The sequence below is a fragment of the Anaerovibrio slackiae genome (genome assembly GCF_009695585.1).
GTDB lineage: Bacteria > Bacillota > Negativicutes > Selenomonadales > Selenomonadaceae > Anaerovibrio > Anaerovibrio slackiae.
On sequence record NZ_VUNR01000013.1, the window covers coordinates 1 to 80,815 of the forward strand.

Annotated in this window: 85 protein-coding genes; 77 read left to right on the plus strand and 8 right to left on the minus strand. The window is 48.8% G+C overall.

What is annotated here, in order from left to right; all coding sequences use genetic code 11:
• The first annotated feature begins 171 nt into the window (after positions 1–171).
• From FYJ84_RS07625 to FYJ84_RS07705, 17 genes are all read left to right on the plus strand, one after another.
• On the plus strand, positions 172–714 hold the full coding sequence (locus tag FYJ84_RS07625) for a hypothetical protein (RefSeq protein WP_154407005.1): 543 nt from the start codon (positions 172–174) through the stop codon (positions 712–714).
• A gap of 243 nt (positions 715–957) precedes the next feature.
• Positions 958–2,268, plus strand: coding sequence for a circularly permuted type 2 ATP-grasp protein (locus FYJ84_RS07630; RefSeq protein ID WP_205764147.1), 1,311 nt, complete (start codon positions 958–960; stop codon positions 2,266–2,268).
• Positions 2,250–2,939: an alpha-E domain-containing protein gene (locus tag FYJ84_RS07635; RefSeq protein WP_154407006.1), complete on the plus strand. Its 690-nt coding sequence runs from the start codon at positions 2,250–2,252 to the stop codon at positions 2,937–2,939. Before FYJ84_RS07630 ends, FYJ84_RS07635 begins: the two co-directional genes overlap by 19 nt.
• Before the next feature lie 41 nt (positions 2,940–2,980).
• On the plus strand, positions 2,981–3,772 hold the full coding sequence (locus tag FYJ84_RS07640; RefSeq protein WP_154407007.1) for a transglutaminase domain-containing protein: 792 nt from the start codon (positions 2,981–2,983) through the stop codon (positions 3,770–3,772).
• A 118-nt stretch (positions 3,773–3,890) separates the two neighbouring features.
• Complete coding sequence (locus FYJ84_RS07645) at positions 3,891–4,814, plus strand: M14 family metallopeptidase (RefSeq protein ID WP_154407008.1); 924 nt, start codon at positions 3,891–3,893, stop codon at positions 4,812–4,814.
• A gap of 3 nt (positions 4,815–4,817) precedes the next feature.
• A complete protein-coding gene (locus tag FYJ84_RS07650) occupies positions 4,818–5,774 on the plus strand; it encodes a M14 family metallopeptidase (protein WP_154407009.1) in 957 nt (318 codons plus the stop codon).
• 148 nt (positions 5,775–5,922) lie between these two features.
• Positions 5,923–8,025 carry a transglycosylase domain-containing protein gene (locus FYJ84_RS07655; RefSeq protein ID WP_154407010.1) on the plus strand — a complete coding sequence of 701 codons (2,103 nt, stop codon included), beginning with the start codon at positions 5,923–5,925 and terminating at the stop codon, positions 8,023–8,025.
• A 103-nt stretch (positions 8,026–8,128) separates the two neighbouring features.
• Positions 8,129–9,349 (plus strand): tyrosine--tRNA ligase, encoded by a 1,221-nt coding sequence (gene tyrS / locus FYJ84_RS07660; RefSeq protein WP_277008888.1) that lies wholly within the window; start codon positions 8,129–8,131, stop codon positions 9,347–9,349.
• 94 nt (positions 9,350–9,443) lie between these two features.
• Positions 9,444–10,175 carry a YebC/PmpR family DNA-binding transcriptional regulator gene (locus FYJ84_RS07665; RefSeq protein ID WP_154407011.1) on the plus strand — a complete coding sequence of 244 codons (732 nt, stop codon included), beginning with the start codon at positions 9,444–9,446 and terminating at the stop codon, positions 10,173–10,175.
• Between the two features lie 268 nt (positions 10,176–10,443).
• The gene (gene ruvC / locus FYJ84_RS07670; RefSeq protein ID WP_154407012.1) at positions 10,444–10,938 is read left to right on the plus strand and encodes a crossover junction endodeoxyribonuclease RuvC; all 495 of its coding nucleotides are present in this window, start codon (positions 10,444–10,446) and stop codon (positions 10,936–10,938) included.
• Positions 10,939–11,118: 180 nt separating this feature from the next.
• Positions 11,119–12,348, plus strand: coding sequence for an aspartate kinase (locus FYJ84_RS07675; RefSeq protein ID WP_154407013.1), 1,230 nt, complete (start codon positions 11,119–11,121; stop codon positions 12,346–12,348).
• A 143-nt stretch (positions 12,349–12,491) separates the two neighbouring features.
• Complete coding sequence (locus tag FYJ84_RS07680; protein WP_154407014.1) at positions 12,492–13,733, plus strand: pyridoxal phosphate-dependent aminotransferase; 1,242 nt, start codon at positions 12,492–12,494, stop codon at positions 13,731–13,733.
• A 144-nt stretch (positions 13,734–13,877) separates the two neighbouring features.
• Entirely contained in the window at positions 13,878–14,510 is a 633-nt protein-coding gene (locus FYJ84_RS07685; protein ID WP_154407015.1) for a DUF47 domain-containing protein, read from the plus strand.
• The gene (locus FYJ84_RS07690; protein WP_154407016.1) at positions 14,503–15,498 is read left to right on the plus strand and encodes an inorganic phosphate transporter; all 996 of its coding nucleotides are present in this window, start codon (positions 14,503–14,505) and stop codon (positions 15,496–15,498) included. Before FYJ84_RS07685 ends, FYJ84_RS07690 begins: the two co-directional genes overlap by 8 nt.
• Before the next feature lie 113 nt (positions 15,499–15,611).
• Positions 15,612–16,607: a uridine kinase family protein gene (locus tag FYJ84_RS07695; protein ID WP_154407017.1), complete on the plus strand. Its 996-nt coding sequence runs from the start codon at positions 15,612–15,614 to the stop codon at positions 16,605–16,607.
• 101 nt (positions 16,608–16,708) lie between these two features.
• The gene (locus FYJ84_RS07700; RefSeq protein ID WP_154407018.1) at positions 16,709–17,755 is read left to right on the plus strand and encodes an HlyD family secretion protein; all 1,047 of its coding nucleotides are present in this window, start codon (positions 16,709–16,711) and stop codon (positions 17,753–17,755) included.
• A gap of 225 nt (positions 17,756–17,980) precedes the next feature.
• The gene (locus FYJ84_RS07705; RefSeq protein WP_154407019.1) at positions 17,981–19,867 is read left to right on the plus strand and encodes a glutamine synthetase; all 1,887 of its coding nucleotides are present in this window, start codon (positions 17,981–17,983) and stop codon (positions 19,865–19,867) included.
• 45 nt (positions 19,868–19,912) lie between these two features.
• Here the strand turns inward: FYJ84_RS07705 and FYJ84_RS07710 are convergent, their stop codons facing one another.
• Together FYJ84_RS07710 and FYJ84_RS07715 are read right to left on the minus strand one after the other, a co-directional pair.
• Positions 19,913–20,971: a site-specific integrase gene (locus FYJ84_RS07710; protein ID WP_154407020.1), complete on the minus strand. Its 1,059-nt coding sequence runs from the start codon at positions 20,969–20,971 to the stop codon at positions 19,913–19,915.
• A 23-nt stretch (positions 20,972–20,994) separates the two neighbouring features.
• Entirely contained in the window at positions 20,995–21,447 is a 453-nt protein-coding gene (locus FYJ84_RS07715) for an ImmA/IrrE family metallo-endopeptidase (protein ID WP_205764148.1), read from the minus strand.
• 629 nt (positions 21,448–22,076) lie between these two features.
• Between FYJ84_RS07715 and FYJ84_RS07720 the strand changes: the two genes are divergently transcribed.
• Positions 22,077–22,286, plus strand: coding sequence for a hypothetical protein (locus FYJ84_RS07720; protein ID WP_154407022.1), 210 nt, complete (start codon positions 22,077–22,079; stop codon positions 22,284–22,286).
• On the opposite strand, the gene FYJ84_RS07725 is transcribed toward FYJ84_RS07720, so the two are convergent.
• The 3 genes from FYJ84_RS07725 to FYJ84_RS07735 all read right to left on the minus strand — a co-directional run bounded on the left by FYJ84_RS07725 (position 22,258) and on the right by FYJ84_RS07735 (position 24,401).
• Positions 22,258–22,644 (minus strand): DUF2513 domain-containing protein, encoded by a 387-nt coding sequence (locus tag FYJ84_RS07725; RefSeq protein WP_205764149.1) that lies wholly within the window; start codon positions 22,642–22,644, stop codon positions 22,258–22,260. The two genes, FYJ84_RS07720 and FYJ84_RS07725, sit on opposite strands and share 29 nt — an antisense overlap.
• 379 nt (positions 22,645–23,023) lie before the next feature.
• A complete protein-coding gene (dinD, locus tag FYJ84_RS07730; RefSeq protein WP_205764150.1) occupies positions 23,024–23,887 on the minus strand; it encodes a DNA damage-inducible protein D in 864 nt (287 codons plus the stop codon).
• Positions 23,888–23,981: 94 nt separating this feature from the next.
• Positions 23,982–24,401, minus strand: a complete 420-nt coding sequence (locus FYJ84_RS07735) for a TIR domain-containing protein (protein ID WP_154407024.1) — start codon at positions 24,399–24,401, stop codon at positions 23,982–23,984.
• A gap of 40 nt (positions 24,402–24,441) precedes the next feature.
• On the opposite strand from FYJ84_RS07735, the gene FYJ84_RS07740 reads away from it, so the two are divergent.
• Positions 24,442–24,636 (plus strand): hypothetical protein, encoded by a 195-nt coding sequence (locus tag FYJ84_RS07740; RefSeq protein ID WP_154407025.1) that lies wholly within the window; start codon positions 24,442–24,444, stop codon positions 24,634–24,636.
• On the opposite strand, the gene FYJ84_RS07745 is transcribed toward FYJ84_RS07740, so the two are convergent.
• Both FYJ84_RS07745 and FYJ84_RS07750 read right to left on the minus strand, forming a co-directional pair.
• Positions 24,618–25,082, minus strand: a complete 465-nt coding sequence (locus FYJ84_RS07745) for a DUF4231 domain-containing protein (protein ID WP_328596353.1) — start codon at positions 25,080–25,082, stop codon at positions 24,618–24,620. The genes FYJ84_RS07740 and FYJ84_RS07745 overlap by 19 nt on opposite strands.
• A 1-nt stretch (position 25,083) precedes the next feature.
• Positions 25,084–25,515: a helix-turn-helix domain-containing protein gene (locus FYJ84_RS07750; protein WP_154407027.1), complete on the minus strand. Its 432-nt coding sequence runs from the start codon at positions 25,513–25,515 to the stop codon at positions 25,084–25,086.
• Positions 25,516–25,670: 155 nt separating this feature from the next.
• Between FYJ84_RS07750 and FYJ84_RS07755 the strand changes: the two genes are divergently transcribed.
• From FYJ84_RS07755 to FYJ84_RS08040, 57 genes are all read left to right on the plus strand, one after another.
• Positions 25,671–25,916, plus strand: coding sequence for a helix-turn-helix domain-containing protein (locus FYJ84_RS07755; protein WP_154407028.1), 246 nt, complete (start codon positions 25,671–25,673; stop codon positions 25,914–25,916).
• Positions 25,917–25,919: 3 nt separating this feature from the next.
• The gene (locus FYJ84_RS07760) at positions 25,920–26,300 is read left to right on the plus strand and encodes a hypothetical protein (protein WP_154407029.1); all 381 of its coding nucleotides are present in this window, start codon (positions 25,920–25,922) and stop codon (positions 26,298–26,300) included.
• A 233-nt stretch (positions 26,301–26,533) separates the two neighbouring features.
• Complete coding sequence (locus FYJ84_RS07765; protein WP_205764152.1) at positions 26,534–26,782, plus strand: helix-turn-helix domain-containing protein; 249 nt, start codon at positions 26,534–26,536, stop codon at positions 26,780–26,782.
• Positions 26,769–26,954, plus strand: coding sequence for a hypothetical protein (locus FYJ84_RS07770; protein ID WP_154407031.1), 186 nt, complete (start codon positions 26,769–26,771; stop codon positions 26,952–26,954). Before FYJ84_RS07765 ends, FYJ84_RS07770 begins: the two co-directional genes overlap by 14 nt.
• Positions 26,955–26,970: 16 nt before the next feature.
• On the plus strand, positions 26,971–27,309 hold the full coding sequence (locus FYJ84_RS07775; RefSeq protein ID WP_154407032.1) for a hypothetical protein: 339 nt from the start codon (positions 26,971–26,973) through the stop codon (positions 27,307–27,309).
• Positions 27,291–27,605, plus strand: a complete 315-nt coding sequence (locus FYJ84_RS07780; RefSeq protein WP_154407033.1) for a LysM peptidoglycan-binding domain-containing protein — start codon at positions 27,291–27,293, stop codon at positions 27,603–27,605. The genes FYJ84_RS07775 and FYJ84_RS07780 overlap by 19 nt, the downstream gene beginning before the upstream one ends.
• A 235-nt stretch (positions 27,606–27,840) precedes the next feature.
• Positions 27,841–29,736, plus strand: coding sequence for an AAA family ATPase (locus FYJ84_RS07785; protein WP_154407034.1), 1,896 nt, complete (start codon positions 27,841–27,843; stop codon positions 29,734–29,736).
• A 15-nt stretch (positions 29,737–29,751) separates the two neighbouring features.
• Positions 29,752–30,090 carry a recombinase RecT gene (locus FYJ84_RS07790; RefSeq protein ID WP_154407035.1) on the plus strand — a complete coding sequence of 113 codons (339 nt, stop codon included), beginning with the start codon at positions 29,752–29,754 and terminating at the stop codon, positions 30,088–30,090.
• A 173-nt stretch (positions 30,091–30,263) separates the two neighbouring features.
• Positions 30,264–30,950: a GIY-YIG nuclease family protein gene (locus FYJ84_RS07795; RefSeq protein WP_154407036.1), complete on the plus strand. Its 687-nt coding sequence runs from the start codon at positions 30,264–30,266 to the stop codon at positions 30,948–30,950.
• Between the two features lie 128 nt (positions 30,951–31,078).
• On the plus strand, positions 31,079–31,690 hold the full coding sequence (locus FYJ84_RS07800; RefSeq protein WP_328596354.1) for a recombinase RecT: 612 nt from the start codon (positions 31,079–31,081) through the stop codon (positions 31,688–31,690).
• 2 nt (positions 31,691–31,692) lie between these two features.
• On the plus strand, positions 31,693–32,424 hold the full coding sequence (locus FYJ84_RS07805) for an MBL fold metallo-hydrolase (protein WP_205764153.1): 732 nt from the start codon (positions 31,693–31,695) through the stop codon (positions 32,422–32,424).
• Positions 32,390–33,061 (plus strand): putative HNHc nuclease, encoded by a 672-nt coding sequence (locus FYJ84_RS07810; protein WP_154407039.1) that lies wholly within the window; start codon positions 32,390–32,392, stop codon positions 33,059–33,061. The genes FYJ84_RS07805 and FYJ84_RS07810 overlap by 35 nt, the downstream gene beginning before the upstream one ends.
• A gap of 5 nt (positions 33,062–33,066) precedes the next feature.
• Positions 33,067–34,233: a DnaD domain protein gene (locus tag FYJ84_RS14900; RefSeq protein WP_154407040.1), complete on the plus strand. Its 1,167-nt coding sequence runs from the start codon at positions 33,067–33,069 to the stop codon at positions 34,231–34,233.
• Positions 34,234–34,258: 25 nt separating this feature from the next.
• Positions 34,259–34,861, plus strand: a complete 603-nt coding sequence (locus tag FYJ84_RS07820) for a hypothetical protein (RefSeq protein WP_154407041.1) — start codon at positions 34,259–34,261, stop codon at positions 34,859–34,861.
• Between the two features lie 4 nt (positions 34,862–34,865).
• Positions 34,866–35,594: a hypothetical protein gene (locus tag FYJ84_RS07825; RefSeq protein ID WP_154407042.1), complete on the plus strand. Its 729-nt coding sequence runs from the start codon at positions 34,866–34,868 to the stop codon at positions 35,592–35,594.
• 17 nt (positions 35,595–35,611) lie between these two features.
• On the plus strand, positions 35,612–36,235 hold the full coding sequence (locus FYJ84_RS14810) for a pentapeptide repeat-containing protein (RefSeq protein ID WP_268878708.1): 624 nt from the start codon (positions 35,612–35,614) through the stop codon (positions 36,233–36,235).
• Positions 36,236–36,343: 108 nt separating this feature from the next.
• Positions 36,344–36,781 carry a DUF1064 domain-containing protein gene (locus FYJ84_RS07835; protein ID WP_154407044.1) on the plus strand — a complete coding sequence of 146 codons (438 nt, stop codon included), beginning with the start codon at positions 36,344–36,346 and terminating at the stop codon, positions 36,779–36,781.
• Positions 36,762–37,682 carry a radical SAM protein gene (locus FYJ84_RS07840; RefSeq protein WP_154407045.1) on the plus strand — a complete coding sequence of 307 codons (921 nt, stop codon included), beginning with the start codon at positions 36,762–36,764 and terminating at the stop codon, positions 37,680–37,682. The genes FYJ84_RS07835 and FYJ84_RS07840 overlap by 20 nt, the downstream gene beginning before the upstream one ends.
• Positions 37,683–37,706: 24 nt before the next feature.
• On the plus strand, positions 37,707–38,009 hold the full coding sequence (locus tag FYJ84_RS07845) for a hypothetical protein (RefSeq protein ID WP_154407046.1): 303 nt from the start codon (positions 37,707–37,709) through the stop codon (positions 38,007–38,009).
• A complete protein-coding gene (locus FYJ84_RS07850) occupies positions 38,009–38,275 on the plus strand; it encodes a hypothetical protein (RefSeq protein ID WP_154407047.1) in 267 nt (88 codons plus the stop codon). Before FYJ84_RS07845 ends, FYJ84_RS07850 begins: the two co-directional genes overlap by 1 nt.
• A 119-nt stretch (positions 38,276–38,394) precedes the next feature.
• Positions 38,395–39,087 (plus strand): hypothetical protein, encoded by a 693-nt coding sequence (locus FYJ84_RS07860; RefSeq protein ID WP_205764154.1) that lies wholly within the window; start codon positions 38,395–38,397, stop codon positions 39,085–39,087.
• Positions 39,084–39,305: a hypothetical protein gene (locus FYJ84_RS07865; RefSeq protein ID WP_154407050.1), complete on the plus strand. Its 222-nt coding sequence runs from the start codon at positions 39,084–39,086 to the stop codon at positions 39,303–39,305. Before FYJ84_RS07860 ends, FYJ84_RS07865 begins: the two co-directional genes overlap by 4 nt.
• Positions 39,306–39,332: 27 nt before the next feature.
• Entirely contained in the window at positions 39,333–39,671 is a 339-nt protein-coding gene (locus FYJ84_RS07870; protein ID WP_154407051.1) for a hypothetical protein, read from the plus strand.
• Entirely contained in the window at positions 39,664–39,807 is a 144-nt protein-coding gene (locus tag FYJ84_RS07875) for a hypothetical protein (protein WP_154407052.1), read from the plus strand. The genes FYJ84_RS07870 and FYJ84_RS07875 overlap by 8 nt, the downstream gene beginning before the upstream one ends.
• A gap of 21 nt (positions 39,808–39,828) precedes the next feature.
• A complete protein-coding gene (locus FYJ84_RS07880) occupies positions 39,829–40,332 on the plus strand; it encodes a hypothetical protein (RefSeq protein WP_154407053.1) in 504 nt (167 codons plus the stop codon).
• A gap of 194 nt (positions 40,333–40,526) precedes the next feature.
• The gene (locus tag FYJ84_RS07885; RefSeq protein WP_154407054.1) at positions 40,527–40,937 is read left to right on the plus strand and encodes a terminase small subunit; all 411 of its coding nucleotides are present in this window, start codon (positions 40,527–40,529) and stop codon (positions 40,935–40,937) included.
• Complete coding sequence (locus FYJ84_RS07890) at positions 40,930–42,321, plus strand: PBSX family phage terminase large subunit (RefSeq protein WP_205764155.1); 1,392 nt, start codon at positions 40,930–40,932, stop codon at positions 42,319–42,321. Before FYJ84_RS07885 ends, FYJ84_RS07890 begins: the two co-directional genes overlap by 8 nt.
• On the plus strand, positions 42,309–44,525 hold the full coding sequence (locus FYJ84_RS07895; RefSeq protein ID WP_154407056.1) for a portal protein: 2,217 nt from the start codon (positions 42,309–42,311) through the stop codon (positions 44,523–44,525). Before FYJ84_RS07890 ends, FYJ84_RS07895 begins: the two co-directional genes overlap by 13 nt.
• 12 nt (positions 44,526–44,537) lie before the next feature.
• Positions 44,538–44,765, plus strand: a complete 228-nt coding sequence (locus FYJ84_RS07900; RefSeq protein WP_154407057.1) for a hypothetical protein — start codon at positions 44,538–44,540, stop codon at positions 44,763–44,765.
• Between the two features lie 118 nt (positions 44,766–44,883).
• On the plus strand, positions 44,884–46,062 hold the full coding sequence (locus tag FYJ84_RS07905) for a hypothetical protein (RefSeq protein ID WP_154407058.1): 1,179 nt from the start codon (positions 44,884–44,886) through the stop codon (positions 46,060–46,062).
• A 40-nt stretch (positions 46,063–46,102) separates the two neighbouring features.
• Positions 46,103–47,092 (plus strand): N4-gp56 family major capsid protein, encoded by a 990-nt coding sequence (locus tag FYJ84_RS07910; protein ID WP_154407059.1) that lies wholly within the window; start codon positions 46,103–46,105, stop codon positions 47,090–47,092.
• Positions 47,093–47,171: 79 nt separating this feature from the next.
• On the plus strand, positions 47,172–47,825 hold the full coding sequence (locus FYJ84_RS07915; protein WP_154407060.1) for a phage adaptor protein: 654 nt from the start codon (positions 47,172–47,174) through the stop codon (positions 47,823–47,825).
• Positions 47,822–49,327 (plus strand): hypothetical protein, encoded by a 1,506-nt coding sequence (locus FYJ84_RS07920; protein WP_205764156.1) that lies wholly within the window; start codon positions 47,822–47,824, stop codon positions 49,325–49,327. The genes FYJ84_RS07915 and FYJ84_RS07920 overlap by 4 nt, the downstream gene beginning before the upstream one ends.
• A 6-nt stretch (positions 49,328–49,333) precedes the next feature.
• Positions 49,334–50,368, plus strand: coding sequence for a hypothetical protein (locus FYJ84_RS07925; RefSeq protein ID WP_154407062.1), 1,035 nt, complete (start codon positions 49,334–49,336; stop codon positions 50,366–50,368).
• Between the two features lie 20 nt (positions 50,369–50,388).
• Positions 50,389–50,679, plus strand: a complete 291-nt coding sequence (locus FYJ84_RS07930; RefSeq protein ID WP_154407063.1) for a hypothetical protein — start codon at positions 50,389–50,391, stop codon at positions 50,677–50,679.
• Positions 50,680–50,767: 88 nt separating this feature from the next.
• Complete coding sequence (locus FYJ84_RS07935; protein WP_154407064.1) at positions 50,768–51,283, plus strand: hypothetical protein; 516 nt, start codon at positions 50,768–50,770, stop codon at positions 51,281–51,283.
• Between the two features lie 87 nt (positions 51,284–51,370).
• Entirely contained in the window at positions 51,371–51,628 is a 258-nt protein-coding gene (locus tag FYJ84_RS07940; RefSeq protein ID WP_154407065.1) for a hypothetical protein, read from the plus strand.
• A 6-nt stretch (positions 51,629–51,634) separates the two neighbouring features.
• Positions 51,635–51,901 (plus strand): hypothetical protein, encoded by a 267-nt coding sequence (locus tag FYJ84_RS07945; protein ID WP_154407066.1) that lies wholly within the window; start codon positions 51,635–51,637, stop codon positions 51,899–51,901.
• Between the two features lie 16 nt (positions 51,902–51,917).
• Positions 51,918–52,778, plus strand: coding sequence for a hypothetical protein (locus FYJ84_RS07950; protein ID WP_154407067.1), 861 nt, complete (start codon positions 51,918–51,920; stop codon positions 52,776–52,778).
• A 58-nt stretch (positions 52,779–52,836) separates the two neighbouring features.
• Complete coding sequence (locus FYJ84_RS07955) at positions 52,837–53,364, plus strand: hypothetical protein (protein ID WP_154407068.1); 528 nt, start codon at positions 52,837–52,839, stop codon at positions 53,362–53,364.
• The gene (locus FYJ84_RS07960) at positions 53,361–53,498 is read left to right on the plus strand and encodes a hypothetical protein (RefSeq protein ID WP_154407069.1); all 138 of its coding nucleotides are present in this window, start codon (positions 53,361–53,363) and stop codon (positions 53,496–53,498) included. The genes FYJ84_RS07955 and FYJ84_RS07960 overlap by 4 nt, the downstream gene beginning before the upstream one ends.
• Before the next feature lie 135 nt (positions 53,499–53,633).
• A complete protein-coding gene (locus tag FYJ84_RS07965; protein ID WP_154407070.1) occupies positions 53,634–54,785 on the plus strand; it encodes a reverse transcriptase domain-containing protein in 1,152 nt (383 codons plus the stop codon).
• Positions 54,757–55,011: a hypothetical protein gene (locus FYJ84_RS07970; protein WP_154407071.1), complete on the plus strand. Its 255-nt coding sequence runs from the start codon at positions 54,757–54,759 to the stop codon at positions 55,009–55,011. The genes FYJ84_RS07965 and FYJ84_RS07970 overlap by 29 nt, the downstream gene beginning before the upstream one ends.
• A gap of 114 nt (positions 55,012–55,125) precedes the next feature.
• Positions 55,126–55,431 (plus strand): hypothetical protein, encoded by a 306-nt coding sequence (locus tag FYJ84_RS07975; RefSeq protein WP_154407072.1) that lies wholly within the window; start codon positions 55,126–55,128, stop codon positions 55,429–55,431.
• Between the two features lie 10 nt (positions 55,432–55,441).
• A complete protein-coding gene (locus FYJ84_RS07980; protein ID WP_154407073.1) occupies positions 55,442–55,891 on the plus strand; it encodes a phage holin family protein in 450 nt (149 codons plus the stop codon).
• On the plus strand, positions 55,888–56,505 hold the full coding sequence (locus tag FYJ84_RS07985; protein WP_154407074.1) for an N-acetylmuramoyl-L-alanine amidase: 618 nt from the start codon (positions 55,888–55,890) through the stop codon (positions 56,503–56,505). Before FYJ84_RS07980 ends, FYJ84_RS07985 begins: the two co-directional genes overlap by 4 nt.
• A gap of 1 nt (position 56,506) precedes the next feature.
• A complete protein-coding gene (locus tag FYJ84_RS07990; protein ID WP_154407075.1) occupies positions 56,507–56,755 on the plus strand; it encodes a crAss001_48 related protein in 249 nt (82 codons plus the stop codon).
• Between the two features lie 55 nt (positions 56,756–56,810).
• Positions 56,811–57,392: a hypothetical protein gene (locus tag FYJ84_RS07995; protein ID WP_154407076.1), complete on the plus strand. Its 582-nt coding sequence runs from the start codon at positions 56,811–56,813 to the stop codon at positions 57,390–57,392.
• A 5-nt stretch (positions 57,393–57,397) separates the two neighbouring features.
• Entirely contained in the window at positions 57,398–57,817 is a 420-nt protein-coding gene (locus FYJ84_RS08000; protein WP_154407077.1) for a hypothetical protein, read from the plus strand.
• A gap of 19 nt (positions 57,818–57,836) precedes the next feature.
• Positions 57,837–58,589: a hypothetical protein gene (locus FYJ84_RS08005; RefSeq protein WP_154407078.1), complete on the plus strand. Its 753-nt coding sequence runs from the start codon at positions 57,837–57,839 to the stop codon at positions 58,587–58,589.
• Between the two features lie 15 nt (positions 58,590–58,604).
• Positions 58,605–59,108 (plus strand): hypothetical protein, encoded by a 504-nt coding sequence (locus FYJ84_RS08010; protein ID WP_154407079.1) that lies wholly within the window; start codon positions 58,605–58,607, stop codon positions 59,106–59,108.
• A gap of 16 nt (positions 59,109–59,124) precedes the next feature.
• Positions 59,125–59,607 carry a hypothetical protein gene (locus FYJ84_RS08015; protein WP_154407080.1) on the plus strand — a complete coding sequence of 161 codons (483 nt, stop codon included), beginning with the start codon at positions 59,125–59,127 and terminating at the stop codon, positions 59,605–59,607.
• 15 nt (positions 59,608–59,622) lie between these two features.
• The gene (locus tag FYJ84_RS08020; protein ID WP_154407081.1) at positions 59,623–60,900 is read left to right on the plus strand and encodes a hypothetical protein; all 1,278 of its coding nucleotides are present in this window, start codon (positions 59,623–59,625) and stop codon (positions 60,898–60,900) included.
• Between the two features lie 35 nt (positions 60,901–60,935).
• Entirely contained in the window at positions 60,936–75,629 is a 14,694-nt protein-coding gene (locus FYJ84_RS08025) for an LPD38 domain-containing protein (protein WP_205764157.1), read from the plus strand.
• A 417-nt stretch (positions 75,630–76,046) separates the two neighbouring features.
• On the plus strand, positions 76,047–76,268 hold the full coding sequence (locus tag FYJ84_RS08030; RefSeq protein WP_154407082.1) for a FeoA family protein: 222 nt from the start codon (positions 76,047–76,049) through the stop codon (positions 76,266–76,268).
• A gap of 60 nt (positions 76,269–76,328) precedes the next feature.
• Positions 76,329–78,230, plus strand: coding sequence for a ferrous iron transport protein B (gene feoB / locus FYJ84_RS08035; RefSeq protein WP_154407083.1), 1,902 nt, complete (start codon positions 76,329–76,331; stop codon positions 78,228–78,230).
• 25 nt (positions 78,231–78,255) lie between these two features.
• The gene (locus FYJ84_RS08040) at positions 78,256–78,447 is read left to right on the plus strand and encodes a FeoB-associated Cys-rich membrane protein (RefSeq protein WP_154407084.1); all 192 of its coding nucleotides are present in this window, start codon (positions 78,256–78,258) and stop codon (positions 78,445–78,447) included.
• Between the two features lie 103 nt (positions 78,448–78,550).
• Here the strand turns inward: FYJ84_RS08040 and FYJ84_RS08045 are convergent, their stop codons facing one another.
• Positions 78,551–79,420 (minus strand): LysR family transcriptional regulator, encoded by an 870-nt coding sequence (locus FYJ84_RS08045; protein ID WP_154407085.1) that lies wholly within the window; start codon positions 79,418–79,420, stop codon positions 78,551–78,553.
• Between the two features lie 213 nt (positions 79,421–79,633).
• On the opposite strand from FYJ84_RS08045, the gene FYJ84_RS08050 reads away from it, so the two are divergent.
• Positions 79,634–80,614, plus strand: coding sequence for a YeiH family protein (locus FYJ84_RS08050; protein ID WP_154407086.1), 981 nt, complete (start codon positions 79,634–79,636; stop codon positions 80,612–80,614).
• The last annotated feature ends 201 nt before the right edge of the window (positions 80,615–80,815 follow it).

The following is an 80,815-nucleotide window of genomic DNA, read 5'->3' on the forward strand; positions in this document are numbered from 1 at the left end:
ATAAAAATACCGTAGGAATTACGGAAATTAACGCCCACGGAGAGTGTGTAAGTCCTTTTGCCAAGGCAGAAGGCTGTTCTCGTAGAAGTGGGAATCTCCCTCCTCAAACGCCTAGGCGTTAGGAGGGGGGAATTCAATATAGCGTTTATCCTGCTGTGCATGGTGCAGGCTGTGGCAGGCATGTGGTCGGTGCTGCTGGTGTTTGACAGCATGTTTTTCTGGTATAATGCCTTCATGCTCTCTACGCTGCTGCTGACGGTGACGCTGCAGCTTCTGGCATGCAACCTCCTGGAGGGCAGGGCATGCAGCTTTGTGCGGGGCATCCTTGTGGTGAGCCTGCTGTTTTTTGTGCTGGCATGTGCAGATGAGGCGGCTGAAATCGGCCTGGCGGAGGCTGTCAGGGTGGGCAGCTACTGGTGGTCCAATTTCGGCCTGGTGGTGATTTCTATATTCCTATATTGTCAGGGACGGCAGGAGGCCTATTGCCGCAGCCTGTCCTGGCCCATCATGGCAACGGCGCTGGCAGGGATTGCCATAGGCGTTGCCTGGCAGTACGGCATGGTGGATTATCAGAACGGATTTAGCAACCTTTTGGTGCTGCCTATGCTGGTGTACGTTATCTGGCTGATGCGTCACATGATGGTGGAGGAAAAGAGTCTGTCAGTGGAAAACCAGCTGCTGGATCCGAAGTCGCTGAAAGGGAATCTGCCGTAAGGAAAGCCATCGTGAGCCGGGCAAAACAAGGTAAACAGATTTGTTATAGCTGTTATACTTTCTATATGAATTTTGTATACATGTCCAACGACTGCGGATATGTGTTGACAAATGCCATACATAGTTGTAGAATAGTCCTATAATTACATACAAGATATTTGAGCAGGACAATGGAGTCTTAGATGGATTTCCTTGTCCTGCTTTTTGGTTCTCAGTTTTCAGTTTTTAGAGGGGATGATGTGTATGGAAGATTTGCTGGCGCACAAGGAAGAAATCAACCGCCTGATGGCACGCTATGGCGTGAAGTTCGGCATTTACAAGAATGGCACCTTCAAGGAGAGGCTCTTTCCTTTTGACCCTATTCCCAGGGTGATTCCGGCTGATGATTATGCTGAGCTGGAGAAGGGATTGGTACAGCGGGTGACTGCCCTCAACCTGTTCCTGAAGGATATTTATGCGGAGAAAAAGATAATCAAGGATGGGGTTGTGCCGGAGGAGTTCGTGTATCGCTCCCCGGGGTATCTGGCCCAGTGCGAAGGCATTTTGCCTTCCAAGGGCGTATACAGCCATATTTCAGGTATAGATTTGGTATTGGGCAAGGATGGCGTGTGGTATATTTTGGAGGACAATCTCCGCATTCCTTCCGGTGCCTCTTATCCTTTGATTGCCAGGAATCTCTGCCGCCGCTGCAGCCCGGAAACCTTCCGACAGAACAAGGTGGTGGATAACCGCAATTATGGGCAGCTGCTGCGGGAGACCATGGATTATGTCAACACCGGCGGCATCAATGTTATCTTTACGCCGGGACGCTACAATGCAGCTTACTTTGAGCATTCCTTCCTGGCGGAGCAGACCGGGGCGGTGCTGGCGGAGCCGGATGATTTGTTTGTCAGCAACGATAAGCTGTATTACCGGGGCAACCATGGCACCATACAGGTAGGTGCTATCTATCGGCGTATTAGTGACGAGTATCTGGACCCTCTGTGCTTTGAGCCTACTTCCTTGATTGGCGTGCCGAATATTATGGAGGTGTACAGGGCTGGCAATGTGGGGCTGATGAATGCGCCGGGCAATGGCGTGGCTGATGACAAGGGGATTTATTATTTCGTGCCGAAGATGATAAGGTACTATCTGGATGAGGAACCGATATTGAAGAATGCGCCTACATTTCTGCCGTTTTATGAGGAGGATATGAAGTATACCCTGGAGCATATGGAGCGGCTGGTTATCAAGGATGTGGCTGAGGCTGGCGGCTATGGCGTAATTTTCGGCAGGGACCTGACCAGGGAGCAGCTTCAGAATTTGAAGGAAACTGTCAAGAGAGAGCCACGGCGGTTTATTTCTCAGGAAGTGATTGATTTTCAGGACTTGGAAATCGTTGAGGGAAATACTACCGTCATGCGCAAGGCTGATTTGCGTGCCTTCGTGCTGGCAGGGGAGACTGTCCGCGTGTGGCCAAGCGGCCTGACACGCTTTTCCAGGCGGCCTGACAGCTTCGTAGTCAACTCATCCCAGGGAGGAGGATTTAAGGACACATGGATTTTATCTCACTGAGCAAGACAAACAGATTATTTTGGCTGGGGCGGTATTATGAACGGGTATCCCTCTCCATCCGTCACATGATGGGCGCCTATGATGCCATGATTGATACCAATACCTTTGATTATGCGGAGTATTGCAGGCAGATTGGCATCTGCAACAAGTACGAAAGCGTAGAGGATTTCTTTCAGCACTATATCTTCGATGCCCATGACCCTGACTCCATCAGGAGCGCGGCGGAGCAGATGCTGGGCAACGGCATGGTGCTCAGGGAGACTATCGGCTCCAGCACCCTGGCGTATTTGCAGATGGCGGTGTACACCCTGGATGAAGGGGCTGAGGATGAGGTTATCGGACTGAAGCTTTTGCAGGTGCTGGACAATCTCATGGCATTCCGGGGCTGCTATGATGACTTCATTGCCGAGGATGCGGTGCGCAATACCATCAAGTGCGGTGCCAGCGTGGAGCGGCTCAGCTATACCCTGCGCACAGGGCTCCGGGAGGAATTTTTGCTGGAGGAGCTGCAGAAGCTGCAAAAGCGCCTGACCTGGAGCAATTTGCAGACGGCGGCTCTGCCTATGCAGAGCATTATCCGCATGGAGCGTATTCTGGATGGCAGGAACCCGGAGGATGAGATTTCCCGGGAGGATTTTCTCAATGCAGTTGAGGGATTATTTTTGGTGTAAGGTGCAATTGATGCAATAGCAGGGGAGCCGGAGGCGATGTAATGCAGAAGCTGAAATTTTTATTTCTCACGAAGCTGGATTTTTCCAGTATGATAGGAGAGCACCATTTTATTCTGCGCTGTGTGCCCCAGGTACTGCCTGAACAGCAGGTAGTTGACCTGGATATGAAGGTTATGCCCCAGGCGTGTACCGGCGTATTCAGCACTGACAGCTTTGGTAACCAGCTTTATGCCGGCAGCCTGCTGGCCCCCCACAGGTTCTTTTATTATCGTGTCAATGGCGAGATAGTACGGGATGACGGGGAGAGGCGGCAGGAGGCTGCCGCTTCCTGCCTGCGCTATCCCACGAAGCTGACCAGCCCCTCGGAGGAAATGCGCCTCTATGCAGATGAGCTGTGGCAGCAGGAGCTGTCCTGTCTGTCCGGGGACGGCTACAGGATTGCTTCCCGGCTGAGTTATATCATCTACAAGAGCTTTACCTATGCGCCGGGGAGCACCAATGTGCATACCACGGCGGCGGAGGCATTCCGGCAGCGGAGCGGCGTGTGCCAGGATTATGTGCATGTATTTCTTGCCCTTGCCAGATTGTATGGCATTCCAGCGCGCTATGTCAGCGGCCTGCCCTTCGGGGAGGGAGCCACCCACGCCTGGGTGGAGGTCTGGCATGAGGGCCTGTGGTACGGGCTGGACCCTACCCGTGGCTGCCTGGCTGACGAAGGGTATATCAAGCTGAATGTAGGGCGTGATTTCAATGACTGCCCTATTGAGCGGGGCGTGTTCCGGGGACAGGCGGACCAGCTCCAGACCACCTATATGAAGGTGGATATTTTGTAGGGCATTGCAGAGGCAAAGGTGCTATAATATTATCGGGTATATTGTATATTATATGATTGTATTTTATGTGCCTGTGCAGTGCACCTGCAAAAAATACAGATGAGGATTGTGATGTTGAATGGTTGAAGATGTGGTACGACTACAATTGCCGGTGAGTGAGGAGCTGGCAATTCAGAAAAATGTTATTCAGGGTGAAAGAGGCTCAGGCAAGAGGATTTGCGTGATTACCGGCACCCACGGCGATGAGCTGGAGGGGCAGTATGTAGCGTGGCAGCTGGGCCGTATTTTGGCGGAAAAAAAGGGGGAGCTCCTGGGGAGCGTGGAGATTTATCCATCCCTTAATCCTATGGGCATAAGCACTATTTATCGCGGCCTGCCGGGCTTTGACCTGGATATGAACAGGATTTTCCCGGGCAGCGAGGGCGGCTCCATGCATGAGTATGTGGCAAAGAAAATCGTGGACGATATCCAGGGGGCTGACCTGGCAGTGGATATCCATGCCAGCAATATTTTTTTGCGGGAGCTGCCCCAGATACGCATCAATGAGCTGACGGCAGACAAGCTGGTGCCTATGGCCAGCCACATGAATATGGATCTTATCTGGGTGCACAGTGCGGCTACCGTGCTGGAAAGCACCCTGGCCTGGAGCCTGAACAGCATCGGCACTCCGTGCCTGGTGGTGGAAATGGGCGTGGGCATGCGGCTGACCAAGGAGTATGGTGACCGCCTGACACGGGGGATTCTTGCCACCATGACCAAGATGGGCATGCTGCCTGACTACAAGGGGACAATCCACCAGCCCCTCATCAGCCACGACGGCAATGTGGGCTATATCAACGCCAATCAGTCCGGCATCTTTATGCCGGAGGCAAAGCATGGCCAGTACCTGAAAAAAGGTCAGCTGGTAGGCGTGATTGCGGACCCTCTGACGGGGGAGGTCCGGGAGGAGCTCCTGAGCCCTAATGCCGGTCTGTTGTTTACCCTGCGTGAGTATCCGGTTACCCTGAGCGGCTCCCTGATTGCCAGGGTTTTGGAGGTGTAAGTGATGGAAAAAAAGACAATATTTACATTTTCAGCCCTGCCTTACAGGCAGAAGATTCATGTAGATGGATATTACTTCGGTAGCCGGGACAAGAGCCTGGCCATAGTGGGCTCCACCCGGGGTGACGAGTACCAGCAGATTTTCGTGTGCGGACTTTTGATACAGGCCCTGAGGAAGCTGGAGGCGGCAGGCGACTTTGCTCCTGATGCAGGGGTAGTGGTTATCCCCAGCGCCAGCCAGTTCTCCATGAACGTGGGCAAGAGGTTCTGGCCTATGGACAATACGGATATTAACCGCATGTTCCCGGGCTATGACCAGGGTGAGACCACCCAGCGGCTGGCAAACAGTATTTTTGAGGAAGTGCGGGGCTATGCCAACGGCATCCAGCTGGCAAGCTTCTATCTGCCGGGGGAGTTTGTGCCCCATGTGCGCTACATGAATACCGGCTACCACAAGTCTGATGACGGCCTGGCTTTCGGGCTGCAATATCTGATGACCAGGGAACCGGCGCCTATTGACACCACTACCCTCAACTACAACTGGCAGGTTTTCGGCTCCAATGCCTTTTCCATCTATGCTAAGTCCACAGGCAGGATTGATCCCAAGGCGGCGCGCAGGGTGGTGGCGGCTATCCTCCGCTACATGCGCTATAAGGGCATGCTGAAGGAGGGCGTGAAGCTGCCTGCCGGCAGGGAAACTGTCAGGATTGATTCGGCAGGGCTCAGGAAGCAGCTTTCCCATGTGGGTGGCTTTGTGCATTTTGCCCTGAAGGTGGGGGATTATGTGGACGAGGGAACTGTCGTGGGGCAGATTTTTGACCCGTTTACGGCCGAGTGCCTGGAAGAATTGAAGTCACCGTGCTCAGGCCAGCTTTTCTATGTGCGGTCGGATTGCGTGGCTGTCTCAGAGCATGAGCTGATGTTCAGCGTAACGCCCATTGAGCAGGTGGTTGTGATTTAATTTCAGTTTAATTTAATTAAATTTTATTTTGATAAAGAAAAAGCTGTTGGCAAGATTTGCTGGCGGCTTTTCTTTTTTGGGTGTACACAAATGCAGCGTTTTGTGATAGAATATAGTCTGTATTTGTGTGTGACTAAGGAGGCACTATATGGAAAAGCGTACAGGAGCAGCCCAGAGGTCACGGCAGGCCCATAAGCCTCCCCAGCGAGGCAATGGCAGCCGTATCCTTGTTGTCATTGCTGTGGTGCTTGCAGTGATGATTGTCGGCGTGGGCTGTGGTTTTTTAACAGCTACCTTAAATACCAAGCAGGATCTGGAGGATGTGAGGCCGGCGGCTTCGTCCCAAATCTATGATATTAACGGCAACGAGCTTGCCAATGTCCATGCAGAGCAGAACCGCGTGCCTGTGAAGATCAGCCAGGTGCCTGAGCATTTGAAGGATGCTTTTATTGCGGTGGAGGATGTGCGTTTTTATGACCACTCCGGCGTGGACCCGAAGGGCATCATGCGTGCCGTCTTTGCCAATATCACCAACAAGGGCGTGGCAGAGGGCGGTTCCACCATTACCCAGCAGCTGGCAAAGAATGCCTATCTGACTCAGGACAGAACCTACAAGAGAAAAATCCAGGAGGTTTTCCTGGCGTTGCAGCTGGAGAGGAAGTACACCAAGGATGAGATATTGGAGCTTTACCTGAACCAGATTTATTTCGGCCAGGGTGCCTATGGCGTGCAGGCTGCTGCCAGGACTTACTTTGGCAAGGATGTCAAGGATCTGGATTTGAATGAGTGCGCCATGCTGGCAGGCATTCCCAAGAGCCCGAATTATTTTTCCCCGCTGAACAACTTGCAGGCGGCCCAGGAGCGTAAGGCCGTGGTGCTGGACCAGATGGCGAAGTATGGCTATATCAGCTCGTCTACCGCTGCCAAGACCAAGGCGGAGAGCCTTAAACTGGTGAAGCCTCAGAAGCAGGAGACCAACGGGCTGGCTGCTTACTTTATTGACTATGTAACCCAGCAGATGATTGAGAAATACGGCGCGGATGCGGTATATCAGGAAGGGCTGAAGATTTATACCACTTTGGATGTGGATATGCAGAAGGCGGCAGAGGCGGCTATGCAGAACCTGCCGACTTATTCTACTGACGGCAGCGGCAACAAGCAGCCTCAGGGGGCACTGGTTGCCATTGAGCCTTCCACCGGCTATATCAAGGCGATGGTAGGCGGCAGGGGCACGGACCAGTTCAACAGGGCCACCATGGCTGAGAGGCAGCCTGGCTCATCCTTCAAGCCATTCGTGTTTGCGGCAGCTTTGGAGAACGGCTTGACGCCTTCTTCAACTGTAGAGGACAAGCCTATCAATATCGGGGGCTGGCAGCCTCAGAACTATAGCCGCAACTTTAACGGCACTGTGACTATGCGCTATGTGGCGGAGCAGTCCCTGAATGTGCCTACCATTAAGATTGCCCAGGAAGTGGGCATGGAAAAAATCATCTACCTGGCAGAGAAGATGGGCATCAGCACCTTCGTCAAGGAGGGCAGTGCCAATGATATGAATTATGCTGTCTCCATCGGTGGCATGACCAAGGGCGTGACTCCTTTGGAGATGACCAGTGCTTATGGCACCTTCGCTAACGACGGCGTCCATGTGGAGCCGGTGGCTATTGTGAAGGTGCTGAATCAGAAGGGCGAGGTGCTGGAAGAAGCACATCCCAAGTCCGAGCAGGTGCTGAAGAAGTCCACTGCCAACAACCTGACTAGCATGCTGATGGGGGTTATTGCCCGTGGCACAGGCACCAGAGCCAATATTGGCCGTCCGGCAGCTGGCAAGACAGGTACTACCGACAACTATCAGGATGCCTGGTTCGTGGGCTATGTGCCTGACTTGGTAACAGGCGTCTGGGTAGGCTGTGATGACAATGCCCGCATGGGCAGCATGACAGGCGGTACCACGCCTGCCACTATCTGGAAGGCATTCATGTCCCAGGTTGTGCAGGGAATACCGAACAAGAATTTTAACGGTGTTTACCTGACCTCGGTGGAACAGCCTGTCAAGACTGATGACAAGGACAAGAAGGACGATAAGGACAAGGATAAGGACGGCAAGGAGCAGAAGCAGGGCAAGGATGCCAAGTCCAAGAATGCCGGTACAGCCGGTGAGGGTAATGCCCCGGCAGCTCCTGTGCAGGATGCAGTGCCTGCGCCGACAGCTCCATCCCCGGTGCCGGGCGGTGGCGGCAAGAAGGCCAACTGATATGCCTTGCGTGTATGCATATGTATAAGATATGTATAACAGTATGTATAACAGAATGAAGCAGTCTGTGGCTGGTTCATTATGATAGGAGAGATAGAGCAAAGTGACTACCAGTATTTTTGATGTTCTGAAGGAACGGGGCTACATAGCCCAGTGTACCAACGAGGACGAGGTCCGCAGCATGCTTGCCAATGAAAAGGTGACCTTTTACGTGGGCTTTGACCCTACGGCGGATAGCCTGCATGTGGGGCACTTTTTGGGCCTGATGGTGATGGCGCACATGCAGAGGGCAGGCCATCGTCCTATCTGCCTTGTAGGCGGCGGCACCGGTACTGTAGGTGATCCGTCCGGCCGTACCGACATGCGCAAGATGCTGACGGATGAGGATATTGAGTACAACTGCAACCGCTTCAAGGAGCAGATGGCAAGGTTTATCGACTTCAGCGATGACAAGGCATTGATTGTCAACAACGGCGACTGGCTGAGGAAGCTGAACTACATTGAGCTTCTCCGGGATGTGGGGCCTCACTTCACTGTCAACCGCATGCTGGCGGCTGAGTGCTACAAGAACCGCATGGAGAAGGGCTTGACCTTCCTGGAGTTCAACTACATGATTATGCAGTCCTATGATTTTCTGGAGCTGCACCGCCGTTACAACCTCAAGCTGGAAATGGGCGGCGATGACCAGTGGTCTAACATCATCGGCGGCGTGGAGCTTACCCGCCGCAAGACAGGGGATGCGGTATACGGCCTGACCTTTACCCTCTTGACCAAGAGCGATGGCAAGAAGATGGGCAAGACGGCTGGCGGCGCCCTGTGGCTGGACAAGGAAAAGACACCTGTGTATGATTTTTACCAGTACTGGCGCAATGTGGATGATGCGGATGTGGAGAAGTGCCTGGCGCTTTTGACCTTCCTGCCGATGGATGAGGTGCGCCGCCTGGGCAGCCTGCAGGATGCAGCCATCAACGAAGCCAAGGCTGTGCTGGCTTATGAGGTGACCAAGCTGGTGCATGGGGCGGAGGAAGCTGATAAGGCCAAGGCTGCGGCAGAGGCAGTGTTTGGCGGCTCCGGCTCCAATGAGAATATGCCGACTATTGAGCTGGCTGGTGAGGGGGTTGGCAGGAAACTGCTGGACGTCCTGGTGGCTGGCAAGGTATTTGCTTCCAAGGGCGAGGGACGCCGCCTGATTCAGCAGAATGGCTTGTCCTTGAATGATGCCAAGGTGGCTGATGCTGATTATGTGCTGTCTGATGGGGATTTCCATGATGGGGAGGCCATTGTCAAGAAGGGCAAGAAGAAGTTCTACCGGCTGGTGAAATAACTACCAATAGCTACATATAATTTTAATACCAATTAATTTTATATGAGTTTTATATTAATTTGATTTTATATACAAAAAAGGAGCATGAATATTAATGTCAGGACATTCTAAATGGGCAAATATTAAACGTAAGAAGGGTGCAAATGATGCTATCCGCGGCAAGATTACTACAAAGATTGGCCGCGAGATTACTATTGCCGTGCGCATGGGCGGTGCTGATCCTACCGGCAACATGCGCCTGAAGCTGGCTCTCAGCAAGGCAAAGTCCAACAATATCCCTAAGGACAACATCAATCGCGCTATCCAGAAGGGACTGGGGGCTTCCGATGGCAGCAACTATGAGGAGCTGACCTATGAGGGCTACGGCCCGGGCGGCACAGCAATTCTTTTGGATATTCTTACCGATAACCGCAACCGTACAGCTGCGGATATCCGTCATATCTTTTCCAAGCATGGCGGCAACCTGGGTGAGTCCGGCTGCGTAAGCTGGATGTTCAAGAAGAAGGCTGTCTTTGTAGTGGAGAAGGAAACCTTTGATGATGAGGACGCACTCATGGAGCTGGTGCTTGAGGCTGGTGCCGATGACCTGAAAAATGAGGACGATGTATTCGAGATTACTGCCGAGCCGGAGGCATTTGATGACATTGAGGCGGCTCTCGGGGAGAAGGGCATTGAAACTGTGTCTGCCGAGGTTACTATGGTGCCTGACAATACCGTGAAGGTTGAGGGTGATGCCGCTGTGAAGATGCAGAAGATGCTGGATGCACTGGATGAAAATGATGATGTGCAGGAAGTATATGGCAACTATGAAATGGATGAGGAGTAAGATCCTGAAATAACAGATATAACGCGAGCAGGATACGGTAGCCTCGAAAACCCGCTCTCGCTCTTAGTCGTGCCTCACGCTGCTAAGCTCATGCTTCGCTGGCGCTCGCATTCGCTAAGAAGCGAGGCGCGACAAAGGTTTTCGCTGGCTGCCGTACCCTGCTCTTGCTTTAGTGCCAATCTGTAGCAAGCTGGTATGGCACTTCGTGGGATGAACTCATTTGCCAATCAGCTTGAAACTGTAATTTTTTTGTGAAGGGGGTGAGGTGATGCTGGCACTGGGAATAGACCCGGGAACGGCGATTTGCGGCTACGGCTTTGTGGAGAGCCGGGGCAGCAGGCTGGTTGCCCATGAGTACGGGGCGATTACCACCAGCCCAAAGGCTCCCATGCAGGAGCGTCTGATGAAGATTTATGACGGGCTGGACGGGCTGATCAAGAAGTACCAGCCTGATGCCATGGGGGTGGAGCAGCTTTTTTTCAATCGCAATGTGGACACCGCCATCCCCGTGGGGCAGGCAAGGGGCGTGATTTTGCTGGCGGCAGCAAAGAACAACCTGCGGCTTCTGGAGAGGACTCCCTTGCAGGTGAAGCAGTCCGTTACAGGCTACGGCAAGGCTACCAAGGAGCAGGTCATCTACATGGTGACGAAGCTTTTAAATCTGCCCAAGCCCCCCAAGCCGGATGATGTGGCAGATGCGCTGGCGGTGGCTATTTGTACATCCCACATGATGAACAGCTTTACATTTCGCAACAACCTCTGATTGTATTCATGTATACATGAATAGATTCGTCAAATTTGTACTTTTCACACTGGACATTTGCTTTTTCATGTATTATAATGGTATTCGCTTGATGTGTTGCAAGCTAAAAATGACAAATGTCCTTGATAGACGAATATAGCATAGCTGCTATAAGGAATTTGCATACTTAGGGGGAGAGACATGGCTTTAATTGTAAAAAAGTTTGGCGGTACCTCGGTAGGCTCTACTGAGAAGATTATGAATGTTGCCAAGAGAATTATTGATGAGAAAAAGCCTGGTGACCAGATTGTCATGGTGGTATCCGCTATGGGCGATACCACGGATGACCTGATTGAGCTGGCAAAGGGCATTAATAGCAATCCGTACCAGTATACCCGTGAGATGGATATGCTGCTGACCACCGGCGAGCAGGTGTCTATTGCGCTTTTGACCATGGCATTCAAGAGCCTGGGGCAGAAGGCGATTTCCCTGACCGGCCCGATGGTGGGCATGCGCACCAACTCCGTGCATACCAAGGGCAAGATTGTGGATATTAAGCCATCCCGTGTCCGCAAGGAGCTGGAAAAGGGCAAGATTGTGGTTGTGGCAGGTTTCCAGGGTGCTGACGAGAAGGGCGATCCTGTAACCCTGGGCCGTGGCGGTTCCGATACCTCCGCTGTGGCTCTGGCCGGTGCCCTGAAGGCTGATGCCTGCGAGATTTATACCGACGTTGACGGCGTATATTCCGCAGACCCTCGCCTGGTGCCGGATGCACGCAGGATGAAGGAGATTACCTATGATGAAATGCTGGAGATGGCCCGTCTGGGTGCAGGCGTAATGCAGCCGCGCTCCGTGGAGATGGGTATGTATTTCAACATTCCGATTCATGTTCGTTCCACCTTTACCAACAAACCAGGCACAATGATTAGGGAGGCTTATACAATGGAAGAAAAGGATTTCTTGATTCGTGGCGTAGCCCATGACAGCAATGTAGCAAAGGTAGCAGTTCTGGGCGTACCAAATGACCCGGGTGTGGCTCATGCCATTTTCTCCGCCCTGTCCGACAGGAACATCGCTGTAGACATGATTGTACAGAGCATCAGGAATATCGAGAAGAACGTAACTGATATGGTATTTACCATTGCCCAGGACGATCTGGCCGAGGCCAAGCAGATTGTGGACGGCGTAGCTGACAAGCTCCACGCTGTAGCAGTTCTCATCGAGGAAGATGTGGCAAAGGTTTCCATCGTAGGTGCAGGCATGCTGGGCAACCCTGGCATCGCTACCCGCATGTTTGGCGCACTGGCTGATGCCCAGGTGAACATCGATGCCATCAGCACCTCCGAAATCAGCATTTCCTGCCTGATTAAGGGCAGCCAGCTGAAGGAAGCTGCCAATGCTATCCACAAGGAATTTTTCCCTGAAAAGTAATTTCATCTAAAAGAAGTCTGCTGGCTTTCCGGCGCAATGGTGCCGGAGAGAGGCAGCTGAAAGCTATAATGTGGGCAGATGGCGGCAGATGTGCGCTGTCTGCCCGAATGATTGTTTAGGAGTATACAGGAGGAAGAAATTTTATGAGTTCTCAGGTTGCATCCCATCGCGTGGGCAAGAAGCTTGTAGATGTTATTTTTGGTGCCAGCGCCGCATGTGCAGAGGCCGTAAAGGAGCATGGCGCTGACAAGGTTACCAACGCAACTATTGGTGCCATTATGGGCGAGGATGAGAAGCTGGCATGCATTCCTACTATGGAGAAGGTTTTCCATCAGCTGCCGATAGCTGATGCCATTGCCTATGCGCCGATTGCAGGTTTGCCGGGCTATCTGGATACGGTTATTGACCTGACCTTTGCTGACAACAAGCCTGAGGGCTACCTGGCGGCTGTTGCCACCGCAGGCGGTACCGGTGCCATCCACCATGCCATCGTCAACTACACCGAGGCAGGGGATCAGGTGCTGACCTCTGACTGGTTCTGGGGCACTTACAACGTGCTCTGCCAGGAGCAGGGCCGTACCCTGACTACCTATCAGCTCTTTGACGAGAATCAGAATTACAACCTCAAGGCTCTGGCTGCCAAGCTGGAGGAGCTGTTTGCCAAGCAGGATTCCCTGCTGCTCATCATCAACACCCCTGCCCACAACCCTACCGGCTACAGCCTGTCCGAGGCTGACTGGACCGGCGTGCTGGATTTGTGCAAGAAGTATGCGGCAGAGGGCAAGAAGGTCAACCTGCTGGTAGATATTGCCTATATCGACTATGCCGGCGAGAAGAATGAGTGCCGCCGCTTCATGAAGCAGTTCAGCAACCTGCCTGAGAACATCTTCACCATGTTCGCTTTCTCCATGTCCAAGGGCTACACCATGTACGGCCAGCGCACCGGCGCTATCATCGGCCTGTCTGCCAGCAAGGAGCTGGTGGATGAGTTCGTTGATGTGGCGAAGTATTCCAGCCGTGCCACCTGGTCCAACATCAACCGTGGTGCCATGGCTGTGCTGAATGCCATTCAGCAGGATGATGAGCTCCTGGCAGCCTTTGAGGCGGAGCGTGAGTCTTTGTATGAAATCATCCGCGACCGTGCCGCCATCTTCATGAAGGAAGCTGAGGAATGTGGCCTGAATGCCCTGCCATACAAGGCCGGCTTCTTCCTGTCCATTCCTGCCAAGGATTCCAAGGCAGTGTGCGACGAGCTGCACAAGGATCTGATCTTTGCGGTTCCTTTGAAGGCCGGTGTCCGCATTGCTGTCTGCTCCGTGCCGAAGCAGAAGATGTACGGCATGGCAGCCAAGGTTCTCAAGGCCCTGAAGGCCGTTGAGGGCTGATGACAGCTTTATAATATCTGCGTGATGGTTCAAGTTACTGCATGCTTGTGGGGCGTGCAGTAACTTTTTTTATTGCGCAAGAAAATAATTAATGGTAAAATAATAGCGGAATAAGTATAATTTATGCTTTGAGGAGGATATTCAATGTTTGATTTGAAACCTAAGAAAAAAAGCAATGAGTTCTTTGTCCTGTTCGAGGAAAGTGCCGAGTATTTTTATCAGGCTACCCTTCTTTTGGACGAGGTTATGATGGACCATCGCAAGGCTGACATCAAGGTCAAGGAGATTAATGACCTTGAGCATAGGGCCGATAAGGTTAATGACGCTATTATTGACAAGCTGAACCAGACCTTTATCACTCCTATTGACCGTGAAGACATTTACGCTATCGCCAATGGCCTGGATGATGGTGTAGACCAGCTGCAGGGCATGCTGCAGCGCATTGTTATCTACCATACCGGTGAAGCCCGTGAGGGTGCCTTGCGCCTGACCAAGCTTCTGATTGAGTCCACTGCGGAAATCAAGCGGGCGGCTGCGCTCCTTAATGCTATCAGCAAAAATCAGAATGAGATTCTCGCCATAACCTCCAAGATTGACAAGCTGGAAAGCGAGGGAGACCATGTTTTCCGGGGTGAATTGGCATACCTCTTTGAGTATGTGAAGGACCCGATTGAGCTGATCAAGTGGAAGGACCTGCTGGAAGGCCTGGAGGATACCCTGGACCACTGTGAGAGAATGGCAGACTTGTTAAAAGGTGTGGTAATGAAGTATGCTTGATATTCATCCTTTTATAATTATCGTAGTCGTGCTGGCTCTTGTGTTTGATTTTATCAATGGCTTCCATGATACTGCCAATGCTATCGCTACTTCTGTTTCCACCCGTGCCATTTCCCCGAGCAAGGCCATTATGATGGCTGCCGTGCTGAACTTCCTGGGGGCTATGATCAGTACCGGCGTGGCGAAGACCATCGGTGGCGATATTGTGGTGGGACATATAGAGCAGCCGATTATTATCGCTTCTTTGGTGGGAGCGATTATCTGGAACCTGCTGACCTGGAAGATTGGCCTGCCCAGCTCCTCGTCTCACGCCCTGGTAGGTGGCATGATTGGCGGCGTCCTCATGTCGGACATGGGGCTGGCGGGGCTGAATTTTGCCGGTATCGGCAAGATTGTCATCGCCCTGGTGACTTCGCCGCTTTTGGGCATGGTGATGGGCTATATTATCATGACGGTCTTGTTCAGGGTGTTTGAGAATTCCAGCCCGTCCAAGCTGAATCACCGCTTCAAGAAAATGCAGATTGTCACGGCTGCCACCATGGCCTTTTCCCATGGCTCCAACGATGCCCAGAAGTCAATGGGTATCATCACCCTGGCACTGTTTTCCGGCGGCGTGATTTCAGAGTTCGAGGTGCCGACTATCGTCAAGATTCTGGCGGCTACTGCCATGGCGGTAGGTACGTCCCTGGGCGGCTGGAGCATCATCAAGACCGTGGGCGGCAAGATTTTCAAGCTGGAGCCTGTCAACGGCTTTGCAGCTGACCTGAATTCTTCCATCACCATCTTTACTGCTACTATGCTGCATCTGCCGGTTAGCACCACCCACGTGGTTTCCGGCTCCATCATGGGCGTAGGCGCGGCCAAGCGCATCCATGCGGTACGCTGGGGCGTGGCACAGCAGATGGTCATGGCCTGGGTGCTGACCATTCCGTGCACGGCGGCTATGGGGGCCCTTTCCTATGTAGCTGTCATGGCTGTGTTCGGGTAATAATCGGATAATATGATATATTGTAAAGAGATTGTCAATTTGGCAATCTCTTTTTTGTCTAATTCCTTTGGGCATGTTATAATGTTGGTGGAATAATTTACGGAGGTGAGGGTATGTCATTTCAGAAAACCCTGGAAGCAAGCCAGGAGTGGGCGAGGATTTTGCACTGCTCCTATGTGACTGATTTGAATGAGATTATCGAAAAAGGGGATATCGGGGAGCTGATCCGGGTGTCGGAGGCACTGCATGAAAAGCGCATTGCCAATATTGCCGATGAGATTGCCAGGAAGATTGATACCAGGCGGCTGGTGCTGATAGCAGGGCCGAGCTCCTCCGGCAAGACCAGTTTTGCCCAGAGGCTCCGGGTGCAGCTCCGGGTGCTGGGGCTGGAGCCGGTGTCCATATCCATGGATGACTACTTTCTGGACAGGGAGCACACGCCGAAAAAGCCAAATGGGGAGTATGACTTTGAGTGCCTGGGGGCTATCGACCTGCCCCTCTTTAATGAGCACCTGCAAAAGCTGCTGGCAGGGCAGAGGGTGCATGTCCCGAAGTTCAACTTCAAGAAGGGGGCAAGGGATGAAAAGCCGTCAGCGGTTATTGAGCTGCAGCCCAGCCAGCCTGTGATCATCGAGGGGATTCACGGGCTGAATGAGAGAGTCAGCAGCGCTATCCCACGGGAGCAGAAATTCAAGATTTATGTCAGCTCCCTGACGCCGTTGTACATGACGCCGGAGGTGCGCCTGTCCACTACCCAGGCCAGGCTGTTCCGCCGCATGGTACGTGACTATCGTACCAGGGGCACTTCGGCTGCGGAAACCATCAGGCGTTGGCCAAATGTGATTGAGGGGGAGCAGAAGAATATTTATCCTTTCCAGGACGAGGGGGATGCCACCTTCAACACGGCGCTTCTCTATGAGCTGGGGGTGCTGAAGAAGTACGCCATGTACCTCCTGTCGGAGATTCCGCCGGAGGACAGCTCCTACGGCAAGGCACAGGAGCTGCTTGCTTTCTGCCGCTACTTCAAGTCCATCGGGGATGAAAAGGATATACCGAATACGTCCATCCTGCGGGAATTTATCGGCGGCTCTTGCTTTGATGTGGGCTGATAATGCAGTTTAATACTTGAAATTTTCAGTTTTGAGGCATATAATTGTCATTTGTATGATAGTTATATGCCTTTTTCAGGCTGGAATGTGAGGTAATTATTTTGAATGAGATAGATATTAGCGAAAAGGTAAAGAGAGCGATTAAGTTCGGGCTGCCTGCCCTGCTGCTCCTGTCCGTGGCTGTGGCAAGCATCGTCTGGTATGCCCTGTACGGCACAGGTGACCTGGTGGTGAGGGATGCCAGGGTGTCCAGCAGCATGGTGGGCGCCAGGGTAAGGGTGGCAGGTACTGTATCTGAGGTGCTGGTGAAAGACGGGGATGCAGTCAAGGCAGGGGATGTGATTGCCCGTATCAAGGTGAATGTCACCGAGGAACAGCTGAAGCAGCTGCAGCAGACGGTGGAGCTGACTCAGAAAAATCTTGACCAGCTGAAGCAGGGGATAACGGTGCGCACGCCAAGGGTTGTGTCAGCATCTGCCTCTGCCGGAGCATCAGCAGGGGAAGTGGAGCGTGCCAGGAGCCGCATGGAGCGCATGAACCAGCTCTACGAGATGGGAGCTGTCAGCGCGGTGAAGCGTGACGAGGCAGCCGCTGCCTATCAGGCTGCCGTTGCCGCCAGTAGTGCATCAGCATCCTATGACAGCAATGTAGTCTATGATACCACTGTGCAGGCTGCCAGTCCCGAAGTTATCAAAAAAGCGGAGCTGCAGCTCCGTCAGGCCCAGGCGGCACTGGAGCGGGCCAAGGGCAGTGCCGCGGCAACGGAGATTACTGCCCCTGTGGACGGCACTGTGTACATAGGTGAGCTGGCAGAGGGCATGGAGGTGCAGGCAGGGCAGGTGCTTGCCAATGTGGGCAACTCGGACAGCATGTGGATTGAGGCGTATCTGGAGCCGGAGCAGCAGGACAGCGTGCGCCTGGGGCAGGTGGCAGACTATTATGTGGACAGGAAAAAGTATGAGGGCCTGGTCATGGAGATTAACCAGCCGGTGGAGGATGAGCAGCAGGAAGCGGCAGGCAATACCGAGGGAAGCTACGGGGAGGCAGCTTCCGGCAAGCTGGTGGTGAGGATTTCTATTTCCCCGGAGGATGCTTCCGGCATGAAGATAGGGGAGAATGCCGAGGTGCGCTTTTTGAAGAAGGGCTGATGCACAGGCAAAATTACGGGAAAACAAACTTTTTGTCACTTTTGCCTAAAAATTTTCAAAAAGTGTTTGACAAGGGGACAATGATATGCTAATATAACACCTGTAAGCAAGTTAAATATTTCTAAGGCAATGAAGCCATACAGCGAGTGCGGAGTATCTGTATCCTGTGTGGCTATTTTTTTGCCAAGATTACCTCAAAATAATGTAAGAAAAGGTGGTTTAAAAATGGAAGATTTACTCTATGTCATTCCTGCGAACTCTAAGAAAGAAGCTATTGTTGAGATGCTGGAGGCTCATCCGGAAATCAAATTCGTTTCCCTGGTTGGTATTGACCACGCCGGCAACGACACTGATGAGAAGATTCCTGTACGCATCTTTTTGAAGGATATGGATGATTTCTACGCCGGTTCCGCAGTACAGACTGACGGCTCCTCCGTAGTGCTGGCAGGCATTGCAACCCTGAACAATGCAAAGGTTGATATGCCTATTGACCCATCTGTAAACTGGTTTGTAGATTACAACTTCGAGAACTACGATGAGGAAACCGAGAAGCCTATCGGTACTCTCCGTATTCCTGCTTTCCTCATTCACGAGGGCAAGCGTGTAGATTCTCGTGCAGTTTTGAAGGATACTCTGGATTATGTAAAGAAGGAGCTGCTGAACATTTTCCATACCACCGGCACTATCTCCGGCCTGGAGCATATCAATGGTGCTGATGTGGAGGATATCTGCTTCACTTCCGCTACTGAGCTGGAGTTCTGGGTAAAGACTCCGCTGGAGGATGCCAACATTGAGGAAATGTCCGCTTCCCAGGTTATGCAGGAGCAGTACTGGCAGCGCACCCACGGCATTGTCCGCAATGCCTTGGAGCAGGCAGTTCTGCTGTTGGACAAGTACGGACTGAGCGTTGAGATGGGCCACAAGGAAGTAGGCGGCATCAAGGCTCATTTGGATGAGTCCGGCCGCATGGTAAGCGTTTGCGAGCAGATTGAGGTTGACTGGAAGTTTGCTGATGCTCTGCAGGCTGCCGATAACGAGCTGATTGTCCGCACTTTCATCCGTGAGGTATTCCGCATGAACGGCCTGGAGGTTTCCTTCAAGGCTAAGCCTATGATCGGCCTTGCTGGTAATGGTGAGCATACCCATATCGGCATGGGTGCAATCCTGAAGGATGGCAAGTTTGTGAACCTGTTTGCACCAAAGGATATGACCAAGGACTTCATGAGCGCTATCGGCTATGGTTCTATCATGGGCCTTTTGAAGAACTATGAGGTTATTAACCCGTTCGTATCTGCTACCAATGACTCCCTGAACCGCTTGAAGCCGGGATTTGAGGCTCCTGTATGTATCGTTACCTCCCTGGGCCATACTCCTGAGGTTCCATCCCGTAACCGTACTATCCTGGCAGGCCTGATCCGCGATGTGAACAATCCGGCTGCTACCCGCTTCGAGCTGCGTGCCTGCAACCCTTATACCAATACCTATCTGGTGCTGGCTGCTATCTATTCTGCGGCTTTGGACGGCATCAAGTACGCTGTTACCAAGTCCACTGCTGACCTTTTGACAGAGCTGTCCAAGGAGGCTGGCGTAGAGGCTGGCTATCTGGAGAAGGAGCGCGCTTATCGTTCTGAGAAGGATGTATTCGAGGATTATACTGATGAGGAGCGCAACCGTCTCTTTGGTGCACCTCCTGCAACTGTTTGGGAGAACCTGTCCGGCCTGGACAACTATCCTGAGAAGCGTGCTGCTGTATGCGCTGCCGGTGCTTTCACCGATGCTATCATCGAGGCCTTCAAGGCTGGTGCCCTGCTCCGCTGGAAGACTGAGCTCATCAGCCGCATTATTCCTGAGAACCGTGATATTGTACGTGCTTGCAAGGAAATCGTGTCCGACTATGTAACTGACCAGGATTCCTACAACTGGAACAAGATTAACGGCCTCCGCTGCTACCTGGCCAAGGACAGCATTGATGAGAAGTCCCTGTTCACCCTGCTGAAGACTGCTCTTGTTGAGGGCGATTATGAGACCGCTTCCGGCCTCCAGGTTGAGATGTATGACAAGATGGAGGAGCTGAAGGCTCTCTATGACTCCTATCAGAAGAACATGATTTGATATAAAACAGCGAAAGCCCCTGATTTATCAGGGGCTTTTTTACATTCACGGAGTTTTTGAAGCCCTTTTGAAGTCCTTTTCTATCATTTGGGCAATTTCCGTGTCATTATCCTTGTAAACGTGTGCATAGATATTCAGGGTGATGGCGGGGGACGAGTGTCCAAGTCTCTTTGATATGGCGGTTATGGCTACGCCCTGCTGGATGAGATAGGAGGCGTGAGAGTGTCGCAGGTCATGCAGCGTAATTCTGCTTACCCCTGCCAAGCTGGTATATTTTGTCAGCCTTGCCCTCATGGTGGTTGGAGGATGAAGCATGAAGGGATATTCAGGCTGCACAGGCAGGGAATCAAGATATTCCTTTATGTCCTCCATCATGAACTCCGGCATGGTTATATTGCGTATGCTGTAGCTTGTCTTAGGCGGCCCCATGACCTTTATGGCATGGAGGTATGTGCGTCTTATGGATATGGTGTTGCTGTCAAAGTCAATATCCTCTGCCGTCAGAGCTTCCAGCTCACCTATGCGCATACCTGACCAGAACAGTATGGAGAAAACCAGCTTGTCATAGGCATTGTCTATGACGCTTTCCAGCTTCATGAATTCATCCACTTCAAGGAAATCAATCTTCTTCCGTATCTTGCCTGTCTTGCCTGTCTTTTGGAAGGGATTGGACGGGCAGTTGAAATACTTCACGGCAAAGTTCATCATGGCAGAGAATGAAACATTTATGGAACGTATCATAGATTGGCTTATGCCGGTAACAGCCAGTCTGTTTTGCCATTCCTTTATGGTCAGAGGCGTTATCTCCGATATTGGCAGTGCTCCAAGCTCGGCAGTTATGTATTTGCGTATCCTGTTTTTCACTGTCAGGTATGAAGATATTTTCCGGTTCACCTTGTAATCGCTAAGATACTTTTCAGCAAGGGCTTCCAGCGTCATGGAAGGCGTCCCCTGGGATGATGCCTTGAAATTGACCTCGTAGGCTATGGCATCCTTTTTCCGCGCGAAGCCTCGCTTGGTGGTTTTCCGTGTCTTGCCGGTCCAGTCCTTGTACTTGAATGTGCAGAACCATTTCTTTGTCTTCTCATCGTATGAGGCCGACATAAAAACTCCCCCTTTGGCAACAGTCAGAGATTGGTATGGTATGTGCTCAATGCTTCAGCAACTTTTTCCGGAATGCCGTTGCTACGCATGAAGTCGTATATGGAAAAATCCTCGTAATGGCAGCCTGCTTCCATGCTCCCGGCCAGCATCAGCTCCGTGGCAAATACATCAGCTTCACGCTCGTATCTGCCGGCCGGGAAATAGCTTTTGGTGGTCAGATAGTGCATATTGATTTTGTCGTGCAGCAGCGCATGGCCAAGCTCGTGGGCGCAGATGTACCCCAGGTGCGCATCGTCAGCTTCCGTGCTTATGACGATAATCTTTATTCTGCTGCTCTTGATGTAATATCCTTGCAGGCTTTTTATAGGCGCGTATACCAGCTGGATGCCGCATAGCTCGGCCAGCTGAAAAGGGCTGCATGTATTGTGCTTTTCAATAAGCTCCTGCACATATTGTCTGATGGCTGTGTTGTTCATAGGCATTGTCCTCGAAGTAATAAAAGACGCTGGTGGCGTTTTTAGTATCAGCAGTGTTACGTAAATGAAATGTAAAAATTATGTTTGTTATGATATAATGTTAGGGAAAGGCGGTGCTGAAGATGAAGAACTGCAAGAGTTACATGATAATCGCTCATGTAATGCTATCGGTGTCATGTTTAGTGTATTTTGCTTGTCGTTTTTTTGACAAATTTTTTGATATAGATATAATTATTACAATGAATAGATTGAAAAGGAGAAGACCTGCGAAATTCGTTCACGCAGTCGAAAAGCGAAAACCAAGCAGTAGACTGCCAGCAGGTAATTTTTAAGGGTTACGTGTATTAACCTGCCGTAATTTAAAGACCTTGCGGTTGTAAAGATAACAAGCATTCATATACACAATACCGTGGGACACACGGAAATCTACGCTTGGGGAGAGCGTGTAAGACATATAGGCCACGGCCTATATGCAGTGCTCAAGGAACCAAGAATCCCCTGCCTTTAGGCATGGGGAGTGTCAAGATGAATTGTCGCCAGAAGCTAAGAAAGAACTTCAAGAATTGCTATCAGGTCTGCAACAAGTCCAACAGCAGCTGCGAGATAATTAGTCTGTGGGGGTGATAATTATGCAGATTACGTTTGATATAAAATTGAGTGAGGAAAACGACCTTCTGAATATGGATGCTTGCGTACTGGATTTGATAAAGCTCATAAGTGCCTACCGTATCCCGCTGTGCTATCTTGATGATATGTTTGCCGGGGTAAAGGAAGATATAGAGTGTGCACTCTTGATTACGCCTGAGTCTGTCAGCCAGGAGTTAATCCCTTCAAGATGATAGACTGTCCTATTTTCATGGCAACATCAAAAACAAAAGATAAGCCCTTATCGCATAAAGAGATTCCTATTTTGTCCTTTACTTCATGCCAGATACTATCTTCTCTTATTGCAGATAGGAATTCATGTCCTTTTGGGGTAATATCAGAAAAATAGGGATTATACCAATACTTTTTACTACCTGTTATATATTTTGCATCAATAAGGAAACAGACGTGATATGAGACTGTTTTCATGTATTCCTTGTTTTGGCGTTTTTCTTTTGGCACAAGGTTAACAGCCCTGATATGGCTTTTTCCATCTGATATATTCTCAATGCGTATGAGTATATATCTAAGTAAATCATAATCAATTTTCATATTTATCTCCAAGGCCAGCTTCGTGCTGGTTCTTTTTATGTGCAATTTTTGCTTGCTTTTCGACATATTTGTACAATGTGTTTGTTCTTTCGACCTATAAAGTGGTTGTTTCAAAAATGGAAATAACCACATACGAAAAACGCCCCATGCTATAAGCACAGGACGTTTCTGCTTTAGTTGCGGGCAAGCCGCATCATCACGATTTTATTGCGGGCGAACCGCTCATTGTGCTTATATTCTATAATATATTTGATTGTATGTCAATTTCAAAAACGAAAAGCCCCCATGCATAAGCACAGGGGCTATCGTTAGTTCGGGGGTATGAGAAATCAATTCCCGAATCGCTCAGTGCTTATTATACAATATAAAAAAACAATAATCAAATATTGCTTAGTTTCTCCGATGTTTTTCTCTGATTTAATTTCTTCTCCAATTGCTGTATGCTTTCTTTCGGGGTTGGGAGGTCTTCCGGCATGGTGCCGCCAAGGTCTTTGATTGTCTGCCGGACTGCGGAACCAACTTCAAAATGGGTTTTATTGGCAGCTTCTTTGCCTTTTATATTTTCGCGGCGCATCTTCGCCTCTGTTTGAGTGGCACGAAACAGGTTGGCTGCTAGTTCCTCATGGCCCATGTAGTCAAGTATTTGCTGGTTTTTCTTTAGGCCTTTTCTAGTATGAATATCCTTAGCTGTAAGACCGCCATATAATCCCATATATCCCTTGTTTTGAAATACAGCATAATCAAAAGCTGTGGTTATTCCAGCGTCGTGTGCTGCATCTGCTAAGAAAGTGTTATGCTTTTTTAATTCTTGCCTGATTGCCAATCGTCTAGCGTTTTCGTCTAAGTTGTCAAAATTCTCAATAAGTTCCTGCTGCCTGGTCTTTACTGCAAAATAGGTTTGTGCAAGTGCTATTTCCTGAACAGATGGATTACCATTCATGGCAATTAAATAACATGCATATCTTGAGAGCTCATAATCGTCTATTTCACGTTTGGCACCACTGCCGAGGCTGACCATTTTGCTCGTTCGGGCAAAATGGTCTGATACGTTGTTTTCAGTGGCCTCACAAGACAGAACAGCTTTCTCTATAACTTTTTCAAAATTACGCCATTGTTTATAACCTAATATGGAAAATAGCTCTCTAGCTATCCAGTATTCCTGCCCATATTCATTTATATGTTTTATGGAATCAAACAGGGATGCACCCTGCTGCATGTTATCGTCGTCAAAAAATAAAAACATAATATTACATCCTTTCTATCATTGATATGCCACCTTCATGGTTCCTTCCGGTACTTCTTTGGGGTGAATTTCTGCTTTTTGGATGCCTGTTGTGTTAGATTGAGTAGTCCCTGATTGCTGAAATAATTGAATCTGTATTCCATCTTACGCGCACATCTGCTATAGTATAAATATCTGATGGCATTTTTTGGCTCCCCCAAGGAGCAACAGCTATGATGGGCTTATTGTATTTCTTTGCTATGTCTAGTTCCACCTGCATCCATTCGTGGTAATTGTAATACATTCCGGATAGCATGATAAAGGCGTTGACAGGGCGTATCTTGTTAGCCAGCTTTCCAGCCAGGACACCTTTACTAATCCTGCCGGTAAAGAATAACGGCTTATCAGGCGGGGCGGAGTAGTTTCTGTAAGTGAAATAAGGGGCAGCATCAAGGAGAGCGATAAAACTATCGTATTCCTCTACATATTTCCAGGCATGGCTTATAAATAAGTCGTATATCTTCAAGTGTGGCATAAAATCAATCCTTTCAATGCAAAAAAGAGGAGGTGAGAAAATGGGCATAGTGAGAAAATACAGAAAGAGGCCCGTGGTGGTGGAGGCCTACCAGACCGAAGTGGAGATGATTATCCCGACTTTGGAGGGAGACCATCATGCTTCGCCCGGTGATTACATTATCACGGGCGTACATGGCGAGCAGTATCCGTGCAAGCCGGATATTTTCGCAAAGACTTATGAGCTGGTGGAGTGAGCGTCATGCTTGCCGGATTCCTTAATGGTATTCCTCCAATTCAGGTTATCTGATGCAATGATTGCTTCTGTGTTACAAACTAATATGTTTAGACGTACATCGTCCGTCTTATCAAAGTAAGTACCTGTTTTCGTCAAGAACAGGTACTTTTCTCTTTTCAGCTGTTCGCTGGTAGCGCGATATTGAAGCCATAGCTCAAGGTGTGTTTCCAATGTGTTCTTGAAATATAACCAGGTGACAACTGCTCCTGAGGCCAGCATGAACATCCTGCCACAGAATTGGTCGGATATGAAATAATTTATAATGGGGGCGGCAATAGTTATCGCTATGGCTGCTTGCTTGTAAAGCTTATACATCTGCTGATGTTTATTGCTTTTTTGGCTGAACCATTTTTGCTGTTCGTCCAATCTGGTTGTTATGTATTCCTCGTTATTTATGCAGACCACCTCATTCCTTCCGGTACTTCTTCGGGGTGAATTTCTGCTTGGCAACTCTTTTGGCGAGGGTGACGGCCTGGGTGAGAGATGATTTTAGGAGTTCGAGGTCTTCGTCGTCGGTGATAATGGAGCCGCCGAGGGCAGCGGAGTTGTCCAGGCCGTCAAGTATCTTTTCGATTTCCTTGGCGATGTTCCGTTCATCGCGAGGGGTGAGGGGCGGGAGGTCTGGGTGAGTGTCATCATTTGAGGAACTAACAATATCCGATACTTTAACATTTAATGCAGTTGCTAAATTAACAATATCTTCGTTCGTAATATTTGGTGTATACCCTCGCTCCCAATTAGATATTACTTGTGGAGATTTATGTACTTTTTCAGCCAATTCTTTTTGTGTTAAACCTTGATATTTACGTAAAGATTTTATTCTATGTCCAATATTCATAGTAATCACCTCAATATATATTATAACAAAAGTAACGTATTATGTTATAATAACTAACGAAAATTGAGATTTTTTTATAAAAAGACTTGACATTAACGCAATCCGTTAGTATTATAATAATCGTAACGTATTTCGTTAAAGATGGAGGTGATAAAATGCCAGTGCATGAGAATATACGAATGATTAGAGAGGCTAAAGGCGTATCAAAAACTTTTGTAGCCAAAGGCCTTGGGATGAGTTTACAAGGTTATCGCTACATTGAGGATGGTAGCGTTAAGTTAGATGTGGAGCGAATGAAGGTTATTGCTCGTCTGCTCGGTGAGGATAGTGCAGTTTTTTTGAACGATAAACTAACGAAATCCGTTATAGATAAAATGAACACCGCAGTATTTGGAGCATAATTGATGGCAGGAAACAAAAAAACCGAACCAGCAGAAAAGCCAGTTCGGGATAATTGTCCTAGCGGACAATTTCAGAGAAAGGATAGATTAACAATGGAAAAATTGAATTTTGAGTACAGTGAATTTATTAAGTTGGTAGCTCGTGTGAGGGGGAAAGAAATAGACCAGTATGAGATTAGCAAACCTCATGCTGGTCGTGACGGGAGATTGAATTTGAAAGCTGCAGCACTTCAAATCGTTGATGTGTTGGCAGCAAACAACGTAAATTTCAATCAAATTGGTATGGTTTTCGATGCTGCAAAATACTATGCAGGGGTGGTTACTCCGGTTGCTTCAACTTCACCAGAGTCTCAGCCGAATGAGAAACAGCCAGGGCTTCTTTGAGTTTCCGTCCCCTTCCGGGGATTTTGGTTTTTAACGATGGTTTGAAAGTAAAGGATTCCGAATACCAGGAGGCAATGTTTCCGTCCCCTTCCGGGGGTTTAGGTTTTTAACTACGCTGCTGTACGCTACTGATACTAAGCGCATGACGGAGTTTCCGTCCCCATATGGGAACAAGAAAATTTTATCATTGATAGATAACACTGTCAATGATATTGAACACTCAAGGAGGAAATATGAAGTTCATGGATGTCTTGCGGCAAGCCCGCTACAGAAAGAAAATATCCCTTCGCCAGCTGGCAAAACTTTCGGGCATATCAGTGGGTTCCATCTCACTGTATGAGCTTGGAAAGATAGAGCCGACATTGAGGGCCGCAAACCAGCTGTGCAAGGTGCTGGGAACCAGCATTACAGTCGGCGAAGGGACAGATTATACGCCGGTGAGAGAGTTTAAGAAGGGAGGCAGGAAAGATGCCAGTGCTTAAACCAAAGAAGCTATATTACGGGGCGGAGGATGTGGCAAGCATCCTCGACTACTCCAAGCAGCACGCCTATCGCGTGATTAAGAAACTGAACGCGGAGCTGGAGGCGGATGGCAAATTCATAAGGCCGGGCAAAGTGCCAATCGTGTACTTTAAGCAGAGGTTTGGTTTCTAAGAAAGGAGAATGTCTTATGACGAGGACACAGAGAGTACAGTTTGAGGCGGAGTTGAAAGCAGCCGCTAAGAGGCCGGCACTGGCACTTTACCTGCTTGACTATGATATGCCGGAGAAGAACCGGGAGAAAGTCCAGGCAATATATGAGGATAGCCGGGATGAGCTGATTAGCTTGGTTGGGGTAATGAACCCTTTCCATGCTGAGTGGCGTGAGGATTTCGGCGATGAGCTGGGTGAGAACTTTACTGAAGACGATTTATATGAGGCTGTTGCTGATGGATACATCAGCGATGCCGTGGATGAGTGCAATTATGAGTGTGCAGAGGAGGCGTTAAGATGTCAGTTAAGCGCGTGAGGCGGGTTCGCTGGGGCAGGGTGGCAGCCGCTATTATCGGCGGTGCATTGGCTGTAACCCTGCTGACTGGTTTCTATGACGGAGACCAAAAGCTGGTGCAGACGGTCTATACCGTCCGGGAGGGTGATACCCTCCGGGAAATCAGCGAGCGGTTCCTGCCGCTGAACACAGGAGGCCGCCGGTACATCCTAGAGTTCGAGGAGGGTATAGTACAGCTCAATCCGGAACTTTGGGAGAACCGTGGGGACATCAGGCCGGGACAGCAGATAAAGATTAACTATTGGGTAAAGGAGTGAGCAGCCATGATTTCTGAGTATGGCTGGGGCTGGATCGGCATCATTATCATGATAGCCATAGGAGTTTTCCTGTGATGGGCATTTCAACTGTTTCCCAGATGGAAATAGTTGAAATAAAAAAGAAGCCAGGCTCCTGCAAAAAACCTGGCTTCCGGCCCGTCATCAACGACGCGACAATATGAACAACACCCTCATGATACTGCATCAGAGGGAAAAAGTCAAGGAGGAAGGACTTATGAAGATAAGGGAAATGAAGCTAAACAATTTCCGAGGCATTAAAGAGCTGACGGTAAACTTTGATGGCAAGAACGCTGCCATCTTCGGCGCAAACGGCACCGGCAAGACTACTGTTGCAAATGCTTTCTGCTGGCTGCTTACCGGCAAGAGCGTCACCGGCGAGAAGAATTTCTCACCAAAGACTGTGGGCATGAAAAAGGCGGAACATTCCGCTGAGGCCGTGTTCGTGTCTGACGATGGTGCTAACACCATTTCCTTGAAGAAGGTATTCAAGGAAAAGTGGAAGAAGCCACGGGGGCAGGAGGCTGTCCTTGCTGGCCACGAAACAATCCTTTATGTGAATGACATAAAAGTCAAGGATTCCGAATACCAGGAGGCAATCGAGAGATTACTCCCTGGCATAGGCAACATCGAGGCACTGACTATTGCAGGGCACTTTACTGAGGGACTCAGCGTCAAGGAACGGCGCAGCATATTGTTCCAGCTGTTTAACGGCAGCATTGAGAACCTGATTGACCTGCCGGAGTTCATGGAGCTGAAAGTAAGCCTTGAAGGACGTTCCGTTGAGGACTTCCGGAAGTTCTCCGAGGCCGGCCGAAAGCAGGCTCAAGCATGGCTTGATGAAGCCCCGGCATCCATCTCCCTGCTGGAAAGTACCAAGGAAAATATCATTGAGGGTAATATCGAGGCAGTGCAGGAAGAATTGCACAGCAAGGAAGACCAGCTGCATAAGCTGATTGCAGCAGCTGGCAGCTCCGACAAGGAAACCGAAAAAGCAAGGCTGAAAAGGGAGCTGGATGATGCTGAATACCAGTATTCGGTAAAGCAGCGGGAAATGGAAGAAGCCTGGAGCACACAGTTAAGGGCAGAAAAGCTGGCTCTGTCTGTCATATCTGATGAACAGGTTGAGAAAATCCGCAAGATAAAGTCGCTTGAAAAGCAGGTAGCGGAGCAGATGGAGGAGCAGGAGAAGCTCCGGAAAGCGTTCCGGGATGTGGCAGGCAAGAAATGGGACGAGGCACAGGCCGTTTGCCCGACCTGCCACCGGCCATTGCCTGCTGATGAAGCACAGCAGATGCGGGCAGAGTTCGAGGAAAACAGTGCATCCATCAAGGCAGACATAGTCAAGAAGGGAAAGCAGCTGACTGAAATCATCAAGCAGCTGGAGGCAGAAAAGGTCGAGGCTAAGAAAGAAGTCGAAGACCTGGAGAAAAGTATTGCATCCCAACACGAGGCTATACACAAGTTACGGGCAAAGGAGCCTAGCAAAATTCCATATAATCAGACCGTAGAATATGCGGCTAAATTCAAAGAGTACAAAGCAAAGCTGGCAAGCCTTGAGGGAGACGGCGAAAACTCACAGCCGGAGGATAACCGGGAGAAAATTGAGGCACTCAAGCAGGAGATAGAGAAACACCAGGATTATCTGGCTAAGCTCAAGGGCAACGCCAATATTGAACTCAAGATTGCTGAAATCAAGAAGGAAAAGAAGGTCATGCTGAAAAGACTGGAAGGCTTCGAGAAAGCTGTATACATGGCAGATAATTTCATGGATAAGCGTGCCAAGATGGCTGAGGAGGAAATCAACAGCCATTTCTCCTACATCAAGTTCAAGCTGTTTGAGCAGCAGGTGAACGGCGGCATGAAGGAGGTATGCGAGCCTCTTATCCCTAATGCGGATGGGCAGATGGTTGACTACAAGTCAGCCAACACGGCAGCACAGATAAATGCCAACCTGGAAATCATGGAGGCCTTGGCAAAGGCTTATGGCGTATCGGTGCCAATCTTCATTGATGGTGCCGAGAGAGTTTCCAAAATCCGCAAGATGGATTGCCAGACAATTGCCTTGGTGGTATCCGCTAAGGATGATGTTTTAAGGGTAGTGCAGGAATAACAAGGAGGAATTTATATGTACCCAGCAAGCAACAAGAACAATGCCGTAGCACCGCAGCAGCCGCAGACGGCAACGCTGCGTGTAAACTTCGAGAAGGCCGTGAACAATGACCTGGTGAAAGCCAAGTTCCGGGAGGTACTTGGGAAAAATGCAGATGCCTTTGTAGGCAGCCTGCTTTCTCTGGTGAAGAATAATGAGCTGCTTTTGAAGGCGGCTCCCAATACAGTCATCGCCGCCGCCATGCAGGCCGCTACATTGAAGCTGCCGATTAACCAGAACCTGGGGCTTGCCTACATCGTGCCTTACTGGAACAGCAAGGCAAAGGAGAATCAGGCGCAGTTCCAGATGGGCTAAACCTATATTATGGCCCGCATGTCAGGAATGATATGACAAATAAATCTTGTGAACCCTATTACTCAGGGGTGTCTCCGGAAGGAGGCTAACGTGGAAGCCCTCCCAAAAGAAAAGGGTAATCACGTGCTAAGACCAACGCCTTTATTATAAAATACGGAAAGGAGGTTGATAGAATGACAGGTATATACATGATAAAGAATATGATTAATGGAAAACGCTATATTGGAAAATCGAAGAATATCAAGAGAAGATGGTATGAGCATAAAAGTTCTTCATCAATGCAGTATTCGGATTTAAAACATGATATTAAGAAATTTGGAATAGATAAATTTAAGCTAGAAATTCTTGAGGAATGTCCTGAAGATAGGCTTGATGAACGTGAGAAATTTTATATATCAATGTTAAAACCGGAGTACAATATAGCACTTGGCGGACAAGGATCAACAGGTCATAAAGTTAGCCAAGAAACACGGAAATTACTAAGCCAAAAGGCTAAGAAACAGTGGGATGATTTACCTGAGTACGAAAAGCAAATTAGGATAAAAAATAATCTCAAGCGGCCTGCATTAGGACATGCAGTTAGCCAGGCTACGAGAGAAAAACTCCGAAAAGCAAATCTTGGAAAAAAGCAATCTCAAGATACAATAGAAAAGCGCAGCAGGATTATGAAGACGTCTATGCTTGGAAACACAAATGGCAATAAGCAAGTTGTAAGGCTAGATGATGGTGCTATTTTTGATAGCATTAAGCAAGCTGCTAAAGAAACAGGAATACATCCTTCAGGTATTACAAGTGCAATAAAAGGCCGTCAGCGGACAGCAGGCGGTTACCAATGGGCGTTGGTAAAGTGTAGAGACTAACCGTGATGAATGTAGCGGTGTAGGGGAGAAGATGAGTTACTCCTCCAAGTGCAAGACACCCAGAACGGGTGATGATATAGTCCACTCCGATAAGATGGCAAATTATCGGTATAAAGGATAAAGGTTTTATTCAGCTGGCGGAGCGCACCGGCCAGTACAAGACAATCAATGCTTCCGTAGTCTATGAAGGGCAGATAGAGGACATTGACTTTATCACAGGCAACATCATAAGGGGCAAGAAAATCAGTGATACCGTGGTCGGCTATGTGGCCTACATTGAGTTCCTGAATGGCTTCTCCAAGACCTTCTACATGAGCAAGGAGGAGGTTGAGGCACATGCCAGCAAATACAGTCAGAGCTACAGGAAGGGCTATGGCGTCTGGAAGGATAACTTCGATGCTATGGCACTGAAGACCGTAACAAAACTGCTCATAAGCAAGTACGGCATTATGAGCATAGAGATGGAATCCAGCAGTCTGGCAAGAGCATTGGCAGCTGACCAGGCCATTATGGAGAGCGAGGACGAGACGTATACATACGCTGATAATCCTCAGGACACAATCAGTGTAGAAGTACAGGAACCGCCACAGTATGCAAGGACAATAAATGTAAATGATATTCCGCCGGCAGAAGAACCGCCAGCGGCATCTATACCGGCAGCAGAACCACCGGAAGAAGCTCCCCGGACTGCCCAGCAGGGGAACGAGGCTGAAAGCCAGCCAGAGGAATGTCCTTTTTAATAATGTTTGATGTGAAGTGCATCGCATCCAGCAGTGCTGGTAACTGCTTCATCGTATCAGATGGCATAACCAGCCTGCTGCTGGATGCAGGCGTGAAAATGAAAGAGATATTGGTTGCTTGTGACTTCAATATGGATAAGATAAGCGGGGCACTTATCACCCATGAGCACAACGACCATGCCCGTTCCGTGGAGGAACTGACCGGGCGAGGCATAAGGATTTACGGCAGTGCGGCGGTAGCGGCCAAGTTCAAAGAGGTGCGCTGCATAAGGCCTTTTGCCAGGTATGCCATAGATACCATAGATTTTTTCGCGGTGCCTATGGAGCATGATGCTACCTGCTATGCTTACTGCATCAGGAGTGTAAAGACAGGCGATACCCTGCTGTATGCCACTGATACAAAGCGTATGACGGAGTATATAGATGGGCTTGGGCAGATGATTATTGAATCAAATTACAACGTGGAACTGCTGGAGAATAGCGTAAAACCTCGAAAGCTGGTTAGGCGCATCGCAGATTGTCACATGAGCGTGGAAACGTTAGCTAAATACATTTCGCGCATGGACCAGGGCAAGCTGCAGGAGATTTACCTTTGCCATTTGTCTGACGACCACAGTGACGTGGAAAAGATGGTGGAGAAGGTCAGGAAAGTTACTCAGGCAAAAATATTCGTCTGCAACAAGAATGGAGGTGTGACGGATGCCACAGGAATTGGTACTGGGAAGGATAACTGATTTCCGGGAGAATGGCAGCGTGATTATTGAGGCCGGTGTGCCGAACCTTGACCGGGCAATCAACAGGAAGTATAGCAAGGTGCTGATCGCCTTCAAGGACGGCAGGAGAATTTCTCCGGAGCAGAGGTCAAAGGCATACGCTCTTATAAAGGAGATTGCTGAATGGATGGGTGATGCACCCCAGGCGACGAAGGAAACCATGAAGCTGGAGTTCAGGCTGAACCGGATGGAAGGGATGGCAAGGCGGGCGTTCAGCCTGTCTGATGTGGATATGAACACGGCTGCCGACTTCATTACATACCTGATAGACTTCATCGTGGAGAACGATATTCCTACCTCGGAGCCGTTGTACAGGTATGCTGAGGATGTAGGCAAGTATGTATATGCCTGCACCATGAACAAGAAGTGCTGCCTGTGCGGCAGGCCTGCGGAGCTTCACCACTGCGAGGGCAGCAGGATAGGAATGGGAGCTGACAGGAAAGAGGTTAATCACTTGGGGCGGAGCGTATTGCCACTCTGCCGGGAGCATCACGACAGGATTCACCAGCAGCCGGAGAGGATATTCTTCGAGAAGACGCATTTGATACCTGTGACAGCCGACAAGGCAGTGTGCAGGCTGTACAGATTGAAGGAGTGAGAAGCGTGGCTGAGAGAAGGATGTTCTCCAGCAGGGTGACAGGGGCGGCAAGGTTTCTCAGGCTGCCGCCATCAGCGCAGGCACTGTACTTTCACCTGGGGCTTTATGCAGATGATGAGGGAATAGCGGAGGGTTTTTCTGTTGTCGGCATGGTCAGGGGGCGGGATGAGGATTTGTTCCTGCTGGAGGAAAAAGGATTTGTAAAGATACTCAATGAGGATTTGGTCACGTACATCGTTGACTGGAATGAGTGCAATCAGCTGAGAGCTGATAGGGCCAAGCAGAGCATTTACCATGATTTGCTGGTGGATTATCTGGGGAGACATTCAGAGGAAGGTGCAGCAACCTACCGTCATGCCGTTGGCGGGGGCTTGCAGGAAGACCATCATGCCGTTGATGGCGATGCACCTGGCGACCATTATGCCGTTGATGGAGCCGTTTCCGATAGCCGTCATGCCGTTGGCGGCAGAGTGTCAGAAGACTGTCATGCCGTTGACAGCGAATTGTCCGCAGACTGTCAGCAAACCGCGGCGAAATGTCCGCAGGCTGACAACCAAATGTCAGCAACCTGCCGTCAAAGTGCGGCGGATTGTCCGCAGACTGTCAGCGAGTTGCCGACAAGCCGCGGCGAATTGTCCGCAGACTGTCAGCAAACCGCGGCGAAATGTCCGCCTAGTATAGTAGAGGATAGTATAGGTAAGTATAGGGGAGTATATACTGCTGCTACTACGAACTATAGCGATAGTTCGAGAGTTATAGAGCCGCCTGTGGATAACTGTGTGGAAAAGCTGCGGCAGCAGAAGCAGGGTTCCCCCATAAGCAGGAAGGACCCAAGGCTGGCGGAGGTATTCACCCTCTACCAGGACAACATACACAGCATTCCCAACCAGGTCGAGGCAGACGACCTTGCTTCCCTGTACGACGAATTTGGCCGTGAGTGGCTGGTTCAGGCAATCAGGGAGGCAGCCAGGGCACGTGCCAGGTCTATCAAGTACATCATCAGCATACTGGAGTCATGGGCGAAAAAAGGCGTATCGGAGCCGTGGAAGCATCAGGACAAAAAGCGTCCCGCAGGCGGGGCTGTCTTAGAGTTACCCAAAAACAAGCAGCAGAAAACCCATAGCGAGAAGGTAGCTGACATTGCCCAGCAGGCAATTGACATGCTGGGATAGCTGGCAAGAAAGGAGAATGAGGACCATGAAGAACGAACCGGAAATGATAGTATTCGAGGATAGCGACATAGCAAAAATCAAGGGCGCGCAGATTATCAAGGTTCTGACGCCGTATATGGCAGTATTCCCAAACTGCAAGATTGATGCCACAGGACTTTTGCTGTATTCCAAGGCACTGATGCCGCTCCGCATCCAGGACCTTGAGGCGGCAATGGTGAAGCTGTTGCAGACATGCAAGTTTTTCCCCAGCGTGGCAGAGATATTCGAGGCCGCCGACAGCGTAAACGGGTATGTGGAGGCCATCAATGGCAGCAGGCTGCCTACTCCGGCAGAGGCATGGGCGGAGGCCATGCGCAACGTGAGGGAGTTTTCCTTGTACAGGCCGTGGGTTTATTCCTGTCCGGAGGTTGAGAAGACTGTGGAGCAGTTCGGCAGGTATGAGCTGGCCATGCTGGAGGCAAAGGACGTGAATATAGCCAGGGCGCAGTTCATGCGCATCTATGAGAGCGTTGTCAGCCGCAGCCGTGGTGACTGGGAGAACCGCAGGGCACTGGAGGCACTGAACAACAGCAATGCGCATCTGCTTTTGCAGCGGATTGACGCCGTCAAGCAGATAGAGGGGGTGTGAGATTATGGCAAAGCTGGCGAAGAAAATCAAGCTGAACAAGTTGATTACTGCGGACAAGCAGCACATGAAGGAAACGGCCGGCGGCAGGGTAAAGCCGTTATCTGTGAGAAGGGCAAGGGCGGCAAGCCACATTGACAAGAAGACCGACTATATCCCGAAGGAGAACCTTGAGAGGATTATAGGTGTTGCCAGGGCTCATGCTTTGTGGTTGCACATGGATGTGCTGAAGCACACCTTTGGCTTTACCGGCAAGCAGCTCATTGAATACCATGACAGGCTGCAAGGGGTACTAACCTACGCCATCGATGATACCAGCGGAGGCACCGTGGAGGACATTATCCATGTTACTGTTCATGGCAGCAGAAAGGAAGATGCAGGCAACATGGGCTACCCGGAGTATGAGCAGCCTGTTTTTGACCCGAATGGGAAGCTGTATGACTACTACGCTGACAAGTATTGCAGCGTGGAACGTTGCCTGTCTGAGTACAAGCAGATGCAGAGAACATTCATAGAGTTCGACAAGTGCGAGGTGGCTTCTATGCTGGTGCTCAAGGATTATTTCGGGTTTGCCCATATCCGGTTGCGCCGGTTTGTTGAGAATTTGCGTGAATCATTCCGGAACGCTACCTGGAAGCTTTACGAAGCGAAAATCAGGTATTTTGAGAAGCTGTGTAAGACAGATTTTGGTGAGTTTGCTGCCATCAAGGGCGGTAAGGGCGTGTTCTGGTACTGATGGCAGGAGGGATAACAATGGAGCAAGAAAAGTTAAACGAAATCATAGCTAGCCATGGCAGATGGCTACAAGATAAAGGTGGAAAACGTGCTTGCCTAGAGTGGGCTGACTTGCGCGGGGCTTGTCTAGAGTGGGCTGACTTGCGCGGGGCTGACTTAGAGGGGGCTAGACTAGAGGGGGCTGACTTGCGCGGGGCTTGCCTAGATAGGGCTTACTTGCGCGGGGCTTGCCTAGATAGGGCTTGCTTGCGCGGGGCTGACTTGCGCGGGGCTTACCTGTGCAAGGCTTACCTAAAGGGGGCTGACCTAGAGGGGGCTGACTTGCGCGGGGCTTGCCTAGAGGGGGCTGACTTGCGCGGGGCTTGCCTAGATATGGCTAGACTAGAGGGGGCTGACCTGCCGATAGGTGTATATCAAATTGTGGGACCTGGTAGCTGTAATCGTTGCACCACCTATGACGTTATCAATGACCAGATAGTGTGCGGGTGCTGGAACGATAGAAATGGAAACCATCTCGACTCATTTATTAAACGAATTGAGGAAGTTTATGGACCAAAAGGGGAAAATCCTAACTCAAAATATTATGCAGAATATATGTCTGCGGTTGCCTTTTTTAAAGCTATGAAGGAGTTAAAAAAATGAGTAAAAGTATAAGTGTTGTTTTAAACGCCCACATTACGGGGATAAATTTAAAGGGTATGAACTGCCCCAGGAAAAAATTGACGAACTGGCTGATAGGGGGATAAGCGGATGAGCAAGTATAAGAGCGTCAAGACGGTCATTGACGGTATAAAATTTGATTCCAAGGCGGAGGGGGAGTTTTATCTGTACCTCAGGCGCAAGGAGGATAAAGGCGAGATAGCTCTGATTGGTGTGCATCCAAAGGTCAGGCTCCAGGATAAATTCTCTTTAGCTGGTAAAACATACCCGGCCATAACATACGCACCTGACTTTCATGTTGAGTTTGTTGACGGCAGGGAATTGTATTTCGACGTCAAAGGAATGTCGACGCCGGTCGCCTTGCTGAAGTACAAGATGTATATGCACCTGCAATATACAAGGCCGGAGTTTGCGCGTGTGCCCCTGCTGTGGGTGAAGCTGGAGCGCGGGCTGTGGATGGATTATTTTTCCGGCAAGCCTATCAATCTGGACGGGGAGTGTGACGGCCATGAACGTGGCACTCATTGATGTGGATTTGCCCAGGAACGGCAAGGTTAAGTTCCCGACATTGACATTGATGAAAATATCAGCATACTGCAAGGCAAGAGGTGATAGTGTTCATCTGCTGACTGTTGATGAATACCTATCCGGAGATTTGTTCAACAGGTACGATAAGGCATACGCCAGCTGTATATTTTCTAAAAATGCGCAAAAGGCGAAGCTGCTTGCAGATATGGGCGTTATTGTTGGCGGCAGCGGATATGATATAAATAAACGCCTGCCAGATGAGATTGAGCATATAATGCCGGATTATTCCCTGTATGGTATCACTGATACTGCCTACGGGTTCCTGACAAGAGGCTGCCCGCGGGGCTGTCCATTCTGTATTGTTGCAGGGAAAGAAGGACAACAGAGCAGGAAAGTAGCTGATTTATCAGAATGGTGGTCGGGACAAAAGAACATAAAGCTGTTGGATCCGAATTTGCTGGCGTGCAGCAGCCACATGGAGCTCATGCACCAGCTGATTGAAAGCGGGGCAAATATTGATATTACTCAGGGGCTGGATATTAGATTATTGAACGATGATAACTTGCAGCTGATAAACAACATGAAAATCAAGATGCTGCACTTTGCCTGGGACAATCCTAACGATAAAAGCACCCAGCAAGCCCTGCAAAAATTCCGAGAAAAATCCATAATCGATGCAAGAAAAGTCGGTGTTTATGTGCTGACCAACTACTGGAGCACGCTGGAGGATGATTTGAAGCGCATATACTGGCTTCGTGATAACGGCTACAGCCCGTATGTGATGATTTACGACAAGGACCATGCACCGGTAGAAATACGGCTCTTGCAACGTTGGGTGAACAACAAGATTATATTTAAAAGTGTTGATAAGTTTGAGGACTATGACAGGCGCATCGGTTAGATGATGCAGTGAGGAGGATGTAAAATGACTAACGAAGAATTCCTGAGAAAATTTGATGCACATGAAGAATTCAGCGAGAAAGAAATTGAAGATATGTGCTGGGGATTTATTGGCGATTGTGTCAGTGAGGACATCATTGAACAGGGGGACTGGACTATTGATAAAAGAACAGTATTCAAGGTGAACAGCAGGTTTTTTGGCGTTTATTGGACGGACGGTGCAACAGAGCAGCAGGAAGATTGTAGAGAGTTCCCTGATTATCCAACAGAATTACGCAGAGTTGAGAAGATGGTATATGACTATGTACCAATCAAGGAGGACAAATAATGAATAAGATGGAAGATGTGGCAAAACTGTTAGGCTTGGAGCTTGGACAGTTTTTCATGATTGACTCAGACGTGTTTGAAACATCAATTTTCTATTTAGAAACTAACGGGCTTCATATCATAGACATAGGAACAGAGGAATTTGACAATGCTGATACCGCTTGCCTATTGATTGCTTTGCTAAGAGGTGTCGAAACAATCACCCGGGTTGTAGATTGGAAGCCGTTTGAGGAGTGCGAAGCATATGAAGATAAGGGAGATAGATAACGGCTGCATCCAGACTTACGACCTTGTTGATGGCTACAGATTAAAGAGATGGTGCCATAGGTGTAAGAAATATGTGGCGTTTATAAAGGTGCTCACAACAATAGAGGCGCCTGAAGGAAATGTTGAGAGATATTGCCCGTATTGCTGCGAGTGCTATCATAGAATCCAAAAGGAGAATGAAGAAAATGACAAACAGAGATAAGATTAACGCACTGTCAAACATAGAATTGGCTGGATTTTTTGGCAAAAATGGAATGAAATGCTCACTTTGTGTTTATAGGCGCAAAAGGTGTTTTGACAAAAATTGTGCAGAGGGCATAAAGGCATGGCTGGATGCTCCAAGCAACAAATCATCACGCAAGAGATTAGCGGTTAAACCAGAAAATCCACCTGCTATCAAAGATAATTTGGCCAAGGTTGTTGCAGGCGATTTGGCGGAGATGTTTGAGGATATGATTACCAAGAAGCACAAGACTGTACCACGGCAGAAGCCGGATGCAGACAGCAAGGAAGACATTGAGTCATTAAAAGAGCTATTCAAAGGTGCTGAAATTATGAACCCTATTGACTGGGAAATACTGGATATTCCCGCCCTTGGCGCGAAAACCTATATGGTAGTGTTTAACGATGTTAATGAATTGGTAATTTTGGAGAACAAATTTATGGTAAGCGATATTGAGTTATGGATGCTGGCCCAGGGAAGATTGTTTACCGACCGCTGGAGTGCTGAGATGTACCTGAAGAAGTGCACTGGGGTTGTCAGCGCTATGAAGGCGCAGCTCCAGGTACTCACTAAGGAGGATAGCTTATGAGCAGAAAGAATTGTGATGATTGTGCATACCGGTGCAGCTGCCGCGGAGTCAGGAAGGCGCAGGCAGCCAGCCTTGGGTATTGCTTTGATTATGAACAGGCAGATAGCTGGTCAAATCATATTGATGCTATATGCGCCCTGGCTATTGCCACTGTACTGATAGGCATGGGATTGGCTGCGATGCTGCACATCAGCCTGTGGATACTGGAAGCGATATAGTTTAATAAAAAGAGGAAGGTGAAGACGATGGATGAGGAATATATGGAATACATATCGTATGTCGGAAAAATTATTGACAAACGGACAAAGCTAGAACAGCTGGCGGAGGAAGCGGCGGAGCTTTCCAAGGCGTGCTTAAAGCTGATTAGGGCAAGCGGCTTCAGCAACAATGTGACGCCGGTCGACAGGGAGGAAGCATTACGGAACCTTCGTGAGGAATTCGCAGATGTGAATATGTGCTACTACCTACTTTTCAGGAGCTATGAGACAAGGCAGTCTATCATAATGAGGCCAAAATGGAAACGCTGGGCGCTCCGCTTAGGTTATCCAGGAAAAGGTAAGGAAGGTGAGGAACAGAATGGATGAACAGGAATACTATCAGAAACGTAAGGAAATCATAGAGATGTTCAAGCAGCACCAGCTGCAATCCAGGGAGGCAACATCCCGATTGAAGGAGCTGGAAATGGAATACCGGAAGATAAGCCGCAAGGCTAAGAAGTGAAGAAGGGGAGTGTGACATGATATGAAAGGTAATAAGAATGATTGTGTGACACTCGCACAAAATCACTTGTCCAATATGGTTTACTACCAAAAGTTCCTGGACAACGCGGCAGCAGATATGGAGGATATAAGGCACAGGCTTGAGTCTGTGCCCGTTGCTGTGTCACATTATGGCATAGACGGTACAAAAGGCAGCGGTGGTGATGGTATGATTGGTGTTGAGGCCGAGGCGGAGAGGCGTATATTGCTCATGTCGCAGCTGGTCAGCTTGGAGAAAAGCACAACGGAAACGGCCTCGCTCCTGGGCAAGCTGGAAGCCGCCATCATGCTACTGCCCAAGCTGGAGAAAGATGTAGTGGAAACAGTTTACAAGAACGGCATCCGCATAGAGAAAGCAAAGGACATTCATCACATGTCAGAGCGTACCTGCCGCAGGGTGTGCCGTCAGGCAGTGTGCAAGATTGCAGTAACATTATATGGTGCGGCTGCTGCCAGGGAGATATTTTTTGCTCGGGCAGTAGAATGAATAGTCAATGCGTAAAAGTAGGTTGGCCAAAAAATGGCGGATATGACACTGCAACCTGTGATATAATATAAACTGTCAGTAGTTGGGAATTGACGCAAGCTTCATAGTCCTCCTTTTTATAAAACATTTCCGGAAAAGGCACTCCAGCAACAGGGGGTGCCTTTTTACTTGCAAAAAAGTTAGGTGGTGAGCGTATGGCAGACAACAGCAAATTAACCCAGCAGCAGGAGCTATTCGCTCAGAATATTGCAAAGGGCATGAATGATACGGATGCTTACAAGGCTGCTGGCTACAAGGCAAAAAACGACCAGACCGCGCAGGCATGTGGCAGCAGGCTGCGGCTTCGGCCAAAGATACAGGCAAGGCTCAGGGAACTGGCGGATGAAGCGCGGGCCCCCAACATAATGGACAGGCAGCAGATACAGTCACGGCTGACGGAGTACGCCATGCGAAAGGAACAGCCGGATGAGGTGGTTCCCACTGTGGCGGAGTCCATAAAGGCCATGGAGATGCTATCTAGGCTTCAGGGCTTGTTCATAGATAAGCAGCAGGTTGAGCTTAACGGAGCACTGCCGGTCATGATTAGGAATGATGTTCATGAGTAGCGGTGCAATTACCATATCCATGCAGGAAATGCTGGGAAAGGGATATGCGGAATTCTGGAATTCAAAGAAACGTTATGTGGTATGCAAGGGCTCCAGAGCTTCAAAGAAGTCCGTAACAGCGGCATATAAGATAATGGTGCGCATGATGGAAATGCCTCTGGCGAATACGCTGGTAATCAGGAAGACCGGCTCCACACTGAAAGATTCCTGCTGGGCAAAGCTGCAATGGGCAGCAGAAATGCTGAAAGTATCGCACTTGTGGCACTTCACAAAGAATCCGCTGGAAGCTACCTACATCCCTACCGGGCAGAAGATACTTTTTAGGGGACTGGATGAGCCCTTAAAGCTGACATCCATTACAGTTTCCAAAGGTTATCTTTGCTTTGCGTGGCTGGAGGAGGCCTATGAGATTGATGAGCAAAGTTTCAATACTGTAGATGAATCCCTGCGTGGCGTTATGCCAGAGGGATATTACATCCAGTGGCTGATTATCTTCAATCCCTGGGACAGTTCATCTTGGTTAAAACGGCGGTTCTTTGACGAGCCGCACCCTAACGTGCTGGCTATGACAACGACATATAAGTGCAACGAATGGCTTTCCAAGGATGACTTGGAGAAGTTTGAGGATATGAGAAAGACGGATCCGGAACGCTATAAGGTGGCCGGGCTTGCCGAGTGGGGCGTGGCTGCCGGACGGTACTTTAAGCAGTGGGATAGCAGTGTGCACATAGTAGAGCCATTCCAGATACCACAAGGCTGGACGAGGTTTCGGTCATGTGACTGGGGCAGTGCCAGGCCGTATGCTGTGCTATGGTTTGCTATAGACTATGATAATAACATGTATTGCTACCGTGAGCTGTACGGCTGGGGTGGCAAACCGAATGTGGGCACTGGTGAAACCGCCAAGGAAGTAGGGCAGAGGATAGCGAAGCTGGAAAAGGCTACTGAGAATGTCAGGTATGGTGTGCTGGATAACGCCTGCTGGGCGCGGACGGGAGTTACCGGGCCGACTATAGCAGAGGAAATAAACAATGTGCTGACTAAAAGCAAGCTGGTGACGTTTGGCAAGTGTTCCAAAGGGCGCATAGAGATGGCAAACGCCTTCAAGCAGCGCCTGATTGGCAACAAGCAGAAGGACGGCAGTTTTAAGCCTGCCATCTACTTTTTCTCTACCTGCGTGCATACTATCAGGACGATACCGCAGCTGGCACATGATGAGCATAACCCGGAGACATACGACACAAAGGGCGAAGACCATATTGCAGATACGATTGGCTACGCCTGCTTATCGCGGCCTTGGACGCCGACAAAGCCTGCTAAGGACAAGGAAATAGACGGCTGGCGAGAAAATGAATACAGGAAGCCATCCGCATGGAGTACATAAGGGTGACTGATAAGGCGATTGATGAGGTGATTGATTTGGCAGCAACAGAAGATGTTTTTGAAAGGCATAGCACTGACGATACTGAACACTCCGTGATTGGCAAGTTCAGGCGGTGGTTTGAGGAAGCAGCTGACTGGGCAGCAGACTGGCGTGAGGAAGCAAAGCAGGACTATGATTTTGTGGCTGGCAAGCAGTGGGAGCAGGCAGACATTGAAAGATTCCATGAATCGGGCAGACCTGCCATAACCATCAACCGCATCAAGCCTCTTATTAACGTATTGAGCGGCTACCAGAGGCTGAACAGGTATGACATAGAGTTCCTGCCACGGACCGGCGATGATGTTGATATTTGCCAGGTGCGCAAGGGTATCACAAAATATATCCTTGATGAGTGCGATTATGATTCCGAAGAATCTCATGCTTTTCTTGATGCTGCTATTGGCGGACTAGGCTGGTTTGATGTTGGTTACAAATTCCGTCCGGAAGTAAATGACGGCGAGGCGTATGTGAAGCGTGAGGACCCGTTCAGTATTTATGTTGACCCGGAAGCTCACAAGACTGATTTCAGTGATGCAAAGTATATCTGCCGTGCCAAATGGGTAGACAAGGACGAGCTGGTCATAACGTACCCGGAGCATAAAGCTGAGATAATGGCACAATATGCCATTTATGACAATGCTGAGAAGAATGATGGAGCGTATGAAGACCCGCTGTGGTACAAACGTGACATTCAAAAGGCGCGTATGGTGGAGTGTTGGTACAAGGTCAAGGAGCGCGAGAGCATCTATTATATGCAGGACGGCAGTGTGCTGGCACAGGGAGAGATTACGCCAGAGCACTTTCTTAGCGGCGCTGTGCAGGGATACACCAACACCAAAGTAACGAAAGTGCGCTGTGCTGTTTTTATTGAGCGGTTCCTGCTGGAGGATATACCATCACCGTATGAGCATGGGGAGTTTCCTTTCGTGCCAATTGTCTGCTACAACTATGGCACCGGGGATTTACCGGCAGGCTTTGTGCGGGACTTGAAGGACCCGCAGCGGGAGATTAACAAGCGGCGCATCCAGGAGCTGCACATACTGAATACCACGGGAAATGGCGGTGGCTGGATTGAAGAAGATGCAATGGACAGCCGCCAGAAGGCAGAGTTTGAGCGAAAGGGAAACACTCCTGGCTATTTTGCTGAGGTTCGTCCTGGGGCAATATCTCAGGGAAAAATCCATGAGCGTATAATGGGGCAGATACCTGCTGCTGTTATTCAGGCAGAAAACCAGGCAACAGCAGATTTGACCGCTGTGTCAGGTATCAATGAGGCATTGATGGGGACGGACATAGCTTCCACATCGTCAGGACGTGCCATCGAGTTAAAGCAGAAGCAGGCGATTACCCATATTGCGCCGATGTTTGACAACCTTCGCAAAGCGAAGAAGAAGATTGCATATCGTCTCTGGGGGAAGCGCGGCTTTAAAGGCATCATTCCACAGTATTACACCGATGATAAGGTTTATCGCGTTGAGGGAAAGAACGGTCAGCAGTTCATCAGGGTAAATCAGCAGGTTATCCAGCAGGACCCGTTAGGAAGGATTATCCACCAAACGTTGAACAATCTTTCCGAGGGCGAGTTCGACATTGTTATAAGTGATACGCAGGCATCTACAACGCAGCGTCAGGCACAGCTGTGGAGTTTAGTGGACAGCGTAAAGAACCTGGGCATACCTGGAGATTTGATATTTGATGTTATTCTGGACCTGTCCGACCTGCCTAACAAAGAAGAAATTAAGCAACGCTGGCAGCAGCGTCAGCAGGCGCAGGCACAGGCACAGCAGCAACAGGCCCAGCAGCAGTTGCAGCTGGAGATGATAAAGAACCAGAGCCAAAGCCAGAGCATCAGCTTCAAGGATGCGCCGTTGCCAATTCAGCTGGCGATGGCAGCCAAGCAGGGGCTGATTGATGCGCAGATTGCGCAGTACGCAATCAACCTATCTGTTCAGCAGATGTTTCCACAATTGGCGGAGCAAATGCAGCAGCAGGCACAGCAGGCCGCTGTGCAGCAACAGATGCAGCTTGCAGCCCAACAGCAGCAGGAACAGCAGGCACAGCCGTCAATCGCACAACAGCAGCCTAACAACGGCAGAGGCCAAGGGGGCGGCATGACACAGGCAGCTGTCCAGTCTTTGATTAATGGACAGGGTCCTGCAATGTAAGGAGGTGATAGCATGGCAGTAAGGAAAGCAAAGCCGATTATCAATGAGGCAGATTCAGATGCGACTCAGGGTGTACCAGTCAATGAAACTGAAATTAAGGAGGCACCAGCTCCTTTTGAAGCGTTTCGCCTGAATCTCATTCAGCTTGGCAACGAGATGATTGAAAAGGTTCGTGGTAAGCAGATTGATGTTTGTGATGGCATCGATAAGATTGTGTCTATCTATAATGCAGTGAAGTAGGCTGTTTCAGCCTGCTGCTATAAAACGCGTCGCCTGCGGTTAAAGGGCGTTTTCCGTGCCGCCTACGATAAGGGCGCATTTCGTACACTGAAACGATATTCAGAAAGGAAGTATTCAAATGAGCAGAATGAATTTTGTTTTTGATTTGCAGATGTTTGCAGAAGACGATGAGCATGTTGATGATAATGCCAATGAGGGCGTTGTAGAGGAAAAAGCAGGCAATGCTTCTGGCAGTGAGGAAGAAAACTTTGAGGTGCCGGATGAGCTGGCAGGTATTCCGGAGGATATTGCCAGGGAGATTGTGGCCGAGCATGAGCAGAACCAGCAGTCTCCGGAGGAAAGCGACAATAATGCTGAAGGAAACAGTTCAGATTCAACCGCTGAAGATGGCAGCGATAACAACCATGATGATGAAGAACTGGTGCCAAAGGAGCCTATTCCATATGTGCGATTTAAGCAGCAGGTGGACAAGAACCGCCAGCTGGAGGAGCTGGTGAAAAACCTTCAGCAGAGGCTGGAAAGCGGAAGTCAGGGTGATGTTAATCAGTCGTCCCAGGCGCCTAATATGCAGGTTGTGAATGTTGCACAGCCGCAGAACCAGCAGGCTGCTGATAGCACTCAGCAGGCAATGCCTATCCTTAATGATGATGTTGCAGCTAAGATTCAGCAGGCCATTGATAGCGAGGCTATGCAGCTTTCCGGCGTGACAGCGGAGGAAATAGCGGGTTTCAAGTACCTTGACGATGATGATAAACGCAAGCAGACATGGGAAACCGCCCGCCGTATGGCTCAGAACAATGTCATGCAGAAGATCGCCATGGCACGTCAGCAGCAGATGGAGCAGAGCCGCCGTGTGATTGCACAGCATAATCAGGCGGTACTGGACTATAACTCTTTCGCCCAGAAGGAGTTCAAGGACCCTGAGTACAAGAACATCATGCAGTATGCGACCAATGAATACTTCGAGAAGGAGACCGGGCAGACGGAGCAGGGCGTGATTGCGGCAGCCTACTCACGTATCGAGCACAATACAGCCTCGCCGCAGGATATTGCCCTGATTAAGCGGTATTACACCGATGCCAAGAACTCCTATATGGCCAGGTATGGCAAGAGCAACAAGAACAACAACGTATTGAGTAAAGTAAAGCAGGGAAAGGCATTTCCGCGTTCCTCAACCATTGATGGGGCCGGTACTGATACCGGCGGCGTTACGCTTGAAACACTGTCCAAAATGCTTGAGGATAAGCCGTTTGATGAGATACCAAAGGAGTACCAGGAGATGCTTTTAGGCTATTGATAGCCGCCTGCTGTTCGTATCATGAAAGGAATGATATTAAATGGCATTGACTACAATTCCTAAGGAATTAGTCCTGAAAGCGTGGGCAAAGAATTGCTGGGAGGCAGGCCTCCGCAAGTGTTTTTTTCAGCGCTTTACAGGCAATAGCTCCGACAACATCGTACAGATTAAGACTGACCTGCAGAAGGGCAGGGGCGACAGCATCAATATTCCATTGCTGCTGCCGCTGAAGGGGACAGGCATTAGCGGTGATAATATGCTGGAAGGCAACGAGGAAGCAATGATTTACCGCTCCTTCGATGTCAGCATAGACCAGGTTCGTAATGCAGTCCGCCTGACCGGCCGCTTCGAGGAGCAGAAGACTCAGCAGAATATGCGGGAGGATGCCCGTACCAACCTGTCCAACTGGCTGGCTGATACCATCGACAAGAAGATTTTCAAGGTGCTCAGCACATCCCCGTCTGCTGACAGGGTGGTTTATGCCGGTTCCGCTAACTCCGAGAATACCATCGGTGCAGCTGATGTATTCAGCACCGACATTATTGGCGAGGCAAAGCGGCTGGCTACGGCTGATGAAGACACCGCTGTGCGTCCTATTCGTATCAATGGTGCAGACCGCTATATCATGATTATCGACCAGTATCAGGCCCGCGACCTGATGAAGGATGCCCGCTGGCTGGAAGCTCAGCAGTATGCCAATATCCGTGGTGAGAAGAACCCTATTTTTACCGGTGCTCTCGGCATGTATAACGGCGTTGTCATTCATCAGTGCAATCGCGTACTGCGTACTGATACCGGTGCTTCCAACACCAAGGTAGGTCACGCATTGTTCTTGGGGGCTCAGGCAGCCGTTATGGCTGTTGGCAACAATCCGCGCTGGGACGAGAAGACCTTCGACTACGGGAACCAGTATGGTGTTTCCTTTGGCCGCATGTTTGGCATCAAGAAGTCTGCTTTTGACTATGATGGTGATGGCATGGCAACCGATTACGGCTGCGTAAATGTCATGACGTCCTCCGTGGATGATTAATTGATTGATTGACGGAAAGTTGCTGAGGCGTGCCAGGCGCCGGTACGCCTTCATGCAGCTTGCTTAGGAGGTGCTTATAGTGACTTTGGTGGATATTATTGACAGGGTGCGTACAAATACCCACGACAAGGATGTTCTGGAGTATGAAGATACGACCATTACGGACTATATCAACGATGGCATCAGGTTTGTACGCCGGACTATCCTCAGTATTGATGCGTTGCAGCTGCTTGATGATATTGTCACAGGCACGTTACCGGCAGGTGAAGCCATAATTCAGCAGGATATGAGGTCCTCGGCAGTGCTTGAGGTTCGCATTAATGGAAAACGGATTGACAGGATAAGCCCTTGGGGAATTTACGATACCAGGGAGCGGGGAATGCCGCAGGGATATTTTGTAACCGGCTTCGGTAAGATTAATGTATGGCCTGTACCATCTGAAGATGTGGAGTACAGCATAATGGCCATACGCGACATGGTATTACTTAGAAACCTTGACGACGAGTTCCCAATGATGAATGAGCTGGTTGATTTCGTTGTGGAGTATGCCTGCATCAGAGCATCCATGACGAATGAGTTTGATTTATCCCAGGAAACTAGTGTAATGGGTTCAGTGGTTTCCCAGATTGAAGATTTGATCAGGAAGTATAATTCCAGAGGCATACAGGCTGGCGGTTATTGGGACACGGCTGAAACCGCTATTAGCGATTATGGCAGGAGGCGTTACAGATGAGGCTGTCAGCAAAGCACGCTAATCAGCAGACAGTTGAATATAGGGACTTTACCGGCGGGCTGAATACGACCAATGCAATAGAGATGATTGAGATGAATGAGCTTAATCGCTGCGTGAATTTTGAGCTTATGGGTAATCTTCTCCGGACAGTATCAGGTACCAAGGATATTTACAGGACTGACAGCCTTCATTTCACAGATATGTTCTTCGACACAATTAACGGTTTGCTGCTGCTGTGCACCAAGGATAGGCATGTATATACGCTTATGACGGATGGCACGCAGCTGACTGACAGGGGAACGCTCACAGGCAAAGTAACGCCTGGATTTGCTTCATGGGAAGATGGCGTTTTGATTGCTTCCGGCGGAAAGCTGCAATACTGGAATGGGGCGGAGCTTGTAGCCATTGAAGCCTCCCCAGATGTATGCAACGGTGTATTTGTAAGCCATGGCCGGGTAATTGTTTATTATGACGATGTAATCCACTATTCTGCTGTTGGTGATGAAACCAACTGGACTGAGGACTCCAACGATGATTCATCCTCCAAATGGCTTCAGGTCGGCTATAAGGATGGCGGAAAGATAACGGCAGTAGTTAATCTTTCTGCCGATATAATTGCTTTCAAGAGCAACAACACCGCCTTTCATATTGCCGGGCAATACCCGGACTGGGCGCAAAGAGAAATAAGCCGCAACATCAGCAACAGAAGCTGGAGAACTGCACTTGCTCTAACAAATAGTGCAGTCGTGCTAGGGGATAATTCCTTGCAGGCGTTATCAACTACAGATGATTACGGTGAAATAAAAGCAAGTGACTTAGGGGTAAAGGTTCAGGACAATATAAAGGCGTTGCCTTCAAGTATGAAGCTGAGGTATGTTGCTCCTTTAAACCAGCTATGGCTCATCAGTGGCGAAAGAAGATTTTTGTTCATGGATGTGGCAAGGGGAGCATTCTTCATGCGCGAATATAATTCACCTGCGGTAGATGTCTGTTACCGCAGGGAAACTGTATTTGTATTGAAAGATAACGCTGTTTGTTATCTTGATAACGGCATGGACATACACGATGACGGTGAGCCTTTGAGATGGGAAATGTACTGCAAGACAATAGTGTCATACAATGATTATCTGGTTAAGCGTGGCAGGGTAGACATAACGCCGTTATTTCAGACTTATGCATATGTGAATTACTATGTTGGGCATGTATTGTATTCCGAGCTTGTGCCGAAGGAAGCTCTGCAGATATGGCACGATTACACCCAGATATATCATAGCAAGCGTGGCATAAAGGGCAAACCTATTGCCAACATTTATACGAACGGTGATGAAATATATGACAATGATTATGAAATATATGGCAACACAACTTACTTAAAATCCACTGCTTATGTGCGGCAGAGCAAACGGCAGCTTGACCGCCATAAGGCCATCAAAACTTACGGCAAGGGTTCTGGTGGGAGATTTATATTAAACCTTATCAGTTATGATGTAGCGGAGGTGTAAATTATTATGGCTAAATTTCAGCAGGGCTGGCCGCTGGATTACCGCAATGGCGGCGATACAGTTGATGATATGGCACAAAAATACAGCAAGGAGTTCAACAAGGTTTATGAGCATTTAAATTCGCTGAGGGTAAGTTCTGATGGAGGCACATTTCCTACCGAGCCGGAACCATACCAGCTGCGAATTTCTGACAACAAGTTTTACATACGCAATGCGGAAAATACAGCCTGGGTATGGCTGTTTGATGTGAAGTATCGTATGGGGATTGCAGGCAGTGAGCAGTCTGTAGTGATTACAAGCGATGATGTTACCACAAAAGCTGAACCTTCCAAGATAGTAAAGACCAATTCATTGGGAAAAATTGATGCTGATATTACAGGAAGTGCAGCGAAGCTGGGAGGCCATCCTGCTGCTGATTACGTTTTAAAGAGTCTGGTTTCTGCAACTGGTGGAGCAAATAAGATTGTGCAGACTGACAGCAAAGGTGTAGCGAACATTTCCATTAGCGGGAGTGCAACCAGCCTGAATGGCATGGGGGCAGATTATTATCTGAATGTGGATTCCGTAGCGCGGCCTGTTGCAAGTGGAAAGGTAACGTATGAGAACGACAAAATTGTTAAGACGAATGATGACGGACTTTTGCCTGTGGATATAACAGGAAGCGCTGCAAGAATATCCGGCATCTCTATAAGGCTGGATGATTTGCAGGATGGCGAAATACTGGTGTATCGCTCAGGAACCCGTACCTTTGTCAATGAAGCCAAGGGCGGGAGCAAGGCACTTACCGTTACCTATGAAGGAGTCCCACTGGTTCAGTACAACGGAGATGAGCCTCGCACTGTAGACCTGTCAATCTGCAATCCGTTTGAGTACGACGGATATGGTGACATAGGCCCGAGGCTGGCATATCCTTTTTTGCTGGACAGCAACGGCGATATAACCATAAGCGAAGAATATGCAGAAGCAGGCATTCCTGGTGGCGTCGTTGGTACCGGCATTTCGGTTGTAAATGGTACATATTGCGTAACTTATGAAGAATAGCATGAAAGCAGGTGTTTTTTATGCCTAGGGTGAATGTGACACGGGACTGGAAGCTGTTGCCAGCGTCCTCAGGGACCATAGACAATAACGGCGTTGTCCCGGTTGAAATATCTCAGGATAAGGAAGTCGGGATTGTAATCCATCCCAAAAGCCGTTTTTCCTACATGAATGTTGAGCTTTATATAAAAAGCCACAAACAGGACACTATAGTATCGCTGGTTGAGTTTGCAGAGTCCGGCCAGTCCAGTGCCGGTAATATACCGGATGAAAAAATTGCTACAGATGATGATATTGATAAAATGTTTGATTAAATTTGAATTTATCTGATGTATAGGCGGCCGCTATACACCCAGATGAAGATATATTATTTTATGCTACTACGAAAGGATGTATGTTATTATGGCTACCAATTTGAATGAGAAGTTTGTACAGTATGCTCAGCTGAGCCATTTCAAGACCAAGCAGGATGAGTTTAATGCTGGCCTCTATGCCAAGAAGGCTGACCTTACTACTGTATTCCGTTACAAGGGCACCGTTGATACCTTTGCCGACCTCCCTGCTTCCGACCAGGTTGTAGGCGATACCTATAATGTCGTTGCAGCCGATGTGGCTCACAACGTGAAGGCAGGGGACAACGTTGTATGGAACGGCACTGATTGGGATGTGTTGTCCGGTATCTTCGACATCAATGCTGCCGTAAAGGTACAGGCTGAGACTATGACTGCCGGTACCAAGGTTGCCACCATTACCATTGATGGCGTACCTACTGAGATTAACGTGCCGAAGGTAACTGCTACTGCCACCGATACTGCTGGTTACAAGGCTGCGACCATCTCCGTGAATGGTGCCGATGTGGATGTGTACGTACCTGTGTGCACTGATGATGATATTGATGCAATGTTTGCCGGTGCCTAAGGGCAATAATCTGCTGTGAATGATAGGATAAAGCCCTGTTTGGCGTATGGACTTGCAGGGCTTTATTTACAGATTTAGGAGGCAGGTATGGCAAATAGTAAATTTATAGACAGTAAGAATCTGGAACGCTTCAAGAAAAACATAGATAATAAATATTCTTCCTTACCTGCGATAGTATTTCCCACTTTGCCTACGACAGATAATACACCGGGAAAGATTGTCTTTTGCGAGCAGGATGAGAGGTTATATATTTATACTTCCAGCGGCTTCAAGAAGGTGCCATGGGAGGATGAAATACTGTTTGCACTCAATGAAGATAACCAGATTTGCCAGAAGGAGGTCTGATTTTTTATGGATAGGGGATGGTCTCCCAATGTGCATGTAAGCAAGCTTGGTAATCCTAGAAATCCCTGGGAAAATGTCTATGCAAAAACGGCAGAAATAGAAGCGTTTAAAAACAAGGGGACTACAAGCACGCCTGTTTATTTTGATAAAAACGGGATACCTCAGCCAGTCAATGAGGTTAAAGCTGATACTGCAAAAACAGCTGAGGAAGCCAAGACAGGCATGGGCTTGTCGGTTGTAAATGGCCTTGTTTGCATAACTTATAACACATGAATGAAAGGAGAAAATTATGGCAACAGTAACAAAAGCAATCCTTACTGATGAGACGGGATTGAAAATCGTGGATGCGATTAACGCCAAGAACATCATGGATATTATTAACAATTATGGGCTTTCCCACAACAGCATCTACCGTGGCAAGGACCTGACTAGCTATTTTGCTAGCGGTGAAATGTCCCAGGCCATCGCAAATGGTACGTTCAAGGACATCTACATCGGCGACTACATCATCCAGCCGATTACCGTGGACGGCACCACGTACAACGTAAAGTGGGTGGTAGCAGACTTCGACTATTACTACGGTGTTGGAGATACCGAGTGCACTGCGCATCACATCTTGATGATTCCGGATGTTACTGTACAGATGAATGTAAGCATGAATGATACCAACGACACCACGGGGGCGTACCTGGGCTCAAAAATGTGGACAGTCAATATGCCACTGTACAAGACTGGCATCATCAACGCTTTCGGCGATGCACACGTGCTGAAGCACAGGGAACTTTTGACAAAGACTATGAGCCCTACAGCTACAAGTGCTGCCGGTGCTGGCTGGACTGGCTCCTGCACGGATTGGGAATGGGCTGACACCTGGGTTAATATCCCGAATGAGCCGATGGTATATGGTGGACGCGTGTTCAGTTCTTCCGGGTTTGATGTTGGATGCGCCAACAAGCAGCTGGCACTGTTCCGCCATGAGCGTTTTTCTAAGAACAAGTACAGTGACGGTGCGAGAAAGTGGTTCTGGCTCCGTGCGGTTGCTTCCGGTAGTCGGTTCTGCGTTGCCTACGGCGATGGCGGTGCCAGCTGCACCGATGCGTCTGGTCGCAACTCCCGCGGGGGCGTCCGCCCGTATTTCCTGCTCCGCTAACCCCAAACCACGCCCCTTTATGGGGCGTGCCAGGTTAGCGGCTTAGGAGGAATGAAAAATGTCAGTATTAGCACGCAACAGAAGCATCTCGAAATTGAAATTCTATGTAAATGCAAAGAATATACATGCCAAGCTGATGGATTTGTGTCAGCGGGATTTCGGTGTGAAGATGATAAGAAATATCGTGATACACAAAAACAGGATGGAGCCGGAAGACGCAGAAACCCTGGCAAATCTTGCGGAAAAGTATTATGGCACGCCTAAATTACCGGCCAAATACCCCGAGCGTATTGTTGAGAAATACTTCAATGCAATATGGGATATATCCACGGCAATGCTGCATAACGTTATATGCGCATATACCTTGTGGCCGACATGCAAAGCAGAAGCTGATGAACGGCGCATTTACCAGGACAGGGCTATAGCAAACTGTGAAGTGCTTATTGTTGAGCTTGAGCTTGCATCGCGGGAACTGGATGTATCCGCCGATAAATATAAGCAGTATATCGCGATGCTGGATGAGGAAGTCGGCCTGCTGAAAGGCTGGCGGAAATCAGACAACAAAAGGTTCAAGGATTTGAAGTGATTAATTTTACAGGGTGTCAGCTGATTGCGGTTGCTTCCGGTAGTCGGTTCTGCAATGCCAACAACAATGGCAATGCCAACTACAACGATGCGTCTAATCGCAACTCCAACGGGGGCATCCGCCCGCTTCTCTGAGGCTGCCGCACCAACGGCAGGAGAAAAATGAGCAGGGAATGAGCTGGCATCCTTCCACACTTTGTGGCAAATAGGAGCTGTGACGATACCGGCCAAGGCTGTTGTATCTGCAAGCACAGCAGGAAAGGATAAAAAATGCAGGATTTTACCAGTGCCGATAATTTGCTGCGTGGCTACCAGCGCACAGTAAAATGCAGTGGCTGGAAAGAGGCTACCCAGAAATTCGGGCTGAATCTGATGAGGGAGATTTTCTCCCTGCAGGACAGCCTGAGAAACGGCACCTATGAGCAGCAGAAGGGCGCGATATTTATATTGCATGAGCAGGGCAGGAAAAGGCTGGTGAGGGCTCTGACAGTGAGGGATGCGGTTATGCAGCATTCCTTGTGCGATACAGTCCTCACGCCAGCTTTGTCCAGGTATTTGATACACGACAATGGAGCTAGCCTAAAAGGAAAAGGTATCAGCTTCACCAGGCGGAGATTCGAGCAGCATCTGAGGTGGCATTATGTAAGATATGGCAAAGCCGGATATGTACTCAAAATAGATTTCCGCAAATATTTTGATAACATCCGCCATGATGTGCTCATGCAGGAAATATCCCGCAGGGTTGCTGACAAAACTGTACTGGACACCATCCAGAAGGTTCTGGCTGCCAATGAGCATGATGTTGAATATGTGCCGGGCATTAACCCGGACGATGTGCTGTTCAACGCATTAGAGCATTACAACCCCGACCGGCCAAGGCCGGAAAAGACGATGCGCATCAGGAAGTCGGTTGCCATCGGTGCACCGCTGGCACAGATTGCAGGCATCTACCTGCCAACGCGGATTGACACATGGTGCAAAAATGTCAGGCAGATACATTGCTATGATGCGTATATGGATGACCGCATTATCATCCACCCGGACAAAGAGTTCCTGAAAAAGCTGTTGCTGGAGATAAAAGCTATTTGCAAAGACCTGGGGATTTTCGTGCATGACGGAAAAACGCAGATCATCAAACTGAGCAAAGGATTCACGTTCCTGAAAACCAGGTACATCCTGACAGACAGCGGGAAAATCATCCGAAGGATTCCTAAAGATGTCCTGAGCAGGCAGAAGCGGAAAATGCGCAAAATGGCAGCTATGGTCAGGGACGGAGAAATTTCCTACAGAGATTTCGCCAATCAATATAAAAGCTGGCGCGGTGACAAGAAGCGTTACCATGCCAGGAAGGTATTAGCAGAAATGGATAAATTATTTAAGGAGCTGAACGAACATGGAAAACGAGAAGCAGAATATCATTAACGGCAAAGAGCAGGAAATCATCAATCTTACCAATGATTTAACCAGCCCTGTATCTGCCATCGGTGATTACAAAATCATCAAGTGCTATGAAGCCGCCCTGCTGGGCAAGAATGATATGCCTTATGATGTGAATGGACTGGTTGAGCAGCGTCAGGCGGTGCGTGACAAAATCAATGCGCTCCAGGCAGAAGTCAAGGCTCTCAGGGCAGAGGCACAGGCTGAGTGATGCAGGAGCTTGAACTTAGGGCAAAACTGAGTGACATGACAATTGATATGCTGGTGGAGATAATCGTGGAATTGCTCCACCTCATATCTGCCCTGAACCGGGAGGTGAAAATATATGAGGAGAATAAAAAATGCGCTGCTGGCGATGATTTTTACGGTATTGATGCTATTATCAATGCCTGTTCTGGCCGCAGAGCGTAATATTGCTGACAGCGTGGGTGTTGACAGGTTTGCTCATTTCGGGCTCAGCTATGTTATTTGTGACCAGCTTAAACGAAACGCTGGCTTCAATGATTTTTGGGCGGCTACGACTACGCTGGCAATTGGCGCAGCAAAGGAAAAATGGATTGATAATCAGTGGGACACCGGTGACTTCGCTGCTGATTGTGCCGGGGTGCTGTTCTATCAGATAAGGTTTTAGGGGTGAAGCTATGGAAAAAGCAGTTTGCTCTATACGGGATTTTTTGCCGGGGACGGGAGGTGCCGGGGCGGTGGTAGGAGGGGTTAGTTCTGTGGCAGGCCTGATTGTAACTCACTTATTCGGCGGCTGGTCCGTAGGGCTTGAAGGGCTGTTAATTGCCATGATTATTGACTATATCACAGGCGTATCAGCATCCTTTTTCTGCCCGGAGCTGTCACTTGACAGCCGCATCGGCTTCCGGGGCATTGTGAAAAAAGTGCTGATATTGCTCATGGTGTCCATGGGGCATATCATGGATGCGGTTATAGGCACGGAGCTGGTGATGCCGATGGTGCTCTATTTCTACCTTGCCAATGAGTGCTTGTCCATAACGGAGAATATCGCAAATGCTGGTGTCCCGATACCGAATAGGCTGAAATCTACATTGAAGCAGGTTAGGGAAGGGAGAGTGAAAGGATGAAAAGAGAAGTAACAATTGATGAAGTTGAAAATATGGCGGCATCCGCCAGGGAGTCAGTCTGGAATAAGGCGAAAGCTGAAGGCAGGGAGCCGAAAATCTACTTGCACTGGACGGCTGGCAATCATACCGCTGTATTTGAGGATTATCACATTAACATTACAGGTGATGGTGAAATCTATGTGACTACTGATGATTTGTCGGAGACTAAAAGCCACACCTGGCGGAGAAATACCGGCTCCATTGGCATCGCTCTTTGCTGCTGCTATGGCGGCGGTTCTGCCAGCCTCGGAGGCTTCCCGCCGACTGCTAAGCAGATAGAAGTTATGGCTCAGGTTATTGATAGGGTTGCCACTGCCTTGTGGCTAACTATCGACAAGGCTCACGTGATGAGCCACGGCGAGGCAGCGAATAACGAGGACGGCGGTGTTGGCACCCACAAGCCCTATGCCTGGTGGAATGATGGCTACGGGGATGGAGATACCCGTGGCGACCTTGAGTATCTTGGCACCAGCGAGAGCCCGTCTTACAAGCCGTGGGCTACCGATGGCAGTCGTGGCGGTGATGTGCTCCGTGGCAAAGCCAACTGGTACAAGAATCAGAGGGAGTGTTCATGAAATGATTTTAGCAGATACTATTGAGATGATGAATAGCGAAGATTTTAAGGAGCGCTTTAGAGCAGAGTATTTTCAGTTGAAAATCAGATACCAAAAGTTGCATGATATGGTTGTGAAATATGAAGCCGGTACTTTGCCGTTTACGCCGAACTGTCCATTAGAATTACTGAAACATCAGAAAAGTTTGATGGGGCAGTATCTGTACGATTTGGAAGTAAGGGCGCAAATTGAAAAAATATGCTTATCGTAATGTGATTTTGGTTCAGGCGGTGTAAAAGCCGCCTGTTTTATTTGGAGGGATTATAATGGCGCAGGTTTCGGCAGAACAGTTACGTTCGGCTTTTTTATCGGAAAAAGACAACAAGGAGTCGTTCGCACAGAAAGCACAGGAACAATTACGCAAAGACCAAATGTCGGCGATGCAGCTGGCTATGCTACGCAACCAGTATGGCGATATTGTAAATGCAGCTCAGTCATATAGCAGCAATCCGGATAGCTTGTCAGCGCGGAATACATTTTTCCAAGCACTTAGAGCAAACGATGCTACAAAGGCAGGTGCAAATACCATGTTAGGCAATCGTGGCAGTGCTGGTGATGTTATAAATGGCGCACTGGGAGCGACAGGTAATACTGGCCTTGGCAATCTGTTTTCGCTTCTGGCAGAAGAACAGGACAGAAATAATCGTGGTGTAGATTTAAGCGGATACACTGATAAGGGAATGGGAATTATGACTATTATGGGCGGCCAGCAGTCTGGAAATTCAGGTCAGGGAGAAAATAAGAATGTTTATGGCAGCAGTGGTGCACCGAACCTTATACCTGGTCTTATGGGGAGTGCCGATAATAGCAATGCTGGAGGTAGTTTGCGGACATTAAAGAAAGTGTGATAGGCATGGATTTATTTCAGTGGATTGCAAAATATGAGCGGAAGACCGGAGAAAAGTTCGAGCGCGATGAGCGGTTCGAGCTTTTTTTCTTGCCGGAAAAAGGCTTTTGTGAAATTGGCCAGCTAAAAGATATGCTGGTGGCAAATCAGTGCTGCGGTGATTTGCTTTTTTGGCGTGACAAGATAAATAGTGCGGCGAGAAAAGCTGGAGGAATAAAAGCGTGTGGCACCTGGTGCATACGCAAGGAAATAAAAGCATACATTCGCTTGCTTGGATATAGAATTGAGAAAACTGTAGAGCTAGCTGATGGGGCGAGGCAATATATATGTATTCATAAAGATACAGGTAAAATGGGACGAGTTTCTCCGGCTTTCAAGTATAAGAAATCTGGCAGGCAGGCTTATTTTATAACATGGGAGCCCTGAAAGGAAGGGAGGCTAGAAAATGATATTTTTTGATAGATATGGACGTCAGCAGGAGAAGTGCAATTTTTTTGGCAAGTGCGTATTCAAGGGTGGTTCATCCACGACAGTAAACAATACAACAACATATACGCCTACCGAGTATGAGCTGCAGCTGCAAAAAGCTCAGGCAGATTATGCAGATGCCATTGCGCCCAATTCGTTATGGCTGAATGATACTGCCAGGAATATCCTGCAGAACAGCATAGGTGCTGTGCAGGTTGATTTTAACGGTCTGAATAATCAGGCTCAAGGACAGATAAACAGTGCGAATTCTTCTAACCAGCAGCTTGCAAATGGCCAGCTGCCGACAGCTTATTTACAGAATATGCAGGATGCCATACAGAGCGGCGTGGAGAACAGTTATGGAAAACTGCTGACACAGTCGGCTAAAAACGGTGTCTTGAATAGTTCTGTGACAAATCGAGGTCTTAATGAGATTTCCAAGAATGTTTCTGACACGATGGCACAGAACTTCAACAATAATATTACCCAGGTAAGCAATCTAAACAACAGCAATATCAATAATGCTACGGCAGGCATTACAACGGCAGCAGCGGCCCAGGAGGCGGCCCAGCAGCCTGCCCTTAACCTTTGGAATGCTTCACTTGGTCTCAATGGGTCCACGACTTCTGCACTTGCGGCAGCGGCAGGCAAAGGAACTACACAGAGCAGTTCCACGCAGTCAACAAGCGGTGGCGGTGGATTCTTCAGCGGCCTGCTTGGCGGATTGTAAGTGAGGTGAGCAGTTATGGATGATGAAATTACTACATTGATAGATATGATGAGAAAGCAGCAGGAGGCAAACAGCTTCGGAAGCATGGGGAGCAGGCAGCAGCTGCAAAGTGGTCTTCTTGGCAATGCTTACCCGAATGGCGGAGCAAATGCGCAAGCTATGAAGCAGCTTTCCGGCAATGCTTCACAGCTGGCAGGCAGCATGGTCAATCAGGGACAGCATCAGACACAGCAAGCTATGCAAGCCAAAAACAATCTACAAGGCCAGATGGATAGCTTATCAGCACAGACACAGCAGCAGGCGGCTAGTGCTTTGCAGCAGCAACAGGCCCAGCAGGCTCGTGAGCAGCAGGGGCTTGCAAATATGATAAAGATTGGCATGATGATTTATGGCGGCGGAGCTGGTGGCGGTGCAGAGGCTGCTGCCGGTGAAGGTGCAGCCGCCTCCCTTGGTGCGGAAAAGCTGGCTGGCATGGAGTGGGATAATCTCTTGAAAAATAATTCGCTGAAGTGGTTCTAAAAAGGAGGAGAAAGAAATGAATTGGCAGACACAGGATGCAAATATGTCAGGAAATAACGGAAATAATGACCAGTCAAAATGGATGCAGGCTTTGTCCATGGCAGCTCTTTCAAATGGAGCGGATGCCAATACCATGCTGGGTTTTGCAACAGGCAGGCTCATATCCAATCTCGTCAACGATTGGATTGGCAATAGAAATGCCAGGAATGATGCCAAGGCAGCTGAAAAATTGAAAAACCAGGATGCTGCCGGGCAGAGCCTGGGAAACCAAAATGCAGGAGCCATGGCGATGGCAGGAAATGCGGCATCGCCTACGGGTACCTATGACTTCGCCAAGGATATTGCTGCAAAGGAAGCCGGTATCAATTATGGCAACCTTGGCAATGCTGGCGAGATTGGCTTCAACGTCCTTACGGGAAAATCAGAATACAACCCGGTGACGCCTGTGCAGATGGAGGATTTGCTGGGGGCTTTTACCGGGAATAAGAAGATTATGTAAGCGGGGTGTGTAAATATGGCACAGATACCAATGTTAAAACTGCTTGGCTCCCAGCAGGTGCAGCAGCCTCAGAATGGCACTCAGATGATGGACACGGCTGCCACCCAGGGAATTCAGCAGGGGATTCATGAGAGCAACGTAAATCGCGTTACTAATCAGATTGCCCAGGATGCACAGAATGAGGTGGCCAAGTTTCAGACCGGATTAATGACTCCGCAGGACCAGCAGAGTGTAGCCAATGTAGCTATGCAGAGGCGTTTTCAGGATTTGGCAATCAATGCAAAGCAGAACTGGGAAAACGCAGCTATGAATGGCGACCAAGCCGGGATGGATGCGGCCAGCCAGCAGGCAAAGGTTTATCGGGAAGCTGCCGAAAAGGCCGGAATAGACCTGTCGGGAGTCGGTGCAGACCGCACGCTGGCACAGGCAAGGGCGGCAAGGGACGTATTCAACGCCCAGCAATATGGTAATTTCATCGTGGGAGGCATGGACTCCGGCCAGATGTACAACAGCTCCTACCAGGAGGCACTCAACGCAGGCATGAGCAGGAACGGGGCCCGTGATTATGCCAGGAGCAAGGCATCTGATTACCAGGAAAAGAGGGTGCAGGGGCTGATGGATGAGCTTTATACACAGGGGATAAACCCGGATAACTCCATTAACTCATACGGCATCCAGCTTATCAGCGCAATCCGAGATGAGGATGCCGACAAGGCAAATGTAGCACTTACTGCTTTTGGCTTGCCGGTCAACAACTATACCTTCGCCAAGAAGGAGCAGGCAGCTCAGAGTGCTTTCCAGAGGACTTTGCAGCAGATGGGATATGGCACTGACGAGCAGATTAAGCTGCTTAACGCCCAGACATCAGCACAGGGACAGCTGGCGCAGCAGCAGGCACGCTTGCAGGATTGGATAGCTGGCAATCAGTTTAGCAGGATGATGCAGCAGTATGAGAAATATGGTTATCCTGCCAGCAGTAGCAGGGGCTCAGGTTCTAAAGCTAGTCAGCCTAAAGAAATGAAGCTCAGTTCAGGTCAGGAAAAAGCATATAACAAAATAGACATAGCCATGAATAAATTGAGGAATGCGCTGGCTAATCCTAAAAAAGAGGAAGATACGGTTGCCACTCCTGAAGAATCAGATGCACTGGCAGAATTAAACTCAGCTATACAGGATGCGGAAAAGAGTGGTGATTTCGACCAGGAAACCATAGATGAATTCTGGAAGATGGCATGGCCTTTGGCTGTATCGTATCAGAAAAAGTACAAATATGCACCGAATTTCAATCAGTGATAAATAAACACCTATGACAGGGAGGAGAATATCTTATGTCAGAGATGAGCGAATATATAAAGAACAGGCTGAATAGCAAATATGGCACGCCGGAGCAGTTGCAGGATAGCTTAACAATGGCAAATGGCTCCTGGTATTATGATGGGGCGGAGGAAAAGACCAGCCCGCTGGAGGACCTTGCGAGAGTATTTGCCAGCAGTGCTGTGGGCGGCACCGGCGATATACTGACAGGCCTTGGGACACTTACCAAGAATTTTATGGAAGATGATGATGGAACGTCATTGTTCCCGTTGCCAATCGCCAAGCCTGTAAGCGAGGGGCTTATCAATAACGGCCAGTACCTGAACAAAGTCAGCCAGGATTTGGCCGGTGGCAGCATGAAGCAGGGCAAGTCCCAGGACGGGTACTGGCAGGATAAAGGCTTTCTGGACAGGGTATCAGATATTGATTACTGGACGGATCCGTATGGCGTTGGCATGGATATTGCTATGCTTGGCGGAAGCATGGTGCCGCAGCTTCCTATTCTAGCAGCTATGCCGGAGGTTGGCGTTGGACGTCTGGCCGGTGGATTGCTAGGCAAGTTAGGCGGTAAATTTGCGACTAATGCCGCCCGCGATACCAATATGCTCACTCATGCAGGCAATACAATTGCAGCAGGCCTTAACAAGGCTGGCAGTGCCCTGGGCGGAAGCACGGCTGCACAGATGGAGCATTGGGCATTGGCAGGCGGCCCGACTACTGCCCTGATGAACGCAGGCGGATTATATGAAGACCTGAAAAAGCAGGGGTATGATGACAGCCAGATTGCCAACAGCATGTATGGCATGATGCAGGAGGAATTGCCGCAGGATTTCCTGACAGGTGCGCTGGCGGGACTTGCCTTGAGCGGCAAGCTGGGTAGAGTTGTAGGTGGACAGAACGCGGGCAGGCTGCGGCAGGGCGTGCAGAACTTTGCTATCAATGCGCCGATTAATGTAGCTTCCGAATACTTTGATGAGGCAAACCAGCAGAGATTACAGAATAAGTACACCAACAAGACTTACGGTTCTGATATTTTCAATCTTACAGATGATGAGAAGGCGGCAGGTGCCAGTGCTGCCGCTCCTGCTTTAATCCCTGGTGCTTTGGGTGGTGCGAAGAATGTCATTACTAGAGGCAGGAGCTTTAGGGAAGCATACAGTGATTGGCGTAATAGCGGCGGGAGATTGCCGTTCATCAACAGGAATAGTAACAGTAACAATGCTGAAAATGATGTTGTCAATGATGGGGAATTGCAGCAGCAGATTAATGCTGTGAACCAGCAGATTTCTGATGCGGTAGACCAGGCAAATGCCGAAGCCATCAGCACGGCCGCCCGGAATATGCCACAGGTTCCTGCCGTGCCACAGAATGTGCCACAGGCAAATACTGTCGGCAGTAACGCTGTGGAGGCTGCAGCGGCTCCGCTCATAGGCAATCGCATGGATAACGGCGAAAACGGCTGTGTAGAGGCTGTTACAAAGATTGGTGCCAGCACCAGCGGCTTCCTGAAGAACGAACTGGATAATGGCGTTGTGTATGTGCCGAAGCTGGTTGAAGATGCCCAGAAAGCCGGTGTCGGCGTAGTAGCGTACAGCCCTGAAAAGGTAGTAGCAGGTGACATTATTGTATATGGTGATAACGACCATGTTGTTATGGCCGATGGCAAGGGTGGCTATGTCGGCAACAGCACCAGCCAGCAGAAAGTTGTGCATGGCAGTGACTACACTGACATGGGGGATTTGAAGCCTACCAAGATTATCAAGACAGGAAACACCGGCACATCAGCGGGGCGTTTTGCTGGAGAAAGCTATTCCGGAGATAGTGCTATTGATTCCGCCATTGTATCAGCTGCCAACAAATACGGCGTGGATCCTGCTTTGGTGGCTGCCGTTGCCAAGCAGGAAAGTGGCTTCAATCAGGAGGCTTCTTCTGGAGCAGGCGCGAGGGGAATTATGCAGCTCATGCCGGAAACAGCAAAGGGACTTGGCGTAAATCCTGATGATATGGTGCAGAATATTGAGGGCGGCGCAAAATATCTTGCCGAGATGTTGAAGGCATTTGGCGGCAATGTAGAGATGGCACTGGCTGCATATAACGCAGGTCCTGGCAACGTGGAGGCAACAGGCGGTGATATGTCCAGGCTGCCGAAGGAAACCCAGAATTACGTGCCTGCTGTGATGGAGAATTATAATGGCTTTAAGTCCGGGGGAACTGTTGTAAAAAATGCAACAGTTGGTGAAGCAAACAATATGGATATGCCGAAGGCTGATTTTAGGAGCATCTTTGAAGGCTTGGATAATTTCTCAGCTGATGATATGCTGAATGATTTCGTCCAGTCAAATGTGGATGAGTATGGCAATGTAACTCTGCCGGGCCTTGCGGAATTGCTCAACAACAAGAAGGACAACTTCACCCAGAATGGATTTAAGCGATTCACCCAGGACTCGGAGCTGCTTTTAGCACTGGCCGAGCAGATGTATAACCGTATGGCAGATGATGATGTGTCAATTGTTCGGATGATGCTGGAGAACGCCAGCAAGAGAGCTGATTTTGATAATTATGCCAAAATTGGGCAGGCTCTGACCGAAAATGACACTCCTGCAATCAAAAAGTATGCGGCAGATTACAGGTCAAAAATGACCAAGGCACTGAACAATCTGACAATGCTGGCCAGCCGCATGGAGGACAGCAAGCAGAAAACGGAACCAGCTGCCGAGAATAAGCCGTTTACTGCAAACGATGATATTCAGCAGCAGGCAGCAGTCAATAAAACTGAGGAACAGCAGAAGGGGCAGAGTGCGCCTGCTATGCAGAAACAGCAGGCAATTCTTCCGGAACCTAAGCCACGCATGGACTTTGCAGCAGAGCCTGCATACAATGCGCCGCAGCCTATTGCACATCCAGTTCCGAATGCGCCAGCAGTTCAGGATATGCCTGCCACACAGAATCCGCAGGCGATGCTCCCGGCACCGAGGCCTCGTGTGGACTTCATGAAAGCACCTGTATATAATCTTCCGCAGGCTATGGCTCCGGTGGCACCAAACAAGGATGAACGTATCCAGCAGGCGGAGGCAATACGCCAGGTTGCTGCCGATAATGATGTAACGCTCCCCAAAGAGCTTGATATGGGGCTGGATTCGGGCGCAAAAAAAGCTGTGCAGGCAGCACAGCAGGAGTTAATCAATGCAGTACCGTCACTGGAGGCGGTAAAGAATGGAGGAAATACAAATGAAAATCAGAGTATCAGCACCGAAGCGGCCAAAGCCGAGGAAGGTATCAACGCCGAAGATAAAATTCAGCACGCCGAATCTGGACAAGGCAAAGAAGGGGCGGTGCAAGTAAACGAGGATAATGTTGCTGATAATGCTGCTACGGAGCATTTTACTGGAGGCACGCATATTCACACCAAGACCAGGGCAGAAAATCCTGCCGCCAGCCTGAACATGAAGGTGGACAAGGATGTTTACAAAAAGGTTAGTGCAATTGCTAAAAAGCATGGTGGCCACTACAGCCGTTTTGCAAAGAAGTTCCTGTTCGAGACTGTGGAGGGCCGTGATGCTTTTGTTGATGAGGCGGAGCGCGATGTGTTTAGCCAGAAGGATGAGCAAACCATTAAAGATGAAGGGGATAAGTCTGTCCAAGCTACCACGGTACAGGAGCAGCCTGCACCTGTTGCAAAGCCCGCCGAAAAAACTGCCGCAAAGCCAAAAAATGACAATATGGTGGGGGATTGGTATGTTCCTAATTTTAGTGACCCATGGAAACAGTATTCCGATTCAGTGAGAATCACGTTGCAGGAAGTGCTGGATGGCGAAACAACTACAGACAAGGCAGCTGCGCGGCTCAAGATGATTTATGCCCGTGCATATGACGAGCTGCCACAGTTTTTTGATGGTAATATGCACTCTATGGTCAGAAACTATCATGACAGCTTGATAAAGTCACTCGAAGCTGGTAACAAGCCTGTAGATGTAAAGGAAAATGTAGCAAAATTTGCAGACAGAATTGGTGTAGATGCTGGCCTGTTGCAGGATATGATAAACAGGGGACTTACCTACGAAAACATTAATGAATACGGCCGCTTTGACAATCTGCTCAAGACTCTGGATGCGGAAAAGGCGAAGGCGTATATTGCATCCCTTACAGGTCAGGAGATGCCACAGTTCCGTGTAAATAACAGGGTAAATGCTGTTTTGAAGTCTGTCATTGTCAGCGGCAAGGTGCCTGAAGGCAATAAAACGGTTGTCGTGAAAGGTGATGAATTTGGTGATTATGACGGAATTAAAGATTTGCGTACTAAGGCTAAAGCGTATTATAAAGAAAAACTGCAAGGTACAGTAGTACGTAATGAACAGTTAGGCTTGATAGATATTGATGAAAATGGTGAGGTTAATTTTACCAGGGCAGGAAGAGAAGAAATGGCCAATCGCTCATACGGGGAGAATAAACTATTATTAGTTAGGTACCTTCCTGTTTTAATTGAGTCAGCAAACGATATTACATCTTCGGAGCCTAAAAAGGAAAAACATCAGAATGAATATTTCTATTATCTTCATACGCGAGCAACTTTCCCTAATGGAGATTTACCTGTAAAAATCACTTTAATCAAACGCAATAATGGTAAAATTCAGTATTACGACCATTATGTTATGACGGAAAATGGCAAAAAAAACGAAGGTGTAGTAGCCTCTACGGCGCCAGCATCTTCCGATGAAGCCCTCGGCACTCCGTCCTTACATACACCTTCTCTTACTGCAAGTGTAGCACAGAATGAGGAAAATAGCAACAGCAAACCTATCTTTGGGGAGTATAACGAAGCAGAGCTGTTTGAAGCACTTGGGATTGAAGCAGTAGAAGACGATGATGTAGTTCTTAGCGCACCAGACAATATTTCCAATACTGCCGAAGAACGTGCAAAGCTGGAGGCCAAGCTGGCAGCAAAGCTGAATAGGATTTCTGCAAATCCTGTATTCGACCCTGAGATATACACGCTTGCTTTGCAGATTGGCTTCACGTACATAAAAGATGGGTACAGCACAGCAAAGAAGTGGCTGGCAAAGATGCACCAGCAGTTTGGGGATAAGATTTCCCCGTGGGCACCTGCTATTTTAAAGACAATAGAGGATTGGCCAGCAGGTACTGATTTCAACGAAAAACAGGCTATGCTGTTTACAAAAGCAGTTGGCTCCCTTTATGAAGGTGGCGAGACTGATGTAAATGCCATAACAAAACGCATCACCGGCAAAATGTCGGCAGCGCACAAGAAACAGTTTACACCTATCATCGAGGCGGCTTATAATGGTATCAAGATATTCTTTGATAACATGGAGGCTGATAGAAATGGGAAGGAACGCACAGAGAGCAAAGGACCTGATGGAGGATATGAAAATGTACAAGCCGGACAGGCTGGAGGAGTGGAAGAAGCAGGGGATAAAACCTCTGGAGTACCTGGAGAAGTTCCTGGACGGAGTGGACGAAAGGGAGCAGAAGACACTGGAAGTCCTGAAGGAGAGAATACCGCAGGGGCTGGATCCGCTGGAGTACGAGCAGGAGCTGAATTGGAAAAGACAGCAGGCAATGGAGATAGCAAACCAGGAAGTAAACAGTCTCCTGCGCTGACACCAGCACAGAAGAACCCTTCTCCTACTGAGATACCGGGGCATGACTGGGAAATTAAGGAATCTGCTGCTGGAAAGACCAGCGAAAAGCAGAGGTTTCAGCAGAATGTGGAGGCCATAAAATTACTCAAGCAGCTGGAGGCCGACAACCGTATGCCGACACCGGCAGAGCAGGCTGTGTTGGCAGCTTATAATGGCTGGGGCGGCTTGAAGGATGCCTTTATGGAAGGCAGTAAAGAGAATAGCGAGATTAGGGCATTACTCACAGATGATGAGTATAATGCTGCTAAGTCTACCATGAACGACGCCTTTTATACCAGCCCTGGCATCATCAGGGCGATATGGAAAGGCGTTTCTCGTTTGGGCTTTAAGCATGGCCGTATTCTGGATCCATCTATGGGTGTTGGCAATTTCTACGGCTGTATGCCTCGTGATATGATGGCAAAATCTGATTTGCGCGGTGTTGAGCTGGATAATCTTACTTCCAGATTTGCCAAAATGCTCTATCCTAGTGCCTTCGTTGAGAATAAGGGGTTCCAGGACAGCAAGACACCTGATAACTATTTTGATTTGGTTATTTCCAACATTCCTTTTGGGCAGAAAAAGATTGATGGCTATCAGGTGCATAATTATTTCTTTGCCAACGGCATTGACAAGGTTCGCCCTGGCGGCCTGATGGTATTCATTACCTCGCAAGGTTCCCTTATTGGCGGTGCCGATGGAGCACGCATGAGGAGCTATCTTGCTGGCAAGGCAGACATGATTGCCGCTTATAAGCTGCCAGACACGGCTTTCAGCGAAGCAGGCACCAAGGTTATAACTGATATTATCATCATGCGCAAGCGTGACAAGGATAACGTGCAGTCGCCTTATGCAAATGATTTTCTGACTGTAAGCACATATAACCAGATGGCTTATCGTGGAGGCGGTTCAGCAACTATCAATCAGTATTTCTTGGACAATCCGGATAAGGTTATTGGTACTTTGGGAATAGAAAAGAATCAATATGGCAAGGATGCTATTACTGTAAAGGGCAGTGAAAATACAAAAGTAGAATGGGATTTAGAGAAAGCTATGAGGGATTTGCCAGAAGGGGCATATCAGGAGGATAACAGAGCAAAGACAAAGGCGTTTGATTCCGCATCCGCAAATAAGACGGCCCGTGCTGATGAAAAAATGCGTGATTATGAGTATTACAGGCGCAGTGACGGCAAGATTGTGCAAAATCAGAGTGGTGTTGAGGTAGAAATTACAGGCAAGAAAGCTAAGGTTGTCGATGCTTACATCGAACTAAAAAATGCACTTAACGCTATCATCCTTGCCCAGATGGATGCCAAGGCTACGGAGAAGCAGCTTGACAGCCTGCGGAAGACACTGAACGAAAGATATGACAGCTTCGTTGAGAAATATGGTTATCTTAATAATCAGACTACAGCCAGAAACTTCATCCAGGACCCATCTGCCGGAATGGTTATGGCATTGGAGAAGGTAAAATTTGAGGGTACGGGCCGGAGCAAGAAGCTGGCCAGCGTGGAAAAGAACGACATATTTACCAAGCGTACAGTGGAAGCAGTCAGTGAAGTGACGAAGGCTGAAAGTCCATCTGATGCCCTGCTGTTTTCTCTTGCCAATCGCAACGGCGTAGACCTTGATTATATGGCAAAGCTCCTGGGGAGCACGCCGGAAAAGGTGGCAGCAAACCTTCAGGGCAAAATATTCAAGAACCCTATGACGGGTGCGTATGAAACCAGTGATGAGTACCTGTCCGGAAATGTCCGTGAGAAACTGGCGTATGCCGAAGCGGAAGCCAAGCGCGATAAATCTTACGAAGGTAATGTGGAGGCACTGAAGAAAGTTGTTCCGGAAGATTTGGTATCTGACGAAATTCTGGTCAACATCGGTGCTCCGTGGATTCCTGTATCTGATTATCAGGATTTTGTCAATTATCTGATGGGGCGTGAAGACAGCCCTTTTGAAAACGTAAAATTCTTGCCGTCGGCAGGCAAATGGGAGATAACGGGATATATCAATAGCCCTAAGTTTAAGGTTAAAGGTATAAAGTTTGAAGATTTCTTGCAGAATATTTTTAATAACAAAGCTATTACTGTATATAGCTACAGTGGCAAAGATAGAGTTGTTAATCAGGAACTTACAGATGCAGCTAATCTTACGGCAGATGAAATACGCCGTGAATTTTCTGATTGGCTTTGGAGCGAAAAGGAGCGCGAAAAGAGGCTGGTTCGCTATTATAACGACAATTTCAATAACAGCGTAAACCGCGAATATGATGGCTCGCATCTTACTTTTCCAGGCATGAATGGCAAAATTCATTTAAAGCCGCATCAGAAAAACGTTGTGTGGCGTATGCTCCAGGGTATGAATACACTTATCGCTCATTGTGTAGGTGCTGGCAAGACCTTTGAAATGCAGGCAGGCGGTATGGAAATGCGCAGGCTGGGCATAGCGAAGAAGCCTATGTATTGCCTGCCGAACAATGTAGTTGAGCAGTTTGCCCGCGAGTTCAGGCAGCTGTACCCTAATGCGAAGCTGCTGGTACTGAAGACAGAGGATTTGCCAGAAGTTCCTAAGATGACAAAGACTGTCAAAACAGCTGATGGCCGCAATAAGAAGGTTGCAAAAATTAAATTTGAGAATCTTCCAGAAAAAGAAAGGAATAGCATACTTGAGAAAAGAGCTGCCCGCAACCGTACCCTGGCACGTATTCAGACTGAGGATTGGGACGGGATTATAATCTCCCACACTATGTTTGAGCGATTCCCGCTCACGCCGGAAACAGCTTCTGAATTTATGAAGGAGCAGATTGATGTGCTTGAACGTACTGTGAAAGAAGCCAAGGCAGGTAAAATGGATAAGCGGGCTATTTCGAGCATGGAAACCAAGATTGCCAACATGAAGGAGAAGCTCAATGACATTTTAGATACAAGCCTTGATGATATTGGCATTCCGTTTGAGCAGCTTGGCATTGACCAGCTCTTTGTGGATGAGGCAGACTTATTTAAAAATCTCCATTATGCCACATCAATGGACAGGGTTTCTGGTCTCACTAATTCAGATGCAATCCGCTCCAATGATATGTTTGCCAAAACTCAGTGGCTTACCAGGACGCTAGGCGGAAGGGGCGTAGTGTTTGCAACCGGCACACCTATTTCCAACACTATGGCAGAGATGTTCACCATGCTCCGCTATATGGATATGCAGGGGCTAAAAGAAAAGGGGCTTGACCTCTTTGATAACTGGATTAGGACGTTTGCCGAGATTGGCACCGGCATTGAAAGAAAACCGTCTGGTGATGGCTTCCGCAAGATAAACAAGGTTAAGCGTTTTATCAATATGGCTGACCTTACGAAGATGTTCCGAAAGATTGCTGATGTAAAAACGCAGGCTGATTTGGATTTGGATATTCCAGAATTGAAGGGTGGCAAGCCTACTATAGTCAAAATAAAGGCGGATCCTAAATTGGTTCGCTATATAAAGGAAGAAGTTCCTGCCCGTATTGCTGCTATGAAAAAAGGCTTTATACAGGAAAAAGGCGGGGATAATATGCTTGCCCTCACCAATGACCTGCGCAAAATGTCACTTAACGATGACAAGATTGAGGCCTGTGCTGACCAGATAGCCAAGAAATTTGAAGAAACGTCCGACATTAAAGGTGCACAGCTTGTATTTTGCGATATGGGCATTCCGAGGGCAGAATCAGATAATGAAAAAAAGAAGAAGGACGATGAGCTGGACGATGATAATGAGGCTGAAAATGCCAGCGTATATGAGAAGCTCATGCGGGCACTGCGCAATAGAGGCATACCAAATGACCAGATTGCCTTTGTACAGAGCGCAAAGAACAAATCCCAGATGGATGAACTTTTCCAGAAGGTTGACAGTGGTGATGTGCGCATACTGATTGGCTCTACACAGAAAATGGGCGCTGGCACAAACTGCCAGCATCATCTTGTTGCCTTGCATGATTTGGATGCACCTTGGCGGCCGCGTGATTTGGAGCAGAGGCATGGCAGAATTTTGCGCCAGGGCAATCCGAATAAGGAAGTAGAGATATTTAACTATGTTGTGCAGGATTCTTTTGATGCTAATATGTGGGAGAAACTGAAGAATAAGGCTGCCATCATCGCCCAGGCTATGAGCAGTAATACACAGCTGCGAGCTGTAGAGGATGCCGACCTTGTGACACTGGGATATGCTGAAATTGAGGGCGCCGCTACCGGCAATCCCCTTATCAAGGAGCAGCTGTCGCTCAACAATGAAGTGACGAAGTATGCCCATGCCCAGACAGCTTTCAAGAAGCGTCAAAGAGATGCCCAGGCAAAACTTGATACACTACCGGAGTCTATTGACAATTTGCGGCTTATCCGCGACAAGCTCAATGAGGATATTGCCAGACGTGTTGATACGAAAGGCAATGCCTTCAAGGCCACCATTGATGGCAAGGTGTATACCGAGCGTGCCAAGGCAGAGGAAGCCCTGCAGAAGGTGCTGGGGAGCTACAATAATACTGTGTCTACCTCCATCGGCAGCATCGGTGGCATGGAAATCAAAGCTGTGTACAAGGAAAACAGCTACACTATAGGCGACGAGGCAGGCAGCTCTGTAAAATTGCAGTTGGTTGGCAACCGCGCCTATACTGTAAAAAGCAATTCCATTCAGGGGATTGAGAATACCCTGCGCAACGGACCGGAGAACCTGCTGAAGGAAACTGAAAGCAACATCAGTCAGCTGGAAGCAGAGCTGAAGGATGCCGAGGAAACTATGAAGCTGGAATATCCTTATGCTGAAAAGCTGAAGGAAATGCAGCGGCGGCTTGATGAGATTAACCGTGAGATTGAGCAGACTCTGGTCGACAACGGAAGGAAGCAGCTGTCCGAAGCGGATAATGAAGAAGGGGCGGAGACTGCTGAAAAGAAATACTCTGTTGCTGATGATGGCGTGGCAGAACGAACCATGATGACTACGGAAGAATTTGCCGATGTAGTCCTTAAGGCGTTCCCAACGGCTAGGAACTTCCAGAGAAACGGCAATGAAGTAACTTTCACCCTGCCGAATGGCAGCAAGGTTACTGTGGACCTGGTAGAGAGGATTGCTTTCTCTGCTGCCGACAGGCGGAAGGCTGCCGGTGACTATGGCAGGGATATACGCACCGATGAGGCACCGGAAGGAATGTATGAAGGTGTCGGCAAGGACGCATTTATCACCCTGGCCAACGGTGGCAGGCTAGGCACCATCTTCCATGAGGCCTATCACTTTGCCAGGGCGGTTGCTCTGCCGAAGGATATGAGGGACTTCCTTTCCCAGCGTTATGAGAATGAGGAGGCAGAGGCCGAAGCCTATCGCAAGTGGCGGCTGGCAAGGGACCGTTCAGGAATGTTTGGAAAAATTTGGAGCAAAATAAAGGATTTTGCCAGTGCCATGTCGAATATACTCGGTATAGAAACAGAGCATAATATTTTCCGCGGCATTGAGTCCGGCAAGGTGTTTGAGCGTGGAACTGCCGGTGGCGTCACCACAAAGTTTTCTCTGACTGATAGGGCAAATAATCAGCTGATGGAGGCCATTGTATCGAGCATTGACTCTGCTATAAGGAAGTGGCAGTTCTCTGGGATTAGCTCGGATGAGATAAGGGCAAGACTCAATGAGGATAATTCCGATTTAAAGAACCAGATATTGGCTCCTATCAGGGCATCCTACAATGACATAAAAAGCCGTAAAGATAAGGATATTTCCAGCAAGGCTGCTATTGTTGATAGAATTAGAGGTGACAGGCTACTGCCCGAAGGTGTAGGCTATGAGCAGCTGTATGAGAATTATTTAGCAGATATGAAGGAGATGTATGAAAATGCAGCAAAAATCTATTCAGCAGTCTGCCGAGATAAGGGAATTCACAGAGACTACTCTACTGAATTACGTACTTGGGCAGATGTCCAAAGAGCGAGAAACAATGCCATCGCAGATAACAGAACCGAAAGAGAAAGACAAATGACAGCCAGAGCCGCCGTTGCTGATGATGGCGGTTCTTCTATTGTAAGAAAGTATTCTATCGCGCCGGATGATAACTCCAAGGAAAGTTTCGTAAAGCGCATTGTTAACCGCTTCCGAGGTCAGCACAAGGGCGATAAGGAATACCGCGAAATGGTTAAGAATATCATGGAGGAGCTATCCCAGTGCAAAATCCGCTGGGGTAAGCTGGATGCAGGACTGGAATCCATATTCAAGGAAGCCGAGAGGATTATTCGTGTTGCCAAGCCTTACGATTGGGCAACAGTTCTGCCGCACGTGGGCAAGGCAGTGGCAAAACGGCTGAATATATCTACTGATGAGGCCATGCAGAACTACATAGCTGACTGGATATTGTCAGGTGCGCCAAACAACAACAGCGAAGAAGCCAAGATATTCAGCGAGGCTATGAAGAATAATGAGTATATGTCGGATAAACTTATGGATCTGAGGAGTATTTTCTCTGAATACGCGGAGAAGTCCACGCACGATTTCCACCAGAATGTCATTTCCTATGAAAGGCCGCGTAAAAAGAACTCATGGAACGATAATCTTAACTATTGGTATGACCAGTGGGTAGAGGAATTGGGGCCGATAAAGCGCATGGTAGAGGCTATTGAAAAGCAGAAGAAAGCCCGCTTGCCTCTGGCCCTTAATCCGTATGTTGGGTTCCGCCTGTTCCGGGGCCATTATGGCAAGGCCATGACTATGGTGGAAGGCACCAGCAAAAAAGCGGTAGAGGCTTTGCAGCGCATCTATCCAAATGTTAATTTTGATGGCTTCGAGACGATCCACATGATTCTGGATAGCATTAACGCCCTCAATGATAAAAAACGGCGAGAGGCCTTCAGCGAGTATTGTGTAGCGCGTCATGTGCTGGATATTCATGACAGCAATGACGAGATACGCTCCCAGCAGGGAAAAGTTGAAGACCGCATCGAGGAAGTGCAGAATATCATTATTAGTCTGAATGAAGAAATGGAGAGAGCTACCCAGAAATCACATAAACAGCGTATTAATAAGGATTTGGATGAGCATTTAGAGGTCCTGGAGGAGTTGAGGGATGAAGTAGAAAAACTCAAAAAGAATATTATGGAAACGCCGAAAACCCGTGCAGAATGTGAAAAGATTATCAATGATTATGCTGATGATATGGATATGCAACGGGCACAGGAAAAGCTTGTGCATTATTCCAATACCATGCTGGCTATCCTGCATGATTCCGGCTTAATCAGCGACAAGCATTACAAGAACACCCTTAAGAAATGGCCTAACTATGTGCCTATGTTCAGGGTGTTTGAGGAAAACGAGGACATTCAGTTTGGCGATAGTTTTAAAGCGCAGGTTGGTTCCACACGTCAGGTAATAGACCCTCTGGAATCCATCATTCGGAACACATACGACTCTGTGAAGCATGGTGAGAAGAACAGGGCAAAGCTGCTTCTGGCAGGCCTTGCACGTTGCACCGGCGTAGGTGAATATGTGGAGGAGGTTAATGCGCCTGGTTCTCCAAGTCTTGGTGATACCATCACATTCTATGACAGAGGCAAGAAACGTTACCTGGTTACGGATCCGGCTGTTGTTCAGGCGGTAAACGGCATGGGCAGGGATAACAGTAGCTTGGCACTCAGGCTGTTTAATTTCCCTGTCAGGATTGCCCGTGCCTGCTTTGTAACCATGAACCCGTCTTTTGCCATCAGAAACATATTTAGAGATGTGGCGGATGCCACTATTTACAGCCAGTACGGGTTCAAGCCTTGGGATTTCGTATCAGGCTTCCTGCATGTACTGCGGCGTGATGATATATTTTATGAATGGATGGCATCTGGTGCGGCGCAGGCATCTGCACTTTCCCTTGATAGGCAGTACACTCAGGCTACCATTGATAAGATGGGCAAAAGGTTTAGAGAGAAGGTAATTTCACCAAGGAGCTGGTTAGACTGGCTAGAGATGGCAGGCGAAGTATCTGAATACGGCACGAGGATTGCGGCTTATGAAAAGGCCCGGCAGGCTAAATATTCAGAGAGCAAAATTAGTGCTGGAATTATAGATGCCGCCATCGAAAGCCGCGACTTGATGGACTTTGCCCGCGGTGGCCGTGCTTCCAGGACGCTGAACAAAATTGCTCTTTTCAGCAATGCAGCTATTCAGGGCTGGGACAAGTTCTTTAGAACCTTTGACCCGCGTGACGAGAAAACGTTCATGAGGGCTGTGGCAAGGCTGGCATTTACTGCTATGCTCCCGGCTTTGCTGTTCAGCCTGCTGTATCGTGATGATGAGTGGTACCAGGAGCTTCCGGATTGGCTGAAAGAATCCAACTGGGTGGTTGGCAAGGTAGGAGATACGATTATCAGAATACCTAAAGGTCAGGATTTGGGCATCCGTATGACTTCCAATTTCATTGAAAAGGCTATTGGCAAAAAGAGTAAGGTTACAGTTAAAAACCAGTTCAAGCCTATAATGGATGCACTGCCTTCACTTATACCACTTGGATTGCTTCCTATTATAGAAAATATGTCGAATTACAGCTTCTTTAATGATGCGCCTGTAGTGCCTGGATATTTGCAGAAACTCCCGGATGATGCACAATTTAATGCCAATACATCCAGCATGGCGAAGTTCTTAGGGGAAAAGCTGGGCTACAGCCCGATAAAGATAGACCATCTCATGTCCGGTTATGCCGGAAATGTATATCGCGGAGCAATGGAGACTGTAAACTTCGTTGAGCGCGATAACAAGTCTATCCCACATGTAACTGACATGCCTATCTTGAATGGCTTAACCTACATGCCGTACAAGAACCCTGCCTCCGTCACGAAGTTCTATGATGAATGGGAAAAGATGGAAAAAGAGCACAATCTGTTTAAGCAGACTGGCAAGCAGCGGGATGGTTATTCGGAAAACAGGTATAAGCGCATGAAGGAGGCCAGCAATAAAATGACCGAGCTTAACAAAAAGGAACGTGCCATAGTCATGGACAAGCGGCTTGATACCGGCAGGCGGTATGCACTTCAGAGAGGCATCCAGGAGCAGCGCGTAAGGCTGGCCAATTCAGTGCTTGGCAGGTGATTCTGTGAAGTCCTTTTGAAGCCCTTTTTCTTTGAAAAGCAGATTTGGAGGTGAGAAATTTGAGATTAAGCCGCATAAATACTGCATAGATACACCACGAAAAATGGGTGTAAACGTTTTGAAAGAAGAACATGATTTGAGTTATATAGTTATATAAGTTCTGTTTAAAATAGTGAACATGAAATAAGAAAATCCCTGCTTTGGTGCGCTTTTGAAAGAAAGCGTATCACGGCAGGGATTTTTGTCTTAGGATTTTCTGTATGGGAAGTTTTAGTACGTATCTCATTAGAAAAATGAAAAAAATTATCAGTAAGTCTTGACAATGATAGTGATAAATATTATCATATTAAATGTGCTTTTGAGAATTGTTATTATTATATTGTGCAATAATTTATCATTATCATTGGAGGGATAAGCATGACATTGAAGGATGGTAAGGCCGGGATGGTGCTGCGGGTTGACAGCATTGCCGAATCGGGCTTGAAAGAACGGTTGATGACCATGGGGCTTCTGCCAGGTACAAAGATAAATGTGCTGCGTTCCGCGCCTTTGGGTGATCCGATGGCCATAGGGCTGCGTTCCTATCATCTGGCAATCCGCCGCAAGGATGCCGCCAATATCCAGGTGAGCCAGGTTTGATTTGTCTGGCTGATTTGAATGGAGTGGCGTGTCGTTTCATCAGAAAGGAGTTTTTAGATTATGAGTGCAAGCTTATCGGTAGCACTTACCGGCAATCCTAATACCGGCAAGTCTACGATTTTTAATGAGCTGACAGGAGCCAGGCAGAAAATCGGCAACTGGCCTGGCGTTACTGTGGATAAAAAGGTTGGCTATGTCCGCCACAATGACAAGGATATCATGATTGTGGATTTGCCGGGAACTTATAGCATCAATGCCCGTTCCCCGGAGGAAAAAATCGTCATTGATTACCTGCTGACCACCCATACGGATCTGGTGGTGGATGTGGTGGATTCCTCCAATATTGAGCGCAATCTCTATCTGACCTTGCAACTTTTGGAGCAGGGGATTCCCCTGATTATTGACCTCAATATGCAGGATGAGGCGGAAAAGCGGGGCATCAAGATTGATGTGAAGAAGCTGGAAGCATATCTTGGCTACCCGGTGCTGCTGACCATTGCCCGTGATGGCAAGAGCCTTAAAAACATGCTGAATGTATTTACGTCCATTTCTATGGAAGGCTACGGTGCCAGCCCGCAGCTGAAAGCCCATATTGCCAGGGTGCAGGCGATTGAGGCGGAGGTACGGGATGAGAAGGAGCGTCAGGCACAGCTGATTGAGCTGCGCTATGAGTTTATTGACAGCATCCTGAAAGAGTCTGTGGAGTTCTCCCATGTGGGCACTACCACCTCTGAGAAGATTGACAAGGTGCTTGCCAATGGCGTGCTGGCCATTCCGGCATTCCTTGCCATCATGTACGCTGTCTTCCAGATTACCTTTGAATGGATTGGCCAGCCGATTGCAGATGCCCTGGATGAGTTTATTGCCGGTGATGTGACGGAGGCAGTGGCTGCCGGGCTGGAGTCCCTGGAGGTGGCTGACTGGATGCAGTCACTGGTGCTGGATGGCATTGTAGGCGGCGTTGGTTCTGTTATCGTCTTTGTGCCTTTGATTTTTATCCTGTTTTTCTGCCTGAGCTTTCTGGACGGCACAGGCTATATGGCCAGGGTTGCTTTCGTGATGGACCCGATTATGCGCCGGGCAGGCCTGACCGGCAAGGGCGTAATGCCTCTGATGATGGGCTTTGGCTGCGGCGTGCCTTCTATTATGGGTGCCAGGGCGCTGGACTCTGAGAAGGACCGCATGCTGTCCATTTTTGCGGCGCCCTTCTTGACATGCGGCGCCAAGCTGCCTATAATGGCATTGTTTGCCGCTATGTTCTTCCCGGATAATGCCGCCAACGTGGTGTTTGCCATGTATGTGGTTGGCGTGGTGATGGCGATTGTGTCTACCAAGCTGCTTTCCCATACTACATTTAAGGATGATAATTCTACCTTCCTTTTGGAGCTGCCTCCGTACCGCATGCCGGATATGAAGACGGTGCTGCTGGAAACCTGGGACAAGGGCAAAGGCTATCTGGTCAAGGCCGGTACGATTATCTTCCTGGGCTGCGTTATCATCTGGTTCCTGGGTGCCTTTAACGGCGAGGGAATGGTGGAGGACATGAGCGATAGCTTCCTGGCTTCTATCGGTGCCGCTGTAGGTGCCCTGTTCACCTTCCACGGCTTTGGCACATGGGAGGCCGGTGCAGCAGCGATTTCCGGCATCCTGGCCAAGGAGTCAGTGGTGTCCACCATCGGTATCCTCTACGGCCTGCCTGATGTATCCGCTGAGGCGGAGGATGCTGTTGAGACTGCTGAGGTCATGCTGCAGACCGGCATGGGCAGTGCCTTTACGCCCCTTTCCGCTCTTGCCTTCATGGTGTTCTCCCAGCTGTATACTCCTTGCGTTACCGCCCTGGGTACTATCAAGAAGGAAGCTGGCAGCTGGAAATGGATGATTTTTGCGGCTGTGTACATGTTTGTGCTGGCGTGGGTTGTGTCCCTGCTGGTATATCAGGTGGGCAGTCTGCTGGGATTTTGAGTTTGATTGTCAGGAGGTCTGCCTTATGGCTACTTATGTAATCGGTTTGCTTATTCTGGTGCTGCTGTTTCTGGCAGGCCGCCATGTGGTTAATAATTTCCGTACCGGCGGTCATGACTGCTGTGGCTGTACTGGCTGCAGCAGAAATGGCGATAGTGCCGGTGAGGCTGAGGGTGCAGCAAAAGCGGGATGTTCCTGCTGCGCCCTGCATAAATAAGCATAGATAATCAATACACCTAAGTGTTTTCTCCATAATATCATACAAAAATGACCGACGTGTAATAGCTTTTGCATTATGCCGTCGGTCATTTTTTTGCAGATTATATGTAGGATTTGCACAGGTCGATAAAAGTTTTCAGGCCTGCTGTCAGGTATTTGTTCTTGTGGTAGACGATGCGGAAGCTGCGGCGGAAGGTGATGCCGGGGATGGTGAAGGATGCCAGCTTGCCCTCCTGCAGTTCCTTTGCTACCAGGCGGCTGGAAATTGCGCTGATGCCCAGCCCGGCAGCTACCGCCTGCCTGATGCTTTCTGTGTTATTGTAGGAGCCGGTGACGTGGCATTGCAGGTGGTGCTGGTTCATGACATGCTCAAAGAGGTTGCGGGTGCCGCTGCCTTTTTCTCGCAGGATAAAGGGCAGATCTGCCAGCTGCTCCATGGTGAAGCCTGCCGGGGGCAGCTGGTCGGGAGCAATGATGAATACCAGCTCGTCCTCCAGGAAGGGAATCTGGGTAAGGTAGGCAGAGGTGATGCTGCCCTCTACCAGGGCGGCATCCAGCTCGTCCCGCAGCAGGGCATCTTCCAGGGCGGCGGTGTTGTGGACATGGGAATAAACTTCCTGCTCCGGCATGGTTTTTTTCAGCCTGGTGATGATGTCGATAAAAATGCTTTCCCCGATGGAGAGGGTAGCGCCCAGCCGGATGGGGGCGGCCAGGGAAAAGCTGCGCAGGGTTTTCTCGGTCTGGTCAGACAGGGATATGATGTGCCGGGCGTAGTGTAGCAGTTCCTGCCCGGCAGGCGTCAGAAAGAGCTTTTTGCCCAGCCGTTCAAAGAGCCTGACCTGATAATGCTCCTCCAGCTCTTTTACCGCCTGGCTGATGGAGGGCTGGGAGATGTGCAGCTGCCGGGCTGCCTGTGTCATGCCCTGCTCATCGCAGACGGAGATGAAGATTTGAAAATGGCGCAGTGTCATACTGCTTGCCTCCTTTTATGCAATTATCTAAGTATTCGATTATCTGATTTTATATGATTATACATAAGTAAATACATATTAAAATAATTATATCATAGTATTTTACATATATAAAGAAAAAGGCTACAATGTAACCATAGTAATGATGCGCATTGAGAGTAAGTCAATGAGCCTTGTATGGTCAGGGCAATAGTGCATGGGAGGCATGTTGAGATGAAAGGTCTTTGGAAAGGTATTTTGTACGCATTGGTGCTGGCAGTACCTGCTGCTTATCTGGGGAAGCTGTATCCGATTATCGGCGGCCCTGTTTTTGGTATTCTGCTGGGCATTATCTGCGCCTTTATTCCGCGTGGTGAGTCCTTCAATGCGGGGATTAATTTTACGGGCAAGAAGATTTTGCAGTATTCCATTATCCTGCTGGGCTTCGAGATGAATTTGTTTAATGTGCTGGAAGTGGGGTCCCAGTCCCTGTATGTGATGATTTTTACCCTGCTGACTTCCTTTGCCGTGGCATGGTGGGTAGGCAGGCTGCTGAAAATGCCTGAGGACACCAAGACGCTGATCGGGGCAGGCACTTCCATCTGCGGCGGCTCTGCCATCGCGGCGCTGGCACCTGTTATCGGGGCAAAGGATAAGGATATTGTGTTTTCCATCTCCACGATTTTCCTGTTCAACGTACTGGCGGTGTTTATTTTCCCCTTCCTGGGGCATGTGATTGGCATGTCGGATTTCGGCTTTGGCATGTGGGCTGGTACGGCTATCAATGATACTTCCTCGGTGGTGGCGGCAGGCTATTCCTACAGCGAGGCGGCTGGCAGCTATGCCACCATCGTCAAGCTGACCCGAGCTCTGATGATTGTGCCAGTGTGCCTGTTCTTTGCCGTGCTGACGGCACGGAAGGCCAAGGCGGAGGGGCAGGGCTTTGATTTAAAGCGGATTTTTCCTTTCTTCATTCTGTGGTTTGTGGTGGCTTCCATTGTCAATACCAGCGGCATCCTGCCGGCAGAGGTGAGCAAAGGGCTGGGGGATTTCGGCAAGTTCTGCATCGTCTGGTCCATGGCAGCCATCGGGCTGAATACCAACCTCATGTCCCTGGTAAAGAACGGCGTGCGCCCGATTTTCCTGGGGCTGTGCTGCTGGATTGCGGTGGCTGTGGTGTCCCTGATTGTGCAGCACATCGTGGGGATCATGTAAAAATATATGTAATTTCTAAAAAAATTCCTGCCTTTAGCAGGGATTTTTTGTTTTATGGCGAATGTATAAGGGTATAGCAACCTGGTAATATGTCAACAGGTTTTCTCAAAAGTTTTTGAAGCAAATTCTTGAAATAAAGTGCACTTAACAAACCTTCAGGATTATAAGCAAAAATCCCAAAGGCATGTTTGTAAATATTAT

Bases quoted from the DNA above. Each gene is read 5' to 3' on its own strand.
- FYJ84_RS07650 (WP_154407009.1), top strand. From the start codon at position 4,818: ATGGAAAAAAAGACAATATTTACATTTTCAGCCCTGCCTTACAGGCAG.
- FYJ84_RS07935 (WP_154407064.1), top strand. From the start codon at position 50,768: ATGGCTACCAATTTGAATGAGAAGTTTGTACAGTATGCTCAGCTGAGC.
- FYJ84_RS07790 (WP_154407035.1), top strand. From the start codon at position 29,752: ATGTACCCAGCAAGCAACAAGAACAATGCCGTAGCACCGCAGCAGCCG.
- FYJ84_RS07995 (WP_154407076.1), top strand. From the start codon at position 56,811: ATGGCGCAGGTTTCGGCAGAACAGTTACGTTCGGCTTTTTTATCGGAA.
- FYJ84_RS07705 (WP_154407019.1), top strand. From the start codon at position 17,981: ATGGAAGATTTACTCTATGTCATTCCTGCGAACTCTAAGAAAGAAGCT.
- FYJ84_RS07895 (WP_154407056.1), top strand. From the start codon at position 42,309: ATGGAGTACATAAGGGTGACTGATAAGGCGATTGATGAGGTGATTGAT.
- FYJ84_RS07980 (WP_154407073.1), top strand. From the start codon at position 55,442: ATGGAAAAAGCAGTTTGCTCTATACGGGATTTTTTGCCGGGGACGGGA.
- FYJ84_RS07775 (WP_154407032.1), top strand. From the start codon at position 26,971: ATGACGAGGACACAGAGAGTACAGTTTGAGGCGGAGTTGAAAGCAGCC.
- FYJ84_RS07630 (WP_205764147.1), top strand. From the start codon at position 958: ATGGAAGATTTGCTGGCGCACAAGGAAGAAATCAACCGCCTGATGGCA.
- FYJ84_RS08050 (WP_154407086.1), top strand. From the start codon at position 79,634: ATGAAAGGTCTTTGGAAAGGTATTTTGTACGCATTGGTGCTGGCAGTA.
- FYJ84_RS07720 (WP_154407022.1), top strand. From the start codon at position 22,077: ATGCAGATTACGTTTGATATAAAATTGAGTGAGGAAAACGACCTTCTG.
- FYJ84_RS07735 (WP_154407024.1), bottom strand. From the start codon at position 24,401: ATGCCACACTTGAAGATATACGACTTATTTATAAGCCATGCCTGGAAA.
- FYJ84_RS07975 (WP_154407072.1), top strand. From the start codon at position 55,126: ATGAGGAGAATAAAAAATGCGCTGCTGGCGATGATTTTTACGGTATTG.
- FYJ84_RS08000 (WP_154407077.1), top strand. From the start codon at position 57,398: ATGGATTTATTTCAGTGGATTGCAAAATATGAGCGGAAGACCGGAGAA.
- FYJ84_RS07680 (WP_154407014.1), top strand. From the start codon at position 12,492: ATGAGTTCTCAGGTTGCATCCCATCGCGTGGGCAAGAAGCTTGTAGAT.
- FYJ84_RS07780 (WP_154407033.1), top strand. From the start codon at position 27,291: ATGTCAGTTAAGCGCGTGAGGCGGGTTCGCTGGGGCAGGGTGGCAGCC.
- FYJ84_RS07750 (WP_154407027.1), bottom strand. From the start codon at position 25,515: ATGAATATTGGACATAGAATAAAATCTTTACGTAAATATCAAGGTTTA.
- FYJ84_RS08010 (WP_154407079.1), top strand. From the start codon at position 58,605: ATGGATGATGAAATTACTACATTGATAGATATGATGAGAAAGCAGCAG.
- FYJ84_RS07685 (WP_154407015.1), top strand. From the start codon at position 13,878: ATGTTTGATTTGAAACCTAAGAAAAAAAGCAATGAGTTCTTTGTCCTG.
- FYJ84_RS07870 (WP_154407051.1), top strand. From the start codon at position 39,333: ATGGATGAGGAATATATGGAATACATATCGTATGTCGGAAAAATTATT.
- FYJ84_RS07910 (WP_154407059.1), top strand. From the start codon at position 46,103: ATGGCATTGACTACAATTCCTAAGGAATTAGTCCTGAAAGCGTGGGCA.
- FYJ84_RS07890 (WP_205764155.1), top strand. From the start codon at position 40,930: ATGAGTAGCGGTGCAATTACCATATCCATGCAGGAAATGCTGGGAAAG.
- FYJ84_RS07920 (WP_205764156.1), top strand. From the start codon at position 47,822: ATGAGGCTGTCAGCAAAGCACGCTAATCAGCAGACAGTTGAATATAGG.
- FYJ84_RS08020 (WP_154407081.1), top strand. From the start codon at position 59,623: ATGGCACAGATACCAATGTTAAAACTGCTTGGCTCCCAGCAGGTGCAG.
- FYJ84_RS07945 (WP_154407066.1), top strand. From the start codon at position 51,635: ATGGATAGGGGATGGTCTCCCAATGTGCATGTAAGCAAGCTTGGTAAT.
- FYJ84_RS07795 (WP_154407036.1), top strand. From the start codon at position 30,264: ATGACAGGTATATACATGATAAAGAATATGATTAATGGAAAACGCTAT.
- FYJ84_RS07755 (WP_154407028.1), top strand. From the start codon at position 25,671: ATGCCAGTGCATGAGAATATACGAATGATTAGAGAGGCTAAAGGCGTA.
- FYJ84_RS07635 (WP_154407006.1), top strand. From the start codon at position 2,250: ATGGATTTTATCTCACTGAGCAAGACAAACAGATTATTTTGGCTGGGG.
- FYJ84_RS07710 (WP_154407020.1), bottom strand. From the start codon at position 20,971: ATGTCGGCCTCATACGATGAGAAGACAAAGAAATGGTTCTGCACATTC.
- FYJ84_RS07740 (WP_154407025.1), top strand. From the start codon at position 24,442: ATGGGCATAGTGAGAAAATACAGAAAGAGGCCCGTGGTGGTGGAGGCC.
- FYJ84_RS08040 (WP_154407084.1), top strand. From the start codon at position 78,256: ATGGCTACTTATGTAATCGGTTTGCTTATTCTGGTGCTGCTGTTTCTG.
- FYJ84_RS08005 (WP_154407078.1), top strand. From the start codon at position 57,837: ATGATATTTTTTGATAGATATGGACGTCAGCAGGAGAAGTGCAATTTT.
- FYJ84_RS07940 (WP_154407065.1), top strand. From the start codon at position 51,371: ATGGCAAATAGTAAATTTATAGACAGTAAGAATCTGGAACGCTTCAAG.
- FYJ84_RS07760 (WP_154407029.1), top strand. From the start codon at position 25,920: ATGGCAGGAAACAAAAAAACCGAACCAGCAGAAAAGCCAGTTCGGGAT.
- FYJ84_RS07845 (WP_154407046.1), top strand. From the start codon at position 37,707: ATGACTAACGAAGAATTCCTGAGAAAATTTGATGCACATGAAGAATTC.
- FYJ84_RS14810 (WP_268878708.1), top strand. From the start codon at position 35,612: ATGGAGCAAGAAAAGTTAAACGAAATCATAGCTAGCCATGGCAGATGG.
- FYJ84_RS08030 (WP_154407082.1), top strand. From the start codon at position 76,047: ATGACATTGAAGGATGGTAAGGCCGGGATGGTGCTGCGGGTTGACAGC.
- FYJ84_RS07690 (WP_154407016.1), top strand. From the start codon at position 14,503: ATGCTTGATATTCATCCTTTTATAATTATCGTAGTCGTGCTGGCTCTT.
- FYJ84_RS07645 (WP_154407008.1), top strand. From the start codon at position 3,891: ATGGTTGAAGATGTGGTACGACTACAATTGCCGGTGAGTGAGGAGCTG.
- FYJ84_RS07805 (WP_205764153.1), top strand. From the start codon at position 31,693: ATGTTTGATGTGAAGTGCATCGCATCCAGCAGTGCTGGTAACTGCTTC.
- FYJ84_RS07985 (WP_154407074.1), top strand. From the start codon at position 55,888: ATGAAAAGAGAAGTAACAATTGATGAAGTTGAAAATATGGCGGCATCC.
- FYJ84_RS07665 (WP_154407011.1), top strand. From the start codon at position 9,444: ATGTCAGGACATTCTAAATGGGCAAATATTAAACGTAAGAAGGGTGCA.
- FYJ84_RS07770 (WP_154407031.1), top strand. From the start codon at position 26,769: ATGCCAGTGCTTAAACCAAAGAAGCTATATTACGGGGCGGAGGATGTG.
- FYJ84_RS07965 (WP_154407070.1), top strand. From the start codon at position 53,634: ATGCAGGATTTTACCAGTGCCGATAATTTGCTGCGTGGCTACCAGCGC.
- FYJ84_RS07840 (WP_154407045.1), top strand. From the start codon at position 36,762: ATGAACGTGGCACTCATTGATGTGGATTTGCCCAGGAACGGCAAGGTT.
- FYJ84_RS07655 (WP_154407010.1), top strand. From the start codon at position 5,923: ATGGAAAAGCGTACAGGAGCAGCCCAGAGGTCACGGCAGGCCCATAAG.
- FYJ84_RS07990 (WP_154407075.1), top strand. From the start codon at position 56,507: ATGATTTTAGCAGATACTATTGAGATGATGAATAGCGAAGATTTTAAG.
- FYJ84_RS07930 (WP_154407063.1), top strand. From the start codon at position 50,389: ATGCCTAGGGTGAATGTGACACGGGACTGGAAGCTGTTGCCAGCGTCC.
- FYJ84_RS07820 (WP_154407041.1), top strand. From the start codon at position 34,259: ATGAAGAACGAACCGGAAATGATAGTATTCGAGGATAGCGACATAGCA.
- FYJ84_RS08045 (WP_154407085.1), bottom strand. From the start codon at position 79,420: ATGACACTGCGCCATTTTCAAATCTTCATCTCCGTCTGCGATGAGCAG.
- FYJ84_RS07675 (WP_154407013.1), top strand. From the start codon at position 11,119: ATGGCTTTAATTGTAAAAAAGTTTGGCGGTACCTCGGTAGGCTCTACT.
- FYJ84_RS07640 (WP_154407007.1), top strand. From the start codon at position 2,981: ATGCAGAAGCTGAAATTTTTATTTCTCACGAAGCTGGATTTTTCCAGT.
- FYJ84_RS08025 (WP_205764157.1), top strand. From the start codon at position 60,936: ATGTCAGAGATGAGCGAATATATAAAGAACAGGCTGAATAGCAAATAT.
- FYJ84_RS07865 (WP_154407050.1), top strand. From the start codon at position 39,084: ATGAGCAGAAAGAATTGTGATGATTGTGCATACCGGTGCAGCTGCCGC.
- FYJ84_RS07880 (WP_154407053.1), top strand. From the start codon at position 39,829: ATGAAAGGTAATAAGAATGATTGTGTGACACTCGCACAAAATCACTTG.
- FYJ84_RS07850 (WP_154407047.1), top strand. From the start codon at position 38,009: ATGAATAAGATGGAAGATGTGGCAAAACTGTTAGGCTTGGAGCTTGGA.
- FYJ84_RS07785 (WP_154407034.1), top strand. From the start codon at position 27,841: ATGAAGATAAGGGAAATGAAGCTAAACAATTTCCGAGGCATTAAAGAG.
- FYJ84_RS07885 (WP_154407054.1), top strand. From the start codon at position 40,527: ATGGCAGACAACAGCAAATTAACCCAGCAGCAGGAGCTATTCGCTCAG.
- FYJ84_RS07950 (WP_154407067.1), top strand. From the start codon at position 51,918: ATGGCAACAGTAACAAAAGCAATCCTTACTGATGAGACGGGATTGAAA.
- FYJ84_RS07900 (WP_154407057.1), top strand. From the start codon at position 44,538: ATGGCAGTAAGGAAAGCAAAGCCGATTATCAATGAGGCAGATTCAGAT.
- FYJ84_RS07695 (WP_154407017.1), top strand. From the start codon at position 15,612: ATGTCATTTCAGAAAACCCTGGAAGCAAGCCAGGAGTGGGCGAGGATT.
- FYJ84_RS07725 (WP_205764149.1), bottom strand. From the start codon at position 22,644: ATGAAAATTGATTATGATTTACTTAGATATATACTCATACGCATTGAG.
- FYJ84_RS07925 (WP_154407062.1), top strand. From the start codon at position 49,334: ATGGCTAAATTTCAGCAGGGCTGGCCGCTGGATTACCGCAATGGCGGC.
- FYJ84_RS07810 (WP_154407039.1), top strand. From the start codon at position 32,390: ATGCCACAGGAATTGGTACTGGGAAGGATAACTGATTTCCGGGAGAAT.
- FYJ84_RS07835 (WP_154407044.1), top strand. From the start codon at position 36,344: ATGAGCAAGTATAAGAGCGTCAAGACGGTCATTGACGGTATAAAATTT.
- FYJ84_RS07860 (WP_205764154.1), top strand. From the start codon at position 38,395: ATGTTGAGAGATATTGCCCGTATTGCTGCGAGTGCTATCATAGAATCC.
- FYJ84_RS07875 (WP_154407052.1), top strand. From the start codon at position 39,664: ATGGATGAACAGGAATACTATCAGAAACGTAAGGAAATCATAGAGATG.
- FYJ84_RS07905 (WP_154407058.1), top strand. From the start codon at position 44,884: ATGAGCAGAATGAATTTTGTTTTTGATTTGCAGATGTTTGCAGAAGAC.
- FYJ84_RS07715 (WP_205764148.1), bottom strand. From the start codon at position 21,447: ATGAACAACACAGCCATCAGACAATATGTGCAGGAGCTTATTGAAAAG.
- FYJ84_RS08015 (WP_154407080.1), top strand. From the start codon at position 59,125: ATGAATTGGCAGACACAGGATGCAAATATGTCAGGAAATAACGGAAAT.
- ruvC (WP_154407012.1), top strand. From the start codon at position 10,444: ATGCTGGCACTGGGAATAGACCCGGGAACGGCGATTTGCGGCTACGGC.
- feoB (WP_154407083.1), top strand. From the start codon at position 76,329: ATGAGTGCAAGCTTATCGGTAGCACTTACCGGCAATCCTAATACCGGC.
- dinD (WP_205764150.1), bottom strand. From the start codon at position 23,887: ATGTTTTTATTTTTTGACGACGATAACATGCAGCAGGGTGCATCCCTG.
- FYJ84_RS07765 (WP_205764152.1), top strand. From the start codon at position 26,534: ATGAAGTTCATGGATGTCTTGCGGCAAGCCCGCTACAGAAAGAAAATA.
- FYJ84_RS07955 (WP_154407068.1), top strand. From the start codon at position 52,837: ATGTCAGTATTAGCACGCAACAGAAGCATCTCGAAATTGAAATTCTAT.
- FYJ84_RS07825 (WP_154407042.1), top strand. From the start codon at position 34,866: ATGGCAAAGCTGGCGAAGAAAATCAAGCTGAACAAGTTGATTACTGCG.
- FYJ84_RS07970 (WP_154407071.1), top strand. From the start codon at position 54,757: ATGGAAAACGAGAAGCAGAATATCATTAACGGCAAAGAGCAGGAAATC.